Origin of the sequence: Mesotoga infera (assembly GCF_900157305.1) — a bacterium.
In the GTDB taxonomy this organism is placed as follows: domain Bacteria; phylum Thermotogota; class Thermotogae; order Petrotogales; family Kosmotogaceae; genus Mesotoga; species Mesotoga infera.
On record NZ_LS974202.1, the window covers coordinates 1,784,850 to 1,899,010 of the forward strand.

Annotated in this window: 120 protein-coding genes and 4 tRNA genes (2 of these 124 cut by a window edge); 40 read left to right on the plus strand and 84 right to left on the minus strand. The window is 47.5% G+C overall.

The genetic code is table 11. The features are described from left to right. The 20 genes from yqeK to MESINF_RS08140 all read right to left on the minus strand — a co-directional run. A protein-coding gene (yqeK, locus tag MESINF_RS08045) for a bis(5'-nucleosyl)-tetraphosphatase (symmetrical) YqeK (protein ID WP_169699339.1) crosses the window boundary here: on the minus strand, positions 1–408 show its 5' portion. Its footprint begins 183 nt before the window's first position; the window shows 408 of its 591 coding nt (coding positions 1–408); the start codon lies at positions 406–408; the stop codon falls past the left edge of the window. 69 nt (positions 409–477) lie between these two features. Beyond that, the gene (locus MESINF_RS08050; protein WP_169699340.1) at positions 478–756 is read right to left on the minus strand and encodes a DUF503 domain-containing protein; all 279 of its coding nucleotides are present in this window, start codon (positions 754–756) and stop codon (positions 478–480) included. A gap of 112 nt (positions 757–868) precedes the next feature. Beyond that, positions 869–2,941, minus strand: coding sequence for an elongation factor G (fusA, locus tag MESINF_RS08055; protein ID WP_169699341.1), 2,073 nt, complete (start codon positions 2,939–2,941; stop codon positions 869–871). Positions 2,942–2,964: 23 nt separating this feature from the next. Then, entirely contained in the window at positions 2,965–4,638 is a 1,674-nt protein-coding gene (locus tag MESINF_RS08060) for a phosphodiester glycosidase family protein (protein WP_169699342.1), read from the minus strand. 7 nt (positions 4,639–4,645) lie between these two features. Next, a complete protein-coding gene (locus MESINF_RS08065) occupies positions 4,646–5,947 on the minus strand; it encodes a thymidine phosphorylase (RefSeq protein ID WP_169699343.1) in 1,302 nt (433 codons plus the stop codon). Next, positions 5,944–7,077 (minus strand): sensor histidine kinase, encoded by a 1,134-nt coding sequence (locus tag MESINF_RS08070; protein ID WP_231936679.1) that lies wholly within the window; start codon positions 7,075–7,077, stop codon positions 5,944–5,946. Before MESINF_RS08070 ends, MESINF_RS08065 begins: the two co-directional genes overlap by 4 nt. A gap of 118 nt (positions 7,078–7,195) precedes the next feature. Beyond that, entirely contained in the window at positions 7,196–7,915 is a 720-nt protein-coding gene (locus tag MESINF_RS08075; protein WP_169699345.1) for a response regulator transcription factor, read from the minus strand. Next, complete coding sequence (locus MESINF_RS08080; protein WP_169699346.1) at positions 7,887–9,368, minus strand: B12-binding domain-containing radical SAM protein; 1,482 nt, start codon at positions 9,366–9,368, stop codon at positions 7,887–7,889. The genes MESINF_RS08075 and MESINF_RS08080 overlap by 29 nt, the downstream gene beginning before the upstream one ends. Then, positions 9,361–9,765 carry a hypothetical protein gene (locus MESINF_RS08085; protein ID WP_169699347.1) on the minus strand — a complete coding sequence of 135 codons (405 nt, stop codon included), beginning with the start codon at positions 9,763–9,765 and terminating at the stop codon, positions 9,361–9,363. The genes MESINF_RS08080 and MESINF_RS08085 overlap by 8 nt, the downstream gene beginning before the upstream one ends. Next, on the minus strand, positions 9,758–11,677 hold the full coding sequence (ftsH, locus tag MESINF_RS08090; protein ID WP_169699348.1) for an ATP-dependent zinc metalloprotease FtsH: 1,920 nt from the start codon (positions 11,675–11,677) through the stop codon (positions 9,758–9,760). The genes MESINF_RS08085 and ftsH overlap by 8 nt, the downstream gene beginning before the upstream one ends. A gap of 3 nt (positions 11,678–11,680) precedes the next feature. Next, positions 11,681–13,060, minus strand: coding sequence for a tRNA lysidine(34) synthetase TilS (gene tilS, locus MESINF_RS08095; protein WP_169699349.1), 1,380 nt, complete (start codon positions 13,058–13,060; stop codon positions 11,681–11,683). A 45-nt stretch (positions 13,061–13,105) separates the two neighbouring features. After that, positions 13,106–13,181 (minus strand) — tRNA-Thr (locus MESINF_RS08100). A gap of 45 nt (positions 13,182–13,226) precedes the next feature. Continuing rightward, a complete protein-coding gene (rny, locus tag MESINF_RS08105) occupies positions 13,227–14,765 on the minus strand; it encodes a ribonuclease Y (RefSeq protein WP_169699350.1) in 1,539 nt (512 codons plus the stop codon). Positions 14,766–14,819: 54 nt separating this feature from the next. Continuing rightward, complete coding sequence (locus MESINF_RS08110) at positions 14,820–15,248, minus strand: regulatory protein RecX (RefSeq protein WP_169699351.1); 429 nt, start codon at positions 15,246–15,248, stop codon at positions 14,820–14,822. Further along, positions 15,245–16,288 carry a recombinase RecA gene (recA, locus tag MESINF_RS08115; protein WP_169699352.1) on the minus strand — a complete coding sequence of 348 codons (1,044 nt, stop codon included), beginning with the start codon at positions 16,286–16,288 and terminating at the stop codon, positions 15,245–15,247. The genes MESINF_RS08110 and recA overlap by 4 nt, the downstream gene beginning before the upstream one ends. Further along, positions 16,272–16,844 (minus strand): RNA 2',3'-cyclic phosphodiesterase, encoded by a 573-nt coding sequence (gene thpR, locus MESINF_RS08120; RefSeq protein WP_169699353.1) that lies wholly within the window; start codon positions 16,842–16,844, stop codon positions 16,272–16,274. The genes recA and thpR overlap by 17 nt, the downstream gene beginning before the upstream one ends. 1 nt (position 16,845) lies before the next feature. After that, entirely contained in the window at positions 16,846–17,388 is a 543-nt protein-coding gene (gene pgsA / locus MESINF_RS08125) for a CDP-diacylglycerol--glycerol-3-phosphate 3-phosphatidyltransferase (RefSeq protein WP_169699354.1), read from the minus strand. Beyond that, complete coding sequence (gene rimO / locus MESINF_RS08130; RefSeq protein ID WP_169699355.1) at positions 17,375–18,676, minus strand: 30S ribosomal protein S12 methylthiotransferase RimO; 1,302 nt, start codon at positions 18,674–18,676, stop codon at positions 17,375–17,377. Before rimO ends, pgsA begins: the two co-directional genes overlap by 14 nt. Then, positions 18,673–19,209, minus strand: coding sequence for a DUF4416 family protein (locus MESINF_RS08135; protein WP_169699356.1), 537 nt, complete (start codon positions 19,207–19,209; stop codon positions 18,673–18,675). Before MESINF_RS08135 ends, rimO begins: the two co-directional genes overlap by 4 nt. Continuing rightward, complete coding sequence (locus tag MESINF_RS08140; protein ID WP_169699357.1) at positions 19,210–19,545, minus strand: hypothetical protein; 336 nt, start codon at positions 19,543–19,545, stop codon at positions 19,210–19,212. 161 nt (positions 19,546–19,706) lie between these two features. On the opposite strand from MESINF_RS08140, the gene MESINF_RS08145 reads away from it, so the two are divergent. The 7 genes from MESINF_RS08145 (at position 19,707) to MESINF_RS08175 (ending at position 28,011) form a co-directional block, all read left to right on the plus strand. After that, positions 19,707–20,354 carry a redox-sensing transcriptional repressor Rex gene (locus MESINF_RS08145; RefSeq protein WP_169699358.1) on the plus strand — a complete coding sequence of 216 codons (648 nt, stop codon included), beginning with the start codon at positions 19,707–19,709 and terminating at the stop codon, positions 20,352–20,354. Further along, on the plus strand, positions 20,354–20,959 hold the full coding sequence (gene udk / locus MESINF_RS08150; RefSeq protein ID WP_169699359.1) for a uridine kinase: 606 nt from the start codon (positions 20,354–20,356) through the stop codon (positions 20,957–20,959). Before MESINF_RS08145 ends, udk begins: the two co-directional genes overlap by 1 nt. An 18-nt stretch (positions 20,960–20,977) precedes the next feature. Then, the gene (locus tag MESINF_RS08155; protein ID WP_169699360.1) at positions 20,978–23,299 is read left to right on the plus strand and encodes a hypothetical protein; all 2,322 of its coding nucleotides are present in this window, start codon (positions 20,978–20,980) and stop codon (positions 23,297–23,299) included. After that, positions 23,296–24,318, plus strand: a complete 1,023-nt coding sequence (locus MESINF_RS08160) for a BMP family lipoprotein (RefSeq protein ID WP_169699361.1) — start codon at positions 23,296–23,298, stop codon at positions 24,316–24,318. Before MESINF_RS08155 ends, MESINF_RS08160 begins: the two co-directional genes overlap by 4 nt. 91 nt (positions 24,319–24,409) lie before the next feature. Further along, on the plus strand, positions 24,410–25,993 hold the full coding sequence (locus MESINF_RS08165; protein ID WP_169699362.1) for an ABC transporter ATP-binding protein: 1,584 nt from the start codon (positions 24,410–24,412) through the stop codon (positions 25,991–25,993). 6 nt (positions 25,994–25,999) lie between these two features. Then, the gene (locus MESINF_RS08170; RefSeq protein WP_169699363.1) at positions 26,000–27,055 is read left to right on the plus strand and encodes an ABC transporter permease; all 1,056 of its coding nucleotides are present in this window, start codon (positions 26,000–26,002) and stop codon (positions 27,053–27,055) included. Next, a complete protein-coding gene (locus MESINF_RS08175; RefSeq protein ID WP_169699364.1) occupies positions 27,052–28,011 on the plus strand; it encodes an ABC transporter permease in 960 nt (319 codons plus the stop codon). The genes MESINF_RS08170 and MESINF_RS08175 overlap by 4 nt, the downstream gene beginning before the upstream one ends. Before the next feature lie 24 nt (positions 28,012–28,035). Here the strand turns inward: MESINF_RS08175 and gltX are convergent, their stop codons facing one another. From gltX to rodA, 9 genes are all read right to left on the minus strand, one after another. Further along, on the minus strand, positions 28,036–29,484 hold the full coding sequence (gltX, locus tag MESINF_RS08180) for a glutamate--tRNA ligase (protein ID WP_169700957.1): 1,449 nt from the start codon (positions 29,482–29,484) through the stop codon (positions 28,036–28,038). A gap of 19 nt (positions 29,485–29,503) precedes the next feature. Next, positions 29,504–30,307 carry an RRXRR domain-containing protein gene (locus tag MESINF_RS08185; RefSeq protein ID WP_169699365.1) on the minus strand — a complete coding sequence of 268 codons (804 nt, stop codon included), beginning with the start codon at positions 30,305–30,307 and terminating at the stop codon, positions 29,504–29,506. 197 nt (positions 30,308–30,504) lie between these two features. Next, positions 30,505–31,056: an NUDIX hydrolase gene (locus MESINF_RS08190; protein WP_169699366.1), complete on the minus strand. Its 552-nt coding sequence runs from the start codon at positions 31,054–31,056 to the stop codon at positions 30,505–30,507. A gap of 1 nt (position 31,057) precedes the next feature. Next, a complete protein-coding gene (gene cdd / locus MESINF_RS08195) occupies positions 31,058–31,450 on the minus strand; it encodes a cytidine deaminase (protein ID WP_169699367.1) in 393 nt (130 codons plus the stop codon). Beyond that, the gene (locus tag MESINF_RS08200) at positions 31,404–32,660 is read right to left on the minus strand and encodes a hemolysin family protein (RefSeq protein WP_231936681.1); all 1,257 of its coding nucleotides are present in this window, start codon (positions 32,658–32,660) and stop codon (positions 31,404–31,406) included. Before MESINF_RS08200 ends, cdd begins: the two co-directional genes overlap by 47 nt. Positions 32,661–32,791: 131 nt before the next feature. Beyond that, on the minus strand, positions 32,792–33,259 hold the full coding sequence (locus MESINF_RS08205) for a 23S rRNA (pseudouridine(1915)-N(3))-methyltransferase RlmH (RefSeq protein WP_169699369.1): 468 nt from the start codon (positions 33,257–33,259) through the stop codon (positions 32,792–32,794). Further along, the gene (gene hutI, locus MESINF_RS08210; RefSeq protein WP_169699370.1) at positions 33,256–34,467 is read right to left on the minus strand and encodes an imidazolonepropionase; all 1,212 of its coding nucleotides are present in this window, start codon (positions 34,465–34,467) and stop codon (positions 33,256–33,258) included. Before hutI ends, MESINF_RS08205 begins: the two co-directional genes overlap by 4 nt. A gap of 1 nt (position 34,468) precedes the next feature. Beyond that, complete coding sequence (gene ftcD / locus MESINF_RS08215; protein WP_169699371.1) at positions 34,469–35,383, minus strand: glutamate formimidoyltransferase; 915 nt, start codon at positions 35,381–35,383, stop codon at positions 34,469–34,471. 38 nt (positions 35,384–35,421) lie between these two features. Continuing rightward, positions 35,422–36,492 carry a rod shape-determining protein RodA gene (gene rodA, locus MESINF_RS08220; RefSeq protein WP_169700959.1) on the minus strand — a complete coding sequence of 357 codons (1,071 nt, stop codon included), beginning with the start codon at positions 36,490–36,492 and terminating at the stop codon, positions 35,422–35,424. A gap of 215 nt (positions 36,493–36,707) precedes the next feature. Between rodA and panB the strand changes: the two genes are divergently transcribed. Further along, entirely contained in the window at positions 36,708–37,508 is an 801-nt protein-coding gene (gene panB / locus MESINF_RS08225; RefSeq protein ID WP_169699372.1) for a 3-methyl-2-oxobutanoate hydroxymethyltransferase, read from the plus strand. Between the two features lie 67 nt (positions 37,509–37,575). Beyond that, a complete protein-coding gene (locus MESINF_RS08230) occupies positions 37,576–38,301 on the plus strand; it encodes a biotin--[acetyl-CoA-carboxylase] ligase (protein WP_169699373.1) in 726 nt (241 codons plus the stop codon). On the opposite strand, the gene MESINF_RS08235 is transcribed toward MESINF_RS08230, so the two are convergent. Further along, a complete protein-coding gene (locus MESINF_RS08235) occupies positions 38,291–38,515 on the minus strand; it encodes a S4 domain-containing protein (RefSeq protein ID WP_169699374.1) in 225 nt (74 codons plus the stop codon). The genes MESINF_RS08230 and MESINF_RS08235 overlap by 11 nt on opposite strands. Positions 38,516–38,625: 110 nt before the next feature. Then, positions 38,626–39,960, minus strand: coding sequence for a hypothetical protein (locus MESINF_RS08240; RefSeq protein ID WP_169699375.1), 1,335 nt, complete (start codon positions 39,958–39,960; stop codon positions 38,626–38,628). Between the two features lie 136 nt (positions 39,961–40,096). Between MESINF_RS08240 and MESINF_RS08245 the strand changes: the two genes are divergently transcribed. From MESINF_RS08245 to MESINF_RS08260, 4 genes are all read left to right on the plus strand, one after another. After that, on the plus strand, positions 40,097–41,233 hold the full coding sequence (locus MESINF_RS08245) for an ABC transporter permease (protein ID WP_169699376.1): 1,137 nt from the start codon (positions 40,097–40,099) through the stop codon (positions 41,231–41,233). A 119-nt stretch (positions 41,234–41,352) separates the two neighbouring features. Further along, positions 41,353–41,811 (plus strand): ribosome maturation factor RimP, encoded by a 459-nt coding sequence (locus MESINF_RS08250; protein ID WP_231936682.1) that lies wholly within the window; start codon positions 41,353–41,355, stop codon positions 41,809–41,811. Between the two features lie 21 nt (positions 41,812–41,832). Next, entirely contained in the window at positions 41,833–42,861 is a 1,029-nt protein-coding gene (gene nusA, locus MESINF_RS08255; protein WP_169699378.1) for a transcription termination factor NusA, read from the plus strand. A 26-nt stretch (positions 42,862–42,887) separates the two neighbouring features. Continuing rightward, entirely contained in the window at positions 42,888–43,355 is a 468-nt protein-coding gene (locus MESINF_RS08260) for a Fur family transcriptional regulator (RefSeq protein ID WP_169699379.1), read from the plus strand. Here MESINF_RS08260 and MESINF_RS08265 read toward each other — a convergent pair. After that, on the minus strand, positions 43,286–44,632 hold the full coding sequence (locus MESINF_RS08265) for a ComEC/Rec2 family competence protein (protein WP_231936683.1): 1,347 nt from the start codon (positions 44,630–44,632) through the stop codon (positions 43,286–43,288). The genes MESINF_RS08260 and MESINF_RS08265 overlap by 70 nt on opposite strands. Before the next feature lie 112 nt (positions 44,633–44,744). Beyond that, the gene (locus MESINF_RS08270) at positions 44,745–45,944 is read right to left on the minus strand and encodes a DDE-type integrase/transposase/recombinase (RefSeq protein ID WP_169700963.1); all 1,200 of its coding nucleotides are present in this window, start codon (positions 45,942–45,944) and stop codon (positions 44,745–44,747) included. Between the two features lie 198 nt (positions 45,945–46,142). Here MESINF_RS08270 and MESINF_RS08275 point away from each other — a divergent pair, with 198 nt between their 5' ends. The 10 genes from MESINF_RS08275 to MESINF_RS08320 all read left to right on the plus strand — a co-directional run bounded on the left by MESINF_RS08275 (position 46,143) and on the right by MESINF_RS08320 (position 56,697). Beyond that, a complete protein-coding gene (locus MESINF_RS08275; RefSeq protein WP_169699380.1) occupies positions 46,143–47,210 on the plus strand; it encodes a polysaccharide pyruvyl transferase family protein in 1,068 nt (355 codons plus the stop codon). Positions 47,211–47,214: 4 nt separating this feature from the next. Next, positions 47,215–48,315 carry an iron-containing alcohol dehydrogenase family protein gene (locus tag MESINF_RS08280; RefSeq protein WP_169699381.1) on the plus strand — a complete coding sequence of 367 codons (1,101 nt, stop codon included), beginning with the start codon at positions 47,215–47,217 and terminating at the stop codon, positions 48,313–48,315. Positions 48,316–48,356: 41 nt separating this feature from the next. After that, on the plus strand, positions 48,357–49,487 hold the full coding sequence (locus MESINF_RS08285; RefSeq protein ID WP_197712727.1) for a class I SAM-dependent rRNA methyltransferase: 1,131 nt from the start codon (positions 48,357–48,359) through the stop codon (positions 49,485–49,487). Between the two features lie 78 nt (positions 49,488–49,565). Continuing rightward, positions 49,566–50,378, plus strand: a complete 813-nt coding sequence (gene minD / locus MESINF_RS08290) for a septum site-determining protein MinD (protein ID WP_169699383.1) — start codon at positions 49,566–49,568, stop codon at positions 50,376–50,378. Between the two features lie 16 nt (positions 50,379–50,394). Beyond that, positions 50,395–50,670, plus strand: coding sequence for a cell division topological specificity factor MinE (locus tag MESINF_RS08295; RefSeq protein ID WP_169699384.1), 276 nt, complete (start codon positions 50,395–50,397; stop codon positions 50,668–50,670). Between the two features lie 3 nt (positions 50,671–50,673). Then, positions 50,674–51,063 carry a secondary thiamine-phosphate synthase enzyme YjbQ gene (locus MESINF_RS08300; protein WP_169699385.1) on the plus strand — a complete coding sequence of 130 codons (390 nt, stop codon included), beginning with the start codon at positions 50,674–50,676 and terminating at the stop codon, positions 51,061–51,063. Positions 51,064–51,111: 48 nt separating this feature from the next. Continuing rightward, the gene (locus MESINF_RS08305) at positions 51,112–53,868 is read left to right on the plus strand and encodes an O-antigen ligase family protein (RefSeq protein ID WP_169699386.1); all 2,757 of its coding nucleotides are present in this window, start codon (positions 51,112–51,114) and stop codon (positions 53,866–53,868) included. A gap of 94 nt (positions 53,869–53,962) precedes the next feature. Next, entirely contained in the window at positions 53,963–54,694 is a 732-nt protein-coding gene (locus tag MESINF_RS08310) for an ATP-binding cassette domain-containing protein (protein WP_169699387.1), read from the plus strand. Then, positions 54,691–55,647 (plus strand): SufB/SufD family protein, encoded by a 957-nt coding sequence (locus MESINF_RS08315; RefSeq protein ID WP_169699388.1) that lies wholly within the window; start codon positions 54,691–54,693, stop codon positions 55,645–55,647. Before MESINF_RS08310 ends, MESINF_RS08315 begins: the two co-directional genes overlap by 4 nt. A 21-nt stretch (positions 55,648–55,668) precedes the next feature. Next, a complete protein-coding gene (locus MESINF_RS08320; protein ID WP_169699389.1) occupies positions 55,669–56,697 on the plus strand; it encodes a M42 family metallopeptidase in 1,029 nt (342 codons plus the stop codon). A gap of 26 nt (positions 56,698–56,723) precedes the next feature. Here the strand turns inward: MESINF_RS08320 and MESINF_RS08325 are convergent, their stop codons facing one another. From MESINF_RS08325 to MESINF_RS08345, 5 genes are all read right to left on the minus strand, one after another. After that, positions 56,724–57,149: a hypothetical protein gene (locus tag MESINF_RS08325; RefSeq protein WP_169699390.1), complete on the minus strand. Its 426-nt coding sequence runs from the start codon at positions 57,147–57,149 to the stop codon at positions 56,724–56,726. An 83-nt stretch (positions 57,150–57,232) separates the two neighbouring features. Continuing rightward, positions 57,233–57,796, minus strand: a complete 564-nt coding sequence (locus tag MESINF_RS08330) for a hypothetical protein (protein ID WP_169699391.1) — start codon at positions 57,794–57,796, stop codon at positions 57,233–57,235. Positions 57,797–57,801: 5 nt separating this feature from the next. Continuing rightward, on the minus strand, positions 57,802–58,554 hold the full coding sequence (locus MESINF_RS08335; protein ID WP_169699392.1) for an ABC transporter ATP-binding protein: 753 nt from the start codon (positions 58,552–58,554) through the stop codon (positions 57,802–57,804). Continuing rightward, on the minus strand, positions 58,551–59,891 hold the full coding sequence (gene dnaB, locus MESINF_RS08340; protein WP_231936684.1) for a replicative DNA helicase: 1,341 nt from the start codon (positions 59,889–59,891) through the stop codon (positions 58,551–58,553). The genes MESINF_RS08335 and dnaB overlap by 4 nt, the downstream gene beginning before the upstream one ends. Then, positions 59,866–61,035 (minus strand): alanyl-tRNA editing protein, encoded by a 1,170-nt coding sequence (locus MESINF_RS08345; protein WP_169699394.1) that lies wholly within the window; start codon positions 61,033–61,035, stop codon positions 59,866–59,868. The genes dnaB and MESINF_RS08345 overlap by 26 nt, the downstream gene beginning before the upstream one ends. 111 nt (positions 61,036–61,146) lie before the next feature. On the opposite strand from MESINF_RS08345, the gene MESINF_RS08350 reads away from it, so the two are divergent. The 6 genes from MESINF_RS08350 (at position 61,147) to MESINF_RS08375 (ending at position 67,902) form a co-directional block, all read left to right on the plus strand. Next, entirely contained in the window at positions 61,147–62,184 is a 1,038-nt protein-coding gene (locus tag MESINF_RS08350) for an ABC transporter ATP-binding protein (protein WP_197712653.1), read from the plus strand. Further along, a complete protein-coding gene (locus MESINF_RS08355; RefSeq protein ID WP_169699396.1) occupies positions 62,181–63,347 on the plus strand; it encodes an ABC transporter ATP-binding protein in 1,167 nt (388 codons plus the stop codon). The genes MESINF_RS08350 and MESINF_RS08355 overlap by 4 nt, the downstream gene beginning before the upstream one ends. Continuing rightward, complete coding sequence (locus MESINF_RS08360) at positions 63,347–65,068, plus strand: ABC transporter substrate-binding protein (RefSeq protein ID WP_169699397.1); 1,722 nt, start codon at positions 63,347–63,349, stop codon at positions 65,066–65,068. The genes MESINF_RS08355 and MESINF_RS08360 overlap by 1 nt, the downstream gene beginning before the upstream one ends. 86 nt (positions 65,069–65,154) lie before the next feature. Beyond that, positions 65,155–66,093, plus strand: a complete 939-nt coding sequence (locus MESINF_RS08365; RefSeq protein WP_169699398.1) for an ABC transporter permease — start codon at positions 65,155–65,157, stop codon at positions 66,091–66,093. Further along, positions 66,075–66,230 carry a hypothetical protein gene (locus tag MESINF_RS13740; protein WP_169699399.1) on the plus strand — a complete coding sequence of 52 codons (156 nt, stop codon included), beginning with the start codon at positions 66,075–66,077 and terminating at the stop codon, positions 66,228–66,230. Before MESINF_RS08365 ends, MESINF_RS13740 begins: the two co-directional genes overlap by 19 nt. A gap of 13 nt (positions 66,231–66,243) precedes the next feature. After that, on the plus strand, positions 66,244–67,902 hold the full coding sequence (locus tag MESINF_RS08375) for an ABC transporter permease (protein ID WP_231936685.1): 1,659 nt from the start codon (positions 66,244–66,246) through the stop codon (positions 67,900–67,902). 10 nt (positions 67,903–67,912) lie between these two features. Here the strand turns inward: MESINF_RS08375 and MESINF_RS08380 are convergent, their stop codons facing one another. From MESINF_RS08380 to secG, 5 genes are all read right to left on the minus strand, one after another. Next, the gene (locus MESINF_RS08380; protein WP_197712654.1) at positions 67,913–68,395 is read right to left on the minus strand and encodes a hypothetical protein; all 483 of its coding nucleotides are present in this window, start codon (positions 68,393–68,395) and stop codon (positions 67,913–67,915) included. A 59-nt stretch (positions 68,396–68,454) separates the two neighbouring features. Then, on the minus strand, positions 68,455–69,711 hold the full coding sequence (locus tag MESINF_RS08385; protein ID WP_169699400.1) for a hypothetical protein: 1,257 nt from the start codon (positions 69,709–69,711) through the stop codon (positions 68,455–68,457). A 114-nt stretch (positions 69,712–69,825) separates the two neighbouring features. After that, positions 69,826–71,589, minus strand: coding sequence for an S-layer homology domain-containing protein (locus tag MESINF_RS08390; protein WP_169699401.1), 1,764 nt, complete (start codon positions 71,587–71,589; stop codon positions 69,826–69,828). 88 nt (positions 71,590–71,677) lie between these two features. After that, entirely contained in the window at positions 71,678–72,874 is a 1,197-nt protein-coding gene (gene tyrS / locus MESINF_RS08395) for a tyrosine--tRNA ligase (RefSeq protein ID WP_169699402.1), read from the minus strand. Between the two features lie 10 nt (positions 72,875–72,884). Next, a complete protein-coding gene (gene secG, locus MESINF_RS08400; RefSeq protein ID WP_169699403.1) occupies positions 72,885–73,136 on the minus strand; it encodes a preprotein translocase subunit SecG in 252 nt (83 codons plus the stop codon). 90 nt (positions 73,137–73,226) lie between these two features. Here secG and MESINF_RS08405 point away from each other — a divergent pair, with 90 nt between their 5' ends. Together MESINF_RS08405 and MESINF_RS08410 are read left to right on the plus strand one after the other, a co-directional pair. Continuing rightward, entirely contained in the window at positions 73,227–74,924 is a 1,698-nt protein-coding gene (locus MESINF_RS08405) for a tetratricopeptide repeat protein (RefSeq protein ID WP_169699404.1), read from the plus strand. Between the two features lie 10 nt (positions 74,925–74,934). Next, positions 74,935–75,192: a chromosome segregation protein SMC gene (locus MESINF_RS08410; RefSeq protein WP_169699405.1), complete on the plus strand. Its 258-nt coding sequence runs from the start codon at positions 74,935–74,937 to the stop codon at positions 75,190–75,192. Positions 75,193–75,275: 83 nt separating this feature from the next. Here MESINF_RS08410 and sufU read toward each other — a convergent pair whose 3' ends face one another. Genes sufU through sufC form a run of 5 tightly spaced genes read right to left on the minus strand, consistent with a single transcriptional unit; the run spans position 75,276 to position 80,243 of the window. Beyond that, a complete protein-coding gene (gene sufU / locus MESINF_RS08415) occupies positions 75,276–75,692 on the minus strand; it encodes a Fe-S cluster assembly sulfur transfer protein SufU (protein ID WP_169699406.1) in 417 nt (138 codons plus the stop codon). Then, a complete protein-coding gene (locus MESINF_RS08420) occupies positions 75,679–76,911 on the minus strand; it encodes an aminotransferase class V-fold PLP-dependent enzyme (RefSeq protein ID WP_169699407.1) in 1,233 nt (410 codons plus the stop codon). Before MESINF_RS08420 ends, sufU begins: the two co-directional genes overlap by 14 nt. After that, the gene (locus MESINF_RS08425) at positions 76,898–78,085 is read right to left on the minus strand and encodes a SufD family Fe-S cluster assembly protein (protein ID WP_169699408.1); all 1,188 of its coding nucleotides are present in this window, start codon (positions 78,083–78,085) and stop codon (positions 76,898–76,900) included. Before MESINF_RS08425 ends, MESINF_RS08420 begins: the two co-directional genes overlap by 14 nt. 8 nt (positions 78,086–78,093) lie before the next feature. Next, positions 78,094–79,488, minus strand: coding sequence for a Fe-S cluster assembly protein SufB (sufB, locus tag MESINF_RS08430; RefSeq protein WP_169699409.1), 1,395 nt, complete (start codon positions 79,486–79,488; stop codon positions 78,094–78,096). Positions 79,489–79,490: 2 nt separating this feature from the next. Continuing rightward, positions 79,491–80,243, minus strand: a complete 753-nt coding sequence (gene sufC, locus MESINF_RS08435) for a Fe-S cluster assembly ATPase SufC (protein WP_197712655.1) — start codon at positions 80,241–80,243, stop codon at positions 79,491–79,493. 134 nt (positions 80,244–80,377) lie between these two features. Here sufC and MESINF_RS08440 point away from each other — a divergent pair, with 134 nt between their 5' ends. Then, positions 80,378–81,205 (plus strand): DUF368 domain-containing protein, encoded by an 828-nt coding sequence (locus MESINF_RS08440; RefSeq protein WP_169699411.1) that lies wholly within the window; start codon positions 80,378–80,380, stop codon positions 81,203–81,205. An 85-nt stretch (positions 81,206–81,290) separates the two neighbouring features. Here MESINF_RS08440 and MESINF_RS08445 read toward each other — a convergent pair. From MESINF_RS08445 to recJ, 4 genes are all read right to left on the minus strand, one after another. Further along, positions 81,291–81,366, minus strand: a tRNA-Arg gene (locus MESINF_RS08445). Next, positions 81,345–82,052: a Holliday junction resolvase RuvX gene (gene ruvX / locus MESINF_RS08450; RefSeq protein ID WP_169699412.1), complete on the minus strand. Its 708-nt coding sequence runs from the start codon at positions 82,050–82,052 to the stop codon at positions 81,345–81,347. The genes MESINF_RS08445 and ruvX overlap by 22 nt, the downstream gene beginning before the upstream one ends. After that, positions 82,033–82,305, minus strand: a complete 273-nt coding sequence (locus MESINF_RS08455; protein ID WP_169699413.1) for a DUF3343 domain-containing protein — start codon at positions 82,303–82,305, stop codon at positions 82,033–82,035. The genes ruvX and MESINF_RS08455 overlap by 20 nt, the downstream gene beginning before the upstream one ends. Beyond that, positions 82,298–85,441 (minus strand): single-stranded-DNA-specific exonuclease RecJ, encoded by a 3,144-nt coding sequence (gene recJ, locus MESINF_RS08460; protein WP_169699414.1) that lies wholly within the window; start codon positions 85,439–85,441, stop codon positions 82,298–82,300. The genes MESINF_RS08455 and recJ overlap by 8 nt, the downstream gene beginning before the upstream one ends. 170 nt (positions 85,442–85,611) lie before the next feature. Here recJ and MESINF_RS08465 point away from each other — a divergent pair, with 170 nt between their 5' ends. Next, positions 85,612–86,250, plus strand: coding sequence for a pseudouridine synthase (locus MESINF_RS08465; RefSeq protein WP_231936686.1), 639 nt, complete (start codon positions 85,612–85,614; stop codon positions 86,248–86,250). 31 nt (positions 86,251–86,281) lie between these two features. Here the strand turns inward: MESINF_RS08465 and MESINF_RS08470 are convergent, their stop codons facing one another. The 5 genes from MESINF_RS08470 to acpP form a co-directional block, all read right to left on the minus strand. Beyond that, positions 86,282–88,312, minus strand: a complete 2,031-nt coding sequence (locus tag MESINF_RS08470) for a PEGA domain-containing protein (protein WP_169699416.1) — start codon at positions 88,310–88,312, stop codon at positions 86,282–86,284. Positions 88,313–88,337: 25 nt separating this feature from the next. Then, the gene (locus MESINF_RS08475) at positions 88,338–89,759 is read right to left on the minus strand and encodes a DUF5693 family protein (protein WP_169699417.1); all 1,422 of its coding nucleotides are present in this window, start codon (positions 89,757–89,759) and stop codon (positions 88,338–88,340) included. Positions 89,760–89,782: 23 nt separating this feature from the next. After that, positions 89,783–90,553, minus strand: coding sequence for a hypothetical protein (locus MESINF_RS08480; protein WP_169699418.1), 771 nt, complete (start codon positions 90,551–90,553; stop codon positions 89,783–89,785). Next, entirely contained in the window at positions 90,550–91,419 is an 870-nt protein-coding gene (locus MESINF_RS08485) for an RluA family pseudouridine synthase (RefSeq protein ID WP_231936687.1), read from the minus strand. The genes MESINF_RS08480 and MESINF_RS08485 overlap by 4 nt, the downstream gene beginning before the upstream one ends. Positions 91,420–91,484: 65 nt before the next feature. Then, positions 91,485–91,736, minus strand: a complete 252-nt coding sequence (acpP, locus tag MESINF_RS08490) for an acyl carrier protein (protein WP_169699419.1) — start codon at positions 91,734–91,736, stop codon at positions 91,485–91,487. A gap of 142 nt (positions 91,737–91,878) precedes the next feature. On the opposite strand from acpP, the gene MESINF_RS08495 reads away from it, so the two are divergent. Together MESINF_RS08495 and MESINF_RS08500 are read left to right on the plus strand one after the other, a co-directional pair. After that, on the plus strand, positions 91,879–92,706 hold the full coding sequence (locus MESINF_RS08495) for a purine-nucleoside phosphorylase (protein WP_169699420.1): 828 nt from the start codon (positions 91,879–91,881) through the stop codon (positions 92,704–92,706). Then, entirely contained in the window at positions 92,699–93,703 is a 1,005-nt protein-coding gene (locus tag MESINF_RS08500) for a DHH family phosphoesterase (RefSeq protein ID WP_169699421.1), read from the plus strand. Before MESINF_RS08495 ends, MESINF_RS08500 begins: the two co-directional genes overlap by 8 nt. On the opposite strand, the gene MESINF_RS08505 is transcribed toward MESINF_RS08500, so the two are convergent. Genes MESINF_RS08505 through folE2 form a run of 4 tightly spaced genes read right to left on the minus strand, consistent with a single transcriptional unit; the run spans position 93,693 to position 96,460 of the window. Continuing rightward, entirely contained in the window at positions 93,693–94,328 is a 636-nt protein-coding gene (locus MESINF_RS08505) for a site-2 protease family protein (RefSeq protein ID WP_169699422.1), read from the minus strand. The two genes, MESINF_RS08500 and MESINF_RS08505, sit on opposite strands and share 11 nt — an antisense overlap. After that, positions 94,312–95,025, minus strand: coding sequence for a 16S rRNA (cytidine(1402)-2'-O)-methyltransferase (gene rsmI / locus MESINF_RS08510; protein WP_169699423.1), 714 nt, complete (start codon positions 95,023–95,025; stop codon positions 94,312–94,314). Before rsmI ends, MESINF_RS08505 begins: the two co-directional genes overlap by 17 nt. Then, positions 95,025–95,693 carry a 16S rRNA (guanine(527)-N(7))-methyltransferase RsmG gene (rsmG, locus tag MESINF_RS08515; RefSeq protein ID WP_169699424.1) on the minus strand — a complete coding sequence of 223 codons (669 nt, stop codon included), beginning with the start codon at positions 95,691–95,693 and terminating at the stop codon, positions 95,025–95,027. Before rsmG ends, rsmI begins: the two co-directional genes overlap by 1 nt. Then, complete coding sequence (gene folE2, locus MESINF_RS08520; RefSeq protein WP_169699425.1) at positions 95,690–96,460, minus strand: GTP cyclohydrolase FolE2; 771 nt, start codon at positions 96,458–96,460, stop codon at positions 95,690–95,692. Before folE2 ends, rsmG begins: the two co-directional genes overlap by 4 nt. Before the next feature lie 50 nt (positions 96,461–96,510). On the opposite strand from folE2, the gene MESINF_RS08525 reads away from it, so the two are divergent. Then, positions 96,511–96,599: transfer RNA gene (locus MESINF_RS08525), tRNA-Ser, on the plus strand. A gap of 19 nt (positions 96,600–96,618) precedes the next feature. Here MESINF_RS08525 and lepB read toward each other — a convergent pair. From lepB to MESINF_RS08635, 22 genes are all read right to left on the minus strand, one after another. Next, complete coding sequence (gene lepB, locus MESINF_RS08530; protein WP_408631271.1) at positions 96,619–97,452, minus strand: signal peptidase I; 834 nt, start codon at positions 97,450–97,452, stop codon at positions 96,619–96,621. Positions 97,453–97,467: 15 nt separating this feature from the next. Beyond that, complete coding sequence (rplS, locus tag MESINF_RS08535) at positions 97,468–97,815, minus strand: 50S ribosomal protein L19 (RefSeq protein ID WP_169699427.1); 348 nt, start codon at positions 97,813–97,815, stop codon at positions 97,468–97,470. A 2-nt stretch (positions 97,816–97,817) separates the two neighbouring features. Further along, positions 97,818–98,399, minus strand: a complete 582-nt coding sequence (locus MESINF_RS08540; protein ID WP_169699428.1) for an RNA methyltransferase — start codon at positions 98,397–98,399, stop codon at positions 97,818–97,820. After that, positions 98,389–99,132, minus strand: coding sequence for a tRNA (guanosine(37)-N1)-methyltransferase TrmD (gene trmD / locus MESINF_RS08545; RefSeq protein WP_169699429.1), 744 nt, complete (start codon positions 99,130–99,132; stop codon positions 98,389–98,391). Before trmD ends, MESINF_RS08540 begins: the two co-directional genes overlap by 11 nt. A gap of 4 nt (positions 99,133–99,136) precedes the next feature. Further along, complete coding sequence (rimM, locus tag MESINF_RS08550) at positions 99,137–99,685, minus strand: ribosome maturation factor RimM (protein ID WP_169699430.1); 549 nt, start codon at positions 99,683–99,685, stop codon at positions 99,137–99,139. After that, the gene (locus MESINF_RS08555) at positions 99,682–99,915 is read right to left on the minus strand and encodes a KH domain-containing protein (RefSeq protein WP_169700969.1); all 234 of its coding nucleotides are present in this window, start codon (positions 99,913–99,915) and stop codon (positions 99,682–99,684) included. The genes rimM and MESINF_RS08555 overlap by 4 nt, the downstream gene beginning before the upstream one ends. After that, positions 99,915–100,202, minus strand: coding sequence for a 30S ribosomal protein S16 (rpsP, locus tag MESINF_RS08560; protein WP_169699431.1), 288 nt, complete (start codon positions 100,200–100,202; stop codon positions 99,915–99,917). The genes MESINF_RS08555 and rpsP overlap by 1 nt, the downstream gene beginning before the upstream one ends. 34 nt (positions 100,203–100,236) lie before the next feature. Then, positions 100,237–101,553: a signal recognition particle protein gene (gene ffh / locus MESINF_RS08565; protein ID WP_169699432.1), complete on the minus strand. Its 1,317-nt coding sequence runs from the start codon at positions 101,551–101,553 to the stop codon at positions 100,237–100,239. 241 nt (positions 101,554–101,794) lie between these two features. Further along, on the minus strand, positions 101,795–102,361 hold the full coding sequence (locus tag MESINF_RS08570) for a thymidine kinase (protein WP_169699433.1): 567 nt from the start codon (positions 102,359–102,361) through the stop codon (positions 101,795–101,797). A gap of 12 nt (positions 102,362–102,373) precedes the next feature. Continuing rightward, positions 102,374–103,141, minus strand: a complete 768-nt coding sequence (locus MESINF_RS08575; protein WP_169699434.1) for a carbohydrate kinase family protein — start codon at positions 103,139–103,141, stop codon at positions 102,374–102,376. Continuing rightward, positions 103,116–103,748: a uracil phosphoribosyltransferase gene (gene upp / locus MESINF_RS08580; protein ID WP_169699435.1), complete on the minus strand. Its 633-nt coding sequence runs from the start codon at positions 103,746–103,748 to the stop codon at positions 103,116–103,118. Before upp ends, MESINF_RS08575 begins: the two co-directional genes overlap by 26 nt. Then, positions 103,741–105,030 carry a serine hydroxymethyltransferase gene (gene glyA, locus MESINF_RS08585; protein ID WP_169699436.1) on the minus strand — a complete coding sequence of 430 codons (1,290 nt, stop codon included), beginning with the start codon at positions 105,028–105,030 and terminating at the stop codon, positions 103,741–103,743. Before glyA ends, upp begins: the two co-directional genes overlap by 8 nt. A 12-nt stretch (positions 105,031–105,042) precedes the next feature. Next, a complete protein-coding gene (gene mtnA / locus MESINF_RS08590) occupies positions 105,043–106,095 on the minus strand; it encodes an S-methyl-5-thioribose-1-phosphate isomerase (RefSeq protein ID WP_169699437.1) in 1,053 nt (350 codons plus the stop codon). A 2-nt stretch (positions 106,096–106,097) separates the two neighbouring features. Further along, positions 106,098–106,901: an Mrp/NBP35 family ATP-binding protein gene (locus MESINF_RS08595; protein WP_197712656.1), complete on the minus strand. Its 804-nt coding sequence runs from the start codon at positions 106,899–106,901 to the stop codon at positions 106,098–106,100. After that, on the minus strand, positions 106,898–107,320 hold the full coding sequence (locus tag MESINF_RS08600) for an OsmC family protein (protein ID WP_169699438.1): 423 nt from the start codon (positions 107,318–107,320) through the stop codon (positions 106,898–106,900). Before MESINF_RS08600 ends, MESINF_RS08595 begins: the two co-directional genes overlap by 4 nt. A 41-nt stretch (positions 107,321–107,361) precedes the next feature. Continuing rightward, positions 107,362–107,721 (minus strand): 50S ribosomal protein L20, encoded by a 360-nt coding sequence (rplT, locus tag MESINF_RS08605; protein WP_169699439.1) that lies wholly within the window; start codon positions 107,719–107,721, stop codon positions 107,362–107,364. Positions 107,722–107,744: 23 nt separating this feature from the next. After that, complete coding sequence (gene rpmI, locus MESINF_RS08610; RefSeq protein WP_169699440.1) at positions 107,745–107,948, minus strand: 50S ribosomal protein L35; 204 nt, start codon at positions 107,946–107,948, stop codon at positions 107,745–107,747. Further along, positions 107,917–108,444, minus strand: a complete 528-nt coding sequence (gene infC / locus MESINF_RS08615) for a translation initiation factor IF-3 (protein ID WP_231936688.1) — start codon at positions 108,442–108,444, stop codon at positions 107,917–107,919. Before infC ends, rpmI begins: the two co-directional genes overlap by 32 nt. A 162-nt stretch (positions 108,445–108,606) precedes the next feature. Further along, positions 108,607–108,682: transfer RNA gene (locus MESINF_RS08620), tRNA-Lys, on the minus strand. A gap of 50 nt (positions 108,683–108,732) precedes the next feature. Then, positions 108,733–109,536: a carbon-nitrogen hydrolase family protein gene (locus MESINF_RS08625; protein ID WP_169699441.1), complete on the minus strand. Its 804-nt coding sequence runs from the start codon at positions 109,534–109,536 to the stop codon at positions 108,733–108,735. A gap of 2 nt (positions 109,537–109,538) precedes the next feature. Further along, the gene (locus tag MESINF_RS08630) at positions 109,539–110,021 is read right to left on the minus strand and encodes a hypothetical protein (RefSeq protein ID WP_169699442.1); all 483 of its coding nucleotides are present in this window, start codon (positions 110,019–110,021) and stop codon (positions 109,539–109,541) included. 1 nt (position 110,022) lies between these two features. Beyond that, positions 110,023–110,739, minus strand: coding sequence for a tetratricopeptide repeat protein (locus tag MESINF_RS08635; RefSeq protein ID WP_169699443.1), 717 nt, complete (start codon positions 110,737–110,739; stop codon positions 110,023–110,025). Positions 110,740–110,810: 71 nt separating this feature from the next. On the opposite strand from MESINF_RS08635, the gene thiI reads away from it, so the two are divergent. Genes thiI through MESINF_RS08655 form a run of 4 tightly spaced genes read left to right on the plus strand, consistent with a single transcriptional unit; the run spans position 110,811 to position 114,120 of the window. Then, the gene (gene thiI, locus MESINF_RS08640; protein ID WP_169699444.1) at positions 110,811–112,025 is read left to right on the plus strand and encodes a tRNA uracil 4-sulfurtransferase ThiI; all 1,215 of its coding nucleotides are present in this window, start codon (positions 110,811–110,813) and stop codon (positions 112,023–112,025) included. Further along, positions 112,000–112,776, plus strand: a complete 777-nt coding sequence (locus MESINF_RS08645) for a lysophospholipid acyltransferase family protein (RefSeq protein WP_169699445.1) — start codon at positions 112,000–112,002, stop codon at positions 112,774–112,776. The genes thiI and MESINF_RS08645 overlap by 26 nt, the downstream gene beginning before the upstream one ends. Next, positions 112,763–113,284 (plus strand): bifunctional nuclease family protein, encoded by a 522-nt coding sequence (locus MESINF_RS08650; RefSeq protein WP_169699446.1) that lies wholly within the window; start codon positions 112,763–112,765, stop codon positions 113,282–113,284. The genes MESINF_RS08645 and MESINF_RS08650 overlap by 14 nt, the downstream gene beginning before the upstream one ends. Then, a complete protein-coding gene (locus tag MESINF_RS08655) occupies positions 113,281–114,120 on the plus strand; it encodes a polyprenyl synthetase family protein (protein WP_169699447.1) in 840 nt (279 codons plus the stop codon). The genes MESINF_RS08650 and MESINF_RS08655 overlap by 4 nt, the downstream gene beginning before the upstream one ends. Positions 114,121–114,128: 8 nt before the next feature. Here MESINF_RS08655 and MESINF_RS08660 read toward each other — a convergent pair whose 3' ends face one another. Next, on the minus strand, positions 114,129–114,161 hold the 3' portion of the coding sequence (locus MESINF_RS08660; protein WP_169699448.1) for a serine/threonine protein kinase. 828 nt of this gene lie beyond the right edge of the window; the window shows 33 of its 861 coding nt (coding positions 829–861); its start codon lies off the right edge, out of view — the gene reads right to left on this strand; the stop codon is at positions 114,129–114,131.

Genomic DNA, 114,161 nt, shown 5'->3' on the forward strand with positions numbered 1-114,161 from the left:
CTCTTCTCCCATATCGGCGACCATCAATATCTTCGCCAGTCTTGAGAGCGAGCGATAACCGCTTACATGCCAATATATCGATTCGAAGATATCGCCATCGATCCCGTACTCGACCCTGATATGAGAGGCCGCCACCTTTCCGTGGAGCAGTACGGGCTGTTTTAATTCAAGGGCGCACGGTTCGAGATCATAAAGGGCTGCCAGTCTCAACAGCTCGCCTCCGGGAAGGTCTCTGAAGATGTCGTGGCCCAGAGCGGCCAGAGAAGCTTTTTCTTCATCCTCACCGTGAAGTCTGCTCAATTCTACCGCGAGCCTCTCGACGCCCATGATGTGTTCGAGCCTGGATGCGGTGCAGAGAGATCTTGCCTTTTTGACTAGATCTTCGGCTACCGGAGAGTTACGTCTCATGATTATTCCAACCTCTCTTAAGAAACCCGCATTCGCTGACTTCATCTATAGATTTTAAACTCACCATCATCACCAGGATTCGCCGCTCTCACCTATTACTTCGAAGCCATTCCAAATGATTCGCTCGTAAACTGAATTGAAGAGAGAATCCAATTCTCCTCTAGTGTTAGCAACTATTCCAACCGTCACTTCAAACTCTTCCCAGCAATCATGACGACCCGTTTCGACTACGGAGGCGTTGAAGTTTTTCTTGAGGTCGTTAAAGACCGGTCTAACAACACCGCGTTTCTCCTTCAAGGAGTTTATGTTCTCGAGCTTAACAAGGTAAGTCATATAACCGAAATGCATCGACGCTTCCTCCCGAAAAGAAAGATTTCGCTGCCTTTATGACGGAAAGGTCCAAAGCTCCGTTCATAAAAAAAGGAGCCCCAATTGCAGGGCTCCCGGCAAATTTTCTGAATTATTTCTGTTCTTCAAGCTCGCGTTGGCGTTCGATCACTATTTTTTGCTGGACATCGGGCGGGGTTTCCTGATATCCGTTGAACTTCATGGTGAAGTAGCCTCTGCCGCTGGTTATTGAACTCAGCTTGTTCGCGAAATCTAGCATCTCGGCAAGAGGAGCCTGAGCGATGATTTTTGAGGTACCCTTCCCCTGGGGCTCCATTCCCATGGGACGGCCCCTTCTTGAGGTGATCTCGCCCATTATGTCACCGGTAGCTTCGTCAGGAACGAAGACTTCGATATCCATTATAGGTTCTAGAATAACAGGGTTGGCATCGGTCATACCGTTTTTGAAGGCCTGTCTGGCAGCTATCTGAAACGACATATCTGAAGAATCGACGTCATGGTAAGATCCGTAGAAGAGCGTGACTTTCGCATCCACGACTGGATAAGAGGCTAAAACACCCTTCTTCATAGCTTCGACTATTCCCTTTTCGACGGCCGGTATGTAGTTCTTTGGCACGACGCCTCCAACGATCTTGTCGATGAACTCGAAACCGGCTCCGCGTTCGTTTGGTTCTATTCTTATCTGAACGTGACCGTACTGACCGTGGCCGCCGGTCTGTTTCTTATGCTTGTATTCCGTTTCTACGGTCTTTCTGACAGTTTCTCTGTAGGCTATCTTCGGCTTGCCGACTTCAACATCGACCGAGAAGAGTTTCTTGAGTCTCTCTATCATGATGTCGAGATGGACCGAGCCAAGACCGCTGATGACCGTTTCGTTGGTCTCCGGGTCGTTTTCCCACTTGAAAGTCGGGTCGGACTCGGCAAGTCTCGCCAGACCTCCGCTTATCTTGTCTATGTCTCCCTTGGATTTCGGCTGAATAGATTTTGAGATCATAGGTTCGGGCAGTACGGGAAGATCGAGTTTCATCTGTCTATCTTTATGCGTTGCCGTGTTTCCGACAGCGCTTTTCTTCAATTTGCTGAGTTTCACTACATCGCCGACCGTGGCTTCATCGACCTCGATTTCTTTGAGACCCTCTGGTAGTATCACGTGACCGGCCTTTTCCTGGGAATCCTGATCTACGACGACAAAAGTGTCGCCCTGTTTAAGAGTTCCCGACAGGAGCTTCATATAGGTGAGCTTTCCAACGAAGGGATCAACGACGGATTTGAAGATGTAAGCCACCAGGGGTTCTTCTTCGGTCGGTTTGACTTCGATTTTATCACCTGAAAGGAGAATGGCGCTCCTCGGGGAACTTTCGGAAGTCTTTTTGCCTACGCTTACGACAAAATCTAGCAACTGGTGGACTCCGATATTTTTAAAGGCCGAGCCGAGAAGAACCGGAACAACTTCATTTGCCAGGTAAGCCTTTCTCAACGCACCAACTATTTCGTCGCCGGAGAGTTCCTCACCCTCAAGGTACTTCATCATGAGTTCTTCGTCGTTCTGCACAATGTCTTCGATCATCTTTGTCCTGGCCTCTTCGGCCATCTGGACGAGGTCGGCCGGGATAGCCGATTCACTGAAGGTCCCGCTATTGCCTTCGTAAATGTAGGCCTTCATAGTGATCAGATCGACCAGTCCCTTGAAGTTTCCTTCGCTGCCGATCGGAAGCTGAACCAGTACCGGGGTCCTCTCGAAGGTGTCTGCGAGATCGCCCAGAGTGTCCTGATAGGACGCTCTCTCTTTGTCTAGCATGTTGAAGAAGGCTATGATGCCCTTGCCCTGTTCTCTGGCTATCATACCGAACCTCTCCGTTTGTATTTCCATTCCAGCCGTCGAGTTTATGACCACCACCACGTTTTCACAGGCATAAATACCGTTGACCGTCTCAGCCATAAAATCGGCCATACCTGGAGTATCGAGCACGTATATTCTATTCTCTCCGTGAGTGAAACTCGTTACTCCCATAGAGAAGCTGGCCTTCTTCTCCTTTTCTATCTCTTCAGTATCAGTTGCCAGGATGCCTGTTCTATCAATAAGCTTGGCATTGAACAACATCGCATCCACCAGCTGAGTTTTTCCGGAGCCGTGGTGTCCAATGAGCGCGATATCTCTTTTGGCATCGACCGGAATCTTGTTCATAATCTGACCACCTCCAAATCTGTCTATTTACGTGTACCCATTATAACTACTGGAAGGGAAGGTATTCCAGAAGAAGGAGTGTTAACAACTTTACCTTCAACCATCATTATGGAGGACTTACCGCCATCCAGACACATCAGGGAATCGAAACCTTTGTCCTTGAAAAATTCTATCATTTCTTTCATGGATAGACCATAGCTGCTCTGCTGGTAACCGTCGATGACTATGAAAACTATCTCGCCAGTCTTCTTGATGCCCACCAGAGTTCTTGGGGCGCGAACGTCTATCAAGGATGAGGAGTAATAGTTTCGTTCGTAATCGCTTACCGGAACGCCGTCGTGGATTATCATCGGACCGCCTTCAACCGCAGAGACCAGGTTTTCTCCATAGGAGTTGATAAGTTTGAATTTGACGGTATTGCCGACGGAAATGTTTCCCGACTTCTGGACCGCCGACGGCGATAGGACGAGAACGTTAGTGCCCTGCTTTACGAAGGAGACGTAACCTTTCGAGACGACTCTTCCGGAGTTCTCGATCACCAAGTATTGGAAATCGTCGAATTCAGGGAGGGTATTTCTATACTCGTCAGTGTAGAGAACGACCTCTCCTCTGTACGGAGAGTTGACGCCGGTTATCTGTACGGTTCTTCCGCCGATTTCGGCCAGGTAAATTATATCCATCCTTGAGACGTAAACTCTACCCTTGTCGGTTACATACAGAGCCGGTCTACCCAGCGAGGGCAGACCCAGTACCTCTCCGTCTCTTATTAGCAGGCCAATGGGTAGGTTCTGATTCTGGTCGAAGTACCCGCCGTTGATCATTATTTCTGGCTTTCTTCGATTGAAGATATCGGAAGCCTTTTCGAGCGCGGCTATACCGTTGTAAGCAAGCTCGACCGAGAAGACGAGTTTCTCGGGATTCATTTCGAGATAAGACATGCTGAACCTGCGGCCATCGACATACGACTCATAAAGACTCAAAGAGTAACTGGAAGCGGTTTCTATCTGGACCATCCTGCCCAGTCCGCTCTTGCTCCGGAAAACCACGTACAATCCATCGATCTCGTACTCGATATCGCCCCAGGGTTTGTCGAAAATCAGGCGAACAAAGTCTCTTCCGGATGATATCGAAACTTCGTCGTAGTCAAGCAACGGATCGACCATAGCCGGGCGAAGGGTTATCGCCAGCGAGCCACTCCCGGTCCACCAATAGGTTATGAAGTCGGGAAGAACCTTCCTGTCCAGTAAAATTTTGATGCTGTCAACCTGATTGTCGATCTTCTTGATCCTCAAAGGCTGAGAATACAGCACCAGCGAGTTAGTTCCGCTGAAAATTGAAGCTCTGGTTATGACCGAGAGCAGCTCGGAATTTATGTACACCACACCGTCTCTTATCAGAAGAGCATTATCGAATTCGTTCCCGAATTCAACAGTTGCCCTGGAAGTTTTATGCGAAAGCGAAACAATCGCTCCGGAGGGCAAAATCATGATCGTCTCCTCCTGGCGGAGAGACTGGGAAATCACCACTCCTTTCAGCATTTTGTCGATGATTTCGATGCTCACGAACTCACCGGAAGGACTCGATATGACGACATCTGCGTAGGTCATCATCTGGCCTTTTTCATCGAGATAAACGAGGTTTTTCGAAAGGGCGGTGAGACAAACAACGGTGAAAAGAAGAATAAACAGACGTCTCATGATCACCTCAGAGAACCTCGTGAACGATTTGAGGGGGCAACACTTCGCTAGTAGAAAAAGAGAAAGTCTCCATGAGGACTTTTCTCTCCAATTCCACCAGTTCCCGACTATTCCCGTGTATAACGGCAAGCGTTTCACCTCTGGCCACTCTGTCGCCGATCTTTTTTATTACTTCCACCCCTACGGCCGGATCGATTACATCCTCTTTGGTCTTTCTGCCGGCTCCGAGTCTCATACATACCAACCCGACACCTTCGGCATCGATTCCAGAGACGAAACCATCTCGTTCGGCCTTGATCTCTTCGATAACACCGGCCGGGGAAAGATATTTCCGGTAGTTGGCGGATAAGTCGATCGGACCTCCCTGAGCGGCAACGAACTCGTCGAATTTGGCCAAGGCCTTTCCCGAGTCGATAACGTCTTTAACTATATCGGGTGCACTGTTTTCGTCGGCGACCCCTCCGATTATCAACATTCTTTCGGAGATCACCCGGCACAGAAGCTCTAGATCGGCCGGGCCGTTGCCTTTCAGCGTCTCTATAGCCTCGATTACTTCTAGAGAATTGCCCACCATTCTTCCAAGGGGCTGGTCCATGTCGCTTATGACCGCACCTACCTTTTTACCTCCTCTTTTGCCGATGTCTATCATTGCCAGAGCGAGTTCCCTTGCATCTTTGAAATTCTTCATGAAGGCACCCTTGCCAGTTTTGACATCGAGGAGTATTCCATCGGAACCGATGGCGAGTTTTTTACTCATTATGCTTGAGGCTATGAGTGAAATCTCTTCGACCGTTGCCGTAACATCTCTCAGGGCATATATCTTCTTGTCGGCAACGGCAACTTCGGCAGTCTGACCGGCCAGGGCTATTCCGATTTTTGAAGCCTGCTTTTTGAATCTATCAACTTCCAGTGAAGTGGTGAAACCCGGTATGGACTCGAGCTTGTCGATCGTGCCCCCGGTATGACCCAGCCCCCTGCCGGAGAGTTTTGCGAAGACCAACCCGCAGGAGGCCACCACAGGTCCCACTATGAGTGTAACCTTGTCACCGACGCCACCGGTAGAGTGTTTATCGATTTTGGTACCCTCGATGGACGACAGGTCTATTTTCTCTCCGGAGTTCAACATTATATCTGTCAGGGAGGATCTTTCTTCCGGAGAGAGGTGGTTGAAGTAAACGGCCATCAGCCAGGCCGCCATCTGGTAGTCTGGTACCAGACCTTTCACATAGCCCGTTACCAGCTCTTCTATTTCGGATCGGGAGTTCTCCAGTCCGTTACGTTTTTTCAGAATGATATCGTATATTCTCATCCAAACACCTTCTTCAACGGCAGTTTTACCTTGAAAATCGTGCCCGTTCCATACTCGCTCTCCAGGTTGATGCTACCTCTGTGTTTTTCTACTATAAAACGAGTTATGGCCAGCCCTAGACCGGTTCCGCCCATCTTTCTTGATCGAGCCTTGTCAACCCTGTAGAATCTTTCGAAAATATGTTTGAGCGATTCTTCGGGTATTCCGACACCACTGTCCTCAACTTCAATCAGAGCAAAATTGTTTTGCGCATAAATTCTCAACCAGACTTCTTTCGGGCCGTGCTCTTTGGCTGCGGTGTATTTGACGGCGTTATCCACCAGATTCAGAAGCAGCTGTACCAGTCTGTCGAAGTCTCCATCTATGAAGATGCCCTCTTCCAGGTCAGTATTTAGTATTACTTCTCTTTCGTCGGCCAGCGGTTTCACTATTCTGAGAACGTAGTTGGCCACTTCTATCAATTCGATTTCTTCGAAGTTGAAGGTTGCATCGCCAGATTCAAGTTTTTCCAGATCGAGAAGATCGTTTATCAATCTCGTCATTCTCGCCGATTCGTTCTCGATTATTTTCAGAAACCTGTAAACGGTTTCTTTATCCTCCAGATCGTCTTCGGCCAATGTCTCTGAGTATCCGTGTATTGAAGTCAACGGCGTTCTCAACTCGTGTGAAACGTTGGCCACAAAGTCTCTTCTCATCGCTTCGAGTTCTTTCTCTTTAGTAATGTCCCTCAGCAATATAAGATGCTTTACCTGTTCCTTCAGCGCTACGCGTATGATCTTGCATTCCATTATCGCTCTTTTGGGGTAGTACATATTTATTTCCGATTCCTGGTTTTCACCAGTTCTGATAACCTCATCGAGTAGGTCTCCTATATAGTAGTTGTCTATGCCTTCGCTTATTTTCCTTCCCAGGAGCTCTTTGCTGGAGAGATCTCTGGCGGACTTGTTAACGTATTCGATCCTCCCGTCGTTGGAAGTTATTAAGAGCGCTTCGCCGAGGTTGTCCAGGATGGTCATGAGGTTCTCCTGCCTCGCGCTGAGCCGGTCGTAAGCCTCCCGGCTCTGGGCGAGCAGTTGTTGAACTCTTTTGTATATGAAGATGAACTCGGCGCTTTGTGGAACATCTACCATATCCGCAAAGCGCCTTTTAGCAGCATTCGATCGCTCGTTCTTCTGCTTCTCGATAAAATAAAGTATAAAGAGAGAAACAGATACAATTGTAAAAAGTAGACAGAGAAGGAGCAACGAATCAGTCTTCCTTTCCCGGGTCTCTGAACTTGTAACCTTTTCCTCTAACGGTAATAATGTACTTTGGATTCGAAGCATCTTCTTCTATCTTGGTTCTGAGCCTTCTTATGTGTACATCAACCGTTCTGGTATCGCCGTAGTAGTCATAGCCCCACAGTTTGTCGAGGAGAACGTCCCGGCTAAAGACCTTTCCTTCGTTCTCGGCCAAAAATCTCAAAAGTTCGAACTCAAGCGGAGTAAGGCTTACCATCCTGTTTCTCACTCTTACTTCGTACTTCTCGGTATCGATCTCGAGTTCTCTGGCGATTATCTTCTTGGGTCTTTCCTCCTTGGCCTGGGCACTCTGCTGAATTCTTCTAAAAACCGCTCTGATTCTAGCCAGAACCTCTCTGACGCTGAATGGCTTTGTGATGTAATCGTCGGCACCAAGTTCCAGTCCGAGGACTTTGTCGAACTCTTCGCTCTTCGCGCTGAGGAAGATCACCGGAGTCTGCCTGAACTTTTCCGTAGCTCTCAAATTTCTCACCAGTTCGAAGCCGTCCATTCCGGGAAGCATTATATCGACTATGAACATGTCCGTTTCGTTGTCCTCTGCAATCTTCAAGGCTTCTTCAGCGTCGTAGGCTTTCAGAACGTCGTAACCTTCCTTCTTCAGGTTAAAGGTCAGAAGTTCCACAATCGAGGGTTCATCATCAATAACAAGAATACTCTTCTTTGCCATGCATTTTCCACTCCTTCCGTCTCAAATTCAGTTCTTCTACATATCTCTGGAGGAAAGGGGTAGCATTTCTCTCCTCTTTCAGATATTCCAGGAAATTCTCAGAACCTGCCTCATCGATGTTTCCCAGTGCGTACTGCAGAAATGATTCCTTAAGGCTTTCAAAATCTGATTTCACGCCGGGCATTCTTAACCTGCTTTTTAGATCCCTTTCAATCTTCTTAAGCAACTGTAAGCTCTCCATCGGCATTCCTTCGAAAGGGGTGCCCGGTTTTGGTACGAGCGGATTCAAACTCAATACCACCTGCGAATAACCCATTCTTACGGCCGATTTCGCAATATCCACTATTCCACTCCTGTCGGACTCGTCTTCGAAGAAAGCCCCGTATATGAAATAGAGTTTGATATTTTTGAATCCTTTTTTAATGCCCATTTCCAGGGCTGTATCTATGTCTCTATCGTTTATACCTTTCCCGAAGAGGTTTCTGATTCTCTGACTTCCTCCTTCGGGTGCTATGGTGAAAATCTTCTGATTACCTTTTTTCAAAACTTCCAGAAGGTTTTCCGACAGAGCGTCCAGCCTCAACGAAGAGACCGACAGATCGTAATCTAGTTCGATCGCACGTTCCAGTACACGGTCAATGAATGGATAATCGGTTACCGTGGCCGCGACGAGTCCGAATCTTTTCGTGATATGAGCCTGGCGATCCATTATATCCAGAAGTTCGTCTGGATCTCTGAATCTGGCATTACCAAAGCGATAACCCGAAACACAGAATCTACATTTTCTTTTGCAGCCTCTACCGATCTCTATAAGAAAACGATCTTTGAAAACCGATTCCGGGGTGATAAACAAGCTCTGTCCCAGCTCATCGTCGTAAAAAACCTCTGGAGCCTCCGGTTCCAAAGTCATCACAGATACGGTTTCCTCTCTGTTCATGGACGGCCTAAGGGCGGCCAATCTTTCTAGAAAGTTCCGATTTAGATCACCCCTGTTGACCACGTCGGCTACTCTGGAAACTAGAGAATCGTTGAAATATGTCATTGCCCCGCCCATAACTATCACAGGATGGGAAGGTAATCTTTCCCCTCTTTTAAGGGGTATTCCGTAGCTATTCAAGATGTCAAAGACGTTTAGTATATCGAGTTCGAAATGCACTGAAAAGGCCCAGATCCTGAACTCGTCCAATGGCGTTAAACTGTCCAGAGAGTAAAACCTCTTCGATTCTGGAACGTAATAAAAACGCTCAGCCCTCACGTTAGGCAGCGAGTTAAACCTTTTCAAGAGTACGTGTGTCGATAAACTTGAACTCGCTACTCTGTAATCGTTAGGATATATAAGGGCTACAAGCACATCACCGGTGAAGTCTATCTCTTCTATGAAACGTTCTTTCGATCTAAAAGCCGACACCAGCGAGTATTCGTTCCAGCTTCTCGTATCCCTGGGTTTACGCACTAACGCTTCTCCTGAGAAAATCGAGAGATACGAATCTCCTTACGAACTCAAAAGAAGCTCTTAAAACTTCGTTTTGAAGGACTGTGCCTGAAAATTTGACGTTTACACCGTCTAAAACCGCCAGATCCATATTCACAGTAATCTCTTCGAAGAATTTGACGGGCGACAGGTGCTTGAGAGAAGTCTCACACACCACACTCACCAGACCATCGACTTCTAAATCGTTCAGAAGACTGTGACCACATCCGTGCACTAACTTAAGAAGCCCGCTTGTGGAAATCAGTCCAAGAATTTCGCTATCGGAATTTTCCGACCAGCGTAGCGAAACATCGTCGGGAGTGAGAGAAAAGGTGTACGTCTTTCCCGTGAGAGCTCTCAACTTCTCCAGATCAGGCATTTCCAAGCTCCGGTTTCCCCATGATCTTTCCACCTTCGATTTTTGGGCCTGTGACGACATCTACCTCTTCAAAATCGTCTTTGTAGAAATTACCGCTATCAAGACCAAGAATATCGGCCAGTTCTCTTCCCGTAATAGTCTCTTTCTGAAGAAGAAACTCGGCCGCTTCATCGAGTTTCTTCCTCTGGTCGGAAAGCACTCTCTTGGCCTTTTCGTAACTGGTGAGGACTATCTTCTTCACTTCAGCATCGATTTCACTCGCTATCTCCTCGGAGTAATTCTTCATCCTGGTAAGTTCTCTGCCGAGGAAGACCTCTTCTTCTTCCTTGCCCCAGGCTATCGGTCCAAGTCTCTCACTCATACCGAACTGAGTCACCATGCTCCTGGCCATGGCGCTGGCCCTTTCAAGATCGCTGGAGGCTCCGGTGGTTATTTCGCCAAAGACCAGATCCTCGGCCGCTCTACCACCTAGAGCCTGAGCCATGTTGTCCAGAAGCTCGGATTTGGTTATCAAATAGCGATCCTCTAGCGGAAGGCTCTCGGTGAAGCCCAGTGTCGAGGTACCGCGCGGTATGATCGTTACTTTGTGAACCGGGAAGGCGTTCGGTAAAACAAGGCCTACCACCGCGTGTCCCAGTTCGTGATAGGCGAGAATTTTCTTCTCCTTGTCGCTGATTATCCTGGACTTTTTCGCCGGCCCGGCAAGGACTCTATCGATAGCCTCTTCCAGCTCAAACATGCCGATCATCTTTTTCTTCTTTCTTGCCGATAGAATGGCCGCTTCATTTATCAGGTTTTCCAGATCGGCTCCCACGAAGCCGGGGGTTCTTCTGGCAAGAAGCTGCACATCTACATCGGGGTCGATCGGTTTACCACGCATGTGTATCTTCAAAATAGCCGCCCTGCCATTCAGGTCTGGTGGATCGACAGAGATCTTTTTATCAAACCTTCCCGGTCTCAACAGAGCTTTATCCAGAATATCCGGTCTGTTTGTGGCGGCAATTACGATGACGCCCGTCTTGGCGTCAAAACCGTCCATTTCTACCAGTATTTGGTTGAGAGTCTGTTCACGTTCATCGTGACCTCCCCCTAGGCCGGCTCCCCTGTGTCTGCCCACGGCGTCGATTTCGTCTATAAACACGATGGCCGGAGCCGATGTCTTTGCCTGCGCGAAGAGATCTCTAACCCTTGCGGCACCCACACCGACAAAAAGTTCCACGAAATCCGAACCGCTTATGAAAAAGAATGGGACTTCGGCTTCACCGGCAACCGACCTGGCCAGAAGAGTCTTTCCCGTTCCAGGAGGTCCTACAAGAAGGATTCCTTTGGGCATCCTGGCACCCGTATCCCTGAATATTGAAGGGTCTTTCAGGAAACTCACCACATCGGCCAATTCCTGTTGAGCTTCGTCAACTCCCGCGACATCCTTAAAGGTCACCTTTTTATCACTGCTCGTATACTTCTTGGCCGGGCTCTTTGTGAAGGTGAAGGCTTGTGAATTCCTCCCCGAAAGCGACCTCATGGCGAAGAACCATATGAAGACTATTATTGCAAGAGGGATTATGGTTCCCAGAAGGTTCACCCAGAAGAGCGAATCCCCACCTCTTTCGAAAGTTATATTCACACCCCTTCTGGCGAGTTGATCTAGCTGGTCCTGAAAGGTTTGAGTGATCAACGTTTGAGAGGGGAAATAGGTTTCTAGAGAACGTCTGGGGTTGTCTCCAGTGATGTAAACAACTTTTCCATTGTCGTAGATAACTATATCTATTATGTTATTGAAATCATCCAGAAACTTAGTATATGGGACTTCAATGCTGGTTTCCGATGGGTACAAACCACGAAGAGCGACCAACAAGAATATGCCTAAAACAACATAAAAAAGGATCATCCCGAGCCTGGGCCTTTGTTCCATGAATTACCTCCTTTCAAGGCTAAAAACTACTAATTCAGTACATGAAGGGTCCGCCCTACAAAGCTCGCTGGTCACGATGCCAGGAACCCAGAGAATCTCACCTCTGGCATTTTCTAGAATCAGTAATTTGCTCCAAAAACCCTTCAAACCTTTCTCCGAGACTATTCGTTCAATTCTCTTGGTACCGCTCATCCCGAAAGGAACGATATAATCTTTTTTATCAGCCGGTCTCAGTTTCAATGGAAGAGTCATTCTTCTGATACCGCACACGCTTAAAAAACGTCCATCCAACCTGCCTGAGAGTTTTTTCCCTTCCCGGATTCTCAATCTCCAACCTCCGAGAGAGATTTCAAAAGGCAGTGAAAATACCTCTACCGATTCAAGAGTTTCAAATATCAGGCTCTTCTTGTAAAAAAACACGTAATTTCCAAGCCTGGATCCCTTTAGATCTTCTCTGAATTCTACGGTCCAGCCGTTTCTCTCGCTCATAAGAAGATCGTAAAAGGCCTCGATTCTTTCTCTAGAAGGCGGATAACCGTCTGAACTCATTTTCGAAACGATCTCTCTCACAGTCTCGAAAAGTAGCGCTCTGTACATACCTTTCAACCTGACGTTCTCAACGAAGAGTATTCCATCTATTGTCTCGAACGACGACAGCGCTTCCATAATGTCTTTTTCGACTATCGAATAGCCATCGTAAAGATTTTCAAAAAAACGCCACATCGCTTCGTTGAAAGACGGATTCAATCTCTTTAACTCCGGCACTATCTTAAGACGCACAGAGTTTCTGTCAAAGCTTGTATCCAGATTTGTCTCGTCTTCCATAAATGTAACCATGTTAATTGTAACATAATCCATGATACGTTGCATATCACAGAACAGTAATGGTCTTACTATATCACCATTCGACGGTCTTAGACCAACAACTCCCTTCAATCCCGTTCCCCGTGCCATTCGAAGTAACATGGTTTCGATCAGGTCATCGCGGTTGTGAGCCACGGCGATGACGTCACATGATTGTGCGTTTTTAACTTCTCTCAGAAAATCGTATCTGACTTTTCTTGCAGCTTCTTCGACTGAAAGGCCAGGGGTCTTCGCCATGTAATCCTTCACATCTCTTCTCTCGTGAAAAAAAGCGATTCCCTTTTCGGTGCAGACCTGCCTTATCATCTCGGCTTCTTCCATCGGCCCTTTTTCACGAAGACCGTGGTCCATGTTGGCCACTACCAGCTCGATCGAAAGGAGGGGCTTCAAGTTCCACAATATGTTCAAAAGAGCCATGGAATCTTTTCCGCCAGAAACGGCTACAAGAACCCTCTGGGCGGGTTTCAACAGATTCCAACGTCCGATGAAACCGAGTGTTTCCTCTTCAAGTACATGCATCTTTTACACCACCATCTATAACAATGCGCCCATTAAGGGCGCATCTGGAGCCAACGAAGGGAATTGAACCCCCAACCTGCTCATTACGAATGAGCCGCTCTGCCGATTGAGCTACGTTGGCACCTGGAATCAATTTTATATCACCCGACAGTCTATGTCAACGAGTTCACGACGCGTAGGAAACGCTCCTGCGTTCCCTGATGACAGTTACCTTGATAACTCCTGGGTATTCAAGTTCTTCTTCGATCTTTTTGGCTATGTCCATCGCCAGCTTTTCAGCCAGTATATCATCCACTTTCTCAGGCTCGACGATAACACGTATTTCTCTGCCGGCCTGTATGGCGTAGGCCTTTTCGATGTGTTTGAAACCTGTGGCTATGTTTTCCAGGCTTTCCAGTCTCTTTATGTACATATCAAGCGATTCTCTCCTGGCACCGGGTCTAGACGCAGAAACGGCATCAGCCGCTGCCACGAGAACGGCCTCTGGGGTTATGGCTTCGGTCTCGCCGTGGTGGTACTGAATCATGTTCACCACCTGGTTCTTCTCTCCAAATCTCTTGGCTATCTCTCCCCCGATAATCGAGTGCGATCCTTCGATTTCATGATCTACGGCCTTTCCTATATCGTGGAGTATAGCCCCGCGCTTGACCTTGTCAACGTTCAGCCCCAGCTCCGAAGCCATTAGAGCGGCCAGATGCGCGACTTCTATGGAGTGTTGCAGGACGTTCTGACCGTAACTGGTTCTGAACTTCAACCGTCCGAGAAGCTTGACCAGTTCGGGATGCATGGAAGGTATCCCAACCTTCATAAGCGCTTCTTGACCGGCTTCCTTTATTTCGTTGTAAATCTCCTTCTTCGATTTTTCGTACATCTCTTCTATGCGAGCCGGATGAATTCTACCGTCTTCAACCAGTTTGTCAAGAGTCATTTTCGCTATGGCCCTTCTTAAGGGGTTGAAACAGGAGACAACAACCACTTCTGGCGTGTCGTCGATCACAAGGTCCGATCCGGTGAGTTTCTCGAAGGCCCTTATATTTCTTCCCTCTCTACCTATTATTCTTCCCTTCATCTCGTCGGACGGCAGACTCACCGTGCTTACGGTTACATCTCCGGTATAGTCGGCCGCATACCTCTGTATCGAATTGACGATGACCCATTTGGCGTAACGACTCCCCTCTTCGTCGTACTGGTCTTTAAGCTGTTTGAGCTTCTGCGCCAGATCGTGTTCGTATATCTCCTCGGCTCTCTTGAGGACAATATCTCTGGCTTCTTCCATGGTGAGTTCGGAAAGGTGGAATAATTTCTTTTCGGCCTCTTCTTTCATGGTCTCCACCGCTATCCTTTCATTCTCGACCTGTTGTCTCGCCTTTTCGATAGTCTCTTCCTTCTTATCGATGTTGTCCTCTCTTCTTGAGATCCTTTCTTCCCATTGCTTGAGTTCTTCCCTGTCTCTCTTGAACTCCTTTTCTTGCTCTTCCCTCAGTTTATGTAATTCTTCTCTGCCCTCGATCAAGGCTTTCTTTTTGAGGTGTTCGGCCTCTTCGTTTGCCCTTTTTAGTATCGATTCCGAGTCTTGTTTAGCCGCTTTAAGCTGATTTTGCAAATCATCTTTTACTTTTTTGACGGCCCGAGGAATCAATATATAATAGGCCAGGGTAAATCCGGCTGCCAGACCGACCATTATTCCAACTATTACTAAAATCATCCACACGTCGCTGGCCCTTTGCTGTAATTACTCTAGGATACCAGCTCCCTCCTTTCACAATATCTCTCTCAATACTTCATCGATACTCCCAATCGGGAAACCCCTTCTGAAGAGTTTTCTCCTTAGTTTTTCAGCGTCCTCTGCCCTTGCGTTTCCAATGGCTCTCTTGATTATCTCTTTCAAGTCACACTCTTTAATTTCTCTGTTCATGGCCTCTTCTATAGTTTCCTCGGCCACGCCCAGCTCCAAAAGCTCCATCTTCAATCTGAACGGCCCTTTGTAGTGAACGTTGAGACCGTCGCTTATATAAATGGCCGCAAACCGCTCATCGTTTATCAAACCCTGCTCTACCAATTTCTTCATGGTTTCGGCGATTTCACTCTGGTCGTACTGCCTTCGAGTGAGGTATTCCTGAATTTCTCTGGCCGATCTAAGTCTGAACTTCAAGTATCTCAATGCATCGCCGACCGGATCAGACTTCATTCTTCTTCCTTTTCCTCTTTTTGCCTTTCCAGGAGGGGCAGATTGTTTGCGGCCCTTAGTCTGTTCTCGATTTCGAACATCACATCCGGATTGCTTTTAAGATACTCCACTCCGTTGGCCTTCCCCTGCCCGATGCTGACTTCAGCGCCATCGGGGGTTATGTAGTTGTACCAGGCACCTTTTCTCTCTATTATGTTTGCCTCTGCGGCCAGGTTGAACAGTTCGTTGGCATGCTCGATACCCTGTCCATAGATGATGTCGACCTTGGCCTCTTTGAATGGAGGCGCTACTTTGTTTTTCACGACTTTGATAATTGTTTCATTTCCAAGCACGTTGGTACCTTCTCTGATCGCGCTTCCCTTTCTCACTTCGAGCCTTACGGAGGAATAGAACTTCAGCGCCACACCTCCGGTTGTGGTTTCGGGGTTTCCGTAAACGACACCGATCTTCATTCTTGTCTGATTGATGAAGATAACTATGCATTTGGATCTGCTAACATTACCTGAGATCTTTCTCAGAGCCTGCGACATGAGTCTAGCCTGTAAGCCGACTTGCAGCTCTCCCATGGCACCTTCTATCTCGGTGCGTGGTACGAGAGCGGCCACGGAGTCAACCACTATAAGATCGACGGCGTTGGATCTGATTAGCCCATCTACAATATCAAGTGCCTGCTCGCCGTAATCTGGCTGCGAAACCAGCAGATTATCGACATCAACTCCCAGATTTTGAGCATAATTGATATCGAGCGCATGCTCGGCATCTATGAAGGCCGCGATACCACCGCGCTTCTGTACTTCGGCAATCGCATGTAGTGCTATAGTTGTCTTACCGCTGGATTCTGCACCGTAAACTTCGACGACTCTCCCCCTGGGATAACCACCGACAGTGAGGGCTATATCCAGAGCCAATGAACCGGTTGATATAACTTCGATGTTCTGGTCTTCCAGTTCTCCCATCAACATAACCGAGCCCTTCCCGAACTGCTTTTCGATGTCTTTTATTGCCCTTTCAAGTGCATTCTTCTTATCCTTGGAAATCATGCTTAATCAGTCCTCCTTCAAAACTGCACGTGAAGACTTTCCTGTACTTCGCTCCTTCTCTAGAGAGAATAGACTCGAACACACTAACTTCGTTGACCTGAAATACTATCTTTTCTGTTTCGATGGTTTCAAGGAACTTATGCCACAGGGGCGGACTGAACTTCATCCTCCCAACCGTAAGATGCGGCCTGAAATTGTCTTCGACGGGAAAACTCATCGATTCTAGGACAGATCTGACTTCTCTGTGAAGATTTGAGAGCGTCTGGTTCCTTTCGATGCCTATCCAGACAACTTTAGGCAGTTCTTTATGCTTGAAGTAACCGAGCTTTCCAGTTTCGAGAGTAAAGGTGGGGAAGCCCCGTAGCCTTTTTGAAAGCATCGTGGCAAGGAGCTCGAGCCTTTGCAATTCCACGCTGTCCAGAAACGAGATGGTGAGGTGCGAGTTGCCACCCGGTACCCACGAGGCCCTGAAGCCCATTCTCTTGAGTTTTTCTACCACCGATTCAATCATCATCTGGACCTGCTGCCCTGTATCTATCGCGATGAATGACCGCAACTCAACTACCCCCTTTGAAAATCTGCAAATTCTTTAGAAGGTAATTGAATCCGCTCGCAAGAGTGAGCACCGCAACCAACAACTCTATGATAAATATCATCAGCGGATCGAAAAGATCCCATATAACGTTTAAGTACAAAATTCCGATGAAGGCCATCTGAGAAACTGTCTTGGCTTTGCCAAAAAAATCGGCCGCGATTACTCTCCCCTGACTGGAAGCCATCATCCTTATTCCCGATACCATAGTGTCCCTGAAGATCATCAAGAAGAGAAACCAGACGCTAACTTTTGACAGGGTCAAAAAGCCCAGGAAAATCGATGTCACCAGTATCTTGTCGGAAAGTTGATCCAGAAACTTTCCCAGATCAGTTACCAGGCCACGCTTTCTGGCAATTCTTCCGTCGAAGAAATCCGTCAGAGCCGCGACAATGAAGACCACGGCCGACAGAAAGTATAGAACAGTCCCGTTCCCGGTCGTTAAAAGAAGGAGAGCCGGAACGGTGAGTACTATCCTGCTCAATGTTAATAAATTAGGCAAGTTCATCAAGAACAACACCTTCCATATCGTGTTCAAAAGTATCAGTAATTCTGACGTTAGTGAAAAGTCCCTCTTCGACATGGCCCTTAAGCACAACCACGCCATCTATTTCTGGAGCGCTGTTGAAGGCCCTGCCAATACTGTAACTCTGTCCTGCCTCTTCAATCAGAACCTTCATCACCTTGCCCCTGTACCGGCTCAATCTCGTAGCCGATATACCATCCTGTTCCTGGAGAAGAAGCTCGAGCATCTCCTTTGCGCGAACGGTAGTTGTAGTTCTTCTTTTGTTGAAAGAATCTGTTCCCTCTTCCCTGGAATAAACGAACCCTCCGAGCCTGTCGAACTCTACGTTCTTCACGAAATCCATGGTTTCTCTGAACGTCTCTTCCGTCTCTCCGGGAAAGCCCAGCATTAAAGTTGTTCTCAGGACGCTGTGAGGAGCCTTGGCTCTTATGAAATTGAAGATCGACCCGAGTTCCGAACTGTTCCTGGTTCTTCCCATCGCTTTCAAAATTCTGTCCGAACCGCTCTGTACAGGCATATCAAAGTAATCTACAACCTTGGGCAATTCAAGCATCGTATCGATAAGAGAGAGGTCGACATGGTCGGGGTGGAGATACATGACTCTTATCCAGAAATCTCCGCTCAGATCGTTGAGTTCTCTCAACAAACATCCCAGATCAAGATCGCCGTCGAGATCGCGACCGTACTGGGTATTATCCTGAGATACAAGTACAATTTCTTTGACACCCTTCTTTACCAAAGAGAGCGTCTCGCTTTTAATACTCTCCACAGAACGGCTCGCAGAGGGGCCTTTGAAGAGTGGGATCGAACAAAAGGCACAGTTTCTGTTACAGCCGTCGCCTATCTTCACATAGGCGCTGTAGCCCGAAGCCCGACGGTTGAAATAACCATAGACTCCTTCAGGCGCCTGAAGATAAAAGAGTTCGCCTTTCTCTATGAGTCTGGCCAGAGTCAATGGACTCGTGACACCTATCAATCCATCGAGCTCTGGAATATCGGATTTCATCTCTTCGAAATACCTCTGTACCAGACAACCGACGGCGACAACTTTAAGTCCGGGCTTTCCCTTTTTGGCCGAAATGGCCTTGAATATCTCGTCGATGCTCTCTTTCTTCGCCTCTTCGATGAAACCACAAGTGTCTATAATTATCAGATCTGTCTCGTCGATTTCATCGACTATCGTGTGACCCTGGCTCTTCATGATTCCCGCAAAGTTGTCCATGTCGGCCAGGTTCTTGGGACAGCCCAGAGTGAGTACTCCGAGGTTCATAACCTTTCCTTTCTCTTCTGCAAGTACTGCTCACGAATCTTCATGAGTTCTTCCACGTACTCGCGATCCCTGTAATTTGGGTAAGTATAGGGCAGCGGGGTAAATTGACCGTTTATGAACACCAGGGTAATCTCTGCATACATTCCGTCGCCTATGTAGATGCGATTGGCCCAATGTTTGGTAGATGCCAGGACGAACTGAGCGTGATGTACATAACCGGGGTCGACATTGACCTTTCTCTTGCCATCAACCGACAGGTCTATCTCGATGGTGTTGGTGATGTGTTTTATCAATGAAAGCTGCTGTGGATGTATCAATCTCTTGAAAGACAGTAATTTTCCCGAGAGCTTGTACCCCATCTCGTCGTTATAGAAAGAGGTGAATCGATCGAAATCGAGAGTTTTTGAGATGTAATCGACCGGTCCGAAACTTCTTTCAAGAATAGGTTGTACTTCTTGGAGTCTGTAATCTATATAAGAGCCAAAAATAAACGTAACCAGATTCACCAGTTCAGTTCTTCTGAGATCTCCCATTTATCTTACACTCACTTCCACTTGTGGAATTGTCACGCTGACCACCTTTTCACCACTTTTAATTGTATATCTTCCCAGGGTCTCTTGCCTTACAACTACTCTCTCGTTGCGACGAACCTTTATGATGAGGCTTTCTCCGGCCACCAATCTGTAGCCTTCGTCTCCGATCAATATTCTCAACCCGGCCGATAACGATTGGAACTCTATTTCGTATTCGACGGCCATCTTGTCTTTTACGAAACGATAGAGAAAAAGTGATTCGACAAAAAGAAAAAGCGAAATGACCAACAACAAAATGATTATCATCTGATCATTGAAATTGCCCCTCTTTGCCATAAAATAGAACTCCCACCATTCTCCAGGTAAAGGACTACAGCAATAATTATAGCATGGGAAAGCGATACAATCTGAGAACCCAACGCTGGGGCTGTAGAGAATCCGCGCGTGATATAATTTTCACAAATGGAATCTCTTTGGTTTTCAGGAGGTTGACAGGATTGGATAATCAGAAAATTCCAAAACCGACCATAAAGAGACTTGCCGTATATTATAGATGCCTCGAAAATATTCTCTTTTCCGGTAAAGCGAGTGTATCATCCAAAGAAATCGCCGATGAGCTCGGCATAAAGGCCAGCCAGGTTCGCAAAGATTTGTCGTATTTCGGCGAGTTTGGAAGACGCGGGGTCGGCTACAGCACCCAGCAGTTGCTGGAAAGTGTCAGCGATATTCTTGGAATGAGGAAGATATGGAACGTGTGCATAGTAGGTATGGGGAATCTGGGAATGGCTTTGGCTGTTTATCCTGGCCTTAGCAAGTCAGGTTTTTTCATTAAGGCTCTCTTTGACAACAACCCTAACAAGATCGGGATTCCAATTCCGAACGATCTCTCGATCGAGCCTATTTCGATATTGAAGAGTGTCGTGAAAGAGAGAGCGATAAATATGGGAGTGATCACGGTACCGGCCGAAGCGGCTCAGGAAACGGCCGATGCGCTGGTTGATGCGGGAGTGCAGGGAATAGTGAACTTCGCTCCGGTTAGGTTGAATCTGCCCGACAGTGTGAAAGTAGAAGAGATAGATATTTCCGTTTCCTTTCGATCTCTGGCCTTCAGTATAAGTCTTCACTCTGGCAGGAGGAGGGAATAATGGTTCTGGTATCTATAATCGGTGGAAGCGGTGCCGGTAAGACCTCGGTCACGAACGTTATATACACCCACTTCAACGACAGGGCTGCCGTACTTTCGATGGATGATTATTACAAGAATCTGGAACCGGGTACCGATCCAAGGGAGTTCAATTTTGATTCACCCAAAGCCTTCGATTTCGAGCTCTTTGAGTCTCATCTCAGAACTATAAAGGAAAACGGTACGGTGAAAGTGCCGGTATATAGTATGGTGACATACAGACGCGAGGACGGGATATGGAGGACATTCGAACCCAGGCCGCTCGTGCTGGTCGAGGGGTTGCTGGTCATGTTCAGGAAAGAGATGAGAGAACTGTTCGATTTTTCGATTTACATCGATGCACCGGCCGATGAGAGGCTGATCAGGAGAATAGAGAGGGATACCAGGGAGCGTGGTCGGTCACTCGAGAGTATAATCACTCAGTACAGGAAGTTCGTCTCCCCATCGTTCGAGAGTTTCATAGAGCCTCAGAAGTATTTTTGTGATATAGTTTTACCTGACGGAGCAGCCAACACAACAGGGCTCAATGTCATTATCAATGCCATAGAGAATATGCTAAAAAAGTGATCGGGCTGGAGGTGTGAAGTGCCAAAGAGATTTCTCACGGTCGTTCTTTTATTAGCCGTTTCTGTACTTTCCTTTTCTTTCAGCCAGGAAGAGGTACTCGATAGATTCAAGAGCTACATGAACGATTATCAGAGAGAAGTTCCGGAGCTTCAAAAGATAAAAAAACTAGAAGAGGATCTGAATTATCTCTCCGTTTACAGGTTGTACAAACTTCAAATGGTCGGCAGCATCGAGAAGAAGGAAAGCGCTACCACCATAGCCGATCTTCTTTCGAGACATCTTGAGTCGCTACCGGTCGAGGATTTTACGAGCAACGATGACAGAATAGCCTACAGCGCCTTTCTCGCATGGGTACTATCGGATTTCTCCGGTAAGGCATTCCAGGTCGGAACTCTGAACGAAATGCCGGCTTATCTCTCGACCTTCAATTCCTTCACCAGCCAGGTCAGGGGTATGGCTGAAGCTGTCTATAAAGAATGGATGGCTTACGCGCTGGGCCTGGTCAAAGATGAACCCTCGGCCTTTCCGGGAGAACTGAAAAAGACCGACGCTTTCGCGCAGTACTCTTTAAAGGCAGACGCTGACGAAAAGTCCGAAAGAGAGATACTCTCGCTTTCAAACAACCAGATCTACAATCTTCTCAACTCGAGTATTGACACTATTGGAAAACGCGAGTACAACGTTTCGTCGCTGGTAGAAGAGGAAGTGAAGAGATTCGCGGTTCAGGCGGCACTGGACGTGGCTTCCCTAATGGATTCCAATCTGATGAACGCCACTAGAGACCTCTTTCAGCTCTGGTTGTACAGATCTATCGGGCTGGCCGAAGAAGTTCCGCACTATCCGACCGAAATAAGCATGAAAACACTTTCTGTCAAAGGACTCAATCTAAGCATACCTCAGAATAATCCGGATTACGAAAGAGTGGTCGAGATCCTCAACGAAAATCCCGATTCGCGACTGAAGTCCATCGAGAAACTGCAAATGGCTTCACAGGTACTTTCAATGAGACAATTCACTCCGGTTGGACTTATAGAGAAGGATATAAGTGACGAAGTGAAAAAGATTATTCCCATTCAGGCCGGCATTCTGGGGCAGATACGGAACTCGCTATCCAGAGAGATCGTTTCCGTGAGCGAAAAGGGAATGAATCTCTGGTGGTTAAGATTTGTAGGTTATATAACTCTGGCTCTGATAGCTTTCTTCATTCTTCCAGCACTCAAAAAATACTGGCTGGGTATCGTAATTACCTTCGAGATATTCTACATGCTTTTCCTGACCGACGTGACGAGGAATCTCTTCGATCTATCGCTGTACTCTATAATAGGACTCCCGGTCTTCGCCTTTATTTTGATAATGGCCGTCTTCTCGATTTTCAAGAAGGGCGTAAAAAAGCCGCTGCTCCTGGCAAAACTTCTATTGTTGGCGATGATAGCAATCTTCCCCTTCTTAGAGCTTTACAACGATGTATCGGAAATCTCGATGGACAGTTTTGAAGGTTTCTACGATTCGATTTATTATCCAACTCTCAAAAGGGACCTCTTCCTCGCGCCAGAATCTCTGATAAGCCTGGAGATAAGAGATCTCAGTTCGGTCGTCTCCAGCGAATTGAACAGTTTTAAGAGAGTGTTGAGAGTTATAGTACCAAACGAGTTGAACGCATTTTCCAACAATGCCGGTCTATCATACACCATTGATAACAACGGAAGACTGAGAGTAAACGCTCCGGCTTTTTCTGAGTATATGTCTATCGAAAATCAGCGAGCATATTCTGATGAACTCCGTGGATTGTCGAAAGACCTGAGCAATTTCATAAGAGACAGCGAAAGAAACGCCAAGAACTTCGCATCGTTGCTTAAAAGTTTCGTATCTTCTTCCGAGAGGATAATTAGGTACTCGGGAGAAACGCTGAGGGCAGATTTCAATGAATTCGTAGAAACCTCTCTGAAATCCAAACCCGAGCTGAACGTGGTCATGGACGATTATCTCGCTGAGGTATCCGACTATCTAGAAAAAGCGGCTCTTCCGGCCATTGTGAGAGTCTTCAGGGTTCCAAAATTCGTTGCACTGGCATTGGGTCTCTTTTTACTTTCGGTGATCATATTCTTGATTAAGAAGCCGTTGATCTCGTTGATTAATATCGTTGTTATTAGTGTCTATTTCATAATATCCCTGGTTGAAATGAATGAGTTGACTCTATTTGTTCAAGGTGGTTCGCCGATTCTCAATATAACCGTTGACCCGTCTATAAACGCTTTGTTTTTGATTGTTTTTGCAGGTATAATTGTTCTATCAGTTCTATGGGTTTTACTATCTCAAAAGAAAGGGAGTGTTAGTGAATGAAACTCAGAGTGCTTTTGGTCATTTCTCTTATTCTCATGGTTGCCCTTCCGGTAATGGCGATGAAGGTGATCATGGTTACCGACGTCGGCGGGCTTGGCGACAAATCATTCAACGATGGAACCTGGGAAGGAATCGTTAAGGCATCTGATTTTCTCGGACTCGAGAAAGAGGTAGTCCAGTCCAAAGAGCAGTCGGACTACATACCAAACCTCTCCAACGCAGCCAAAGAAGCTGATATTGTCTTCGGAGTTGGGTTCATGATGGCCGATGCTCTTTACAAGGTAGCTCCCCAGTTCCCAGACACTTACTTTGTCGGAATCGACATCGACCCGATCGAGAATATGCCAAACAACGTGGCAACTTATCTCTTCAAAGAACAGGAAGGAGCCTTCCTTGTGGGTTACGTCGTTGCAGCGATGACGAAGACCAATATGGTAGGTTTCGTCGGTGGAATCCCGATACCGCCGGTTGAAAGGTTCCGCTACGGCTATGAAGCTGGAATAAGAGTCTACGAAGAGCTTCACGGAAAGACGATCTCCATGCTCCAGGGATACACAATGGATTTCAATGATCCCAAAAAGGGTAAGGATCTCGCTCTCGCACAGTTCGCCGAAGGCGCAGATATAGTCTTCCACGCTTCCGGAGCCTGTGGAAACGGAGTAATCGAAGCAGCGGCCGAGAAGGGAGAAGGCTTCTTTGCAGTCGGTGTAGATGTCGACCAGGATTATATGGCACCCGGAAGAGTTCTAACAAGCTCAGTCAAGAGAGTCGATATGGCCTCCTATCAGGCTGTCATGAGCATTGCCCTGGGAACTTTCGAGTCCGGCACCAAGATCCTGGGTATAAAGGATGAGGGTGTCGGAATAAGCCCGATGAAGTACACCAAGGATGTAGTTGGCCCGGCTATTCTCGGCGAAGTTGAGTTCTTGAAGGAACAGATCAAGGCCGGAAACGTTGTTGTTCCAGATACGCAGGAAAAGCTGGACGCTTTCGTAGTTCCCGCTATAACGTTACCATAATGGTTTATTTTCACACAATCGTGTGATATCAAAGATCGGGAGGGTTAACGCTCTCCCGATCTTTCGTATCATGAACGATGGGGGTGAGCATATGGACGCCACAAACGTTAAAAACCTCGATCTTTCCGGTATGGCCGTTGCCATGAAAGGTATCACCAAGAGATTCCCCTCCGTGATCGCGAACGATAACGTAGATTTCTTCGTCAAGAAAGGCGAAATACATGCGCTCGTCGGAGAGAATGGTGCCGGAAAATCCACTCTCATGAACCAACTGTACGGTCTTTATACACCGGACGAAGGCGAGATCTATATAAACGGAGAGAGATTTATTTTCAAGGGTCCGAGAGACGCTATCGACGCAGGAATAGGGATGGTTCACCAGCACTTCATGCTCGTTGACAACCAGACGGTCTCGGAAAATGTCGTTCTCGGCTCAGAGCCTAGACGGGGTCCCTTCAACCTCTTTATCGATAGCGGCAAATCGAGAAAATCTGTCTTGGAACTCTCCAAAAAGTACGGTCTATCGGTCGATGTCGATGCGATGATAGAAGATATACCGGTCGGTATGCAGCAGAGAGTCGAAATTTTGAAGATCCTTTATAGAGGAGCAAACATACTGATCTTCGATGAACCGACTGCGGTGTTGACTCCCCAGGAGACCGGGGAACTCTTCAAAATATTGAGGGTCCTCAAAGAAAACGGGAAGACCATAATCTTCATCACTCACAAGTTGAACGAAGTGATGGCTATAACCGACAGAGTAACAGTTATGAGACTGGGAAAAGTCACAGGCCAGGTCGATACCAAAGATACCAACCCCAGGCAACTGGCCAACATGATGGTGGGTAGAGAAGTACTACTCAGAGTCGAGAAAGAAGCTCGCAAGCCCGGGAAGACGCTCCTGGAAGTTAAAAACCTCCACGTGAAAGACAACAGAAAACTCGATACCGTCAAAAATGTATCCTTCAGCGTTAGAGAGGGTGAGATACTGGGAATAGCCGGTGTGGCCGGAAACGGCCAGACGGAACTCATAGAAGCCATTACGGGATTGAGAAAAGCCGAGAGTGGCAGTATAACTCTCATGGGAAAGGATCTTACGAACAAGTCTGCCCTCGACATTAGAGAATCTGGATTGACACATATTCCTGAGGATAGACTTAAAAGGGGTCTGATTTCACAGTACCCGGTCTATTACAATCTGATCCTGGGAAAGCACAACGACAAACCCTTCGCTTCTGAAGGTTTCATAGATATGAAAGAGGTCAAGAAATTTGCCAGATACATCGTCGATACTTTCGACGTTAGACCCAAAGACATAGAGATCCTGGGAGGCAACCTTTCCGGAGGGAATCAGCAGAAAGTCGTGGTGGGAAGGGAGTTGAGTACCATTCCAATAGAGCCAAAAGTCGTGGCGATATCCCAGCCAACTAGGGGACTTGATATCGGAGCTATTGAGTTCATACACAAAACGATACTCAATATGAGAGCGAAGGGTATCGGTATCCTCCTGGTTTCAATGGAACTGGACGAGATATTCTCTCTCTCAGACCGGATATTGGTTTTCTATGAAGGTAAAATAATGGGTGAAGTGCTTCCCGATGAAGTGAACCGCGAAGAGATAGGACTAATGATGGCCGGTCACAGCAAGGCAGAAGTAGTGAAAGAGCGGGGGTGATTGAGAATGGACCGAAGCAAAATCTACGCTTTGCTGGTACCTATAGTTTCGGTAATTATCGCACTGTTGATAGCTTCGATCGTTATAATAATCATCGGCAAAAATCCTCTGACTGCCTATAGAATAATGCTGGAAGGAGCTTTCGGCGGTGCCGAACAGCTCGCCAACACTATAATCAAGATGACTCCTTTGATACTCACCGGCCTGGCCGTTGGTTTCGGTTTCCGCGCCGGTGTCTTCAACATAGGTGCCGAAGGCCAGATGACTATCGGCGCACTGATGGGAGCAATAGTCGCAATGAGCATAGGCGGCATTCCTTCGGTGATAGCTATACCACTATCCATAATCGTAGGGATGCTGGCAGGCGCCTTCTGGGCATCGATAGCCGGTTTTTTAAAGGCTTTCACCGGCGCTCACGAAGTCATTTCGACCATAATGCTCAACTGGATAGCGGCCAACTTTGCCTCCTTCATGGTCACCGGACCTCTGGCCGTGGGCTCGGGTACGCCAAAGAGCCCTGAGATAGGCGAAGCCGCGAAGCTTCCGGTCGTCCTGAAGGTCCAGGCGACGGAACTGAGTATAGGCATCTTCATAGCCGTTATTGTGGCGGTGGTAATGTACGTCTTCATTGAGAAGACAACGACCGGTTACGAATTGAAGGGTGTGGGCTTCAATCCCTACGCGGCCGAGTACGGCGGCATCAGCATAAGAAAGAGCATCATAATGACGATGGCCATCAGCGGAGCGTTGGCCGGAATGGCCGGTATTGTGGACCTTCTCGGGGTTCCGCCTCACAGATTCGTGGGTGAACTGACCGGCGGACGTGGCTTTGACGGAATAACCATAGCGCTCATCGGACGAAACAATCCAATAGGAATAATCTTCGCCGCTCTTCTGATAGCGGCTCTGAGAACCGGATCCAACGCTATGCAGATAAGAGCACAGATACCCAACGATATAGTTTCCATAATCCAGGGAATTGTGATCTTTCTGGTGGCGGCGGAAAGAATCGTCACCACCCTTATATACTTGAAAGGCAGGAAAGGGGTGACCACGGCATGAGCTGGATTGAGGCTATTTTTGCTATTCTCGTTAATCCGCTTTTCTATAAGTTGACTCTGCTTTCTGCGACGCCTCTGATATTTTCCGCTCTGGGCGGTACTTACAGTGAGATAACTGGCGTTACCAACATCGCCCTCGAAGGAATAATGTTGATGGGTGCCTTCAACTCCATAGTTTTCACTTTAATCACGGGGAACGCCTGGATCGGTGTTTTGATGGCTGTCATAATAGGAGTTGGGTTCACCTGGTTCCACGCATGGGCGAGCATTCGCTGGTCGGCCAACCAGATAGTCAGCGCAACGGCACTGGTTATCGTCGCCCAGGGAACCACCTCTTTTCTCATGATTCCCATATTCGGGAACGAAGGTCAGACGGATTTCATAGGAAGGGTTCCGTACATAGAGATTGGCTGGCTGAAGGGAGTGCCCTTCGTTGGCGACATCTTCGGATCGATGAGCCCCTTCACCTACTTGGCAATCGCCGCCGTTATAGCTAGCTGGATCCTGATGTACAGGACACCTCTGGGTTTGAGGATGAGGGCGGTCGGTGAAAACCCTGAAGCGGCCGATACTTTGGGCATAAACGTTTTCAAGACCAGATATTTCGGTGTCCTCATGAGCGGTGCCCTGAGCAGTCTAGGAGGCGCCTTCCTCTCGGTGGGAGAACTGGGAAGGTTCGTCGAGAACATGATCCACGGAAGAGGTTTCATAGCTCTGGCTGCGATGATTCTGGGGAACTGGAACCCCGCAGGCGCGATGTGGGCGGCTCTGCTCTTTGGTGCTGCCGAAGCCATGAACCTCCAGTTGCAGAGCAGTTCGATCGTATCTGTTTCAGCCAACGTGAAACCGCTTTTCAATATGTTGCCTTTCATCGTAACACTGATCGTTGTAGGCGGTTTCATAGGAAAGACTAGATCTCCTGCGGCAGATGGTGAACCTTACGAGAAGGAATCATAAAAAAAGGCCCCACAGGGGCCTTTTTTATGGAAGTCTGAGGGCTTGCTGTAGACGGTGCAGGGTCTTGTTTCTACCGAGCAGAAAGACGACGTCCACGAGTTCCGGTCCTTCTTCGCTGGCCGTCAATACGTGTCTAAGACTCATGTAGAAGGCCTTCCTGTCTGGCTTTATCTCTTTGAGTATCTCTTTGATCGTCGATACTATCTCTTCATTGCTCCAGCTGTTCAAATACTCTATCCTATCTTTGAAAGCTTCGAGCGATCTGAATACCTTCCGCTGTTCCTCGTTCTCGGGTCTTAGAGGTTTCACCTGAATTTCTTCGAAGTAGAGCTTCATCTTTTCCGGTATTTCCTGCAGCAATTCTACACCCTTTCTCACCGAATCGATTGCCCGTTTTAGCCATTTACGATTCGCATTGGCCTCTTCAAGCGTGATCAGCCCTGCCCGCACAAGAAAAGGTATGGTGAGATCGGTTATTCTATCCAGGTCGGTTTCGCGTATATAAACCCCGTTCATCCAGCGGGCTTTGGCTTCATCGAATATCGCTGCACTGGTGTTGACCCTGTCTATGGTGAAACTCTCTATTATTTCACCATAGGAAAGAATCTCCTTTCCCTCCGGGTGTGACCATCCAAGAAGAGTGAGAAAGTTGAAAAAGGCCTCCGGGAGAAAGCCTTTATCTCTGAACTGTTCGACAGATGTGTCTCCATGCCTCTTGCTGAGTTTTTTCCCATCGGGACCAAGGATCATCGATACGTGGGCAAAAAAAGGAATTGGTGCTTCAAAGGCTTCGTAAAGCGCGAGCTGCCGAAGGGTATTTGAAAGATGATCGTCACCCCTTATTACATGTGTGATCTCCATCAGTATATCGTCGACAACCACCGCAAAGTTGTAGATGGGCTGGTTGTTGGAGCGGAGTATCACAAAATCACCGATCGAACCTTCTTTGAAAATTACTTCACCTTTTATCAAATCAACGAGACGGTATTCTTTTCTCGGCATCTTGAAAAACACTACAGGGTTCAGGCCTTTATCTTCGAACTCTTTTTTTCTTTCAGAGGTATTGAACTTCTCGAGCATCTGTTGATCGTAGTGGGGCGGCTTACCTTGGGAAAGGAGATCGTCGTGAAGCGTCTCTATCTCTTCCGGATAGGCATAAACTCTGTAGGCTTTACCTGAATTTATCAACTCCTCAACCATTTTCACGTATATATCGGTTCTCTCGGTCTGCCTGTACGGGCCTGTCTCTCCGCCGACATCCGGTCCTTCGTCCCAGGTTATTCCCATCCAGAGTAGAGATTCCATCAGTTGTTCTTCGTACTCTTTCGTGGACCTGGAAACGTCTGTATCTTCGATTCTGAGCACGAATTTGCCGTCGTAATGCTTGGCAAAAAGATAGTTGAAAAGCGCGGTACGGGCGCCACCTACATGCAGATAACCGGTGGGACTTGGAGCGAATCTCACCCTAATCATGTTCATCATATAAACAGCGTCAGGAGACACCGTGCTTTAGCGCGGTGAGAAATGACGCTTCCCTCCTTTCACACAATAATGATGAAGCTCTTTCTACAAGTTTTAGTTTACCTACACTGGCAGAACGACTGACGACTTCTCCGTCAAGAGTACGCAAATCAAAATATCCGGACGATCTGCGTCCAAACACAAAACATTCCCTACCAAGATATTCAACCTTATCGAACAGCTGATAACCGTGTACGTATCCAGGAGCTTTGTTCTCTCTGCGGATACCCTTTTTCGGATTTGTTTTGTGCAATTGCCTGTTTTGTTTGCGTACTTGTTTGAAGAAGTACCAACAATCACTTTCTTTTGTAGATGCGTTTCCTGAGATGCACCTGGCATCTATACGGTGCGACTTTTCGAGATTGTGTTTAATTCGAACATTCTTGGTTATATAGCCAAAAGTCAGAGACACATTTGAATACAGTTCTTTTAGTTTGTTGTAGAAAGCCCATAGCATTATGCCCATAAAGGCTGCATCCCTGAATGAAGAGTTGCGCTTGACTTTAAGTTCGACCTCAGTATCTGTTCTCAATTCGACTTCTGCTGAAAATACTTCCTTGTTCTCAGTTGTAGCCAATAGCCCTATTGTCTTACTTCCGGCATCTACACCGAGAATTACATCTTGTTTGTATCCAGAGGAACCGTACAACAATTGAATGGTGAATGGCGTTCTTTTAACCACTTTAGCCTTCTGCTCTTTCAATAGCTTCCTTGCTTTCTGTGGTTTACAGGGCATTAGTGGTTTCCCGTGCCTGTTAATAACGTAGACTAACATATAGTCTGCCTCCTTACGGAGTAATTCTCCCATCGCCAATGTTATCCGACAGTTTCTCGTTAGCAGCACTGTCCCTACCCATCAGAACTGTTTAACCACTAACCGCAGAGCGTAAGACTTGGGAACGCATCCTACGGTGCCTATACATTTGCCGGTAACGTAGTGCTCGAAACACTTAGGCTAGTCAACAAGAGCTACTAGCTCACGGCTTTTGCCGGGGGTCGTTGACTCTCCTTTCTGCGTAGAGCAAGTAAAACACCGGAAATTGTCTTACTATCGCTTATGCTGCCATCTGTTATCCTCTTTACCACTTCTTCGATTTTCATGAATACCGGTTCGACGAACTCGCCTTCGTCGGGATCGGACTCCCCAATTTTCTCGACTTCGCAGGTGAAAATATGGATCGCCTCATCGGAAAAGCCCGGTGAAGTCTCTATCACCGTCAGTTTTTCAAGTTCAACCGGTCCGTAACCGGTTTCTTCGAGAAGTTCCCTCCTTGCGCAGTCCTCTGGGCTCTCTCCACTATCTAACTTACCGGCCGGTATTTCCAGCATGAACTTCTGAACGGGAAACCTGTACTGCCTTACCAGCAGGAGTTCTTCTCCCTTGAAGGCTACAACGGCGACGGCCCCGGGATGCCGTACCACCTCTCTGTAAGCTTCGCTATCGTCTGTCAACCTCACCAGATGTCTCTCCAGTTTCAATATTCTTCCGGAGAAGATCTCCTCTTTGTGCAACGAAATCTCCATTTCACTCCTCCAGTTCGAAGTGCATTGGGAGAAGCTCGAAAACCGTGGTTCTTACAACACTTTCCTTCCCTACCAGTATCACTTCGAAGTCTCCGAATTCGGCCATGAATTGTCTGCACATTCCACATGGAGAGGTCGGCTTGTCTCTCTTGCTGGTTATGGCTATGGTCCTAAAATTTCTCCGCCCTCTGGATACGGCCGAGACTATCGCGGATCTCTCAGCGCAAACCGTCAAGCCAAACGAGGCGTTCTCAACGTTCGCACCGGTGAAAATCTCTCCCTCCTCCGTTAGAAGAGCCGCTCCAACTGGAAAATTAGAATAAGGGGAATAGGAGTTCTCCATGGCTTCAATAGCTTTCTGTATCAGTATGTTCTCCTTTGAACTGTCTTTCATCGACGCTCCTCCTGTCAACGCTGAGCCTTATCTTTTCTACTTTGTTCTTTCCGGCGGCCAAGATCTCGAAGGTGAAGCCGTTGACTATTATCTTCTCTCCCACTTCGGGAAACCTTTCAAGAACCTCCAGCAGGTAACCGCCGATGGTTTCGAACTCAGTGTCGGGAAAGACCTGCTCGAGCTCCCTCTCGATATCGTTTATTGGTGTCATCCCATCGACTATGTACTCACTGTCGCTGAGCTTTTCTATCATCATCTCTTCGGATTCTTCGTCATATTCGTCGAGTATCTCTCCAGTCAGCTCCTCTATAGCATCTTCCATGGTTATCAGTCCGGCCGTCCCTCCGTATTCGTCGATAACTATCGCCATATGGTTCTTCTTCTCTTTGAACTCTCTGAGCAGGTCATCGACCTTTTTCGTTTCGGGAACGAAGTAAGGTGCCCTCATTATCTCTTTGACATGGGTAATCTGGAGAAAATCATTGTCCTTTCTGTCTAGAATGAAATTGAGCAGGTCCTTGGCATAACAAACCCCGACTATCCTGTCAACATTCTCCCTGTAGATAGGATAACGCGAATAGCCTTCAGATTCCACGAGCTTCATCAATTCTATGAGTGGTGCGTCCTCTTCCAGTGAAACTATCTCGACCCTAGGAGTCATTATCTCCTTGACAGAGATATCCTTGAGTTCTAGAGTCCTCTTCATGATCATTCTCTCTTCGGACTGCAGCACACCTTCTTCGTGCCCGGCGTCCACGGCAGATCTTATCTCGTCCTCCGTTATGAAGGGAGCGTACGAAACCTTTTTTCCACCCAAAATAACTATGAAGAGATTTGAGATGCGTAGAAGTAACCATAGCAGGGGCCTGAGAATAGACGTCAAGATGGTAATAAAGACTATAACTCTCTTGAAAAAACGCTCGGGGTTCTCCCTGGCAAAGATTTTGGGTGTTATTTCTCCGAAGACAAGTATCAGAAAAGTCATCACACCGGTTACGATCGCAGCGGCGACGCCTGCAAAGTTCTGCGGCAAAAGCTGGATTGCAAGAAGCGTAGCGAGAGAAGAGGCGAGAATATTCACTATGTTGTTCATTACCAGAATAGCTGTCAGAATACTGTTGGGATTGTCGACGAAATACTTGACCGATTTGGCGAACCTTTTTTCACCGCTCTCCGAGAGCTCACGCAATTTCAGTTTGCTGACGGACATAAGAGCCGCCTCAGATCCAGAAAAAAGTCCCGATAAATACAACAATATAATCAGAAAGGCCAGGTTCAATAAAAGCGACACAGGATCCCCGCTACTAGTAGGGTCGTCCACTTCTTTTTTTCACCTCCAGATCAGTAATGGTATGTCCTGTTATCCAGAATACAATAGGCCCTGTAGAGCTGCTCGAGCAGTATCAAAAGAGCCATCTCGTGTGTGAAAGTCATTCTGGACAGCGATACTTTCTGCCACTCCCTCGAGAGGAGCTCGTCACTGAAACCGAGTGGTCCACCCAAGAAGAAAGACAGATTCTTCACTCCTATATTCTGCCATTTTTGTAGCTTATGTGCAAACTCCAGCGATGAGTATTGCTCACCCTGTTCGTGTAAGAGAACGACGGTTTCATCGGGTCTCAAAAGTTTCAGGTAGTTTCTGCCTTCTCTTTCCTTGATCTTCTCCCTTTCTCTGCCCGTCCCCCCGCCCAGCGGAAGGTATCGGACTTCGATTCTCACGTATGGCTTTAGCCATTTGCCGTACTGCTCTATGCCTTGGACAATAAAACTCGATTTCGGTTTCCCCGTTAGCACTGCTCGTATGTTCATGCAACTATATTTCCATTTTTTATGACATTCGAGACTATATCCCTCGAGAAGTTGTACACAACCTCCGGGTAATCCCCGGCTCTCAATAATACTAAATCGGCGTCGTAACCTTCTCTGATCAATCCCTTTCTATCCTCGACCCCGAGAACGGCCGCTGCATTGGCGGTGTAGGCCGTTATTGCCTCTTCAACCTTGAGACCACACCTGGTGACCGCAAGAAACATTACTATGAAGGGGTTGTATATGTTGCAAGAGCCCGGGTTGAAGTCCGAAGCTATGGCTACAATCGCCCCGCGGTCGATCAATTCTCTACCCCTTGCGAAACTCTCGTTCAAAAAGAAGGAGGTTCCGGGTAGGAGTGTGGCGATGGTGTCGCTTTTCGCCAATGCCTGGATTGTAATATCGTCGGCCGATATAAGGTGGTCGGCCGAAACCGCACCGAGTTCCACGGCCAGTAAGCCTCCTCCAGATGAGGAAAGCTCGTCGGCATGAATTCTGATCCTGAAGCCACTCTCTATGGCGGCTAGCATATAACGTCTCGATTGATCTACATTGAATACCCCGTCCTCACAGAAAATGTCGATAGTATCCGTTAGTTTTCGGACTTCGTCGAATATCTCGATCATTGAGGAAAGGTATTCGTCTCTAGATGAATACTCTTCTGGCAGGGCATGGGCACCGAGAAAAGTCGAGAAGACATCGATCGGGTGTATTTCGCCAAGCGCTTCTAGAACCCGAAGCTGCTTGAGTTCGCCCTCTCTTTCGAGCCCGTATCCGCTTTTTCCCTCGACAGTCGTGACTCCCAGAGAGAGCATAGAATCGAGAAATCGAAAAGACTCTGCCATTAAAGCAGTGGCCGGAGTCCTTCTCACCGCTTCCGAAGTCGATCTTATTCCCCCGCCGGCCTTCATTATATCCATATAACTCCTGCCTTCCAGACGCATGAGAAACTCCCTGCTCCTGTCGCCGGTAAAGGGTATGTGTGTGTGACAGTCGATAAACCCTGGAATGGCGATCAGTCCGCGGCCGTCAATGTATTTTTCAGCGGTTGGTATTTCCGGTCCGATGTATACGATCTTCCCGTTCATAATTCCGATGTTGCTTTCCTTTATACATTCGATGCGGGTCATACCTCTTCCCCTGACCGGTCCGCTGGAGACAGGAGTTACGATTGAGTTAAGATTCAGTATGGCCAGATCGAGTTCCACTCTACTCTCCTTCTCTCGAGATGAAGTCGAGAACTCTCTTTTCGAGAATCGACGACGAATCAAATTTCTCCAGTTTCAGGTAGTGTTCGGCAACATCCACGAGAGCCTGCAAAGGCGTGAGGCCGACTATCTCCGATCCAACAATGGGGACTCCGTACCGTTCAGCCTCGAACTTTATAACTTCGTAAACCCTGAAGAGCGGTGTCTTTCTGTAATTGGTCATATTCATGGAAACTTGCACTATTCTTCTGTCTTCCAGTCTGAATCCGAGAGCCTTTACATATCGGAATCCGCCGCTTATATGTCTTACAGCTTTAGCAATCTTGTTGGCTATCTCTATGTTGTCGGTTCCAAGATTGACGTTGAAGGCGATAAGGTACTCCCTGCAACCGACAGCAACTACGCCGGCCGAAGGATGGACGGAGGAAGGTCCAAAATCTGGCTTCCAGGCCTCCTGGATGATCTTGGAGGGAAAGTTCTCAAACTCGCCCTTTCTTATGTTCGAAAGACTGACACGTTCCGGACTGGTGGCGGAATCTTCGTATAAGTAAACCGGTATTGAGAGCTCGTCTCCAATTCTTCTACCCAGTCTCTTGGAAAGTTCTATACACTCGTCTTTCGTTGTGTTCATAACGGGAACCAGTGGAATAACGTCGGTGGCACCCATTCTGGGGTGTTCACCGGAATGATTCTTCAGATCTATCAGATCCCTAGCCTTCTTCGTCATATTGAAGAGGGCTTCCTCAATCGCCTCGGGAATCCCTGTGAGCGTTACCACCGAACGATTGTGGTTAGGGTCGCTCGAGTAATCCAGTATCCATACCCCGTCGATCTTTCTAGCCTCGTTCACTATCTCTTCGATAACTTCGCTTCTTTTACCTTCGCTGAAATTCGGTACCGATTCAATAAGTCTCATATAATACCTCCCCGGAAATATCACAGTTTTTCCATTTCTTATCGTAAATCCACGCTTCTACCGGCATAACTTTGCACTATTCCAAGTTGCAGAGCGAATATCATGGACGAAGACCCTCCATAACTTATCAAAGGAAGGGGTATACCAGTTACAGGGAGAAGACCGAGATTCATACCGATATTCTCCACCACATGAAAAGCGAACACGGCGAAAAAACCGCTCATTACGAGTCTACCAAAAAAATCGCCTGTTCTTCTGGTGATAATCCAGATCCTCCATAGCAAGAGTGAATAGAGCAGTATTACGGTAACTGCGCCGACAAAGCCCCATTCTTCGCCTATTACGGAGAATATGAAATCGGTATGATCGGCCGGCACATACCCTAGCCTGTTCATAGTACCCTGTACGAATCCCCTTCCGGTCCATCCTCCAGAACCGATTGCCCTTATGGCCTGAATAGTGTTATAGGCGGCCCCGGAGGCATATTTTTCGGGATCGAGGAAGCTCAAAATCCTGTCTCTCTGGTATGACTCGAGCCCGAACATTAGAACGACCGGCACGGCGACGACTATCAAAGCCGTCATGACGATCATCAATCTATCGAATTTTTTGCTTATCAGTGTCATAAAGTACCAGATCACAACGATGATTATCGTCGTTCCAAGATCGGGTTCCAGGTAGATCAGCCCCATGATCATAAGCGTTACCAACGTGCCAAACAGGAAAGAAAGATACCGCTTGGTCTCGAGCGAATAAAGATAACCGAGAAAGAGTATCAAGGAAAACTTCGCGATTTCCGACGGTTGTAAACTTGCGATACCAAGATCGATCCATCTTTTCGATCCTTCGATAGGACTCAAGAAAAGTACCAGAACAAGGCCCGCTGTGGACAGCAATATGAGCACAACGGCGAAGTCTCTCCATACTTTTCTTTTCAGTACATACGCCGTGAAAATGAAGACGGCCCACGAAAGAAGAGCCCACACCAACTGGCGCCCGAATAAATATTCCTCTCTCTCGCCAAAGGTCGCACTGTAAAGCACCACCAGACCAAAGGTCATGAGAATTGCCATAACAAAAGGAAGTTGCCACTCGAACCTAGCTTTCATCAAACTCTCTCCTCCCATCAATTATATAACCTGATAAGAGAAACTGAGATTGCACAAGCAAAACAGCTCGCAATCGTCCGGAAGGTGGACAGTGAGAATACTGTCACTATACCTGCGGAGAGAAAAATGTATAATCGTAAATGAAGGAAGATAAAAGTTCAATGCGTCTTATTCACGACAAATGTGAGACTTTTTTTAGGGAAGGTGCTGTTCGAATGAACGTACGTGAGATAATCGCGGTGAAAAATTCGAGAAAATTGTCGATGGTAACTGCCTTCAGTTATTTCGATGCAAAGTTCGCTTTCGAGGCCGGAATTGACATGATTTTAGTTGGCGATTCGCTCGGCACATACGTGATGGGGAAGAAAGATACTCTATCTGTAACTATGGATGAGATGATCTGGTCTCTGAAAGCCGTCCGGCGCGGGGCAAAAGATGGTTTCATCATCGCAGATATGCCCTTCGGTTCGTACCAGCAATCCAGAGAGAAGGCCGTAGAAAACGCCATTGCTTTTTTACGACACGGTGCAAATGCGTTGAAGATAGAGGGAGGTTACGAAACGGCCGAGCTGATCAAATATCTTGTCGATAGAGGATTTCCTGTCATGGGCCATGTTGGGATCACCCCGCATCATGCAAGCCTCGAAGGGATGTATCAGATACAGGGAAAAGACGAGAAGAGCATCAAGCGCCTCATCGAATCGGTGAAAAACCTTGAAGAGGCCGGGGTCTTTGCTATACTTCTTGAACTGGTGGTGGAAGAGGTCGCCGGGAAGCTCACTCAAGAAACTTCTGTTCCGGTGCTTGGACTTGGATCGGGCAGGTTCTGCGACGGACAGTTTCTGAAGTGGCATGATCTTCTGGGTATAAACGATGAAACGGAACCGAGGTACGTTAAAAAGTACGCCAATTTGAAGGAGAACATCGTGAGCGCTCTAAAGAATTTCGACCGGGATGTTAAGGAGGGAAAGTTCCCTGTCGAGTATCATGCCTTTGGTGGAGGGGAAGAGGTCTAAGCGCAGGCGGTGATCCTTCTTGAGCAAGTAGTTAAAACTAAACTCTGGGGAGGAATGAAGCGACTTGATGATCGGGGAAAAGATAATCTCTTTCTCTGAAATAGATTCGACAAATAAATTCGCCATAGAGAATCTTGACAGGCTGCCTTACGGTACGGTTGTCTGGTCTCTTTCGCAGACTTCGGCCTACGGAAGATACGGTCGCTCATGGTCTTCCGGCGACGGTGGACTCTGGTTTTCGATAATCTTCAAACCACTTCAAATAACAGAACCTAACGCCTATACGAAACTTCTTTCCGTTGCGGTTGTTGAAAGCGTCCGGGATCTTAAGTACAGAAACGCTCAGATAAAATGGCCCAACGATATTCTCATCAATGGAAAGAAAGTCGCGGGAATACTTACCGAATCCGTCTTTACAGGAGAAAGGTTGAAAGGAATCGTCGTGGGAGTAGGTTTAAACGTGAATAACGAGCTGCCTCATGAACTTAAAAGCTCGGCAACATCGCTTTCTTCAATAAAAAACGAGTATATACCCCTCAATCTGCTCATAGAGAAGATACTCCGTAGGGTGGAAGTTTTGAGAAAGAAGTATTTGATAAGGGGCAAGACAAAGTATCTGACCAGAAAATGGAAGAAGCTCCAGGCTTTCGTCGAGGGAGATGAAATAACCGTTTCTCTCAACGAAAACGAAAAATTCACAGGTATAATAAAAAGGATCTCCCCGGCTTTGCTTCAGCTGCAGTCGGACGACGGGAAGATCCACAACATAGTTTCGGGTGAAATTATTCTTTGATTTCTTTCAAAATCTCTATTTCAAAACCTTCCAGAACCTTTACCACCAACGTGCGATTGGAAAATCTTATAGAGATTGTGTCTCCCGGCTTAACTTCCGAAGATGGTTTGGCCTGAATCCCGTTCCTCGATATAAAGCCCTTTTCAATCGCCTCTTTAGCGAGTATTCTTCTCTTTATGATTTTGTTCTGTTTCAGGAACTTATCCAGCCTCAACTTCGACCACCCCTGAGTATACACTTGACTAACACCTTGTCGAAAGGGTATAATTATGTAAACGAGATGTTCTGCCCCGCGCTACTCCGCTTAGCGAAGGGGCTCTTTTTTTATTTGATCAAAAGTATACCTTTTACCACTCCGGTCTCTGCGAGGTAATTCGCGCTGAAAAGCAGGCCACTGCTGATATCCATTCCCATCAGGCCGGTAAGAACATATCCACTATCAACAAATAACCTGGCGAAACCGGGTTCATGAATCATCGAAGAGAGTTCGGCATAGGCTGCTGAATTCAACAATGGGGCACTGTTATCGAGAGTCTGGACGGTCATCTCTTTGTTTTTTGAGGAGATGAATAGCCATCCGTTGTCTATCCACATGTACTGACCTTCCACGAACAGAGTATCTCCTTTTACTTCGACTTTTGTTTCGGGGCTCGATTTTTCGATGGAGTTTTTGAGGACATCCAGTGAACCGCTAAATCCTACTCTCGCTATATAGGTGATATTCATCTGGGATGTCTGGGATGATGAAGTTCCCTGAGAACCCATCAAACTGGCGAAGATATCGTCAACGGAGAGATCTATGTCGACCAGGAAGTTGCCGGTAAGGTAGTCGTCTAGTTCGTCTATGTCGAGGTTTCCTAGGGCCAGGCCTTCGATATCCAGAGGAACTGAGGTTAGCTGATCTCCAGCGTAGTCTGCCAGCATACCTATATCGCCTAGCCTGGTGAATATGGACACCAACGGAAGATGACTCATATCTTCAAGATCGGTTATCCCTTCGACGGCAAAAGCTTTCATGAAGGCCTCTTTGCTTTCTTCGGTCGTCGGAATCGTCAGGGTCTCTATCATTAGAAGTTCGCCCTGATTCATGAATGAAGCTTTTGTGAGGCTCTCGTCCATATCCGAATAGAAATAACCAAATCCTGCCGAAAGGCCTTCTATGAGCTTATTTGAATCAAACCCCCTGAAAGTCTGCGAGTACTGATCGATATCTCCAAGGTACAGGTAGTCATTGTCGGTAGCCATCTTTATCTTGAAATCGACCGGAAGAAGCTGTGGCAGTATCTTTTCGGCCGCACTCTTCAGAGTTTTCGGATCCTTCATGGGTCCAAGGATTGCTATCAATCGATCTTCGCCCGAGGAATCCTTCCACATCGCCAGCCCAAGATCACCGTCGAAGGCTTTATAGATGTCCTTAGGGTCAAGTCCGTTGTTGTAGGCCAGCATCTCGACATACTGGGCCACCAGCTGTTCAATGGCCAACTGGTTAAGTATCATATCCATCAGAACGACTTCCTTGGATTTGGAGTAGTTTTCTCTCAAACCCTCCATAACGAGTACTGTGTGGGAATCAGCTGGGAGCCTTTCAACCATTGAGACTACACTGGACAGAGAAACTGCCGCTATCGTTAAAACCACTAAAAAACATACCTTTTTCAAACCAACCACCTCCTTAATGCTATTGTCTTCTATGACGCGTTAACTCCCGATCTTGTTCTCGATGATATAATTCTATCATCGTACGGTAATGATCAGTATCGCGAGAATTAATTCGGTTTTTATGGAGGCTAACCAATTGAGATTTCCAGGACTTTTGCTGAACGATCTACTTCTGATGAGAAAGTCTCGAGCTTTCGTTCTTCTGTTGTTTTTGCTGCCTCTGGTACTGGCCCTAATTTCTACCATCACGTCTGAAAGCGGTGGCTATACCGACTTGAAAATCGCGATCGTCAACGAAGACAAAACCTTTATCGGCCTCTTCTTCCTGCAATACGCAACATCGATGCTCAAAGGTGAGAACATAGTACAGCTCTCAAGCAGAGACCAGATTGACGGAATGCTGGAATACCTCGACGGAGTTTTCGTTATTCCAAGGGGATTCGCGAACAAGCTCCTTTTTCAGGAACCGTCTGAACTGATCTTCATACCCAACCCCGGATCGATGCAAACGGCCGTCGCGATTTACCAGGTGCTCAACAACGTGCTGAAAGAGTTCAAAGCCCTTCCTGTGGTAGCCGATCCGGAGTTCATGAAGGGCGTAGAGATAGACCCGGAGTACGTTGCGCCGGTGATCACCGTCGAGGGAATTCGCGAGAGAAAATTGAACTTTTCTTCTTTGTTGTTCCCTATGGTTCTTTCGATAACCATAATGTTCGTAACCTCAGTTGGAGCGGCAAGCGGAACCTTCGAAGACAGACGGAACGGAATGATCGATCTGTTGAAACTTTCGAATCTCTCCGGCGTGAGTTATATGGCAGCCAAGACGCTCAGTTTCTCCATCTTTTCCACCATGCAGGTTCTGGTATTTCTTCTTATGGGAAAGATGTTGGGCCTTGATGTTGCTTCAAACATCTTCCTTTATCTGCTGGTCATCGAAGTTTATATAGTTCTCTTCACTTCTATCGGTCTTTCTATCGGAATGGTATTCAGCTCTTCGAGGAGCGCCCAGTTGACATCGATCACCCTGGTTACGGCATTGTTGATACTGAGCGGTACCATAATTCCCCACTCGATGTTTCCCGACTGGTTGGGAATTTTCAGCAAAAACCTTCCTACAACCCGTCTGATGGTTACTCTCCAGGGAGTCTCGATGCTGGATTTCACCATAGGTGAAGTCTTTTTACCGGTTCTGGTATCGCTACTTATCTCGATGTTTTTGATCTTTCTGTCGAGTCTCATGTACTCCAGAGAGTCGATCACTATGGCCGAGTAGCTACGAAGATTGACTGAACCGAAGAAAAAAGGTATAATTCCATAGTAAGTCGTATTGTAATACTCCCAAAGGGAGAGGGCTTTTCTTGCCCTCTATTTTTTATTATGGTGGTGTTGATCATGGAAGATCTGAAGGAAGAACTTAGAGAACTTGCCGAGGAGGTAGCGAAGAGTCTTGGATTCTCTGTGTACGACTTCAGTTTTTCCAGAAGAGGAAGGAAGAGACTCCTCAAAGTCACAATAGACAAACTGGAGGGATACGTGTCGATAAAGGACTGTGAAGCCTTTTCCAGCAGTTTTGGGAAGACTCTGGATACGGCCGATATAGTGCCTTTTCCCTACGATCTCGTCGTTGAGTCGCCCGGTGTCGAGAGGGCGCTCAGAAACATGGGTGAATTCATAAGATTCACCGGCGAGAAAGTTAAAATCGTTTTCAATGAACCAGTAAACGGAAATTCCACGCTTTCGGGAAAGATCTTATCTTGCGAAGGAAATAAAATCGTCGTCGAAAGTGCCGACAATCAAATGGAAGTAGTTATATCTTTCGAGAATGTCAAAAGAGCAAACTTAAAACTATGATACATACAGAGAGGTGTTACCGTGAATCTCAATCTCTTAGAAGCTTTGGATCAACTTGAGCAGGATAAGGGAATCGAAAAAGACGAAGTAATAGTTATACTTGAAAAGGCCCTGCAGAGCGCCTACAAGAAGAATTTCGCTTCCGAGAGTGACGTCGAAGTGCACATTGACCGGTTAACCGGGGACATCGAAGTCTACGAAGAGTTGACAGTTGTGGAAGAGATCGAGAACCCGGCTACCGAGATAACACTCGAGGAGGCTTCGAAGATAAACTCCGGCGTAGAGATCGGAGCGACCATCGAAAGAAAATTGAACATCAAGAAGTTCAAGAGAATAGCCGCTCAGACGGCCAGGCAGGTCTTGATTCAAAAGATTAGAGAAAAGGAAAAGGAAAATCTCTTTGACAAATATGTTGACATAAAGGGCACCGTCAGCACTTCGGAGGTTCTCAGAATAACCCCGGAATGGGTGGATTTGAGAATTGGAAAGATAGAGACCCGTATCCCGACAAAAGAGTTGATACCTGGCGAACAACCCAGACTGAACAGCCTGATGAAAGTTTACGTCGTCGATGTATCAAAATCCTCTAAAGGACCGAGGATCATGGTTACGAGAAAGACACCCGAATTCGTCGTAGAGCTTCTCAAACTTCAGGTTCCAGAGATAGCCAGCGGCGATGTGATCGTAAAGTCGATAGCCAGAGAAGAAGGGATAAGGTCAAAGGTAGCCGTCTTCAGCCAGAATGCAAAGGTCGATCCCGTTGGAGCCTGTATTGGTGAGAGTGGAACGAGAATCGCCGAAGTTTTGCGCGAGATAAAACCGGAAAAAGTCGATATACTTCGTTGGAGCAGCGATCCGGTTGAACTGGTGGGAAACTCTATCGCTCCCGCGACGGCTCTGGAAGTGAGAGTAACAAGCGCTGAGAACCGCGAAGCGGTAGTCTATGTCTCTCCCACACAGCTTTCATTGGCCATAGGAAAGGGCGGGCAAAATGCCAGGTTGGCCGCGAAGCTCACAGGCTGGAAGATAGATATAAAACCAATCATGTAGCATTATTTCATGAATGGAGGTTTATCATGAAATACGATCAGCTCAGAATAGAGCTGAAAAAGAGAAACCAGAGAATGACGGCCCAGAGAGATATTGTACTGAAGTCGTTCATCGAAGCTGAAACCGATCATCTGAGTGCCGATGAAGCCTACCGAAAAGTGATGGAGAAAAATTGCAGAATAAGTAAAGCGACCGTTTACAGAACCGTCGAACTTCTGGCTAGACTTGGATTGCTTCGGAGGATCGTATTCAGGGATGGTATAGTCAGGTATGAACTGGTGAAAAAGGGCGAACATCACCACCATCACGTTGTCTGCAACAGATGCGGTTGTGTCGTTGGATTTCCGTTGGATAACCTGGATGATCTGGAAGAATTGGTAAGAGAGAAGACGGGATACACCATCGAAGATCATCAATTGAAATTCTATGGTTTGTGCCCGAAATGCCAGAGCGAGAAGAAAACACAGAACAATAGAGACAGCGAAACCAAATAGGCAGCCACACCTTCCAATCTCATCACGGGTATCAGTCCAGAGATCGTTTCGGTAGAGATTACAAAGATTTTGGAAAGCTGCTTGAGTGCTCCAGCCAGAAAGTCGCAGATAGGGCTGAGATTCAGCGCATCGAATATCATGAGTGATATTACGCCTATATAGGAAGGTATTATGAATAGCGGTACCATGAGTATGGTGAGTGGGATACTGGCTACCGAGAGAGTGCCGAAAACGTTGAGTGATAGAGGTACGATGGCGATCTGTGCGATCACGCCGGTCATGAAGGCCTGAAACATGAGGTTGTACCCTGTGAATACAGGCAGAAAGATGAGAAGCATCGCAGTCGCGAAGAAACTTAGCTGGAAAGAGATCGATGCCACTATGGACGGCTGAGATAAAGTCATTATAATTCCGGTAAGCCCAAGAACGTTGAGCGGGTGTTGGCGATAGTCGATGAATCTGAAGAAAGAATAGATTGCTAGCATGAGAAAGCTTCTCATGGCCGAGATCGAGGGACCGGTCGCCATTGTGTAAAGAAAGATAAGTGATGCCGAAAGTATTAATTTAGTTCTTCTTCCGAGGAGAAATCTGGATAAAGCATAGTTTGCGAACAGGTACATCATGCCGATATGGAGGCCCGAAACGGCGAACAGGTGTGCAACCCCCAGATCGGAAATTTCGTTCTTCGTGTTGCTTTCCATAGATCTTTTATCACCTAAAAAGACGGAACAGGCCATTGTATCGAGCAATCCGTACTTCTTCAGTTTATCTCTAGAATATCTGCCCGGCAACGAAAGCAGTCTGAACCTGTCGAAATGACCGTCGGCAGATGAATCTATAATATAAAGCGGAAAGATACTTCTGACCTCCATCTTTCCGGCAGCCCAGATTATCTGCCCAGTATAGAGCTCCTCGCTGCTTTTTGAAAGCCTTATCTGAACAGTATCTCTCAGAGAGAACCAGTTCCCGTTGATCAGTATCTTTCCTTCCGATGCCTCTACGAGTCCAGTTCCTCCGCGTGTAACGTATCCGGTGTACTCGACATTACCCGGTTCGAAATTTCGGGGCACGATAACCTGTAACGAGGAGCCGGCAACAAAAAAGGCCAACCAAAGAAACCGGTTGACCGATCTTTGCGAGATCAGAAAGGCAGCAGTCGAAAGCGCTAGTAGCGCGATTGTAGCGGCAGGGGATGAGAAGGCGGTAAAAACCAATAGTCCGCCCAAAATCATAGCGAAGAGATAATAGATAAGTGGGAACTCTGTGTTGCCTTTCAAAAGTCTAACCCCCTGATTAATTGTACAACCAGTTTGAAATCTTTTGTATAGGGGTACGTAATGCATCAAAATTAAATCTACTCAAGAGAGAGTTAATGCATCAAAATAGAATCTATTCAAAATCGAATAGAAGGAGATTGAGAACACCTCTCTTTGAGTTAGATTTAGACTTCATTATCTGTATATCAACCAGTGATTCTTGAAAATGTGCTATATTACTCTTGAGTATATATAAATCTAGGGCTTCGTGAACCTTGCGAAGCTCATCTTTTTTTGTGGAGTCAATCCAGGGAGAGTTAAGAACTCTTTCGTAGGGAGTAGCGAACTTGTCGTATTTTTTCACTATTCTTGTACCATCTCTGGTCTTTTGGATCATCTTATGAGTAGGCTGGAAATGGTTGTTGTAGAGATTCAAGCTTGCATATAGCTCCTTCAAGATAGTCAGTTCCTCCAAAGTGTCGTATCTGTAATAGCCAACGGCCCTTCTGACCAAAGACCAATTCTTCTGTTCCACATGGGGATTATCGTTCTTGTTGTAACTCCGGGTTCTGGTAAAGACCAATCTTTCATCCAAGCAATACTTATACAAATGAGCATTAATAAACTCCGAACCATTGTCGGAATGAATTCCCAAAAGAGGGAAAGGAAGTAAAGCTCTCAATGCGATTATAGCTTCGAGGGTCCATCTTTGAGCTTTGTTCCTTATTGGTGCAACGACACTCCAACCACTGGCAACATCCACCATATTCAGGCTATAACAGAATTCTCCCGAACTATCACCTCCTTCGTGACCGACAAGATCCACCTCAACAAAACCTGGTTTTGTGTCATCCCATTCGTGATGAGTCTTTATCCTTATGTGTTTCTTCAAGAGAGTACCGGGTTTTGTATGTGACCTACCCTTCAGTTCCATCTTCTTCCTTTCACTTCGAAGAAGTCTATCCATTGTGGAGGAACTTATTTCCAAAAGCTTCTGCTTAACTTCTTCCCTCAAAGACAAATGACCATTCTTGTTCAGATTGTCTATCGCCTCTTCAATAATCGCTTTGAATCTCTTGCCGCAAGGAAAGTCCAGGATCTCCCATATCTCAACAAGTTTTCTCAATACTTCCAAATCATATTTCTTCTTTCTCCCGCGCCTCTTTGTGAATTTGCTTCTCTTGTTCTTCTTAGAATAACCCCTCCTAAGTATTAATGATGCATAGCTCCGGTTGTACTCAGTTACCTCAGTAAACTCGTTAAGAATTCTACTCTTCTCCTTCTTTCCAGACTTTCTGTACTTCTTTGAGTATTTCTCGATCAGTCCAGTCATGTCTATTCTCTTCATCTTCGCGTCAACCTCTTTCAACTTGTCATTCGCGAAGATTATCCCCTTTACCCTTACCTTTCGAGTAGTTTCATTTTTGATGCATCGTTACCCTTTTCAAGTAGATTTTTTGTGATGCATATCGGGGTATCTGAATTTCACTTGTGATAAAATACTATTGTCTAATATCCCGGAGGTTATGTTGTGAGGCAATTTCCGTTTGGCGGGTTAACTCTGGTGGGTTACTACGGTTATGACAACCTTGGTGACGATCTTTTGTTACTCTCTTCTCTTGCTCTGCTGGAAGAGATAGAATTCAAAGGTCCCGTTTTTTTGCCAGCCGCCCCTCCAGTAGAAAAGATCTATGGAAGGTTTCCAGAGAAATTGGACGTGCGGATAATAAAAAGATTCAATCCGCGTGATCTCGCCTTGGCCATCAGTAGCTCGGTGATGACCGTCTTCGGTGGGGGAAATCTTTTGCAGGATTGCACGAGCTGGAGAAGCTTCATCTACTACTACGGATTGGCCAGGTACACTTTGAGAAAGGGAAAACCGCTCATTTTTCTTTCCCAGGGCTTCGGACCTATTGAGCACGGTTCCAACAAAAAGGCTCTGGACAGACTCCTCTCAAATCCCCTCACCTCGGGAGTAACAAGGGACGATTGCAGTTTCCAGCACTTCTCTTCGTTGTCGAAGAACGTTCACCCCGGTACCGATTATGGACCGTACTACCTTTTCAAGAAGGGAATACTCCCCAAAAGAAGGCAAAGTGAAACGGGCTTAGCGGTGATCGTTCTGAAAAACGGGACAAAGGTCGATGATGTTCTGAAAGCCTTGAAACTGAACAACATAACGGCCGTCTGCGCGATCGGTTTTCACAACCATCACGACGAAGAAAAGAGAAGAGAGCTTGAAGAGAAAGCGAGTGCGAATGGCTTCAAGATCTACAAGACTTCAACAGATATGGAAGGCGTCATAGAGGTTTTCAACAGCGCGCAGCTGATAATTACCGAGAGACTTCACGGAGCGATACTGGCCATCTCCATGGGAATACCTTTCGTGTGGCGTAAAAATAGCAAACTCGACAGTTTCGTTAAATCGCTGGACGGTCGATGCGATCTCAACTTTGAAGATGGTTGCGAGGATTTGACGATAGCTATCAACAACTCTTTGAAGTATTCGGTAGACCTTAAGGGAGAATATCTCTCCCGCCTGAACGAAACTGTTGAGACAAGCAAAGGAATTATGAGGAAAATTTTAGATAGAGGGTGATGAGATGTGGAGATACTTTCTACCGACGAGAGTCTTCTCGGGAAGCGGTGTCCTAAAAATCAACCAGACGGTCTTCAAAGAGAATGGAACGAAAGCCCTCGTAGTTACCGGTAGATCGTCGGCCCGAGTAAGTGGTGCTCTTGACGATACAATCGAGATTCTCATGAACCTCGACGTGCCTTATGTGCTCTTCGACGGTGTTGAAGAGAATCCATCCTTTGCGACGGTGGAAAAGGGTGGAAAAATCATGGGTGAAAATGACTGCGATTTCGTTGTAGCTATCGGTGGAGGTAGTCCGCTCGATGCGGCCAAGGCCATCTCGACTCTCAATAAAAACAAGGGCATAACCTGCGATGACCTTTATCGGGGCGATTCGCTGGCAGCTTTTCCGATAATAGCGATTCCAACAACCTCGGGAACCGGGAGCGAAGTAACACCTTACTCGATTCTAACAGACAGCAACGGCACAAAAAGAGGTTTCGGCATGTCATCAACTTTTCCGATCGTTTCCTTTCTGGATGCTAGATATACTCTCACCATGTCACACGAGGTAACTCTTGCCACCGCTCTGGACGCACTGTCTCATTCGCTTGAGGGGGAAGTTGTCAATAACGGGGACAATCCTCTTGTAAAAATGCTCTCCGCAGAATCCACCGCAATAATCCATCGTGTTTTGCCTCGTCTGATGAATAGAGAAAACGATCTCACATTGAGAGAGAAAATACAGTACGCAGCCATGCTTGCAGGCATGGTGATAGCTCATACAGGGACAACAGCCGCTCATGCGGCCGGCTATCCCCTCTCTTCGTTCAAAGGCATCAAACACGGGATTGCCAACGCCGTGACGATAATAAAGGTATTCGAGAGAATAGCCCAGGCCGATCCCGAAAGAATTGCCAGAGCCATCGAACCTTTTGAAAGTATAGGAGAGCTCGAAGAATTCCTTGATAGTTTCGAAGTCCAGAAAATGGTTCCTGCCCTGACCGAAGATGAAGTACAAAGATGGTCGGAACAATCGTCGAAAGCCTCGCACAACAAGAAAACTCCTGGAAATCTCGACAGAGATTTCTACATAGATCTTTATAGAGGACTGGGTAAGCATTGAATTCCGCCGTACTTAAGAGGAACATCAAAAAACGGATCTCAATGGGACATCCCTGGATCTACGATAATGAAATCGAAAGATGCGAAACGCCTATCGATGGAAGTCTGGTAGATGTTTTCACTTTCTCTGGCCAGTTCGTAGGACGCGGTTACTACAACTCGAACTCGATCATACGTATAAGGCTCTTGACGCGTAAGAACGTGTCAATAGACAGAGAATTCTTCAAAGAAAAGTTTTCCAAGGCTTATCGTTCCAGAGAGTCTCTCCTGCGTAATAGCAACGCGGTACGTATCGTATTCGGAGAGGCTGACGGTTTGCCTGGTCTGATCGTGGACAAGTTTTCCGATTATCTGGTCGTTCAGTTCAATACCCTTGGAATAAACACTTTCAGGGACGAGATAGTCGAATCGCTCGTTAAACTTTTCAATCCCACGGGCATCTTTGAGAAGAGTGAGGGTCTGGCATTGAGCAAAGAGGGTCTGGAGCGAAAAGAGGAATGGATACACGGCAAGGGACCGGAATTGATACCCTTCGTACTGAACGGCATCAAATTTCTGGCAGACACGAAAGGTCAGAAGACCGGTTTTTTCCTCGATCAGCGTGAAAATGCCCTGAGGCTCTCGTCTATGAGCGGTGGAGGAAGGGTGATAGACCTATTTTCGTACACGGGGAATTTCGCGCTTCACTGCCTCGCGGGAGGCGCCAGAGCGGCAACGTTAGTCGATGTGTCCCAGAGAGCGCTGGACGTAGCCAGCGAGAACGCTTCACTTAACGGATGGAAAGACAGATGCACTTTCATCACCGCCAACGCTTTCGATTTTCTACGTGAAAGCGATCAATCGTCTTTCGATATAATTGTTATCGATCCTCCCGCAATGGCTAAATCTTCCTCATCTAAGGCAAATGCACTGAGGGGGTACAAGGAACTCAATTTAAGGGCCATCAAGAGTCTCAGGAGCGGTCGTCTTCTGGCCACTTCGTCATGCACACAGATACTTTCTGAGGAGGAGTGGCAGAGATCGATAAACGATGCCTTTCAAGACAGCAAGAAACTAGGAATCGTCTCCTTCAGAGGCGGTCAACCTTCCGACCACCCTGAGGTAAGTTCCATATACGAGACGAAGTACCTGAAATTCCTTATATACAGGGTGTTTGGTATAAACGAATTTTGAATTTCCTTTTCTTTATGAGCTCTTGTTAACGTACAATGTTATAATTCATAAAAGTCTAACGGCTGGAGGTTGATAGAAATGGCCAAGGTATTCGTTGTGACTTCCGGAAAAGGGGGAGTCGGTAAAACGACAGTAACGGCCAATATTGGTTGTGCTCTCGCCAACAAGGGCGCCAAGGTCTGTCTCATAGACGCCGATATAGGTCTGAAGAACCTTGATATTGCCCTGGGTTTGGAGAACAGGGTTGTTCATACGATACTGGACGTTGCGAATGGAAAAGTAACGGCTTCTGAGGCTTTGGTTAGGCATAAACAGATAAAGGGACTGTACCTTCTTGCGGCGTCGCAGATAGCGACCAAGGAAATGCTTTCTCCCGAAGATATGAAGAAAATCGTGGCCGAGGTTTATCCGAAGTTCGACTATATCATCGTCGATTCCCCTGCTGGAATCGAAAGAGGCTTCAGAAATGCTATAGCCGCCGCAGAAAAGGCTTTGGTGGTGACCACCCCGGAGCTTCCAGCCATTACCGATGCGGATAGAGTAATAGGGCTCCTGGAAAACTCAGGTATGCTAGAGAGCAATATACGCCTTCTGATAAACCGTTTCAAGTTACAGATGGTTAAGCGCGGAGATATGCTCACCAGGGAAGATATACAGGGAAACCTGGCAATAGACCTCATCGGTATCATACCCGACAGCGACGAGGTAATCGTGGCAACAAACAAGGGCGTTCCGGTCGTACTCAATGGAAATGGTGAGGGGATCGGAAGGGTTTTCAACAACATCGCCCAGAGAATAAAAGGGGAAGCGATTCCGGTCGAAAACGACATCCTAGAACAGGGATCCTGGGGATTCTTGGAATTCCTCAAGCGACTTTTCAGAAGAAACTGAGAGGGAGTTGAAGCGTATGTTCTTTGGACTTTTCAGAAAAAAGAAGAAGACGGAAGGAAGCAGAAAAGAAGCAAAGGATAGACTGGAATCGATCACCGGAGGCAGAAGGTACTCTGTACCGGTTCGAGAAGTGATTCCTCAAGAGCTTCTCCAATCAAGCGGCAAGGATATGATCTACCAGATAAAGGCCTATGTCGCCGACAAATACAAGGTAAAAGAAGAGAACGTCAAGGTACAGCTCGAAGAGCACAACGGTTATGTTGTGATAATCACCAATGTCGTCTTCCACTGAAACATGATATATACGATAAAAAGCAGCAAGCGCATAGAATTCATAGACATTACCGATCTGGTTTTCCAGTCTCTCAGAGAATCACGCGTCTCTCACGGTGTGGTCAACGTATTCGTTCCCCACACGACAGCTGGCGTAACGATAAACGAAAACTCCGACCCAAGCGTTGTAGAGGATATAATTAGCTGGCTGGCCCGCTTAGTGCCGACAAGTGAAGAGTTCAAGCATCTTGAAGGGAACTCAGACGCCCATATCAAAGCTACTCTTGTAGGTTCTTCGGTAAATATACCGTTCAGCGATAGTGAACTGAATCTCGGAGTCTGGCAGGCCGTATATTTTTGCGAGTTCGACGGCCCGAGGAAGAGGAACGTTGTGGTCTCGGTGATCGGATAGGAGTGGCGCGAAAAGACTGGCGCGAAGATTGCATCGAAAGGAGCCTTTATGCAGAAAAGGTCGCTACTTTTCTATGTAGTTTTCATCTTCGGTTCTTCCCTTTTTGCCATAAAGGGTTTCACCTGGGACATGGGTCTTCCCAAGTTCTATTTCGCTTCGGTCATGATCTCCGTTTTGATTATTCTTCTGAGTATGAAGGCCGTCCGTTCGCCATGGGAGCTCCCTCTGGCTTTTCCCCAAATTGTTGCGCTGGTACTGGCCGTTTACTCCTGTCTGACTACTTTGTTGCTCCTTGAAAGCCTTCCGGACGTCTTCCCCGTTTCACTTGGCTACGCCATGAACCTCCTGCTCTTTGTGGTTTTCTCGGTCCTGATCTCCAAGGATTCCGGAGACAGGCTGCTGATCTTGTTGCAGATTTTCATCTTCGCAGGGCTCGTGATTGCCCTGGATGCTTTATTCGCTTTCTACTCGGGAAAGAGCCTGCTTTGGGGTACGCAAAGCGCTCCCCTGTCGCGTGGTAATCTGGCCTCGGTGATAGGAAACGTAAACTTCACGACGGATCTGATGGGGATGTTGCTCCTTCCAGTGGCATTCCTGGTTGTTACGAATAGGCCTGTTTGGAAGCATGAAACCCTTCGCAGAGTGTTTTATCTGGTTATCTTCTCGGTCCTCCTTGTAGTCATTCTAATAGGTCAGACGAGATCGGTATATTATTCGGTTATTGGTTCTTTGATTTTCGTTGTTCTATTCTCAACGGTACTCATGATAAGGTTCCGGCCCAGGGGGGTTTTCACCGCGTTCAGCCCCCTTTTCCTTCTTTTTCTATTGCTGGTTACGGTCGCTATCATATGGGCTTATTCGGGAGATAATTTCCTCACACAGGGAAGCTTCAGCTTCTCGGAAAGATTAACATACACTTTCGAGGACAGCATTTCCGTAGATTCGCGTCTTCTCCAGTGGGAAGCGGCGCTTGAGCAATGGAAGGGATCGAAGATCCTCGGGACCGGCTTTGGTTCCTACAAGTACTTCTCGACAGAGAAGATGGGCGTGGTTCTCGCCAAAAAACCCCAGTATATGTACGCAGCCGGCCTGAACAGCATAAGGGCGCACAACGAGTACACACAGATACTTGGTGAAACTGGGGTTATTGGTCTGTCGCTAGTCTTTCTTTTTATCCTTTCCATGGCGATACACTCCTGGAAGGTTGTATCCATGACAAACTCACCCGAAAACGCTCTCGAGTATCTCTTTCTGGTTTCAGGACTGCTCATACTTTTCATAGATTCGATCCTTTCATTTCCAGCCCATCTGATGCCCAATGCTCTTTTCGGGGTTTTTCTCTTCGGTTTCGCCATGAGAAGGGAGTACTACTGTGGCAGAAGACTCACCGTAAAATTCGGCGGGGTAGTATCGTTGATCGTGGTTGTTTTCTCGCTTGGTTCTTCTGTGCTGATGAGCAGGAATTTCATCTCGGAAGGACTTTTCACCAGGGGTTACATAGCCTACAAAAACCTCGAGAACATCAATCCGCAAATACCCGGGCTTGTGGAATCAATTAACAATATAAAGGCAGAGAAGGAACTGTTGCTGAATTTCACGGGTACCTACACGGCTCTCGCAACAGACACATACGTTAACTCAAGAGAAAACCGTCTGCGCGAAAGGTATCCCGCCGCTCCCGAAAAGCTCCTTCACGATATGGCCGTTCAGGAACAAGAGCAGGCTTACAAATCTGCTATGTATCGGCTAAATTCAAGGTTGAAGGCTGCTTCCGATACACTTATGAATGCCAGGCAAGACGGGAACGAAAACTTCTACAGGGCTCTCAGAAACCTGGCTTTATCTAGAGAACTCTCTCCAGGTCAATACATGGCCGATACGTATTTCGGTTATCTCTACCTTACCACACAGAGGAAAGAAGATTTCAGGCTCAAGTTTTCCATGAGTCATGGGAATCTCGAAGTAGCATATAGAGAGATCTTCTCAAGAGAAGACGCTTTCTCGGAATGGCTGAACGACTCCGGTCAGGCCGGCGGTCTTCTGAAAGAGATTTCGCTAGATCATGCGTTCTTGAGGAGCCTTCCGGACGCGATATTCCATACAGAAAGCTCGACCGATCTTCAGTCGTTTCTCGAAGGTCTCGATTCAGATCTTTTAATCGATTTTCAACTTTCTCTCGACGCGATCGACGCGCTCTTAAGATCGCTTCGCATCGCTCCAGACCTTCAGGTGGTGAGAAACACCGCGAGCCTCCTCTTCAGGGTAATGATCGACTCATCTGGAGTGTCGGCCGAATTGAAGAAGATCGTTCCGATACTGAAAGACCCCGCCATTTTGAACGGAATAATCGCGGATCTTGTTGATTTGCCGTCTTCCTACAGGGGTGAGATGGTCGCGCTTTACGAAACGGCCATCACTAACAGCCCGGGAAGCTGGCTCAAAGACGATCCGAACATCTACGAAGAGTACGCGAGAAACCTTCTCATGGTTTACGGCGAAGGCGAGCTGACAAAAGTCTTGGAGATCGCGAAGAGCGAGCTATTCGCCTGGAGCTACATGAAGAGTCAGAACGTTGTGCCCGACGGAGTGCTGAAGGTTCTCCGGTCGTTTAAAGAAGATCTGAAAAGTGAATGGGTAGAGGCTCTGTACGGTGAGGTGGCGTCCTGGTGCAAGGAGAGAGTCGCCTCTTTGAAAGTGGAGCTGGAGAGCCTCGATATCTCGGACGCTGAAAAGGAAAAGCTGAACAACTTCCTTAAAAGGGCCGATGACTTCATAAAACTGTACGAATATTTTCTGGACGAGTGAAAAGTCACCAGGACGTAACATAAGCAATGTATCTGGCATTGCTGACGTTATTGATCGGACTTATGATAGTAATAGCGATGCCTGGAGGTATGAGATGCTTGAAGTAAAGGATATAAAGCTGGTTCGCGATGGAAGGGCGATTCTCAATTGTCTGTCCGCGCAGTTCGAAAAGGGAAAGGTTTACGCCGTTCTGGGTAACAACGGCGTGGGTAAATCGACGCTTTCGTACGTTTTGATGGGACTGGAATCCCACCGCGATTACGACGGCAGTATAGTGCTGGATGGAGTTCGGATAAACGATCTGTCGGTACCCGAAAGGGCAAAAAAAGGCATAACGCTGGGCTGGCAGGAGCCGGCCAGGTTCACCGGGTTGACCGTTAAGGAATACCTGACCCTCGGTGGAAAGATAAGACTCTCTTCCGAAGAGTTGCTTGAAGTGCTGGCAGTGGTGGGATTGAACGGCGATTACCTCGATCGTTTCGTTGACGATACCCTTAGCGGAGGCGAGAGAAAACGTATCGAGCTGGCCTCTATAATGATCGTCGACCCTCATGTGGTTATACTGGACGAGCCGGATTCCGGTATAGATATAATGTCAATGGAGATGATCGAAAACGTCCTCGAGAAACTGAAAGACAAAGGGACGACCGTCATAATAATCACCCACCGCGAAGAGATAGCGCGGATGGCCGATGAAGCATACCTTCTCTGTGGCGGGAGAATGCTCGCATCGGGAGAGCCCGAAGAGATAGTCCAGTTTTACAGAAAGCTCTGCGATAAATGCCAACACATAAACGAGCCCGTCAGAGGAGACATTTCGACATGATCGAGTCCAGTTACGAACGTGAGTTTAAAGCGATAGCGCAAGAATACGAAAGGTCTGGGGGGAATGTATCGGACTTTCTCAGAAAAGACATAGTGTCGATAATCGTTAGCGGAAACAAGATTATCGGAAGAAACACCGTCGAAGGAGTCCATCTCAGTGCAAAGGAACTGGATAACGGCGTCGAAGTCTGGCTTGATATAGACGACGGGATCTTAGTTAACAACCCCATCCACCTTTGCACGGGATACTTGAAACCCGAAGGCGTTCAGACCGTTCTCATTCACAACAGAATCGGCGACGGTTCGAAGGCGAAGTTTATCTCTCACTGTGTTTTCCCGAGTGGAAAGAACTTCACGCATTCGATGATCGCGGATACGAATGTCTGTAAAGGGGCGGAGATGCTGTACGAAGATACGCATATGCACAGCAAAGACGGTGGTGTAACTGTCATGGCCACTTACAGAACCAGGGTCCAAGAGGGCGGGCGGTTTCAGAACCTCTTCTACCTCACAAAGACTCGCGTGGGCAAACTTTATGTCAAAATGCACGTGGATCTCGAGAAAAACGCTTCCGCACACGTTGAATCCAAGGTCTATGAAAGGGAAGACGACTATCTGGAGATCGACGAGGAGATCAACCTCAACGGCGAGGGTTCTTCGGGAATAGCCAAAACCACGGTCTTTGCTACAGATCAGAGCAAGGCCAAGATCATCAACAAGGCTTACGGGAACGCGCCCTTCTCGAGGGGACATATAGAATGCAACGAGATAATAAAGGGAGATGCCGTCGAGGTCGGTACTGTGCCGGAACTGTATGTGAAAAACGAAAAAGCTGAGCTGACGCACGAGGCTTCCATCGGTAGGATCAACGTGAAGCAGATGGAGACGCTCATGTCGAAAGGCCTCAGCGAAGAAGAGGCGACCGATTTGATAATCAAAGGAATGCTCAGATAAAAAGGACAGGGGGTAGGCGGCTTGAAGTATCTTGAAGATTACACGATCAGGAAAATCCTTGAACTGGTGAATATTCCCAGCCCTTCTGGATTCACGGAAAAAATAATCGAGTTTGTGGCAAACCAGTTGCGGGAGATGGGTTTTGAGCCACGTAAAACCAGAAAGGGAGCGCTGGTGGTTGAGCTCGGCGGTTCGGGAAATCCGCTCGTTCTAGCGGTTCATGTCGATACGTTGGGTGCGATGGTGAAGTCTCTGAAATCTAACGGCAGGCTGGAAATAACCAACGTAGGAGGCTTCACCATGAACAGCATAGAGAATGAAAACTGCACGATTCACACAAAATCAGGAAAGAATTACACCGGAACCATACAAAGCCTTGCACCGTCTGTACATGTCTTCGATAACGCCAGAACGCTGGAGCGAAAGATGTCAAACATGGAGATAAGGGTCGATGAAGAGGTCTCCTGCCGGTCCGATCTCGAGAAGCTTGGAATAGAGGCCGGGGATTTCATTTCTTTCGATCCCAGAGCCGTAGTTACCGACAGTGGTTTCATAAAGACCAGACATCTCGACGACAAGGCAAGCGCAGCCATTCTGATGAGCCTGGCCAGAAAGGTCTCCACCGGAGAGCTGGAATGCGGTCGGAAGGTCTACCTCTTTTTCTCTAACTACGAGGAGGTCGGACACGGTGCTTCGGCTGCGATGCCTGAAGACTCTGAGGAGATAATATCTGTCGATATGGGCGCAGTGGGCGACACGCTAAATACAGACGAATATGTGGTTTCCATCTGTGCCAAAGATTCCGGCGGTCCCTACGATGGCGAGACAGTGAAAAAACTCATCGATGCCGCCAAAAGGGCCGGTGCCGATTATAGGGTAGATATCTATCCCTTCTATGGATCGGACGTCGAAGCGTCGTTACGTGCCGGATACGATGTCAGGTTCGGACTACTGGGACCGGGCGTCGAAGCGTCGCACGGCTACGAGAGAACTCACTACAAAGCCATCGATAACACACTGAAGTTACTTCAAGAGTACATAAAAAAATGAGGCGCTTTAAGCGCCTCGTTTCTTTATCAGAAGAGTATTTTCCCTTTTTTTGGGCCTCTTTCCTGGCCGAGCTGATTGACGAAGCTGGCCGGAGCCACGTCGATAACCTTGCTTTTCTCGGCTTCCATTGCTTCCTGCAGTTTCTTGCGGTATTCGTCCATCCTTTCCTTGAGTTCTGATACGTCACCCTGAAGCCAGTCGTAGATGTTATCGGTCAATCTATCCGTGATCTCTTCACCGCGCTCGTTCTCCTCCATGAGCCCGGCGTTCATTGTGACTTCGAGTTCCTCTTCGACTGCTTTTTTCACATCGTCCCTGGTGAAATCCGGTGCCATAAACTTCACCAGTCGCATCGCGATGTTTGTTCTCATTCTCAGATCGTCTATCGTAGCTTCGAGGTTGTCCACCCTAGCCATTATCGCACTGAGAAATTGATCAAGAGATATCTGCATATTTTCAACTCCCTTCTGAATTTTCCTCTTATATGATACTACCCGAAAGTGGTAAGAGAGTTAACACTATGTTTTACGTCCAATTATCGAGAGATTTGAGATCTATATCTCATCCTGACCAACCATACCGATAGAACCATGACCAGAATCGCCGCCATGAGATCGCCGGCGGCCACCGAATATATCCAGCCTGAGGGAAGATATTTTCCAGGGAAGAATCCACCAAAAAAATCTCTGTCGATAATACCCAGAACAACGAGACCGGTTCCAAGGAGAGCAACGATCGATGATTCCAGAACGACGAGATTTCTTTTTAAAAAAATGAAAGATACGAATGCAAGTGAAAAAACCAGTGATAACATGCACAGGACCGCCAGTATCCCAAAATACCAGGTCTCACCGGTAGAGACGGACGTAAGTGCAATCAGGAGCAGTGTACCGGGTCTTTTGATTATATCTGGAAGCGTCCTCCTTAGGTTGCCCGGATTGTCAACCGGTACGATCGATCTGAGTTGCAGGAGACCAATGATCAACGAAAAGAAAAGGACCGTTCCTGTATAGGATGAGCTCGCCAGAAAGAAAGACATAACCGCCAGAATCGAGACGACCGTTTCGGCTGTGGCAACGACCAGAGTCGAATATTTCAAGGCCATCACTCTCCCGATTCATTACTGTAAAGGTTCTCGCCTTTTTCGGTCATGTCAAGGAAAAGCTCTTCGAGAGAGTACTCCATCTTCCCCGATTGGCTTCTAAGCTCGTTCAACGTACCCTCTGCTATCAGCTTTCCGTTGTCGATGATTCCGATGCGGTCACACATTTTCTCGGCAACCTCTAGCACATGAGTCGTGAAAAAGATGGAGGCCCCCCCGTTGGCCATCTCCCTCAGCATGAGTTTGAGCTTGCGGGCACTCGCAGCGTCCAGTCCCACTGTTGGCTCGTCGAGAAATATAACCGATGGGTTCCTCATGAGCGCGATAGAAACCATCAGTTTTTGTTTCATTCCATGAGAATAGTCGCTTATGTACTTGCCCAGGTAATCGATATCGAAGATTTCTGCGATCTCGTAAAGACGCCTCAGGGTTTCTCTCTTGGGCAGCCTGTATATATCGATTATGAACATCGCGAATTCTATTCCCTTCAGATTGTCGTACATCTTCGGCTCATCGGGAACCACGGCGATCAATCTTTTTATTTCCATTCCCGATTCTCTCATCTTCAAACCGGCGATCTCTATCTCGCCGGAGTTCGGTTCCATGACTCCGGTTAGCATCTTGATCGTGGTAGTTTTGCCGGCTCCGTTCGGTCCGAGAAAGCCGTAAATCTCACCACTCTTGACGCAGAGGTTTAGGTTGTTTACGGCGATAAGAGTGCCGAACCTCCTGGTCAATCCCCTGGCTACAATCATCGTTCAACCTCGAAAGCCTTTTCGTAGAAGGTCACCGTCTTAGGATTGAAAACCATTTCTAGCGTCCCCACCGGTCCATTTCGCTGTTTGCCGATAATTATCTTCGTAACCTGCGGCATGTCGCTGACTTCGCTTTTATCTTTGTAATACTCTTCTCTGTATAAAAACATCACCGTATCCGCATCCTGCTCGATAGCACCCGATTCCCTCAGGTCGCTGAGACGAGGTGTTTTGTCCTCTCTCTGTTCAACGGCCCTCGAAAGCTGTGAGAGGGCAACCACAGTTATTTTCAACTCTCTAGCCAGGAGTTTCATCGAACGCGAGATCTCCGATATTTCCTGTTGCCTGTTGTCGGTTTTGCCCTTGGTGTGCATCAATTGCAAATAATCAACGAAAAGTACCTGTATGTTGTGTTCCATCTTTATGCGCCTGGCCTTGGCCCTTAGCGTCCGCGGATCAAGGGAAGGTTCGTCGTCTATGATTATCGGCGCCGTCTGTAGAACACTGGCTCCCGTTGTGAGTCTCTTCCATTCTTCGTTGTTGATATCGCCGGCGCGCAGTTTTGAGAGCTCGAAATTGCTGACGTTGCACAGAAGCCTTTGAGCGAGCTGTTCTTTCGACATCTCGAGACAGAAGATGCCCACCGGGATCCTGAACTCCAGCGCCATTTTGCAGGCGATGCTCAAGGCAAAGGCGGTCTTTCCCATAGAAGGACGCGCCGCAACTATCACAAGATCGGAAGGTCTGAAACCGGTAGTCGTCTCGTCGAGTTTTCTGTAACCGGTGGCTACTCCGGTTATTCTTCCGCTGAGGGCGTTCTCTTTGAGTTTTTCGAGGTTCTGAAAGACTTCGTGCATTATCTTGCCTATGGGTTGGTAAGTCTTGGAAACCTGCGACTCCGTGATCTGGAATATGGCCTTCTCCGCGTTGTCGAGAATCTCGTCGGTATCACCGTTTTCGTAAGCGCTTTCCACAATAGAGCTGGCCGCAGTTATCAGCGATCTTAGAAGAGATTTTTCCTTGACCGTCTTCGCGTAATAGGAGAAGTTGGCCGAGGTCGGTACGAGATCGGCCAGTTTGGCAAGTTCAACTTCTCCTCCTATCTCTTCGAGCGATCCGGATGTTCTCAACCTCTCGGTGACAGAGACGATATCGACGGGATTCCCCTCGTCGAAGAGCCTTTCCATCGTAGCGAAAATCAGCTGGTGCTTTCTCAGGTAAAAGTCCTGACTTGTGAGAAGCTCCATGATATCTGGAACGACATCGGGATCGATCAGTATGCTCCCGAGAACGGCCTCTTCAGATTCAACGCTACTGGGTGGAATCTTTGTTTTCACGTTTTTCACCAGCCTTTTGCAGATTAGCAGTGACTTCCAATATACTTTCTTTTAAAAGTGAGTTTTCACCAGAGAAGATAAACTGTCCCCTTTCCTTTCCTGCCCCACCCTTAACTTCCAGTTTGTTTTTTAGGTAAGTCACGATCGCTCCGCAGTCTACCCCTTTGCTAGAAAGCAAGACCCTGTCTCCAAACCTTCCAACGAACAGGTACTTCTCCTTTTCTATATATTTTGGAATCAATGAGATTATCTCTTCGCTATCTTCGATGAAAAGAGTTTCTCCATTTGTCAGGCTCAATTCCCGCGCAACGTTCTGCGCGACTCTCTCAGTGAGTTTTCTAACTGTCGCCTTTGCTTTTTTGACTTCCTCCACCAGCGAGTCGACACGGTCGGGAAGATCGAGATAGCCGCAGCTCAAAATAGAAGAAGCTCTGACGATCAAATCGTGCTTTCTGTAGTAATCCAGCAGGGCTCTCTGACCGGCAACGAAAAAGATTCTGGTCAGATCTCCCTTGACCTTTTCTCGTTTAATTATTTTAAGTACCCTCAACTCACCAGTTGATTGCACGTGGAAGCCTCCACAAGCACTCTTGTCGATACCTTCTATGGTGACGATCCTTATATCTTTGCCACTTTCCACTACTTTTTCGCTGATGGCCTTTCTCAGATCTAGCTTTCCGGCGATTTCACCTGGCATTATCTCGATTCTTACGCTTCTATTCTCTCCAATCAAAGAGTTCGATGTTTTCTCAACCAGTTCCTGCATTTCGTTGGTGAGAATAGATATGGTGAGATCGATCGTAGAATACTCCTCACCCATTTGGAATCCTACAGTTCTTGCTCCGAGCTCTCTTTCGAAAACGGCCGAAAGAAGATGCTGGGCGGTGTGCTGAACGGAGATATCTCTTCTCCTACCGAGGTCAATTTCGATATCAACGGTCTCTCCGGCTTTTCTTTGAATGAAACCTTCTATCTCTATCGAGCAAAGTTCTCCATCCCTTTTTATCGAAAGTATTTTATGACCGTCAACACTCCCCCTGTCACCTAGCTGTCCACCTTCGCCATCAACATAAACATTACCGTAACAAATTCCGATCAAGGTAGTACTGTCTCCGAACCTTATTTCCCTTATTGCTTCTAACATACATCGCCTCCAGCCACTTGATATTATATGCAAATATATGTAATAATTATACAGTAAGGTATGTTCCGCTCCGTGGGTGATATCTCGAAAGACGAATATGAGGTGATTTGGTTGCAAGAAAGACCGATCCTTTCGGTTAAAAATCTTTCCACACATTTTAAAATGGTGGAAGGTGTTGTTAAAGCCGTTCAGGATGCCACTTTTGATTTATATCGCGATGAAGTATTGGGTATTGTGGGAGAGACCGGCTCTGGTAAGAGCGTTACGGTAAAGGCTATCGCTGGAATGATAGACAATCCGGGGTTCATAGCGGGTGGAGAGGTACTCTTTCTAACCGACGAGTTTTCGAAGAGCGGTGAAAAGGAATACATAGATCTCGCCAAGCTTCCCAAAGAGAGTTTTTCACGAATACGAGGCAAGCACATCGGAATGATTTTTCAGGATCCTATGACTTCTCTGGATCCTATGTACACCATAGGCAATCAAATGATAGAGACCATTGTACACCACAAGGGTATTACGGCGGAGGAAGCCCGGGAAAGGGCCGTCAAGTTGCTCGAACAGGTGGGTATTCCTAAACCGTCTGAGAGGATCAACGATTACCCCTTCCAACTTTCCGGAGGTCAGAGACAGAGGGTGGTGATTGCGATAGCGCTCTCGTGCGACCCCGATATACTGATAGCCGACGAGCCTTCCACCGCCCTTGACGTCACCGTTCAGGCTCAGATACTGGAGCTGATGAAGGATCTTCAGGAACAGTTCAACAGCAGCATGATGTTCATCACTCACGATATGGCGGTAATAGCCGAAATCGCCACGAAAATAACCGTGATGTACGGGAGTTATCAGATGGAGATGGGACAATCCAAAGATATCTTCGAGCACCCTATGAATCCATATACAAATGCGTTGCTTGAATGCATCCCGAGACTCGATGTTAAACTGGATAGGCTTCTTCCAATTCCAGGCCAGCCGCCAGTGATGCTCAATCCACCGGATCTCTGTCCCTTTCTTCCGCGTTGTTCCAGAGCTGGAGAAAAGTGTTACAGGGATCTTCCACAAATGGAGCAGATGGGCGACAATCATTTTGTCAGATGCTGGAATCCAATCGCAGGAAAAGTCAGGCTGGTCAAGGAGGCTCAAGGATGAAGCTTCTCGAAGTCAAAAATTTGAAAAAGTATTTTCCGATAAAGCAAGGCTTCCTCGTGGAGAGAGTAGTAGGCTTTGTCAAAGCCGTAGATGACGTCTCTTTTTCCGTTGACCGCGGGAAGACGATTGGAATAGTTGGAGAATCCGGTTGTGGAAAGACTACGATAGGCAAATCGATTATCAGATTGCACGAAGTTACCGACGGAGAGATGCTAATAGATGAGGAAGATACGACCTTCTACTTCATGAAGCGCAAAAGGGCTCTCCAATATCTGAAGTCCAAGTACTTCAAAAATCCAGATTTCGATGGCGATGGAAGCGGGCTCGAAACGTACAAGAAAAAGATACACGACGTTTTTGTGAAGTCCGATAGAAATCCTTCAAAAACGCTGAACACTCTTTTCGAGAACCTGGAAGAGAAGAAGAGATTGTTGAGAAGAAAGGCGCAGATAGTCTTTCAGGATCCGATGTCGTCGCTCAACCCGAGGATGACCGTCGGACAGATGCTCGCCGAACCGCTTCTCTTCCACAAAATTGCTGAAAAAATGGATGATGCGATAGTCATGGTCAAAGACCTTCTCGTAAAAGTTGGTCTTAAGGCTTATCACGTGGATAGGTACCCCCACCAGTTCAGTGGAGGCCAGCGACAGAGAATAGCCGTGGCTAGGGCTATAAGCGTAAATCCCGAGTTGATAGTTCTCGATGAACCTACCTCGGCTCTGGACGTTTCAGTTCAGGCACAGATAGTGAACCTTTTCGAAGAGCTTCAAGAGCAGCTGAATGCGGGTTATGTTTTCATCTCTCACAATCTTGCGCTCGTGAGATTCATCTGTCAGGAAGTTTCTGTTATGTACCTCGGAAGAATAGTTGAACAGGGCGATAGTGAGTCGATATTCGACGCTCCGCTCCACCCATACACTAAAGCCTTGCTAGCGGCGGCCCCGATCCCCGATCCGAACAAAAAACGCAATCGGAAAGATCTAATTGGTGGGCAGGTTCCAAGTCCAATCAACAGGCCATCCGGTTGCTTCTTCAATCCGAGGTGCAAGTACAGGATGGATATATGTACCAGGGAATATCCACAAATGTTCAAGGTGGATCAAAAGCATTTTGTAGCGTGCCATCTTTATTCCACATCTCAAGAACAAGGAGGGGAAAAGTAATGAAGAAATTTCTAGTGCTTCTTTCTGTACTTCTGGTAGCCGTATTTTTAATGGCGGCACCGGAGTACAAAGTAGAAAATTTCAACGGAAAGCCCGGAGGAACCTTCTATTATTGGGGACTGGGTGATCCCAAATCTTTTAACATCGATTGGGCGCAGGAAACAAGCTCGACCGTTCCACTGGGCTTTATCCATGCTACGTTGTTAGAAGCCGACGAAGGCGGTATGCCAACCCAGGAAGGCCTTGCAAAGGAATGGTGGTTCTCCGACGACGGACTGACCTTCTTCGTCAAGATCAGGGAAGGAATTAAATGGTCCGATGGAACTCCATTCACCATTGACGACGTTTACTGGAACTTCGTGGATGTAGCGCTGAATCCGGAACAGACGGCCAACGGAAATGGTTCTTACATGGACTCGAACGATCAGCTCCCCATTGTGAAGATAGTTGACGATACAACTATCTCCTTCACCTGGACCGTTCCGATGGTGACCGCGTTGAGACAGGTCGGTTTCAGGACGATAGTTCCGAAACACATTCTAGGCGAGGCTGTCGCGAACGGAACCTATGCCGAGCAGTGGACGATAGCCGACGTTGACAAGCTCGTCGGAATGGGTCCCTACATAATGACCGAGTATGTCGAAGGCGTCAGAATCGTTTTCGAGAGAAACCCCAATTACTGGAAAGTAGATGCAAACGGTGTTCAGCTTCCTTATCTAGACAAAGTCAACTACGAGATCATCAGCGACCAGAACACCGCCCTTCTGAGATTCGAAGCTGGTGAGCTGGATATTTACGGCCCGAGCGCCGAGCAATTCCCGAGACTTGCCGAGATGGCTGCTGAAAAGGGTTGGGTTACAGGTGTCGGTGGACCGGCTCTCGGCTCGGAGTTTATAACTTTCAACTTCAACACCAAGGATCCTATCAAGAACGAGTGGTTCAGAAACGAATACTTCAGAAAGGCCTTCGTTTACGCTCTCGACAGACAGTCGATCATCGATTCTCTTTACAACGGACTCGGTTCTCCTCTCTATGGACCGGTCTCTCCCTCGAGTGGTTTCTACAACCCCGAGATCGAGAAGTACAACTACAAGTACTCCATAACCAGAGCTAGACTCGAGCTTAAGAAGGGTGGCTTCGACTGGTTGCCTGACGGTACGCTCGTTGACTCGAAGGGTAACAAGGTGGAGTTTGAGCTCCTGACAAACGCAGGAAACAGAACACGTGAAGCCATCGGTAATATCGTAGTTGACGGAGCTTCGAAACTCGGAATAAAGGTCAATTTCACGCCTATTCAGTTCAATACCGTGGTTAGTAGACTTCTTGACGCCACTTACGAAGCCGTTGTTATAGGTCTCACAGGCTCGGTCGATCCCGGAACCGGTTGGAACGTTTACAGACTCGACGGTGGTCTCCACTTCTGGAACTATCCGCCGTCCTACAATGAAGAAGACCACATAACTGAAGACATGTACATTCTTCCCGACTGGGAGAAGAGGGTCGACGAGATCTACAGACTACAGACTTCCGCGGTTGTCGATCAGGACAGGTACAATCTCTTCGCCGAGTTCCAGATGATCTTCGCCGAGTACCAGCCAGTTGTCTTCACGATGGCTCAGAACTTCCTCTATGTACACAAGGGCAATTTCCATCTGTCGGTTCCACAGCTGAGCCCTGCGACCGGCATTCTGTACCAGGTAGAGGGTTTCTGGAAAGACTGATAGTCTCTTTGATTTGATGCGGGAGGGTTTTCCCTCCCGCTTTCGGTAATGATGGAACGTCTTCGCAGTGTTGAGGAGGGAAAAAGGTGCTTAAGTATATAGTGAGAAGGCTCATACTGGCCATTCCTGTTTTATTAGGGGTTTCGGTCCTAGCCTTCTTGATCATCTCGGCCGCTCCGGGTGATTTTCTGGATGCCTATAGAATGAACCCTTCTATCACCAGAGATCAGCTGAAGCTTCTGGAGAGACAGTTCGGGCTCGATCAGAACGTCTTTGTTCAGTATTTCAAATGGCTTGGAAACGTCTTAACGGGAAATTTTGGATACTCGTTCACCTATAGAGTGCCCGTTTTCAATCTGGTGTGGAGGAGATTGGGTGCTACATTGCTTCTCAGCATAACCACAATGATTTTCACCTGGGGAATCGCCATACCTCTGGGTATATATTCGGCGCTTCATCAGTACTCGTTGAGCGACCAGACCTTCTCCTTTCTCGCATTCATAGGTATCTCCATTCCAAACTTCTTTTTCGCCTTACTATGGCTGTTTATGTCGGCTAAAACTGGCTGGTTTCCAATAGGCGGCTTGATATCACAGAACTTCAACGAACTCAGCTTTTTCGGGAAGATAGGCGATTACCTGTGGCACGTTGTCGGACCGATGGTAACGCTCGGCACTTCGGGGCTGGCAGGGCTCATGAGACAGATGCGTGGACAACTCCTCGACCAGCTAAGGCAGGATTACGTCCTTTTCGCCAGGGCAAAGGGCATGCCTGAGAAGAATGTTATATACAAGCACGCCGTAAGAAACGCGATAAACCCGATAGTGACTATATTTGGCTATGCACTTTCCGGACTCCTCGGCGGAGCCGTCCTCACAGAGACGGTCTTCGGCTGGCCCGGTATGGGTAGGCTTGTCATAGAGGCTTTGAACGCTCAGGATCTATTTCTGGTCATGGCTACGCTGGCGGAGCCGTCCTCACAGAGACGGTCTTCGGCTGGCCCGGTATGGGTAGGCTTGTCATAGAGGCTTTGAACGCTCAGGATCTATTTCTGGTCATGGCTACGCTTCTTCTGTCGGCCGTTCTACTGGTTATAGGTAATCTTCTGGCCGATCTTATGCTTGCCTGGGTCGATCCGAGAATAAGGTTCAGGTTAGGCTGAGGGGTGAGTTGGAGTGAAAAAAGAGAAGAAGAACGATCTGATAGTGACTCCTCAGGAAGTGAAAAAAGACGAACTCTTCGAAGTCAAATACATGGGCCGCTGGCAACTCGCATGGCGCGCCCTCAAAAAGCACAAGCTGGGACTCTTTTCACTTTGGGTACTAATAATACTCTATCTCGTTGCGATTTTCGCGGATTTTCTGGCTCCCAACAACCCTTATGATCAGAGGCAGGATCTTTCATACGCTCCTCCTTCGAAGGTCCACTGGACCGACGAAGAGGGAAAACTGACGGCTCCGTACATTTATGCCTGGGTGCTTGAGAGAGATCCCGAGACTTACAGAACCTTTTTTACGGAGGGAATCTCTCTGGGATCGGTTGTCGCCATCGACAGGGCGACCGGCGAGGAGAAGACCTTTGAACAGGGTAAAGATGGCGTAATGAATATATACGTGACCACGAAAACCGTTCGATATGCGCTCGATGCGGACGGAAATAGGGCCAACCTAGGAGGCCCCGAGTACAGTACGGTTCAGACCGTAAAATTGACCGAACTGGATATGCTGAAAGAGACTGTTGTCACCGAGACATCCAACAGGACAACCCTCGGCTCGCTCGCTCCCAGCAGGTTCAGAGAGTTACTGAGGATAGGTCCACCTGTAAAGGTGGTAACGGAGAGATCGTTGCATCGAATATTCGCCCAGAAGGAAGATGAAATAAAAGACGTCGTAGTGGAAGCCATGAATATAGTAAACGAGGTGATAGACGTCGATGGGGGCGACCTCGACCTGGCAAGGGAGTTTCTAGCGGAACTCGAAATCTCGCCAACTATAGTCGATGTGATTCAAGATCCCCAGGTCACAGATTACGTGACCAAGAAGTATCCGATAAAGTTCTTCACACAGTCCTGGGAGTACAAGTTACTGGGATTCATTCCCATGAAGCTTCACCTGGTTGGCACGGACCTGCCTTCTAAGTTTCTTCTTTTCGGCTCTGATATGTACGGTAGAGACGTTTTCTCCAGAATACTGTTCGGTTCGAGAGTATCTATGAGTATCGGGCTTCTAGCGATCCTGATAACCTTCTCTCTAGGACTTTCCATTGGTGGAGCGGCCGGATACTTCGGTGGTATCACCGATGAAATCCTTATGAGAGTGACGGAAATTCTTATGTCGATACCTAGCTTTTACCTGCTGATCTCTCTGAGGGCTGTTCTTCCAACCAGCATACCCCCACACATCACGTATATTCTCATAGTCCTCATATTGAGTTTCATAGGCTGGCCGGGAATGTCGAGGGTGATCAGGGGCATGGTTTTGAGTTACAAAGAAACGGAGTTTGTACAGGCCGCCATAGCTATGGGATATCCATCGGGGCGGGTTATACTTCGCCACATCATACCCAACACTGCGACTTATATAATAGTATCGGCCACTCTGTCGATTCCAGGATACATACTGGGAGAGGCGGGTCTGAGCTTCCTGGGTCTGGGAATAACCGAACCGTCGGCCAGCTGGGGACTGATGCTCTCTCAGGCTCAGAACATAAAGGCGATGACCGAGGCACCGTGGCTTCTGATACCGGGTATCTTCATATTCATCGTGGTCATGGCCTTCAACTTGCTGGGCGACGCCCTGAGAGATGCGCTAGATCCAAGATCGCTGGGTTTCTAATATTACTCAACTACAGACTTCGACGGGACCTAAGGGTCCCGTTTTTGTTCGACGCATCTTCTTTTCGCGTTTCATCGTTTCCAGTCTTCTGGACAGACATGTTGAGCATCTTCAATATAAGGGAAGCCATCAGGACCACGAGTATAACCGGCAGCAGAGAACCTGTAGCGGTGTACAAAAACGTTGAGTTTATATATTCCGTGAGAGGAGCCATCCACCAGGTTAACCCGCTTTCGAGGCTTTCCCTCACGTAAAGAAAGAGAGACCCCGCAAGGAAGAGTTCCTCGATCACAGGGATGAAGTAATGCTTCGCTATCGAGCAGAATTGCAGAATAAAGCCCGTAAGTAATAGTACAGCAGGAAATAGAAAATCCATCCAGTCCAGTTCGGGACTCTCGCCGTTCAGCAACGCAGTAACGAATTGACCTCCTCCAAAGACCAGGGCTATAACTATCGCGACTCCCATGAGCAGGTTGCCGAGGAAAATATACATCTAATTCACCTCAAAGAAAAACCGGCCCGTCGGGGGCCGGTTAATCGTTAGCCTTAAAATCAGAACGAGTAGTTGTAGAACAGCTTCACGTACCAGTCGATCGCCGGGAAGAAGGCAACACTGGCTTCGAAGTTGATCAGATCGAAGACCGGGAAGCCGAGCACAACATTGAGTGCCTTCGTGCCGTTGAGCAGGTAGTAACCGCCGTCGATGCTGAGTGTCGGCTTGAATCCACCCATCGCGAGGGAGAGAGAAGCCTCTGCGTAAGCGGAGAGATCCTTCACATCTGCGAGAAGGTTACCGACTATATCGTAACCGAAGCCGGCTTTGTTGACGTCGTCCTTGGTCGTGAAATCGCCGGAACCGACAAAGACAGCCAGAGAAACCGGATCCAGTTCCCAACCGTCGGACTTGACCAGGAATCCGAGCTTCATTTCGTTCGTACCACCGACGAGGAAGGAGTGGTCGTACCAGAACTTCACACCTGCCCAGCCTATGCCCTTCTTGGAGAGCGCGGCCTGGATCCAGCTGAATAGTTTGCTGGCTGCGATATCGTACTTAACGTCGGCGTTGGTTTTCAGAACTACGCTTTCACCGATACTGTAACCTACCTTGAGACCTACCCACTGGCCCTTGGTGCTGGCGTATCTCGCATACGGGTTGAGGGTGAGAAGTCCGAGAGTCATCTTGTAATCGAAATCTATAACGTAGTCGAATGCGGGTGTACCGGTGAGATCCTTGGCTTCGAGACCACCCTTGAGAGTGAGACCGGTGAACGGCTTAACGGTGGCTTCGGCTATCAGGTCGCCGCTCCAGCCCAGACCGGCCATACCGGTCTGAAGGGCCACGGAGAAGATATCCCAAGAGCCGTACAGGGCGATTCTGTCCGTACCGCCAATGAGGGCTTCCTGCGTTGCGACCTGAAGACCGAGCGCCTTCATATTGAGAACGAAGGTCTTGGACTTGGTCGTACCGTAGTAGGCGAACCAGCTGAGACCTTTACCGCTGTCGCTACCGAAAGACTTACTGGCGTACCAGCTGGCAGCAGCCTTGTCGTTCTCCACAGTGAAGGAATTGAGAGTTACAGTACCGCCCACTAGATCGATATTAAGGCTGAATGTCAGGTCGCTGACATTTGCAGAGGCTCCAAAGCCGAGAGACTTCAAAGCAAAACCGAGATCGGTGGTCAGGCCGTTCTTGTCAAGCTGAGTCTTACCCCATAACGTCCCTTTTATAGACGGGCTGAGAGTTATGGTTGCCGAGAAGGCGACCGAGATGGCCAAGAGTACCACTAAGATTCCAACAAGCTTCTTCATGCACACTTACCCCCTTTATAAGAGTGTTTTGGTTTTGGTGATGCGCATAACGTAAATATACCACATTTCATGTAACAAAAGCAAACACACACGTGCCTAAGTTGCACAGAAAGATCATTTCAGGATTAACCCTACCGCGCCAAATGCAAGAGCTACAAAAGAAAGTATTATCGCTGCATTTGTATTGGTGATGTTCTGTTTCTGGGTAGCTTCGAGAGCCAGAAGTTTTTCTTCGATGACGGTGTCGTTGGCTTCGAGACTAGAAATTCTCTTCTCGGCGGCCGCGAGGTCTGCCTTGTCGGCTTTGGTCTTGTCGAGCTTGTACATCTGCTTTGCCATCGTGTTCGTGATGCTCGTCAGACTGTCGACCTGGTCCTCGAGGGTGGAGGCGAGAATCTCTAAGTCACCCGTTCTCTTGCTCAAAGAGGCGATTTCCTTGCCGTACTTGTCAAGCCTGGCTATGTTCGCATCGATCTGATCGAAGGCGACTTCAAGCATCTCTCTGTTTGCGGATACTTCCATCTGAACATGGTCCAGTTCTCCGTAGAGAAGGTCAATCTCTTTCTCAAAAGCTTCTTCGGTCAACCCAAGCTTCTTGTAGAGGAAATTGAGCTTGGCAGTGAGTTGATCGGGTGTTACATAATCGAGGTTGGAAATCCTCTTGTTGGCAGCGATTATCGCGTTACTCAACATCTTCGAAGTTACTTCCAGGTCCGTCACTTTTCCCTTGAGCGTATCGAGATCGGCGGAGGAAGCTTTCGTGCCGAGTTCAAGCTCTATTTCAGATACGAGCTTTTCGTGCTTGTCGAGTCTGGCGATGTTGGCATCGACCTGATCAAACACAACGGCAAAGCTTTCATCGACATCGTTGACTATGTCGGCTATCGCCGCCTCGATATTTCCGATTTCGGTGTCGTAGTACTTCACTTCGGGCATTTTTGCAAGGGTGTCCTGAATCCTGAGGATTTTCGTGTACATGAGTGAAAGCTTATCGTTCAATTCTTCACCGGTCACGAAAGGTTCTAGATCGGGTGTAGCCGATTTGATAGCATCGCCCAACCTGCTCTCAAGAGCGGCCAGATCGTCTTTCGTAACCATAGCTTTCCTCAAAGCGAAGAGATCAGAAGTCAGCGAGTTCGCAACATTTTCGACTACGCCGATTCTGGAATCGAGATCCGCAATCTCACCCTTCTGCTCGTTTTCCTCCATCTTCTGGTTTGCAAGTGCCTGTCCAAGCAGTTTCACTGTTACTTCAAGGTCAGTGGCCCTGTTCTTGAGAGCTTCGATTTCCGAGGCGTAACTGCCGACCGCTTTCAATTTTGCATCGAGACCGGCAATATCGTCCCTGACTCCCAGAAGAGCCTCCAGATCTGCCTTGAGACCTGCTACTCCCTCGTTGGCGCTTGCAGCTTCGCCGGAAAGCCTGTCGATCTCTCTGTAGAGATACGCGATGGTATCGTCGAAAGTCTTGGAAGTGACGAAATTGCCAACGATACCGCTATCCTTTAGAGAAGCGACAGTAGCTTCAAGAGCCCTCAGTTCCGCCATGAAATCAACTAGGTTTTTCTTGTTGTCAGAGATCTCCAGAGAAAGTCCTGCAACTTTCTTTGTGAGGGCAAAGACGACTTCCTGGAGTTTGGCATCCCCGGCATCTGAATAATCCATAAACCTGGCAAGGGTCATAGCCAGTTGGTAACGTGTTACATTTTCATTACCTCTGAAAGTGCCATCGGGGAAACCAATGAACAATCCACCGGCTGTCGTCTTTATTACACTGTCGTAGGCCCAGTGATTCTCTGACAAATCGCTGTACTCGACACCCAGAGCGAGGGTTGCGAAAGTAACAACGAGTAGAGCCAGTATAGAAAGCTTCTTCATGGATCCTACCCCCTTTCAAAATGTTGTCATTTTTGCAGCAGACTACGGGTTTATTATACAGTAAAAGCGTGCCCAGATTCAAGAGTCTTCAGCACTTAACAAGGCGATAGAAACGCTTTTTTCCTATTCTCAAAACATCTCCGTCCAAAGGGTCCAGAATAGCGTAAACGTCTTCGATAACTTTTTCGTTCAGCTTTATACCACCCTGTTCCAGTAGCCTTCTTGCTTCGCTTCTCGAAGAAATATTAGCATGATTTACCAGAAGATCGACGATCGAGATACTGTCGGTATCGAGTCTTATTTCCGGCATTTCTTCCGGCACCTCTTTGTGGCGGAAGATCTTTATAAATTCCTCGAGAGCAATTCTAGAGGTTTCCTCGTCATAAAACTGGGCCGTTATGTCCCTAGCCAGTTCCATTTTAATGTCTCTGGGATTGACAGTTCTAGACCTCAGACACTCTTCGACATCCCTGAGCTCCTCATCACTTTTGTCTGTGAGAAGCCTCATGTACTTCATGATCAGAGTATCCGGTATGGACATCAGCTTCCCGAACATGTCCCTGGGAGTATCTTCGAAGGCTATGTAGTTATCGTAACTTTTGGACATCTTCAGGTTTCCATCGGTGCCTTCTATGAGGGGCATCGTAAGTACCGCCTGCGGTTCCAGTCCGTACTCCTCCTGGATCTTTCTGCCAACGACTAGATTGAAAAACTGATCGTCTCCACCTATTTCGATGTCGGCCTTCACAAAGACTGAGTCGTAAGCCTGGGCGAGAGGATAAAGGAACTCGGCAATGGCTATCGGTTCATTATCTGAGTATCTCTTCGAAAAATCGTGTCGTTCGAGCATTCTTGCCACTGTGTACTTCGCCGACAATCTTATGACGTCTTCGAAATTGAGAGCGTCCAGCCACTCGGAATTGAAACGTATCTCCGTCAAATCTTTATCGAGAATTTTGAAGGCCTGCTGGCTGTATGATATGGCGTTGATCTTCGATTCATCCTTCGAAATCATCGGACGGGTCTTCGATCGACCAGAGGGGTCACCGATCCTTGCGGTGAAATCCCCTATTATCAGGACGACGTGATGACCGAACCTCTGGAATTGCCGTAATTTTCTGAGCACCACGGCATGACCCAGATGCAAATCCGGCCTCGACGGATCCACACCCAGCTTCACCCTTAGAGGTCGATTTTTGGAGAGTTTCTCCAGCAGTTCTTTCTCCGAAATCAGAGAAACATGGTTTTTTGTAAGTTCCTTGAACTGATTTTCAGGAGTCTGCAATCAAACCACCTTAACCGGAAAAGGCTCTGGACACAACAAAAGCGATCAGTACACTGTTAACCATGAAGCCGACCGCAAGTGCAAGGGTAATCTTACCCATCGTGTCGAGACCTTTCTTTCTTCCAAACATCGTGTGGGAAGCACCACCACCAAAGGCTCCACCGAGTTCGGCGGACTTCGACATCTGCATCATAACTGCAACGCCAAGCGCTACACTTATGGCTACGTGCAGAGATATCAAAACATAAGCAAGAACCACCATCTAAATACCTCCTGTATCTTTCCAATGCTCTTCTGGTATTATACAATATGTGCGACTTTGTAGCAAACGATAATGGAGATCGCGGGTGAGATGTTGAAAGGAAAAACCATGATAGTTTATCTTCCGTTGAAGCCAGAGATGGCAAAGCTTAACAATCTTCCAGTCAAGCTTCCTATACTGGCCGAAGACCTGCCTCTGGCGATCGACAGGGACAAGATCGATCTCGAAGTCATTCTGCGAGGTCTGAAAGCCCAGTACCTCAATGAACCGGACGACTATTACGGCTCGTATCTACAGTTCTATTGCTATGAAGCCTTCAAGAAAGCTCTGGGCGATAATGAACTGGAGAGAGCGCTAGGTTTTCTAGAAGACGCGGCGAAGATCTCCAGAGATTACAGATACCACTTTTATCTGGGCCTTTACTACAAACAGACAGGAAACTACCAGCTTTGTGAAATAGAGCTTAAAAGGTCGGTGGAGATGAATCCCGATTTCTACGTCGGTCTTTACGAGATAGGAAGGTTGCTCCAGTCGAATGGCGATTACGAAGAAGCGGCCAATTATTTTCTGCAATCGATAGAAAAATCCGGAGGCAATTTCTCTCTCCCGTTTTTGGGAATCGTGGATGTTTTTATCTCTTCTGGAGAGTACGGCCAGGCCATGGAAATAATGAACCGTATTCCACGTTCTTTTCCACTGTATCCAGAGATTCTTCTTAGAAAGGGAGTGTCTCTCAACGAACTCCAAAGATTCGGAGAGGCCGAAAAAGTTTTCGACGAATGCATTGCCATAGAGAATCGCTGGCAATGCTTCTACAATAGATCCTTCTCGAGATCACGGCAGGGAAAACTGTGGGACAGTCTAGAAGATTTACGAAGGGCTTATAAAATCTCCGGGGAGATCGACGTTCTGTATGAAGAAGCGATAGCCGAAAAAAATCTGGGTTTGCTCGACGAGGCGCTGGAACATTGCGAGGAGTACTACTTCCATACTGGCGATGATAAGGCCCTCTTTTTGCTCGTGAAAATTTTAGATATGCTGGGCAGGTATGAAGAGGCTCTGAAATATCTGGAGAAGGGAGATTACTCTGAACTGAAAAACACTATTCTTTTTCACAGAGACCTTGAAAAAGGAAAGGCCATCTCCGGACTTGTGTTCGACAATCCAATCTCGCAAGCCGCCTACCTTTCTACTCTGGCAAGCATCAGCAAAGGTACGATCTCTAGAGAAGCGGGTGGTTTAGTTAAACGTGGAAGACTGGACATAGAAGCGCTGATAAATCATCTGTTGAAGTTCGATATCTCCGGAATGCGGCAGAGAGTTACTTCTTTTCAGAGGGGAACAATTCCAAAATCTGCAAGGATTGTATCGCTAAAAGAGGTAGGCATTTATGTTTCAGTCCTTAAAACCCTTCTTGATTTTCCCTCCCCGAGCGATCTGCTCTCATATTCGATGGCTTTCCTGATCTCTGGACTTGGTACTACGACGGCTGCTTTCAGAATATTGCTACATATTTTAAGATGGAGACGGTCGGGAATGGCTTTCAATCTCGAATTCTTCCTGGACGAGTATCTCGAAGAGATACGTGATTTAGACTTCCAGTTGGGATTGCGTATTGCGAGACTCCTGGAAGAGGGCCCCATAGATATCGATACGATAGGCGAATCGGGTATCGAAGATCTCGAAGGATTCGTTCTATCACTGCTTTCAGCGCTTGAAAAGGGTACAATAGATCAACTTGATACGAATGACGAAAACCTGAAAGAATACTTGAAGTTGCTAATTTAGGGAGGTTCGAATGGACAGGATAGAGGAATTGCTTGAAAGATTCATGGAAACTATACAGAGCAGAAACATCGATCAGATCGATGAGGCGACTCTCAATACTATACTTCACGAAGAATTCGACGCATCGGAGAGATCGGAGCTTGAAGAAGTTCTTGGATCGCTTCTTGGAGAAGTTTCGAAGATGGCTGACGATCCTAAAGAGTACTTCTTCAGAAACGATGAAGAAAGACTGATGGAGTATCTCAAAGAAAAAGAAAAAAAAGATTGATTTACTTGATCGATTAAGTGTATAATCACTGTGAAGGGTTACTTCAGCGCAGAGTATAGCCGGTGTGAAGCACCGGTCTTTTTTTATTTCTTTAACGCTCTTTCTGCCGTTTTCCAGGCCAGAGAAACGCATTTTACTCTCATCGGATACTCTCTGAGTCTTTCGAAAAGGGCGGCATCTCCAAGAAGATTTTCGTCGAAGGTTTCACCTCGCAGCATTTTGCTGAAATTAGCCAGTGTCTTCCCGGCTTCTTTCAGGGTCTTTCCTTCGAGAAGATCGGCCATCACCGAAGCCGATGCTTGACTTATAGCACAGCCATGACCGTCATAGGACAGAGAAGTTATCTTCTCATCTTTCATTCGTATGAAGAGAGTTATCTCGTCTCCGCACGAGAGATTCGACCCCTTTTCCACGAGGTTGCTCTCTTTATCTATGCCCCTATGAACGGAGTTTCTGTAATGGTGCATTATGAAATCGGAATAGATATCATCGAAACTCATCGAACCACCTCCCGGCCTCTTCAAGGGAATTTGCGAGTCTATCTACGTCTTCGAATGTATTGTAAAGGTAAAAGGAAGCCCTGCAAGCCGATATGATTCCAAGCTCTTTCATCTGTAACTGGGAACAGTGATGACCGCTCCTCAGAGCGATGTTCATCTTTCTTCCTAGAAACTCGGCGATATCGTGAGAATGTACCCTGCTGTGAGTAAAAGTGATAACCGCCCTGCTGGATTCGGGGCTGTGGATTATGTACCCGCCGATGGCCCGGATTTTCTCTCTGGCCCTGGAAGTCAAATTGGAAACATGGGTACTGATTCTTTCCATTCCGGCGTTTTCCAGATACTCGACAGCGGCCAGCATCGAGACGGCGCCGGAGATATTCTGGGTACCGCCTTCTAATTTTGCGACACCTTCGGAGAAAATCGTTTCCTCCTTTCCAACCAAGTCTATCATCTGACCGCCGAAAACGAAGGGATTCAGCTCTCCCAGAAGTTTCTCTCTTCCGACGAGACAGCCTATCCCTGTTTCTGAGAGCATCTTGTGACCGGAGAAGACGAGAAAATCGACGTTGCTTTCGCTGAAAGAAAACTTCTCGTGCGGAATCAGCTGGGCACCGTCGAGCACCATGATACCGCCGGCCAAATGAACGAGCGATCCTATCTCTTCGAAAGGAGGTCTGTAACCTGTTGAATTCACCAGACCTGCCAGAGAGAAAACGAATCTGCCATTCATCCGCTGGAGAGTCTCTTTCACCAGTGACATATCGAGAGAGTTTTGGCTTATCGGAAGCGGAATAAATCGCAATCCATTTTTCCTGGCGTGATACTGCCAAGGGACGAAATTACTGTGGTGTTCGAAGACCGGTACGATGAAGGTGTCGTAGTCTCCACAGATGGAGAGGGAAGAGGCGAGAACGTTTAGGCCTTCGGTCGAACCTTTGGTGAAAACCAACTCGCAAGGTCTGCAGCCCACGAAGCCGCTCAACCTTCTTCTGGAGGATTCGTAAAGTTCGGTAGCCGCTTCGGCCAGTGGATAGACACCCCTGTGAACGTTCGAGTTGTTCCTTTCGTAGAAATCTCTGATCGCTGCGAGAACGGACGAGGGTTTCTGGGTCGTGGCGGCGCTGTCAAGATAAACGAGCGAAGGATCGTGAGAAAATATGGGAAAGTCTCTCTTCAGACCCTCGAAATAACCGTTCAATTCTTCAGGCGAAAACATGGTTCAAACCTCTTGAATGGTCGGGAAAGAGTTTTGCAATCTTTTCAAGAACGGGATCGAAAGTCCCTTTGATTATGAGCTTCAGGGCTTCTTCCCTTGTCAATCCTCGCGACATGAGATAAAAGACTCTTTCCTCGTCCAGTGACCCTACCGTTGCTGCATGAGATGCGTTCACTTCGTTTTCATCGACCAGAAGAGAGGGTATGGCGTCCGTCCTTGCCTCGCTGGATAGTACCATCACATTGCTGTGTTCCTTACCCGTGGCTCCCTTTGAACCTTTTCTGAGATCTACTGTTCCTCTGAAAACGGAGTGGCCCCTGTCCATCACCACACCGGTGCCGTCTATAATCGCCTGAGATCGGGCAGATTTTACCCGCGCGATGTACTGCAAATCGATCTTCGAATCTCCGTGGGCCATGAAGACCGGTTCGAAAACCATCCGTGATTCTTCGCCGACGGCGACTCCCATGTGGTAACTGGCAAGAACTCCACCGCCGTAAGAAACTTCATACACGTTCAAGCGAGCACCGGCCTCGAGCAGGTAAAAATTGTTCAAAAAACTAAAATCGTTTTTAGAGAGACCGTTGACGATCAACAGGTCGATGGAAGACTCTCTCTTCAGGAGAAACCGGTTGTTCTGAAGAGACCAATTTCCCCGTCCGGTCGAGTTCAGAACTATCTTCATATATGAACCTTTTCCTGCTACGAAGAGATTACTTGAAATGCTTGAATTCATCTCCTCTCTGTTGAATATGTAAGGTTTTTTAAGATGGATTCCGTAAGGGATTGAAAAGAAGTAACCGGTATCGAAGAAGATATCTCCCAGGAGCAACAGCTTCCTGTCAGATCCCTCGAAATCCAGATTATCCAGTAGTTCAACTTCTTCGCTGGTAAGCCACTTAATCGGTTTCACGTATGGATCCGGATAGTGTTTTCCGTTTTTCCCAGAGACAGGCGGAAGTACCATCTTGCTTATATCGACCCTCTTCCAGAGAGGAAAAGCGAGTTTTCTGTATTCGGAATACCGGTTGCTCACGAAAACCGACATGGCATTTCCAAGAGGTTCGGATGAGATGAGGAAATCGCGGTCACCGTAATCCGGAATTTCTAGTTCCCGCCTGAGTGGCGAGACCATTTTGTAGTTGTTGTGTTCAAGGTTCAAAGTCTTCTCCATATGGCACCTCATCCGATACTGCTTTCCATTTCCAGGTCAATCAAACGGTTCAACTCCACCGCGTATTCGACCGGAAACTCCCTGGAAACCGGTTCCATGAATCCTCTAACGATCATCGATCTGGCCTGCGTTTCGGAAAGTCCCCTGCTCATCATGTAGAATACTTGTTCCTCGCTTATCCTGCCTATTTTGGCTTCGTGGCCGATGTTGGCCGAATCGCTTTCAACTTCTATAATCGGAACTGTGTCTGACTTGGAATCGTTGTCTATCATGAGTGCGGTACATTGAACCAAGGATTTCGCGTTATCGGCCTGGCGAGAAATCTTTAAGGCTCCACGGTAAAAGGCCCATCCACCGCCGACGCTTATGCTTCTGACGTCGACCATTGAACTGGTTTCCGGAGCCAGATGGATCACTTTTGAACCGGTATCCATGTGCTGCCCTGGGCCGGCGTAAGTTATACCCAGATGTTCAGCTCTGGCTCTCCTTCCTTTGAGAATGGTCGCCGGATAGAGCATCGTCTTCATACTTCCGAGCGAACCGGATATCCACTCCATAGTTCCGTCTTCTTCAACTATCGCGCGCTTTGTGTTGAGATTGTACGTATTCTTCGACCAGTTCTGTATGGTTGAGTACCTGACCTTCGCCCCCTTTAAGACGAAGATTTCCACCATGCCGACATGCAGGTTCAGTTCATTGAATCTGGGAGCAGAACAGCCTTCTATGAACTGGAGGTTAGAACCTTCGTCGGCGATGATCAGGGTGTGCTCGAACTGCCCTGAGCTTGCCATGTTCATTCTGAAGTATGCCTGCAAAGGCAGAGGTACGGCAACGTTTTTCGGAACGTACACAAAGGAGCCTCCGCTCCAGACGGCGCCATGAAGGGCGGCGTATTTGTGATCTGAGGGAGTTACAGCTTTCATGAAGTATTTCTCCACGTATTCGGGATATTTTTTCACGGCTGTTTCCATATCGAGAAAAATTATCCCGAGCTCCTCGAGATTCTTTTTTATGTTCTGATAGACCACTTCAGAATCGTATTGAGCGCCAACTCCGGCCAGAGAATTCCTTTCTGCTTCGGGTATTCCGAGCTTTTCGAAGGTTTCCCTTATCTCCTTCGGCACTTCCTCCCAGGATCTGTTGCGCCCGGAACCGGGCTTTAGATAGGCGACTATGCTTGAGAGATCTAGATCCCCCACTCCCACCCCGAAGCCGGGCTCTCTCGAGCGGCCGAATATTTCGAAGGACTCCAGTCTTTTCCGAAGCATCCATTCCGGCTCGTCTTTATTCGTCGATATCTGTCTTATAAGATCCTCATCGAACCCCTTTTGGCTTATGTAGCTGTAATCGGTCGTGGAAATGAAATCGAATCTCGAGCTGTCCAGAAAGAGATCTTTATCCATACTTACGCCTCCCTGAAAGCTTTCCAGTCCCTTTCATAGCCCCTCTCTTCAATATCTCTTGCCAGTTCGGGACCGCCTGTCATGACTATTGAACCGTCCACGTATATGTGAACGTAATCGGGCTCGATATACTCTAGGAGTCTCTCGTAATGGGTTATAAGGATCACGCCGTTTTCCGGGGACTTGAAACTTTTTATAGAAGCGGCTATGGACCTAATGGCATCTACATCGAGACCTGAGTCGATCTCGTCGAGGATTGCCAGAACGGGTTTTAAAAAATGCATCTGCATGATCTCTGTCTTCTTCTTCTCTCCGCCGGAGAAGCCGAGGTTGAGATACCTGTCTATGAACTCTCTGCCTATGCCTATCTCGTCGGCCAGCTTTTCGAGTTCTCTGCTCTTCTTTAAGATCGACTCGTCATTTTTCAGGTTGTGTGAGGCCGACATCAAGAAACTGCGAAGTCGAATCCCGCTTATCTCCTGAGGATACTGAAAGGACATGAATATACCCAGCCTGGCCCTTTGATCGACGGAGAGATCGTTGATAGTTTTGTTCTTAAAGCGAATTTTGCCGGACGTGATTTCGTATTTGGGGTTTCCCATCACCACATTTGCCAGAGTGGACTTCCCACTCCCATTGGGACCCATTATTGCGTGAAGCTCGCCGGCCCTGACTTTTAGATTGACTCCTTTCAAGATCTCCTTTCCATCTTCTCTGAGTGTGGCTCTCAATTCCTTTATATCGAGTAAATCCAATTCGATCCCTCCAAAGTGGGTATTATTTGTCAACATTATAACATATTCCGACAAAATATGACAGCAATAAAATCGCTTCGCAGCTTCAATCTGACAGTTGAAGGTTATATAATCTTTCTACTCGGAGGTGGAGTATGTTTTATGTGATTACGATCGGCGTCATCATGGGTCTTGCAAATCTCATACCGGGAGTCAGCGGCGGTACTATCGTGCTGCTCGGAGGTCTTTACGAGAGGTTCGTTGGTGCTGTCGCTTCTCTTTCCGAATTCAAATTCGAAAGAAAGCAACTTCTGTTCCTTGTTGAGCTCTTCGCAGGGGTAATTGTAGGACTGTTAGCCTTTTCCAGTCTCATCGAGTTATCTCTTACAACTGTCCCTTCGTTGATGTACGGAATCTTCTGTGGATTGGTGGTGGGAAGTGTCCCGGTAGTGCTTAAAAATATAAAGAAGTTCACCCCCACCTCGGCTGTATCTTTCGCGGTTGGCGTGATCCTGGTGATGGCCATGGCCTTTTCTGGAGCCAGACCCGGGGACGATGCACTCCTGACACACTCTCTTCCGGCCTTTCTGTACGATTTGCTGGCCGGATTCGTGGGTGCGGCGGCCATGGTTCTCCCCGGACTAAGCGGGGCCTTCGTGCTGCTCTTGATGGGTGAGTACTCAAGGGCGATATCGGCCATCAACGACCGCGACCTATTGATAATACTTTTCATAGGATTGGGAGTTGTTGGGGGAATAGTTCTTGTAAGTAAGATCCTGAAGTCGTTGATGAAAAAACGTCAAAACGAAACCTTTTCGTTTCTACTGGGTCTGATGATCGGTTCCATCCCCGACCTTCTGACCAGAACCGGCGAAGCAACGCGCTTATCGTTACTGGTTCCGGGAGTGGTGCTCGGGGTTTTCCTCTCTTACCTCCTCGCCGTCTTTGAAAGAAAAAACAGGCCCGTATGCTGTGGTCGATAGCAACCGGTAAAAGTAATCCTTACACAGTCTCGCGTGGACTCCAGGAGAGACGGTTCCTGACAATTTCCCCGATATCGCTGTTCTATGGCGTGCTCGGTGGGATTTGAACCCACAGTCTCTGGATCCGGAGTCCAGCGCTCTATCCGTTGAGCCACGAGCACATGTACACGGCACAATTGTCTGCCGGCTCGATGCTAGAAGCGGGCAGTTCAGCACCTTCAGTGATTACTATTATATCGTAAGTTGAGAAGTCGATATCGTCAAGAAGGTTTTTCGGTTTGAAGCCCTTTTTCACGAAGGAGAGATATATCTGTGGATCTTCCACATAGACGTCCATTTCTTTTGTCGAATCGAGCCCCACTATCTTTGAAGAGAGCGGCGCGTAGAGTAGCGCTTTTTTTCCGGCATCTATAGGCGGAAAGTTACGACATACGGGAAAGAGATCCCTAACTTCCCAGTTTACTGTGGTTCCGCGAGAGTAGTTTCTCAGTATTTCCATAGCGCTCAGTATATCGCGCCGGGTCGAGAAACTCAGCCCACTGTCTTTTGCGATCCTTTCGGAGGATTTCGTTGTGAGTCTTTCGTCGGTCAATATCACCCTACCCGGAAATATCTTTTTCACTTTTTCGGCGAATGCAACGACTTTCATCGCCAGCTGGTTGAACCGACCCGACATAGAAAGTGGCAGCCCTATGACCGTTAGATCTATCTCTCTTTGAGAGAAGATTTCCTTCAGGCTTTTGCGATAATCTCTGTGCTCTATCGTCTCGAGTGGAATCTCGATACCTTCTATTTGGATCGCCAGACCGATTCTCACAGTGCCGAAGTCAATTCCCAGTATCTTCATAAAACTCTCTCACGGGATTTGAATGGCAGTGAGCTATTGAAAGCGGGTCCAGACCATTTCTCTCCAGAACCTCGAGGCAACATTCCAAATTGCCAGAAGAAATGGCAATAGATATTGAACAGCCCGGAAAACGTTGCGGCGGGGTGGGAAAGAGTTTGGCGGCAACTCCCGCTTCTCTCAACGCTTTCATGGAAGGAAGAACGGCTCCCAGGGGCATTAAAAGCAGGATGTCCAGACACGCTGTCTCAACCAACTCTCAGCACCTCTTCGGAATTGGTAAGACTGCGCAACAGTCCCCTGGTGGTCATAGTCGAAAGCTTTGTGGCAAACCAGCGCGTCATTCTCTTTTCAGCTATACCCTCTCTGTATCTAAGGGTTTTTTTGACCAGAGTAGTATCCAGTTCTCCATTCGAACTGCTGTACCACACATTGCCATCGTAATTCAGCAGGTTCATCTCTTCCAGAATCGAAAGATAGACCTTGGAGATACCGTCTTCGAAGCTCAAAGCCTTTCTTATATCTCTTTCGGGAGCGGGAAGTACATCTTTCAAATCCTGATAGACGGCTTCCAGCTCTTCAATAGTAGGGAAAAGCCTGTCCATTTCGCTTGTGTTCGAAAGCAGGTCGCTTTTGTTGAACGAGAGGTTCAAGAAGAGCTCGGAGTCTTCGCCAGGCCTCGTTGAGACGGAATCGAGAACCTCCAGAAAGTTTCTCGGAGCGCTGTAAAATACGATGTTAGAATTTCCTAACGTGACTCCGAGTCCGTCGCTGGAGGGCGTGGTGATCAGAACTCTAATCTTTTGTCTTTCGACCAACGAGTAGATCACCGATCTCTGGAAGTCCTTTAACATATAGTTGTAGAATATCAACTCGCCGTTTTGAAGGGCGTGAGAAAGCCTCGAACCCATTGATTTGGCCAGCGTCACAGTCTTATGTGGAGAATCGACGATAACTGCTACGTTTTCTCCATGACCGACGATGGACATGACTTGCTCGACCTTTTTCCGGGAGCCTCTGTTGTCTATGATACCTACCTTTTTTATGGGGTTGGGCTTATAAACGTGGGAGATTCTCCTATCGGCAAGAAACTCCTTGAGGTCGTCGTAATACACGCTTCCGGTGAAGCCCGATATGTCCAAAACCGAATCAATAAGACTTAAAAAGCCTTCGAGATCAGGATGGCCCTTGAATATACCCGAGAGAATATAGGCCGGTTCGTCAAATATTACCTCTCCTGCGGTTTCCAAGATCCTTGCAAAGTTTTCGACGAAGAAGGGAAGGGTAACGAATATAACGTTCTCTTCTAGACTTCCCCTGTACAGAGAATTGGCAAAAACTGGTTTAATCGCATCGAGGTAATGTTGAAGAGAGTAGTAAGTGTGTGCGAGCGTTCCGTTGATAGCCGAAACTATGAAGGTCTTCAGCCCTTTCTGGTAGTTTCTTAATATCCTTAAGGCAAGAAAGGGGTTCTTCAAACGTATATTGCCGAAGGTGCCCCAGGGACTCTTCGAACTTATATCCATGAATTCCGGGCATTTGTGCGAGAGCTTCTTTTCGAGTTCTGAAATCAAAGCCGAGACGTCATTCTTAACCTGAGAAGCAGGCTGCTGATTTTTCCAGTCCCTTATGAATTCAAAAACAAAGTTTTTGTCCCTGACTTCCTCTTCGAAGACGGGATCTATGTACAGATTGACATCTGAAAGCGAAAGCTTCACGCTTTGGAGCCCGTAGAGGTTGTCGCTCTTTATAGAGGCAACGGCATCCACCTTCAAAAGATTGGGTTTTACGTATTTGAAGTCATCAAAAATGGAACTCATGTTGTAGCCTATTGCGAGTGTTTTTCTATCGCCCGACCGGAGGATCATCTTCACGTGATCGCTTCCACTCCCGAAGGTTTTGGCCTTTTCTATGTTCAGACCCTTTATCAGAAACTTGGGTTCGGGATTCGAATGTCCGAAAGGTCTGAGAATCTCGAGTTTGTCCAATACGTGGGGAGTTATCGATTCGAGAGACAAAACGTCGTCCACATCTATCTTAAAGACTGGCAATTTTCTTCCGTATTGCCTTATATAAGCTTCATTGATAGCCCTGCGAAATTCCGGAATGTTTTCTTTGTCAATACTGAAGCCAGCGGCCATTTCATGCCCTCCGAACTCCCTGAGCAGAGAAGAGACCTCGTTCAACAAACTGATTATGCTGACTCCAGAAGGACTCCTGGCCGATCCCTTTCCGTCCTGTCCAGTGGTGGAGATGAGAAAAACAGGTTTGTTGTGTATAGAGACAAGTCTTGAAGCGACGATGCCCAGTACTCCAAGGTGCCAGTTATCTCCATCGATGACGAGTGCGAAATCGTCGTTCATTCGATGGTTTATCTCTAGATCTTTGGAAGTCTGCTCGAAAATTTTGGCCTCGATCGTCTGGCGATTCTGATTGTGCTTCAAAAGTCTGCTGGCCGTGTTCATTGCCGAATCCATGTCCTCGCTAATAAGCAACTCCAGTGCCACAATGGCTGAATCCATTCTTCCTGCCGCATTGAGTTTGGGTGCTATCTTGAAGGCGATATCTTGGGCCGTCAGATTTTCCGAAGGAATTCTCAAATAAGATAGGAGAGCTTTCAACCCCAGAAGAGGGCTGCTCTGTATCTTCGCCGTTCCTTCTCTCACGATGTATCTATTTTCGTCGCGCAGTGGTACAATGTCGGCTATAGTTCCAAGGGCTACTATGTCTAGATATTCTTCGGGATTGATGGGGCAACGCAGCGTCTCATTCAACGCCACCAGAAGTTTGAAAGCAACTCCGACACCGGCCAACCCTTTGAAGGGATAAGAATCGTCAGGTCTCTTTGGATTGATAACCGCGTTTGCAGGAGGAAGAATGTCCTTTACTTCGTGGTGATCGGTGACTACCACATCGAATCCGATTTCTCTTGCGTACTCTATTTCACTGAACGATGTTACTCCGCAATCTACAGTTATCAGGAGACTGTGACCCCTGTCACGGAGATCTTTGAGGGCGTCTCTACTGAGACCGTAGCCCTCCTCGAGTCTCAGGGGTATGTAATAGCTGACTTTGAAGCCCATTCTCTTCATTGCCAAATAAAGCAGTGCGGTACTGGTAACGCCGTCCACATCGTAATCGCCGAAGATCACGATACTCTCATCTCTGTCTCTCGCACCGATAATGGTTCTGACGGCTACCGTCATGTCCTGGAGTATAAAAGGATCGTGAAGGATCGTCTTATCTGGGTTCAGGAACTTCATAGCTTCGATTTCGTCTTTTATACCCCTTGTAACAAGCAATCTGGCCAAAAAAGTATCTATTCCCAAATACTCGACGAGCCTCTTCACAGATTCATCGTCGGGCTTAAGCAGAAGCCACTCCTTTCTCATAAGGAATCCACCCTCTCTTTTTTTCTTTTGTAAAGATTATACCATTGACCGCGTTACCCTGGTTTAGCAAACGCCTGGTTAGGTAAGAAATACTGGTGTAGAATCTATTTATGAGAATAGATCGCTTTATTTCAGAGTTTGAAGGACTTAGTAGGAGTTGCAGTAGATCGTTGATAAAGAGTGGAAAAGTCTCCGTTGATGGCATGATTGTGCGCGATCCCTCTCTTCACGTGGAAGAGAATGCCAGTGTTGTACTCGATGGAAAGAGAGTGGTCGTTTTCGGAATGATTTATATCATGATGAACAAGCCGGCCGGCTATGTCTGTTCCAGAGAGAAATCGGAGGGGCCGAGCGTTTTTGATCTTGTAAAGGAAAGGTTTTCGCACGACCTCTCCGTTGCCGGAAGACTCGACAGGGATTCCACCGGGTTGACTTTACTGTCGAACGACGGTCAGTTCGTACACCATGTTATCTCTCCGAAAAAAGCGATCGAAAAGGAGTATCTTGTCCAGACGGTGAAGCCGCTAACACCTGAACAGATCGAAGCCATGAGTGGTGGTCTGCTCATAGGTCGTGGGGAGTTTTCGAAACCTGTGAGGGTTAGGGTTATGGGAGAGAGTTCGATCGAGATAACACTTACCGAAGGACGTTTCCACGAAATCAAAAGGCTTGTAAAGGCTTCGGGAAACGAGGTGCGGGCACTTCACAGAAGCCGAATCGGCGGTCTTTCACTCCCGGAGTCTATGAAACCCGGCGAGTGGATCGATATCGGAGAAAATGCACTGAAAAAAATAACCGGGGCTAAATAGCCCCGGTTATTTCTGGATATCGATCGAGATCTCAATCGATTTTAGTCAGATTAAATGAAAGGTTGTGATCTCCCTTTCCGAAGTAGCGATAAGTGATCGACACCCTATAACCTTCAAGAACGATTATTATTTCGTAGTACCCGGGTTCCAGCTCGACAATGCGGTCGGTTATTCCGTAGTCCTTACCGTTTATAAAGATCCTGGCGTTCTTGGGATCTGATGTTATGTTTATTCTCGCGACCGGTTTCTCTTCCTGCATAACTACCTTCAGCGACGATGTTGTACCGGCGCTCAGATTTACGTCTCTGGTCTCGGTTAGATAGCCGGCCTTTTCGATCTTGACCGTGTGTCTTCCTGCATCTAGATCTATGGTTATAGGAGATCTTCCGACATATGAGTTGTCAACATAGATGGTAGCGTTGGAGGGATCGGTTTCGATCGAAAGTCTGGCCTTCTTGCTGTAGAGCGTTGCGGTCACCTGTCTATCTCTATCCAGATTGACAGATGTCACGAAGTCTTCGTAGCCGTCGAGCGTAAGCTGAACCGTGTATGTTCCCTCTTTCAGTGTCAGCGCTATCGGTGTCATGCCTTCGTAAGTACCGTTGATATAGACTCTGGCATTCGAAGGAGAACTCGAAACCGATAGCTTGTAGGTCTTGATTTGAGGGGAGAGCGTTATACTCTTGGATATCGAACGGTTCAGCAGCAAGGTCTCGTAATAGGTTTCGTAACCCGACTTCTCGATCCGCAGATTCTTGGTCCCTTCAGGAAGTGTAAGGTTAAGCGGGCTGCGTCCCATGTACGTGTTGTCGATATATACATCGGCACTCGAAGGGTTCGTTATCAGTGAGAGCTGGTAATTGACGACGATCGGTTTGAGAGTTATGTTCTTGGAAATCGAGCGGTCGAGCACGAAGGTCTCGTAATAGGTTTCGTAACCTGATCTATCTATCCTCAGATTCTTGGTTCCCTCTTCGAGCGTCAGGTTGAGCGGACTGCGACCCATGTACGTGTTGTCGATATAGACATCTGCTCCCGAAGGATTGGTTATGAGAGATAACTGATAACTGGCGGCTATCTTCTTCAGGGATATGTTCTTGGAAATCGAGCGGTCGAGCACGAAGGTCTCGTAATAGGTCTCGTAACCGGACCTTTCGATCCGCAGGTTCTTGGTTCCCTCTTCGAGTGTCAGGTTTAGCGGACTGCGACCTACATACCTGTTGTCGATGTAAACGTCGGCACTCGAAGGGTTAGTTGCGATGGACAGCTGGTAGTTGCTGACCAATTTCTGAAGATCGATCTTGATGTCCACAGTTCTACCGGCGCTTATGGTGAACTGCCTAGTTTCCGTTCTGTAACCGTCTCTGTAAGCGGTCACTATATGGTTGCCTTCGTCCAGTTCCAGTGTGATCGGGCTTGTTCCGATGTTCTTTCCATCGACATACAGGATGGCGCCAGAAGGCGTGGTAGTTATCCTGGCGTATCCTTTGTTCGGCATAATGTCGAGGTAGAACCAGGCCGTAGAAACTGCGTACTCCTGCTTGTCGATGACCGGTATGACTTTGGAGACAACGAAATCGTCGGCACTGGAGCTGGCTTTCGGGAAGACATCACCGCTCTGGACTTTCTTTAGGAGATCGTCGAGAAAACCCAGGGGCTGTGTCGATGCCACTATCTGGAAGATCTCCTTTCCTCCGCCGGTTTCACTCGTCAGTTGCAATCTATAACGTGTCGTTGCACTGTCGGTGGGAAGGGTGTAATTTCTATTTGCCCTTACGAAATTGTCTCTATCATAGCCATTGGGGAAGATCAATTGTATTTCTCCATTGGGAGTAATGTCGTATATGGCCACATAAGCATCCTTGTTGACTTTGAAGTACGTTTTCACTTCCTCACCGGAGTAATATAGAGATCCGTTGTCTCGATCGAGCCAGATCGTAACCTCGAGAGTACCCTGAGGTTTTTCTGGAACGATTATCACCTTCTGTAGATCGTAAGTTACCACTCCAAAGGAAACAGCTGCCAGGACTATTAAAAATGAAACCAGAAGCGCTTTTTTCATGCTAAATCCCTCCTCACTCAAGATGTTATTTAGACCCCTCTCTGCTTTCCACGTTCAAAGATCCTTCCGATTCTTTGATAATGTTACCGTTTTTATTAGAAAACCACTTCAATACCAGCGCGAACAATACGCCGAAGACCAACGAGTACAGACTCCTCAGAAGGCCTGTCCAGAGGGGAACAGTGGCATGGCAAAAAGTGTTGACGACTGAAACTATCGATATTGAACCACCGGCAATTATCAACGGTCCGAGCTTTCCCTCGAACTTGAAACCGTTCTTTATTGATATCACCAGAAGCGGGTACGCCAGAATCTCTTTGAAACGCGGTCTTACAAGCAACAGGCTATCTAGAATATCCCTGATTTGCCTTTCCAGGTCCAGCACCAACGAAAAATTCCCGCTTCTCAGTATGTAGTATACAGCCCCGATGGCTACCAGACAAAGAATCGCGACATCTGCTCCGCTCATCTTTTGCTTTGCGCTTCGCAGGAAACCTCTCAGGAAGAGCCATCCGGGAAGGGTGACGAGGGACAGTTTTACTCCACGGAATAGTTCAAGACCGTTTTGATAGGCCGGTGTAAGCATGGAAGAGTTGATCGACAATCCAAGAAAAACCGAAAAGGCAAAAAATAACAGGATTCCTCTCACAGTATCTCTTGCGGTCTTCGATAGATAGTAATATATGGCGAAGTGTCCCGATATCGCTCCCAACGGTAGTCCTATGGAAGGGAAGAATATCCATAAAGGCAGGATCACCAGTGCCAGAAAAGGACTGAGGGAGGCCACCAGAAAGAGGATGAAAGCCGTGGAAAGAATGAAAAACCTGGAATTCCCCGCCCTGGGAGAGGTAACCGAACTCTGAAGAAGGTTCAATTCTTCAAGTTTCTCGTCAACCTGCCTGACGAAATCTTCGTAGGCGAAGTCGTTTTCAGGTTTTAAGAAAAGTAGCATATCGATACTTCTTTCACGAACGGCCCTGACATATCTCACAACGGCCGCCTTAACATCGTAGTTCGGGTATTCCTTTTTCTTCAAGTTGTGCACTCTAAAGACCAGGGTCTTCTCTCTTCGCAATTTCAGTACCTCTTTGACGTATTCGCCTCGCTCATCGAACTCCATATACCCGGTGTACGTAGAGTGACTGTCCAACATCTCGGCCAGTTGCGCAGCGGTATAGGGCGAAATGCCGGTCAATATTATAGGCCTCTGGAGGGGGAGAATCTCCGGGAGAAGCGACCAATGATCCTTCAAATCGATGAATATGACTGAAACACCGAGTTCCGACGAACGCGACTTCAAATCTTTCGCAGAGATCAAAGTCAAAGAATCGACTCCTTCAACGGCACTTTCGGTAACCAGAGTGGTTTTTGCGTATACTTCGTCGAATCTGAATCTCCATGGAATATACAGTATGGCTATTATTATACCCATCAGGGCAGCTAACAAAATAAATTTCCCGGTGAGTCGTTTTACAACTTTTGATCGATCTCTCCGCCTTCTTCTTTTTTCAGACTTTCTGGGTTTAAGTGGAACTGCCGCCAATATCTTTCCCTCCTCCCGACAAGAAGATAAAGAAAAATTACAACACCTATCAGAAATGGAGAGTAAGGCAGAAGAAAGAAGACTCTCCATTTAGCGATAAGGCTGTCCAGGCTGGATCCAAAAATAGCTCTGAAAGACGAATTCATATCGCCGCTCGAGGAGAACTCGTCGACAAGGTACAGCAGACTTTTGTAATCGAACCGCGATAAGAGAAAACTGGCAAAACTTTCGACTGCACCGTAGAAGATTGTCCTATCTTTCTCGGGTGGATAATTCTTTGCATATGCCGTGAAGTCGAAAAATCCCGATCTGAGAGGAGGTCTCCCCGTTCGGGAATGCAGATTCTGGAAGCCCTCAGCGACCAACTCATGATACCATAAAGGGATCGTTTCCGGACCCAAACCTTTCTTTCTCAAATGCTCGAAGAAATAGACATGGGCCAGTTCGTGCCGGGCCACGCCATCTCTGAAGCTGGAAGTATAAAGGAAAATCTGGTACATTCCGTCATCATCTATTGCGGCCGGCTGTTCGTGTCCCTGACCGGTGAGTATTGTCAGGTTGTATCTTACCTGAAAACCGTATATTTCAATCAATTCTTCGTTGGCAACCTTTATCTCGTTTCTTATTCTCGTTTCGGTCTGAGCAAGGAGAGACAGAGAGATTAGAAGCCATATTATCAAGGGTGATCGTGCTTTCATTCGAGTGACGCCAGGACCTTAAGTAGATCCTCTGGTAGTTTTGAATCCACAGTTATCTTCGATCCCGAACTGTACGTAAATCCAAGGTGCTGGCAGTGGAGAAAATACCTTTTCAAACCGCTGGCCTTTTTGAAGTTCCTATTGAATGTCCTGTCGCCGTAAACATCGTCCCCGGCGACGGGGCAGCCGATTTGGGCCATCTGGCGCCTGATTTGATGCTTCTTTCCTGTGTGAAGACGCACCTTGAGCAACGATACTTCTCTATAACGCTTCTCGAGTGAATACTCGAGCGCTTCGAGGACCCCTTCGCTCATGGATTCAAGCCTTCCATTCTCGGCTTGCGGAAAATCTTTAACCAGTGTAAGGTAGATCTTCTCGACTTTGTGTTCTCTAAACAACCTGGAAACTTCCCTGGCCGAAGCCAGGGACTTCGAGAACAGGATAACGCCGGATGTGTGTTTGTCGAGCCTGTGAACTGGGTGAGGTTCGAACCCTTTTTCTCTTCCGTAGGCCAGCAGGCCTTCGATCAGCGTTACTATCTGTATCCCCTTTCCTGGATGCACCGAGATACCGGCCGGTTTATCCAACGCGATAATGGCATCGTCTTCGTAGATGATATCGAGCGGAATCTTCCGGGGTGTAAGTTCTCTGGTCTCTTCCAGCCTTTTCATTCTTGATGAGTCGCCCAGGTAATAAACCTGAAGAACATCTCCAATAGAAAGCCTGTGAGATCCATCTTTCACCCGTTTACCGTTTACTTTGACGTTTCCCTTTCTGAGAAGTTTGTATATTGAAGAGAGCTTCAGATCATCGAGAACATTTCTCAAGAACCTGTCCAGTCTCTCGTAATAATTACCGTCTTCCACCTTGAATTCTCTATAGATTTAGACCACCCCTACGATAACGGGGAGCTTTAGCTCCCCGTGAAAACTCACTCTTCTAATTTGAGACCCTTGCTTATCTGCTCAACTATATCTCCAACCGTGGAGATATTTTCGATCTGCTCATCTTCGACCTTCAAATTGAACTCATCTTCAAAAGCCATTACCAGATCGACAAGATCCAGGGAATCGGCTCCAAGATCCTCGGTCAAATCGGAATCGATCGCTATTTCATCCTCTTCAATACCGAGTTTTTCGGCTATTATGGTCTTTACCCTGTCAAAAACCTCGTCTTGCGTCAAAAGATTTCCTCCCTTCTCGTTGAATCTGGAAATCAATACCAGAACGAAAACCCCGGGTAAATGTAATCACCCGTAGATTTCACGATGCTCTCATTATTATATAATAACTTCGTACGATACGGTTTGATGCCGGAGGTTGTCGATGTTGAATTATTTCCAGATAGCGAGTTCAATGATTAGAGATATCGGAATGAAGCCGAAAATTGCTCTAATTCTCGGGTCGGGGCTAGGATACCTTACGTGCGAGTTTCAGAATAGCACAGCTGTATATTACTCGCAGATACCGGGTTTTCCAGCTTCAACTGTGCAGGGACATTCGGGAAGGTTTATTTTCGGTAACTTTCACGGTATTCCATCGGTTGCGATGGAAGGACGGTTTCACTTTTACGAAGGTCACGAAATCAGAGATGTTGTATCTCCCATTTATCTTTTCAAGGAGATGGGGATCGAACGCCTTTTGATAACCAATGCCTCCGGAGGTATCAACAAGACTTATTCGCCCGGAGAAATCGTCGCGATAAGAGACATAATCAATCTCGGATTCAGGAATCCTCTAAGAGGGCCGAACGAAGAAAAATTTGGTGTCAGGTTCCCCGATATGTCCTCCGTTGTGGATCTTGAATGGCTCGCCCGTCTCAGGGAAAGGCTTTGCCGGGATGGACACGAACTGAAGGAGGGGACCTATATCTGGACACTCGGACCCTCTTATGAAAGTCCTTCGGAGATAAAATCGTTCGAGTTTCTAGGAGCCGACATGGTAGGTATGTCCACGGTGCCGGAATTGATAGCCGCCAACCATTGCAGAATGAAGACCCTAGCGCTTTCATGTGTAACGAATATGGCTTCGGGAATTCTCAAGGAAAAACTGTCGCACGACGATGTTGTTAGAACGGCCAATAGAATAAGACACAGATTCAGCGATATTGTTGGCAAGGCGCTGGAAGTTTTAAAGGAGATCGATGATGAATAGAACCATGAACGCGGTTTTTTCGAGGTTACTTCAGGCTCAAAATATAATGGTTTGCGGCCACATAATGCCGGATGGAGATTGCATATCTTCGGTGGTATCGCTCTCCATGGGACTTGAAAAATTGGGAAAGAAGACGACAATGGCCATTGATTGGAAGATTCCGTCGGTATTTTCACCTTTTCCTCAGGTAGGTAGGATTGTCGATTATTCCCACTATTCAGCTCGGGTAGAAGATCCCGAGCTGTTGGTAATCGTCGACGCGTCTTCACCAGACAGAATCGGAAGGTTCGAAAGATTACTCCGTTATGGAGTGCCTTCGATTCTTATTGATCACCACGCGACCAACACTCACTTCGCCAATCTCTGCTGGGTCGAGCCTTCCTATTCATCTACCGCACAGATGATCTTCGATCTCTTGAAGTTGATGGAAGTTTCTTATGATAGCGATCTGGCTCTGATGAACTATATCGGAATAGCTACCGACACGGGTTTTTTCCGTTATTCCAACGCTAACAGCACGGTGTTCGAAGCCGCAGCCGAGCTTGTAAAACTCGGTGCAGATCCATGTCTGGTCGCCACCGCCATTCTCGAAACTCGAAGGCTGGAAGAGTTTTTTCTTGAGAGAGACGCCATTGACAACCTGAGGTTGCTTTCGAACGACAGGTTTGCGTACTCTTATCTCAAGGCCGAAGATTTCGAGAGATACTCTCTGAGGGAGGATGATTTCGGAGGCTTCGTGGGTGATTTGCGATCCATAGCGACCGTTGAGGTAGCCCTTTTTGCTTCGGAATCTGTAAGAGGCGAGGCACACGTATCATTGCGCTCGAAGAGCTATTTCGACGTCAGCTCTGTCGCAGTGGCATTTGGAGGGGGCGGGCACCCCAGGGCTGCCGGTTTTACGCTCAAGTACGATGGCGACCTTGAAGAGGCACTTCAGGAGGCCGTCGAGTTTATAAGTAGAAGGCTGGAGACGCACCCGAAAAACACTATACTATGAGCCAGGAAAGGATCTGAATGAACTGGGTAACGGGCCACATGATGAGCTGGATCACGCCGATGAGAGAAAGCACCAGGAGGACAAGTATGCCGTACAGCTCGTATTTCACGAGCCAGTTTACATAGCTTTCTGGAACGATCACAGTGATGATGTTGGCACCGTCCAGAGGCGGAATGGGCAAAAGATTGAAGAAAGCAGTGCTCAGATCGATGAACATTACCCAGTAGATCACGTCTGCGAAATAACTCAACGGGTAACTACTAAGGTAGTCGGGCATCAGGGTGGAATACCTGTGAAGACCTGAAAGATAGAAAATCAGACCGGCCAGAAGACCTACGACGAAGTTACCCAGAGAGCCCGAAAGGGCCGTCAATATCGCCTTCGAGTAGCCGAGCTTTCTCAGTTTCCAGTAGTTAACGGGATAGGGTCTAGACCAACCGAATTTGAAGAGATAGTACATCAACAGGCCAACGGGGTCTATCCTTCTTATAAAGCCCGGTTTGCTCCACTCGGTTCTCGTTCTGTCGAAATAGCGGGCCAGATAGTAATGCGAATACTCATGAGTAAGAATGGCTACGATTATCGCCGGTGTCAGAGAGATAAAATTCCTAAGCATCTCTAGCATTTTCACCGCTCCTTCCGGAAACTACAACCGTCAGTTCTCCAACAGGTTCACTCGAAGCGAAATGGGCTATGATTTCTGAGATTTTTCCATTGAGGGATTCCTGAAACTTCTTGGTCATTTCTCTGGCGACGAAGATATCCCTATCACCCAGTGTCTCCAGCAGATCTCTCAGCGTCTCCAAAAGTCTGTACGGCGATTCGAAGAAAACGATCAAACTTTCTTCGAACGTCCCCGTGGAGATCCTTCTGAAAAGCCTTCGTCGATTCTTTCCTCTGGGTAGAAACCCCAAGAAAGTGAAGTTGGCGCCCGGAAAACCGCTCAGAGCGACAGCCGTTGTGACCGCGCTCGGACCGGGGATTACATCCACTTCGATGCCGTTCTCGCGGCAGATTCTTACCAGCGTTGCGCCGGGGTCGGATATCACCGGCATTCCGGCATCGCTCACCAGAGCGATCTTTTCACCGTTTTTCAGACGGCCAAGAAGAATCGGTATCCGACGGGACTGGTTATGCATGTTGAACGAGATTATCTCTTTGCGCTTCAATTCAAGGGCACTCATGAGACTCGATGCTCTCCTGGTATCTTCGGCAACAACCAGCTCTACCTCTCCCAATATTCTCAGGGCACGGAGAGTTATGTCCTCCAGGTTTCCTATCGGTGTGCCTACAAGGTAAAGTCTTCCAAATTGTGGATCCATCACTTCTCTCCCAAAGGAAATTTTGATGCCATGCCGGGCTTCCTCGGGAAACCTTTCGGCGTTTCGGAGACCTTCTTGAAGATTACAAGTTTTCTGGATGAGCCATCCGAAAGCCTGTAACTCATCTCGTCCCGAAACTGTAATCCCAATTTGGCCGAGGCTAAGAAAGCAAAGCGTTTTTCGTCCTCCCAACCTGGCCCTTTGTACAGGTATATCACACCTCCCCTTTCAATCAGCGGTGCGGCCAATTCCAGCGCCACATCACCTCTAGCAACAGCCCTCATGACGGCGCCATCAAACCTTGAGCTCTCTTTCGAATACTCCTCGATCCTTGAAGCCACGGCCGTTACGTTTGATAGGGAAAGTATCGATGAAAACCTCTCTATCTCCCTCACTTTTTTCGTAATTGAATCCACTAGCACCCACTCAGTTTCGGGAAAGGCAATCGCGAGAACCAGCCCGGGGATACCGCCTCCGCTGCCGATATCGATGTAGCTCCCTTCGAGTTTACGGCCTTCGAAGGCCAAAAGAGAATCTTCGATGTGGATAATCATAGCCTTTTCTCGGTCCTTTACGGAGGTCAAATTGTGGGGAGAAGAAATCAATAGATCTACCAGTCGTTGAAATCTTTCACAAATGTCGCTAGAAAAAGAATCCCAAAAATTCATCTGGAGCCCTTCTCAATGCAAGCGTAAGCCTCATGGTTGTGAATCGATTCCTGACTAAGAACCTCGACTCGATACCAATCGACACGCGAATCTTTATTTAGCTTGATAACGACTTCTCTGGAAAGATCCTCCACGAACCTCGGATTGTCGTAAGAGTGTTCAGTTATGTATTTTTCGTCTTCTCTCTTGAGGAGCGAATATGTCGGTGCACTGGCAGAGGCTTCGACTATGTCGATTATCTCTTCTATCCATATCAAGGAGTTCATCCTTACTGAAACCGTCACTTCGGCCCTTTGATTATGGGCGCCCCTGTCACTTATCTCTTTTGAACAGGGGCAGACCGTCATAACCGGAACGCGAACGCGAAGAACGAAATCGAAGTCACCATCCTTCCTGGATATGAAGGAGCAGATGAAAGAGCTGAAACTTTCGCTGTCGCTTACCGGAGCCTTCTTTCTCATGAAGTATGGAAACTCGACCTCTATATGGGCAACATCGGCATTCAAAGCCTGCCTCATATCCTCGAGAATAGACTCCATGTTCTTCGGAGTGATCTTTTTGTGGTGCCTCTCGAGAACCTCTACAAATCTGGACATGTGGGTCCCCCGAAAATCCTTTGGAAGATCCACGAACAGATCGAAGGTTCCTACCGTTTGTTGATTGCCAAATGCCCTATCCATAACTATTATCGGATATTTGATTGATTTGATACCGACCATGTTTATTCTTATGTTTCGTCTATCTCTCTCATTCTGAACATCTCTCACGATCCATCGCCCCTTGAATGTATGAAGACAAAGAGTTATAATCGCACAGTGGAGGCGTATCCTAATTGGCTAAGGAGCCGGTCTTGAAAATCGGTGGGGTTGATGCCCCTTGTGGGTTCGAGTCCCACCGCCTCCGCCAGTAACCGGGAGAATCCCGGTTATTTTTTTAGCGGACCGAAATCCTCCAATGGCCATATGGTCAACATAGGACTGCCAACAATCGCCCTTTCTGGCACAAAGCCGAAATACCTGCTGTCGAAACTCTCCGTCGAGTTATCACCCATCATGAACCGGAATCCATCGGGGACGGTAACCAGAACTGAACCGGTTTCGGGATCGGTCTTTATGTACTTCTCCATACCGAGCGGAGCAAGCACGGAGTCGTAGTATTCTGTGTACTCAATCAGCCCCTTATACGCCTGAAACAATCTATAATAGGGAGAGAACCTCACTGAAGCGTCATCTGGATGGGCCAGTCCGAAATAAAATCTGGTATCGTTGAATATACCTTCTTTCACGTATCTCCTGTCTTCGAGTTGAGGTGGAACTTCTCCGTTGACATATAACTGGTAAACCGGTCGGGCAGCTGTATAATCGGGGGCTTTACGCAGTTCAATTGTATCACCGGGCTTTCCGACCAGTCTTTTGACGTATTTCACATGGCCTTTAAACTCCGCGGGCGAGAAGAAATCCATGAACTTGTCGAATCCCCTCAGATATTTCTGCGATTCGATATCCACATAAGGTGTCCAGAAGACCACTATATCTCCGTAATCCGGTTCTCTGTAAGAGTAAGTTATCTTTTCCACAAAAAGCCTGGCGGGTGGATTTATCGTTGGGATCATCGACCCAGTCGGTACGAGCATAGTTTCAAAGACGAACAGACGAATTATTGTACCGAAGACCACGGCATAAAGGATCGCCTTTCCCCACTCTTTAACCTCGTGAAGAAATCGCGATCCTTTTTTACCAGAAGTCTTCTCCGATTTCACGGAAGCCACAGGACTTCAGTCCCTTTTCTCTTTTATCTTTACCTTACCCTTCACATTTCGTATGTAGTATATCTTCGCTCTTCTGACTTTACCCTTTCTGAGGATTTCAATTTTTTCCAGAGAAGGACTGGTAAACGGGAATATTCTTTCGACTCCCACACCCGCCGCTCCAACTCTTCTGACAGTGAAGGACTTCCCCGTTCCGCTGCCCCTTATTCCCATGACTATTCCTTCGAAAGCCTGTACCCTCTCTTTATTTCCTTCCTTTATTCTTACACTGACCCTTACGGTGTCACCCGGGCCGATTTCGGGAAGGTCTTGCCTCATAAATTCATTTTCCAGAGATCTTATGTACTGATCCATGTTTAATCCCTCCTTTTTTCTGTATCTTCACCTATAAGTCTATCCAATATAACGGCTACGGCCGCACGAACCGAAAGATGGTTGAAATCCGAATTCGCGCGGATCGGTTCAAGAGCGTACTTGCAAAGTTTCAAAACCTCTTCGGGTAATCCCCAGCTGGTTCCAAAGAGAAGGAGATGAGGAATCTCCGAAGTCCTTAGCAACCCTGACATTTCACCGTAAGAAAGTCTGTCGGGACCTCTCTTGGCCGAAGTGAAAACCAGGTGCGGTCTAACGCCTTCGATCCTCTCTATATCTTCTATAACATCTTCGAGATAGGAGGCCTTCCTCACAACGGTTAAAGCTTCACTTCTGCTTGGATTGTACTCTCTGCCAAACTCCTCCAGCCAGTAACTAAGAACATTGTCCACTATCTCCCGCTGTGCTGGAAGGTTGCTAACCACATAGTACCCTTTGATGTTGTAAGTCCTGCACGTTCTAGATATATCGTGAACGTCGAGATTGGTCACGGCGCTGGAAACTATGTTTGCGTGTCTACCGAGAACCGGGTAGTGTATCAAAGCCAGGTATATATTATTCAACATTCTTTCTCAACTCCTCGAAAAGCGAGAGGATTGCCTTTTTGTCGTATAGATCCAGTTCGTGTTTCAAAAAGATATCTGGCCGCCTTTCCATGGTTCTCTCAAGGCTTTTTTTCCTTCTGAATATCTCTATCTTTTCGTGATCGCCGCTCAGGAGAACATCTGGTACTTCGAGCCCTCTGATGTTTCTTGGTCTTGTATAGTGAGGGTGATCCAGAAGGTCTCTGTAAAAGGAATCGTTAACGACCGATTCCATATCTCCCACGACACCGGGAACAAACCTTGAAATGGCCTCGACCATAAGCAGCACCGGGATCTCTCCACCGCTCAGAACGAAATCGCCTATCGAGAGCTCTTCATCGACTATGGACATCACTCTTTCATCTATCCCTTCGTACCTTCCGCAGATAAACAACAGCCTTTCTTTTCTGCTTAGCTCTCTTGCCTTTGTATTGTCGAAAATCTCGCCCTGCGGTGATGTATATATCACATAAGGAACAGGTCCGTTTGCCCTCAAAGCATCGACCGCCCTGAGAATTGGACCGGCCTTCATTACAAGGCCACCACCACCGCCAAATGGATAATCGTCCGTCGTTCTGTGACGATCGTCCGTGAAATCCCGGAGATCGACCGCACCGAATTCGATCAACCCGCTCTCGATGGCTCTGGAGATTACTCCCCACTTAAGAACCGCTTCGAAAAGATCGGGGAATATCGTCAGCACATCGATCTTCATCGCTCTATCTCACCTCTTCGTAATCGAGCGATCTGGCGATCACTATCTTTCTCTCGAAATCCATCGAAACGATATAGTCCTTTATCAGAGGAATCAGTTCTTCATGGATGTTGAAACCATCCTGCCTTCTGATAACCATCACATCGTTCGAGCCCGTTTCGATTATATCCTCCACAGTTCCAACAAAATCTCCGCTCTCATTCCAAACCTGGCAACCGAGAACCTGGAAGAAATAATACTCACCCTCTACCAGTTCGGGCAGATAGTCTCTTTCTACGTAGATGTAATATCCACAAAGACGTTCTACTTGAGAGAGGTTTTCGAATCCTTCGAAGTGGAGGATCCATCCCTTGACTGCCTTTCTGGAACCATCTATTCTGACTTTCACGAGCGATGTTTCGTTTGCTGAAAGGACTGCGTTCTTAAACTTCCTGAAGACCTCATCATTATCGATGGCTATCTTGGCCTTTACTTCTCCCCTCAGTCCATGGGGTTTAATTATTCGACCGATGGGTATCATGCCTTCATAATTGTCGAAGGAACCGCTTTTCATCTAACCACCTTTAGGATGAAGCTCTCTTTGGAGGAACCGGCAAGGGCATTCATCAAAACATTTATAGATTTTATAGTCCGACCATCTTTACCAATTATCTGGCCCACGTCGCTTTCGGAGGCCCTTATTTCAAAGACCCTGTTTCCATTTTCGTCGATCGTATCGGTAACTTTTATAAGATCTGGTTCCCTGACTATTCCTTTTAGAATGTGTTCAAGAACTTCTTTCATCACTCTTTGACTTCTCCGCTCTTCACGTACTTGAGTTCGTTGACTTTCTTCATTACGCCGAACTTTGAGAGAATAGATCTCGCAGTTTCTGTGGGTTGTGCGCCCTTCATGATCCACTGGACGGCCTTTTCCACATCGACGTTAGTCTGCGCTGGATCTCTTATCGGGTCGTAAAATCCCAGCGAGTCTATGTAAGCGCCGTCACGCCTCCTCTGAGAATCCACTACCACTAGTCTGTAAAAGGGCCTGTTTCTCCTGCCCATTCTGGTGAGTCTTATCTTTACCATGTTTTGCCTGCACCTCCTGAGTTGTTTTCACTATTTAAAATGGAAATCCTTTGATTCCTTTTCTGAGTTTTCCCTTCCTGTTGAACTGTTTCATCATATCTTTCATCTGGTCGTAAGATTTAAGAAGCTTGTTCACGTCCTGTATGGTCGTGCCACTGCCCCTTGCCACGCGCTGCTTTCTCGAATAATTAAGCAATTTCGGGTTTCTTCTCTCTTTAAGAGTCATAGAATGGATTATGGCCTCGGTTCTTTTCATGCTCTTTTCGCTGCCGGCTAGATCAACGTCTTTGGGAGCTCCAGGTATCATCTCAAGGATGTCGGCTATTGAACCCATCTTCTTTATCTCTCTCAGTTGATCCAGAAAGTCCTCGAGGTCGAACTTGTTTTTGAGGAACTTCTCCTCCATTTCCCTTGCCTTTTCCTCGTCGACGTTGGCCTGTATCTTGTCAATCAGGGATAGGACGTCGCCCAGGCCTAGTATCCTTCCGGCGACCCTGTCGGGATAGAATACCTCTAGGCCGTCTGGCTTCTCAGAAACACCGATGAACTTAACGGGTTTTCCAGTTACATGTCTTATAGAGAGAATCACACCACCCCTGGCGTCGCCGTCGAGTTTGGTGACAACAAAACCGGACAGTTCAAGCGCTTCATTGAAGGCCTTGGCAGAATTAACGGCGTCCTGACCGGTCATCGCGTCAACCACCATGAGTATTTCGTCGGGCTTCACCAGCGCGGCTATCTCTTTCAATTCACTCATCATTGTATCGTCTATGTGTAACCTGCCTGCCGTATCGAGTATCACGACATCGTTGATATTTTTTATCGCCTGTTGCATCGCCTCTTTGACGATTACCACAGGGTTCCTGCGATCTCCGGTGAACACCGGAATATCTATTTGTTTTCCTAGCTGGACCAGCTGGTCAATAGCAGCCGGTCTGTAAACGTCTGCAGCCACCAAAAGAGGCTTCTTGCCTTCTTTTCGAAGGAGAGTTGCAAGTTTTGCCGAGGTGGTCGTTTTACCGCTCCCCTGGAGACCCACCATCATTATCCTGGCGGGTTGGCTGGATAATCTCAGCGGTGAGGATCTTTCCCCCAGCATGTTTATAAGCTCGTCTCTGACTATTTTTATGAACTGCTGATCCGGTGAAAAGGATTTCAAAACCTCTTCGCCGAGGGATTTTTCCGTTACACCGTTGATGAACTCTTTCACGACTTTGTAGTTGACGTCGGCTTCCAGGAGTGAAAGCTTCACCTGTTTTACTGCTTCTTCTATATTTTTCTCGGATATCCTTCCCTTTCCACTTAGCAGCCTGAAAGCTCTGCCAAGTTTATCCTGGAGATTCTCAAACATCCAAACACCTCCGCAGCTTGAAAAGTATACTACGAGGTTCCCTTCGATTGTTTAATTTATACAAACATCGAAGGTGATAATACTCACCTATAATTAATTTCTGGTTACTATAATGAAATCAATAAACCTAACTAATCCATAAAATCTTTGGGACGAAGAGAATGCTTTGTATAGATATCAAAACTCCGAATTCTATGATCAACGATTAGAAAGCAAATCAGCAGATATGGACTTACTAATTTCATTTATTTGGATTCAGTTTTTTGTAACAATCACGGCAGACTGCTATGTATTTGTCCATTCCTCCCACGTCGATTTCACTATCAATATGGTTGGAAGTCCTGTGCGTGACTGTCGCGTTGTACTCTCCACACACATGGCAGACCGCTTTCTTCTTCACAACTTCGTCGGCTATGGCCATAAGACTGGCCGTTATTGCGAAAGGGCGGTGCTTGTAACTCATATCCAGACCCACGCAGAAGACGTCAATTCCATCGAAGATTATCTGCTGAACTACCTCCAGCAATTGCGGATCAAAAAAGTTCACTTCGTCTATGAATACGGCATCGAGCCTGCCACTCTCTGCCTCGACAGCCCTCGTGACTTCGGCAGAGCTTTTTACATTCACCGCGAGAACCTTTTGACCGGTGTGGCTAACAACGTGGTCCGTCGAGTAACGGTTATCTATGAGTGGTTTGAAGACCTTGATGTTTTTCCTTCCAAGCGTATAGATCTCTACCATCGAGAGGAGCGTTGAGGTCTTTCCCGAATACATGGGTCCCACGACGACCGTAAGCTTTCCAGCCATAGACTTACCTCCTCATCTTTTCTTCATTTGAAACAGATAATCGGAGAGGCTGCCTCTGAAGAGACAGTATCTCGAGCTTTCGAGTACCGCCCACTTCAGGGCTTCCTCGGCGTTTTGCCCTAGTAAAAGCTTGTAAGAAAACACGGCACCGAAGAGGTCTCCGCTTCCCAACTTATCCGTCCCCGGCAACGGGGGACTGTAAACCACACCTCTGTGAATGGCGCCTTTGGCTCCGGCTTTTATTATCAACTTCGATTCGCAAGCTGCCACCGGTGTATGGTCATTCGCCAGAATATAATCGAACTTTTCAAGACTGGATAGATTTTTAAGTTCTATTCCGGGCGACGGGTCGAGTATCCTGTATCTGGAATCGATACCGTCAAGAAGGCTCAGACTTTCGACACCTATCTCGAGTGTCGCATACGCGAGGGCGAACTTCTCTCCTTCAAGAAGCCTCCTCAACGCTCCAGACACGGTAGGTCTCGAAGACCTTTGTACTGCGAGCACTTCTGTGCCGCGATAAAGAAAGATGCCGCGTTGACAATCGCTCTGCACGGGAAGAGAATCGAAAGCATAACCGACCCCTTTGCCATGACTGAAGCAGCTCAGAAAGAGCACATCGATCCCCAAATACGAAAGACACATCGCCACATTGTAGGCCGAACCGCCGGGCCTGGAGGTAACCGATGCATCATGTCCGCTACCGGTGATCTCTATGTCCTGCAGGTATCCTCCGATTACGAGTATTCGATTTTTACTTAGTTCTATAAAGTCTGTCACCGGCATCTCCAAGTCCAGGTATTATATACGCGTGATCGTTGAGTTTCTCATCGAGTGCCGCGGTGAATACTTTGACATCCGGATGGTTCTTCTGGATGAACTTTACCCCTTCGGGTGCAGCTATAAGGCACATCAGCGATATCTGCCTGCCCCCGGCCTTCTTGACCAGCTTTAGAGCCCAGGAAGAAGAGACCCCCGTAGCCAGCATCGGATCGAGAACGAAGATCTGAGTCGTGTCGTCTATCTTTGGCAGCTTCGAGTAGTACTCGACTGGCTGTATAGTGTCGGGGTCGCGGTAGATTCCAATATATCCGACCGAAGCGTTCGGCATCAAAGAAAGAACCCCTTCGACCATTCCGAGTCCTGCCCTGAGGATTGGAACCACAGTAACTTTTTTGTCCTCTATCATTTTCCCGCACATCTTTACCAAAGGAGTCCTGATCTCTTTCTCATAGGTGGGTATATGCCTGGTGGCCTCGTATGTCAAAAGAAGAGTTATCTCCTTCAACAATTCTCTGAACTCCTTCGGGCCGGTCTGATCGTCGCGCATTATAGTCAGTTTGTGCTCAATCAAAGGATGATAAACGATGGTGAGTTGCTCAAACATCCAGCTCACTCCTGCTCACCAGATCGGTGTAGAGCGGGAACCTATCGGTCAATTCCTTCACCTGGCTGCTGACTTCCTTAGCCACTCTCTCGTCTATTTCACCTTTATCGCCGGTAACGTTTTCTATGACCTTCACTACTAGATCGGCTATCAAAGGCATTTCAGCTTCGGTCATTCCCCTGGTGGTTACTGCGGGTGTTCCGACTCTTATGCCACTGGTGACGAAAGGCGACCTCGTCTCTTTCGGGATGGTGTTCTTGTTTACGGTTATTTCGGCTCTCTCCAGCGCTTTTTCTGCTGCTTTGCCCGTTACGTTCTTCGGAGTGAGATCAACGAGAAAGAGATGTGTATCGGTTCCGCCGGAAACGATTCTTAGACCCCTCTCTTCGAAGGAGCTGGAGAGTTTTTTGGCGTTGTTCAGTATATTCTGTTGGTATACTTTGAATTCATCCTTGAGCGCCTCTCCGAAAGAAACGGCCTTGGCTGCTATCACATGCATCAACGGGCCGCCCTGAGTTCCCGGGAAGATCGTTTTGTCTATCGATTTCCCTATCTCTTCATCGTTGGTCAGGATCATTCCACCCCTGGGTCCCCTGAGGGTTTTGTGGGTTGTCGTGGTGACTATATGGGCGAAATCCAACGGGTTCGGATAGAGCCCGGCTGCGACCAATCCCGCAAAATGAGCCATATCTACCATGAGCACTGCGCCGACTTCGTCGGCTATCTCCCTGAATTTCTTGAAATCAATGATTCTAGAATATGCGCTTCCACCGGCTACTATCACTGCCGGTTTATGTTCAACGGCCAACTTCCTGACCGTGTCGTAGTCGATAACTTCGCTTTCCTCGTCCACTCCGTATGCTACTACGTTGAAAAGTCTTCCCGAGAAATTGACTGGCGAGCCGTGGGTTAGATGACCCCCGTGGCTGAGGGACATACCCATTATCGTCATACCGGGCTCTGTGACGGCCAGATAGGCCGCCATATTTGCCTGCGATCCTGAATGGGGTTGAACGTTGACAAACTTGGCGTTGAAGAGACGCTTGGCCCTCTCTCTGGCAAGGTTTTCGGCTTCATCCACGAACTGGCAACCTCCGTAGTATCTCTTACCGGGATACCCTTCGGCGTACTTGTTCGTCATAATCGATCCAGCGGCCTCCATTACGGCCCTGGAAACGAAATTTTCCGAGGCGATCAATTCCAATCCGTGTTCCTGCCTTTTTAGCTCCTTGATAATTATATCGAATACCTCTTTATCTTTTTTACCAAGAACTTCCCACATAAGAAACCCTCCTCAGTGTGTCGATTCGAACATCTTTGCGAGCGAAACATCATACGGTGGTCTTGCTATTCCCTTCTCAGTTATTATGCCTGTGATCATGTTCCAGGGTGTTACGTCGAACGCGGGGTTGTAACACTTGACACCTTCCGGCGCGATCCGTATCTCCCCGATGTGAGTGATCTCTCTGTGACTTCTTTCCTCAATAGGTATCTCTTCCCCGTTATTGCAGGATAGGTCCACGGTGCTCAAAGGGGCAGCTATATAGAAAGGGATTCCGTGCTTCTGAGCAAGTATCGCCAGCGAATACGTTCCGATTTTGTTGGCCGAATCGCCGTTTGCTGCAATCCTGTCAGCCCCGACAACCACTAGGTTCACGTATCCTTTTTTCATTATCCAGCCGGCCATGTTGTCGCATATTAGAGTCACATCGATACAAGATTTCATCAATTCCCAGGAGGTCAGTCTGGCCCCCTGAAGGTAAGGGCGCGTCTCGTCAGCATAAACTCTGACTCTCTTTCCCATCTCTACTGCTGATCTTATCACTCCCAGAGCCGTTCCATAATCGACGGTGGCGAGGGCACCAGCGTTGCAGTGGGTTAATATTCCGTCGCCATCTCTCACGACCGAAGCTCCATTCATCCCGATTGCCATATTAGTGAGTATGTCCTCCCGGGAAATGGCTATCGCCTCTCTTTCGAGTGTTTTTATCAATTCGTCATGACTCAGAGAAGGTGTACTGGCAAAAAGCCTTTCCATGCGTTCAAGAGCCCAGAAGAGATTTACCGCGGTCGGTCTGCTTCCGGCCAATCTGTCCTTGACGGCCTTCATGTGTGCGGCGAGTTCTTCAGGTTTCTTTTTGAATTCCATAGCTCCCAGCACGTAACCGAAAGCTGCACTGGCACCAATGGCTGGCGCGCCTCTGACCACCATGTCCTTTATTGCGCCATAAACTTCCTCGTGTGTTTTGCATTCTACATAGACTTCCTCGATCGGAAGTTTTCTCTGGTCTATAAATATGACCCTGTCTTCTCTCCATTCGAGAGTTATGCTCTTGAACCTGGCCACTACTATTTCACCCTCTGCAAGAGATTGTAGATCATACTCCTGTAGGCTTTCTCCAGTTGGGAGCCTCTCATATGTGTCACTATTCCCTGGCCGTTGTCGGCCAGTCCCACCAGTCTCGGGTCAAAAGGGAGACTTGCCAGAAGTGGAATGGAGAAGCTCTCTGAGAGCCTTTTACCGCCACCACTTCCGAAAAGGTCTATTCTTTCGCCGCATTTTGGACAGGTGAGATAGGACATATTCTCCACCAGTCCAAGAATCTTTCTGTGCATGGTTTTGACTAGATTGATCGCTCTCTTGACATCCTGGATGGCAACCTCCTGTGGGGTTGTCACTATGAGGGCGCCTACATCGATGAGAGTCTGAAGAATGGTGAGCGGTTCATCACCGGTACCAGGAGGAGAATCTATGACCAGAAAATCCAGTTCACCCCAGATAACATCTCCGAGGAACTGGTAAATAGCCGTGGTCTTCATGGGACCTCTCCAGACCACCGGCGCATCCTCTTCGATGAAGCTGGAGATACTCATGACTTTGAGGTTTGGAAGAACTTCTGGCGGAAAGATCTGCTCCTCCACGACTTGCGGACTCTTCTTCAGACCGACCATTCTCGAAACGTTGGGGCCGTGCAGATCGATGTCCATCAATCCGGTCTTGTACCCTTCATCTGCGAGTGCGAGTGCCAGGTTCACCGCCACTGTGGATTTTCCCACTCCGCCTTTTCCCGACATGACTAGGGTCTTGTTCTTTATGGTTTTGACGTTATCAGTTATCTTTTGCATTGTCTGTGCCATTTCTTCTGAGTTCAAGTTTCATCCTCCTCGTATTCGATTTTAAAGGTGATGTCGACAGCCTTCTTGAGCATGGCCGATACCGAACAATACCTGTCCTGCGAAAGGCTCACGGCTTTCTCGATTTTGTCTTTTGGCAGATCTTTGCCGGCGAAGTGGTAAATTAGCCCGATTTTCGTGAAGACTCTCGGATGTTCCTGTGCATACTCGCAATTGGCCGATATCCAGTATTTGTAATCCTCCACCTTCATCTTGTTCAGAATAGCCACAATATCCATCGAAGTACAGCCCATCAAAGCGGCCAGCACCGTTTCCATCGGTGTCGGGGCTGAACCGTCACCGCCAGAGGTCTCTTTCGCGTCCATATGAATGTCGTGCCCCGATGGAGTCCTCGCATAGAAGGCCATCTTCCCGATCCGTTTCACTACATAGTCCATCTCGCATCCTCCAAAAAAAAGGGGCTTCAAGCCCCTTCCATTCATTTTCCGGCCAAAGTAGATTTGGCCAGTTCGCAATAGTCTTTGAAAGTGTCGAAATCGTTCACCGCCAGGTCGGCCAGCATCTTTCTGTTTATATTGACTCCGGCTATCTTCAGGCCATGGATGAGATCGTTGTATTTCGTACCGGCCATTCTCGCTCCGGCGTTTATTCTTGTTATCCAGAGTTTTCTAAAATCTCTTTTCTTTATCTTTCTTCCAGCGTAGGCGTAAACTCCGGATCTAATGTAATACTGTTTGGCCAGCCTGTACCTTCTGCTGAGAGCTCCCCTGTAACCGCGCGCGGCTTTCAGGTACTTTATCTTCTTTTTCTTAGAATTGACTCCACCTTTTACTCGCATCTAAATACCACCTCTTAATCGGGTCAAATGCCCAGGCTTTTCTTGACTTTCTTTTCGTAGCCGCCTTCGACAACCGTCCAGTTTCTGGCTTCACGTCGGTTGCTCTCGCTCTTCTTGCCAGTGTTATGACCAGTACCGGAATGGTTTCTCATGATCTTGCCACTGCCCGTTATTTTGAACCTTTTGGCACTCGCCCTATGCGTCTTCATCTTTACTTTGTTGCTCATTCTCTTTACCTCCTTGAGGAGCTGCCTTTGGCTTGAGTATCATCCACATATCTCTTCCCTCCAGTTTTGGAGGTCTATCGACATCGGAAATCTGCTGGAGCTGGGTCGAAACTCTGTTGAGGATTTCCTTCCCTTTATCTGAAAAGACGATCTCCCTTCCCCTGAACATTATGACTACCCTTACCTTGTTTCCTTTTTCAAGGAACTCCTGTATCCTGTTCGTCTTTGTCTGGAAGTCGTGCTCGTCGATCCTTATCCTGAACTTCATCTCTTTAAGCTGTGTCTGCTTGGTCTTCTTTTTGGCTTCCTTTTTCCTCTTGTCTTTTTCGTACTTGTACTTTCCGTAATCCATTATCCTTGCCACCGGAGGATTGGCGGCTGGAGAAACCAGAACCAGATCCAGGTTCTTCTCCCTGGCTATCTTCAGGGCTTCTGTCGTAGTGACTACGCCCAGTTGTTCGCCATTAACATCGACTAGTCTAACTGTTCTGGCCACGATTTCATTGTTCTTAGGTGTCGAATCACCTTTCGCGATACTACATCACCTCTTCAAATAAAAATTGGCGGAATAACCCGCCAAGTCAATAACCTTCAAGGTATTGACCCCTCGACCTTAAGGCGGGGGTGGGAGATAAACTCCGCTTAATCTAAACAAAACTGGTGAGCCGTGCAGGGATCGAACCTGCAACCTATTGATTAAGAATCAATCGCTCTGCCTGCTGAGCTAACGGCCCACTGACGTTTTTTATTGTATATCATCGACTCGGTCCTGTCAACCAGTTCTTCAACGGTAAAGGTCCTCTCTCAAGTTCGCGAAGTACCCGTGAGAGTTACCGGACTCTTTGTACCTGTACCTTTCCACCTGATGGATGTCGAGATCTGCCAGACAGAATCCTTCGCCCTTTCCGCAATCACATATTATCTCGCCCGAAGGCGAAACGATTCTGCTCTCTCCAACCAACTCCATGGAAGGACATCTGCCACTCTGACTTGCCGCCGCGAGAAAACAACCATTTTCAATGGCTCTGGCACGCGTCGCGATTTCATAGATCTCTCTCCTCTCTTTGCCGAAGGCGAATGGGACTAGCAACACCTGTGCACCTTCTCTGGAAAGCTTTCTGGATATCTCGGGGAAACCGATCTCGTAGCACATGAGTATCCCGAATTTCACCCCCGCGAAGTCGAAGCTCTTCAGTGCATTACCGGGTTTGAAGACGTTTTTCTCGTTACGAAAGAGGTGCGTCTTGTTGTAATATACAGGTTCGTTGTAGGGAAGCATTATCACGGAAGAGTTGTAGAGGTCCTCTCCAGCCTTGTTGACCATGCCACCGACTATGACTACGTCGTTGTAATCGGAAAGAGCCGAGAGCGTTTCTATGGTTTCTTCCTGCATCTCGATGGCGTTCTTAATGACTACCTCGTCAGTCCCGTAACCGCTGTTGAACATCTCCGGCAGAAGTACGAGATCCACTTCTTCTTCCACGAGATTCTCGATGTAGTTGACGGCTTTTTCGAGGTTTTCACCAGGTTCGTCTGTCTTCGAGTTGAATTGAACTACTCCGATTCTTATTCTCTTTTCTTTACCCATGATTATTCCATCCTATCCCGTCCGGTGCAGTTTCCTGTAGGTTTCAATATCCTTCTCATATCCTGAAGCGCGACCAGGACCATGAGTGCTCCGGCCAGAAGGATACCTTTCGTTCCAAGTCTGGCGTATGCGACCTGTGCCAGAGATACAGCTATCAGTGCCCAGTATGCACAGGCGAATGGGATCGAAAGGTTCTTGCTGCGATGAAAGAGACCATAAAACCCCGAGATTCCCTGCGCCATAGCCAGTAGAAAGACCTGATCGCCGTACGAAGGCGTCGATACGTTTTGCAAATATCCGAAGATAAGCAGTGCGTAAAACAGAACGAACGTGAGATTCTGGATTCGACTCACTCTTTGACTTTCTCTACCTAGCAACACACCGGTGACCATCACCGCCGAGGTTATAAATCCTCGAAGCAATCCATGGCCCATGATCGGCATCAGAAAGAGGGGGATCAAAGAGAAAACTATTCTGTAGAGCATTTCAGTATCCGTTTTCCGTCAACCACTTCTGTGCCTTTTCCTTAGATTCCTGGCCCTGAACGATGAAATCTGGCTGAAGCTCCATTTCGACGACCTTTCTGTAATACTGGGCGGCCAGGTCTTTTTTCTTCCAGATTTCGTAAAGAAGCGCGAGCTCGTAATAGGAGTTAATATATGCCGGATCGTTCTCAATCGCTTTCAAAAACCTTTCTTCGGATTTGTTGTAGTCTCTGTACGGCCAGGGTGTATCTCTGTCTCTCATGCCTTTGGCTATGAACGGGAAGGGGCTTTCTGGCATCAGTTCCATCGCCTTGTCGATGCTCTTATCGAAATCGGTTATCAAAAACATCGATTGAATAATCCCTGCCATCTGTGCAAGCTGACCTATCGAGGCTCCTTTTACATAATAAGCCATACCGTAATTAGGGTTCAGCTTTATAGCCTTTTCCGCGAGTTCCCGTGCTGTCTTGTAGTGGGCCTCCCTGGTCTTCTTGTCCTCTATCCAATTCGCGTATTCCCTTTGGCAATCGGCCAAAAGTGTTAATATTTTGTAGTCGTTCAAATCCTCTTTTTCAACTTTTACTATGAATTCGGACATCTGTTCCGAATCTTGCATCGATCTGATCTGTACAAACTCCCCGAGCAGAGTTTCAAAATCGGTGGAAAAAGCGAAAATGGTACTCCCCAAAACAATCAGAAAAATTATTAGTTTCCTCATAAAAAAGCGCACCTCCCCAAAAGAATGTATGATAGGAGTATTATATATCATGCAAGAAAGGAGTTATTCCAGTGGATAAATTCATCGTCGTCAGATACGGTGAAATAGCCTTAAAGCAGGGAAACAGAAAGATGTTCGAAAAGACTCTGACCGGCAATATAAAGAGGCAGATCGGAAAATCAACCGTACAGAGAATCAGGGGCAGAATAATCGTCACCGTATCCCCTGAAAAACTGTCAGAGGCCGAAATGGCTATAAAGAGAACCTCCGGTGTTCAGAATTACAGCCTTGGATCCTGGACTACGTACGATATAAACGACATATTCTCCACATCGATAGAGCTCGCTAAGGCCGAGATGATGAAAGGGCGCAGGACCTTCAAAGTCGAAACCAGAAGGCTAGACAAGAGGTTTCCCATCAAGAGCATCGAATTGAATCCTCTCGTCGGAGAGAAGATTCTCGAAGCTATCCCCGAAGTTTCCGTAGATATACACAATCCGCAGTTTGTTGTAGAGATAGAGATAAGGGATGAAGGTGTGCTCATTTCCAGCGGCAAAACACAGGCGATCGGTGGACTACCGGTTGGCGTTAGCGGAAGGGCTTTGCTCTTTCTCTCCGGTGGTATAGACAGCCCGGTCGCCGGATGGCTAGCCCAGAAGAGGGGTCTAAGCATAGATGCTATACATTTCTCTAGTCCTCCTTACACGGGGGAAATGGCCTTCGAAAAGGTTCTCTCCCTTGCAAAAAGGCTCTCTCTCTTCAACGGCGGTAGAATGTTGAAATTCTACAGCGTTCACTTCACTCAAGCCCAAATGGCTATTCACAGGCATGTACAGGAGAGGTACAGTCTGGTTTGTCAGAGAAGGCTCATGATGAGAATAGCCGACAGAATCGCCGACAAGACTCATATCAAGGCTATGGTCACGGGGGAGAATCTCGGTCAAGTCGCCAGTCAAACTCTGGAGAACATGGCCGTGATAGCCGAACCGACCGACAAACTTGTGTTGAGACCGCTGATCACTTACGATAAAATTGAGACGATCTCTATAGCTCGTGCCATCGAAACCTTCGAGATCTCTATACTACCTTACGAAGATTGCTGTACGATCTTCGTTCCATCGAGTCCTGTCACCAAGGCCAGAATGATAGATATTCAAAGAGTCGAGGCCGGGCTCGATTTCGATGAGATCGTTCGGGAGGCTTTAAATCGATCGCAGGTCTATAGGATCAGGAATGGAGATGTCCTGGAGGTCGAAAAACTTGAGCTTTCTGAAGAAGCTTGTTAGTCTACTCATAACCTTGTGGATCGCCATCATAGGCGTCCTGTATATCTGTGTGTACGGCGGACTTGTAATAATCATCGGCAGCTTAATCGGCAAATACAAAGGAAAGAAATGGAAGAAGCGGTTCATATCTCGCGAGGTTTCAAGGTTTGGAAGGGCTGCCTTCATTCTCTCCGGTTCAAGAGTTACCGTGCAGGGAAAGGAGAACGTTCCCGAGGACGGGCCGATGGTTATAGCGGCTAACCACCAGAGCGCCTTCGATATACCGTTGATACCGGGATATGTCTATCCAGGGATATCTTTCATCGCAAAAAAAGAGCTCTCGAAAGTACCGGGGATAAGCTGGTTCATAAAGGCGCTGGACGGCGTGTACATAGACCGTGGAAACAAACTCCAAACGGCCGGGGCCATGAGAAAGATCCTCAAGATTCTGAAAGAGGACGGAACAATACTGCTGTTCCCCGAAGGAACGAGGAGCGAAAGCGGAGAGCTTGGAGAATTCAAAGAGGGAAGTCTCTCAATTCCCTTCAAGCTTGGTGTCGATGTTCTTCCGGTTGCGCTGGATGGAACCGAGAAACTAATGAAGAAGAACGGCTATCTCATCACACCCTCTAGGATAAACCTCTCAATAGCCGGGCCGATTTCGCCGAAGGGTTTCGAAAGTGAAGAGCAGTTCAGAAAAGAGGTCTATAATATAATTAAGAAACACCTTGAATTATCCAGGAATCGAGGTGACTCGAATGTTACAGGTTAGACTCAGGGGACTGGCTCTGGATCAGAGTAATTCACCGGTGGTAATACTTGAAGTGGAAAAGACGAACAAGGGATTTGGAATCTGGATTGGTCCGTTCGAAGCCGAGGCTCTGGCGCTTGCCGTTAGCGGCAAGGACTTTCCCAGACCATTGACTTACGACCTTTTCATTAACACGGTGGAACGTCTCGGGGCTTCCTTCGAGATGGCCGTAATAGGCGACGTGAAAGACAACATCTATTACGCGAGCCTTCACCTGAAGGATCCATCGGGAAAGACTATGATAATCGATGCAAGGCCTTCCGATTGCCTTGTTCTAGCAGTAAAAAAGAGCTTCGCAATTTTTGTTGACGATAGAGTCTTCGCAGAGAGTTCGATAGATCTCGATACACTTCAACCCGATATGATCGGAAACAACCAGGAAGAAGACAGGGAGGGTTTCAAAAAGTTCGTGGAGAACCTCGATATCGAAGAGTTAAAGAGGCATTTCAAGGGCAGAGACGAAAAATGAAGCTTGAAAAGTTCATATCTTTCTTCGATAAAAAACTAAGCGATCATCTCTGCGGAATTTGTAGTTACACCCCTTTTCGCGAGATAATTTCGTACACTCCTCTGGTCGGGGGAAAGAGGCTGAGGCCGTATTTGATATGGGAGCTCTCCAGGTTGACATCTTTCGGAAGCGATAGGGCTCTGAAAACCGGGATCGCCGTTGAGCTCTTTCACAGTGGGAGTTTGATACACGACGATCTTCCACCGATTGACAACGACGATTTCAGGCGCGGAAAGCCTTCCAACCATTCGATCTTCGGTGAGGCCAGGGCCATACTGGCCGGTGATTATCTGATGCTTTACCCTTCGAAGGTCATATCTTCTCTGGATCTCGATCACCGCTATAAAGAAAGGCTCATGAATTTGTGGAGCGATGTGTCGCTGCAGGTTGTCGAAGGGGAGTTTGCCGACGTCACCCCATCGGAGAGAACCGAAGAGCTTCTCTCTTTTATACGCAGGGGAAAAACCGCTTCTCTGTTCGGCTTTTGTTTCGCCGCCCCTTTCTGTGTGGATGATGGATCTAAATTTAGTGAAATGTTCGAGCTCGGTGTAGACTTTGGAGAGATCTTCCAGATGATGGACGACATAAAGGATGCAACTTCGACACTTCAGGAGCTTGGCAAGACACCCGGGAAGGATCTCTCGCAGGATAAACTAACCCTTCTCAGCTTTAGATCGGTCGAACAGGCTGAAGCGATGGTAGAGAAGAGGTTCTACGCTTTCTGCGAAAAAATAACGGAGTATCGTGATCTCGCGGGTGAATTGGAAGATATTTTCCGGCTGATAGCGAGAAGATAATTCGGAACTTAAAAGAAAAAACGGCTGCTTAAGGCCTTTTT

What these genes read in the sequence shown, in the direction of transcription:
- gltX (WP_169700957.1), bottom strand. Translation starts at nt 29,484, where the DNA reads ATGATTAGGGTGAGATTCGCTCCAAGTCCCACCGGTTATCTGCATGTA.
- MESINF_RS08440 (WP_169699411.1), top strand. Translation starts at nt 80,378, where the DNA reads ATGTTTTATGTGATTACGATCGGCGTCATCATGGGTCTTGCAAATCTC.
- recJ (WP_169699414.1), bottom strand. Translation starts at nt 85,441, where the DNA reads ATGAGAAAGGAGTGGCTTCTGCTTAAGCCCGACGATGAATCTGTGAAG.
- MESINF_RS08135 (WP_169699356.1), bottom strand. Translation starts at nt 19,209, where the DNA reads ATGGGAGATCTCAGAAGAACTGAACTGGTGAATCTGGTTACGTTTATT.
- glyA (WP_169699436.1), bottom strand. Translation starts at nt 105,030, where the DNA reads ATGTGGGAAGTTCTTGGTAAAAAAGATAAAGAGGTATTCGATATAATT.
- secG (WP_169699403.1), bottom strand. Translation starts at nt 73,136, where the DNA reads ATGGTGGTTCTTGCTTATGTTTTGATATCTCTGCACGTAGCCATAAGT.
- MESINF_RS08175 (WP_169699364.1), top strand. Translation starts at nt 27,052, where the DNA reads ATGAGCTGGATTGAGGCTATTTTTGCTATTCTCGTTAATCCGCTTTTC.
- MESINF_RS08600 (WP_169699438.1), bottom strand. Translation starts at nt 107,320, where the DNA reads ATGGACTATGTAGTGAAACGGATCGGGAAGATGGCCTTCTATGCGAGG.
- rodA (WP_169700959.1), bottom strand. Translation starts at nt 36,492, where the DNA reads ATGAAAGCTAGGTTCGAGTGGCAACTTCCTTTTGTTATGGCAATTCTC.
- minD (WP_169699383.1), top strand. Translation starts at nt 49,566, where the DNA reads ATGGCCAAGGTATTCGTTGTGACTTCCGGAAAAGGGGGAGTCGGTAAA.
- MESINF_RS08410 (WP_169699405.1), top strand. Translation starts at nt 74,935, where the DNA reads ATGGACAGGATAGAGGAATTGCTTGAAAGATTCATGGAAACTATACAG.
- MESINF_RS08335 (WP_169699392.1), bottom strand. Translation starts at nt 58,554, where the DNA reads ATGATTGTAGCCAGGGGATTGACCAGGAGGTTCGGCACTCTTATCGCC.
- MESINF_RS08205 (WP_169699369.1), bottom strand. Translation starts at nt 33,259, where the DNA reads ATGAACATACGAGCAGTGCTAACGGGGAAACCGAAATCGAGTTTTATT.
- MESINF_RS08160 (WP_169699361.1), top strand. Translation starts at nt 23,296, where the DNA reads ATGAAACTCAGAGTGCTTTTGGTCATTTCTCTTATTCTCATGGTTGCC.
- MESINF_RS08385 (WP_169699400.1), bottom strand. Translation starts at nt 69,711, where the DNA reads ATGAAGAAGCTTGTTGGAATCTTAGTGGTACTCTTGGCCATCTCGGTC.
- MESINF_RS08540 (WP_169699428.1), bottom strand. Translation starts at nt 98,399, where the DNA reads ATGTTGAATAATATATACCTGGCTTTGATACACTACCCGGTTCTCGGT.
- rpmI (WP_169699440.1), bottom strand. Translation starts at nt 107,948, where the DNA reads ATGAGCAACAAAGTAAAGATGAAGACGCATAGGGCGAGTGCCAAAAGG.
- trmD (WP_169699429.1), bottom strand. Translation starts at nt 99,132, where the DNA reads ATGAAGATCGATGTGCTGACGATATTCCCCGATCTTTTCGAAGCGGTT.
- MESINF_RS08355 (WP_169699396.1), top strand. Translation starts at nt 62,181, where the DNA reads ATGAAGCTTCTCGAAGTCAAAAATTTGAAAAAGTATTTTCCGATAAAG.
- rplS (WP_169699427.1), bottom strand. Translation starts at nt 97,815, where the DNA reads ATGGATCAGTACATAAGATCTCTGGAAAATGAATTTATGAGGCAAGAC.
- recA (WP_169699352.1), bottom strand. Translation starts at nt 16,288, where the DNA reads ATGATTTCCAAGGATAAGAAGAATGCACTTGAAAGGGCAATAAAAGAC.
- ruvX (WP_169699412.1), bottom strand. Translation starts at nt 82,052, where the DNA reads ATGAAGATACTGGGAATTGACTTCGGCACTGTGAGAATCGGTCTGGCG.
- MESINF_RS08625 (WP_169699441.1), bottom strand. Translation starts at nt 109,536, where the DNA reads ATGGGTAAAGAAAAGAGAATAAGAATCGGAGTAGTTCAATTCAACTCG.
- sufB (WP_169699409.1), bottom strand. Translation starts at nt 79,488, where the DNA reads ATGGATAAAGATCTCTTTCTGGACAGCTCGAGATTCGATTTCATTTCC.
- MESINF_RS08110 (WP_169699351.1), bottom strand. Translation starts at nt 15,248, where the DNA reads ATGAAGTCTGATCCGGTCGGCGATGCATTGAGATACTTGAAGTTCAGA.
- sufU (WP_169699406.1), bottom strand. Translation starts at nt 75,692, where the DNA reads ATGAGTTTCGATGATATCTATTCCGATTTCATAATGCACCATTACAGA.
- MESINF_RS08190 (WP_169699366.1), bottom strand. Translation starts at nt 31,056, where the DNA reads ATGGAGATTTCGTTGCACAAAGAGGAGATCTTCTCCGGAAGAATATTG.
- ftsH (WP_169699348.1), bottom strand. Translation starts at nt 11,677, where the DNA reads ATGGAACAAAGGCCCAGGCTCGGGATGATCCTTTTTTATGTTGTTTTA.
- MESINF_RS08305 (WP_169699386.1), top strand. Translation starts at nt 51,112, where the DNA reads ATGCAGAAAAGGTCGCTACTTTTCTATGTAGTTTTCATCTTCGGTTCT.
- ftcD (WP_169699371.1), bottom strand. Translation starts at nt 35,383, where the DNA reads ATGAGACTTATTGAATCGGTACCGAATTTCAGCGAAGGTAAAAGAAGC.
- MESINF_RS08555 (WP_169700969.1), bottom strand. Translation starts at nt 99,915, where the DNA reads ATGAAAGAAGTTCTTGAACACATTCTAAAAGGAATAGTCAGGGAACCA.
- MESINF_RS08140 (WP_169699357.1), bottom strand. Translation starts at nt 19,545, where the DNA reads ATGGCAAAGAGGGGCAATTTCAATGATCAGATGATAATCATTTTGTTG.
- MESINF_RS08260 (WP_169699379.1), top strand. Translation starts at nt 42,888, where the DNA reads ATGAAATACGATCAGCTCAGAATAGAGCTGAAAAAGAGAAACCAGAGA.
- MESINF_RS08165 (WP_169699362.1), top strand. Translation starts at nt 24,410, where the DNA reads ATGGACGCCACAAACGTTAAAAACCTCGATCTTTCCGGTATGGCCGTT.
- MESINF_RS08230 (WP_169699373.1), top strand. Translation starts at nt 37,576, where the DNA reads ATGATCGGGGAAAAGATAATCTCTTTCTCTGAAATAGATTCGACAAAT.
- MESINF_RS08635 (WP_169699443.1), bottom strand. Translation starts at nt 110,739, where the DNA reads ATGAGGAAACTAATAATTTTTCTGATTGTTTTGGGGAGTACCATTTTC.
- MESINF_RS08185 (WP_169699365.1), bottom strand. Translation starts at nt 30,307, where the DNA reads ATGTTAGTCTACGTTATTAACAGGCACGGGAAACCACTAATGCCCTGT.
- MESINF_RS13740 (WP_169699399.1), top strand. Translation starts at nt 66,075, where the DNA reads ATGGGTAGGCTTGTCATAGAGGCTTTGAACGCTCAGGATCTATTTCTG.
- MESINF_RS08380 (WP_197712654.1), bottom strand. Translation starts at nt 68,395, where the DNA reads ATGTATATTTTCCTCGGCAACCTGCTCATGGGAGTCGCGATAGTTATA.
- MESINF_RS08405 (WP_169699404.1), top strand. Translation starts at nt 73,227, where the DNA reads ATGTTGAAAGGAAAAACCATGATAGTTTATCTTCCGTTGAAGCCAGAG.
- rimO (WP_169699355.1), bottom strand. Translation starts at nt 18,676, where the DNA reads ATGAACCTCGGAGTACTCACTCTGGGCTGTCCCAAGAACCTGGCCGAC.
- rpsP (WP_169699431.1), bottom strand. Translation starts at nt 100,202, where the DNA reads ATGGTAAAGATAAGACTCACCAGAATGGGCAGGAGAAACAGGCCCTTT.
- fusA (WP_169699341.1), bottom strand. Translation starts at nt 2,941, where the DNA reads ATGAACAAGATTCCGGTCGATGCCAAAAGAGATATCGCGCTCATTGGA.
- MESINF_RS08325 (WP_169699390.1), bottom strand. Translation starts at nt 57,149, where the DNA reads ATGCAGATATCTCTTGATCAATTTCTCAGTGCGATAATGGCTAGGGTG.
- MESINF_RS08170 (WP_169699363.1), top strand. Translation starts at nt 26,000, where the DNA reads ATGGACCGAAGCAAAATCTACGCTTTGCTGGTACCTATAGTTTCGGTA.
- MESINF_RS08250 (WP_231936682.1), top strand. Translation starts at nt 41,353, where the DNA reads ATGGAAGATCTGAAGGAAGAACTTAGAGAACTTGCCGAGGAGGTAGCG.
- MESINF_RS08345 (WP_169699394.1), bottom strand. Translation starts at nt 61,035, where the DNA reads ATGTTAGAAGCAATAAGGGAAATAAGGTTCGGAGACAGTACTACCTTG.
- MESINF_RS08425 (WP_169699408.1), bottom strand. Translation starts at nt 78,085, where the DNA reads ATGGAGAAGACTTTGAACCTTGAACACAACAACTACAAAATGGTCTCG.
- MESINF_RS08070 (WP_231936679.1), bottom strand. Translation starts at nt 7,077, where the DNA reads ATGGTAGATGTTCCACAAAGCGCCGAGTTCATCTTCATATACAAAAGA.
- rplT (WP_169699439.1), bottom strand. Translation starts at nt 107,721, where the DNA reads ATGCGAGTAAAAGGTGGAGTCAATTCTAAGAAAAAGAAGATAAAGTAC.
- MESINF_RS08295 (WP_169699384.1), top strand. Translation starts at nt 50,395, where the DNA reads ATGTTCTTTGGACTTTTCAGAAAAAAGAAGAAGACGGAAGGAAGCAGA.
- MESINF_RS08570 (WP_169699433.1), bottom strand. Translation starts at nt 102,361, where the DNA reads ATGGCTGGAAAGCTTACGGTCGTCGTGGGACCCATGTATTCGGGAAAG.
- rsmG (WP_169699424.1), bottom strand. Translation starts at nt 95,693, where the DNA reads ATGAATTTTTGGGATTCTTTTTCTAGCGACATTTGTGAAAGATTTCAA.
- MESINF_RS08470 (WP_169699416.1), bottom strand. Translation starts at nt 88,312, where the DNA reads ATGAAAAAAGCGCTTCTGGTTTCATTTTTAATAGTCCTGGCAGCTGTT.
- MESINF_RS08360 (WP_169699397.1), top strand. Translation starts at nt 63,347, where the DNA reads ATGAAGAAATTTCTAGTGCTTCTTTCTGTACTTCTGGTAGCCGTATTT.
- MESINF_RS08310 (WP_169699387.1), top strand. Translation starts at nt 53,963, where the DNA reads ATGCTTGAAGTAAAGGATATAAAGCTGGTTCGCGATGGAAGGGCGATT.
- MESINF_RS08480 (WP_169699418.1), bottom strand. Translation starts at nt 90,553, where the DNA reads ATGAAAGCACGATCACCCTTGATAATATGGCTTCTAATCTCTCTGTCT.
- MESINF_RS08065 (WP_169699343.1), bottom strand. Translation starts at nt 5,947, where the DNA reads ATGAGAATATACGATATCATTCTGAAAAAACGTAACGGACTGGAGAAC.
- MESINF_RS08505 (WP_169699422.1), bottom strand. Translation starts at nt 94,328, where the DNA reads ATGCTAGAGATGCTTAGGAATTTTATCTCTCTGACACCGGCGATAATC.
- udk (WP_169699359.1), top strand. Translation starts at nt 20,354, where the DNA reads ATGGTTCTGGTATCTATAATCGGTGGAAGCGGTGCCGGTAAGACCTCG.
- MESINF_RS08075 (WP_169699345.1), bottom strand. Translation starts at nt 7,915, where the DNA reads ATGGCAAAGAAGAGTATTCTTGTTATTGATGATGAACCCTCGATTGTG.
- rsmI (WP_169699423.1), bottom strand. Translation starts at nt 95,025, where the DNA reads ATGGATCCACAATTTGGAAGACTTTACCTTGTAGGCACACCGATAGGA.
- MESINF_RS08420 (WP_169699407.1), bottom strand. Translation starts at nt 76,911, where the DNA reads ATGTTTTCGCCTGAAGAATTGAACGGTTATTTCGAGGGTCTGAAGAGA.
- MESINF_RS08060 (WP_169699342.1), bottom strand. Translation starts at nt 4,638, where the DNA reads ATGAGACGTCTGTTTATTCTTCTTTTCACCGTTGTTTGTCTCACCGCC.
- MESINF_RS08495 (WP_169699420.1), top strand. Translation starts at nt 91,879, where the DNA reads ATGTTGAATTATTTCCAGATAGCGAGTTCAATGATTAGAGATATCGGA.
- ffh (WP_169699432.1), bottom strand. Translation starts at nt 101,553, where the DNA reads ATGTTTGAGAATCTCCAGGATAAACTTGGCAGAGCTTTCAGGCTGCTA.
- MESINF_RS08280 (WP_169699381.1), top strand. Translation starts at nt 47,215, where the DNA reads ATGTGGAGATACTTTCTACCGACGAGAGTCTTCTCGGGAAGCGGTGTC.
- MESINF_RS08200 (WP_231936681.1), bottom strand. Translation starts at nt 32,660, where the DNA reads ATGTCCGTCAGCAAACTGAAATTGCGTGAGCTCTCGGAGAGCGGTGAA.
- tilS (WP_169699349.1), bottom strand. Translation starts at nt 13,060, where the DNA reads ATGCATGTACTTGAAGAGGAAACACTCGGTTTCATCGGACGTTGGAAT.
- upp (WP_169699435.1), bottom strand. Translation starts at nt 103,748, where the DNA reads ATGTTTGAGCAACTCACCATCGTTTATCATCCTTTGATTGAGCACAAA.
- panB (WP_169699372.1), top strand. Translation starts at nt 36,708, where the DNA reads ATGAACGTACGTGAGATAATCGCGGTGAAAAATTCGAGAAAATTGTCG.
- MESINF_RS08655 (WP_169699447.1), top strand. Translation starts at nt 113,281, where the DNA reads ATGAAGCTTGAAAAGTTCATATCTTTCTTCGATAAAAAACTAAGCGAT.
- pgsA (WP_169699354.1), bottom strand. Translation starts at nt 17,388, where the DNA reads ATGAACTTGCCTAATTTATTAACATTGAGCAGGATAGTACTCACCGTT.
- rny (WP_169699350.1), bottom strand. Translation starts at nt 14,765, where the DNA reads ATGATTTTAGTAATAGTTGGAATAATGGTCGGTCTGGCAGCCGGATTT.
- MESINF_RS08630 (WP_169699442.1), bottom strand. Translation starts at nt 110,021, where the DNA reads ATGCTCTACAGAATAGTTTTCTCTTTGATCCCCCTCTTTCTGATGCCG.
- MESINF_RS08650 (WP_169699446.1), top strand. Translation starts at nt 112,763, where the DNA reads ATGTTACAGGTTAGACTCAGGGGACTGGCTCTGGATCAGAGTAATTCA.
- MESINF_RS08085 (WP_169699347.1), bottom strand. Translation starts at nt 9,765, where the DNA reads ATGCCTGATCTGGAGAAGTTGAGAGCTCTCACGGGAAAGACGTACACC.
- MESINF_RS08390 (WP_169699401.1), bottom strand. Translation starts at nt 71,589, where the DNA reads ATGAAGAAGCTTTCTATACTGGCTCTACTCGTTGTTACTTTCGCAACC.
- MESINF_RS08050 (WP_169699340.1), bottom strand. Translation starts at nt 756, where the DNA reads ATGCATTTCGGTTATATGACTTACCTTGTTAAGCTCGAGAACATAAAC.
- MESINF_RS08300 (WP_169699385.1), top strand. Translation starts at nt 50,674, where the DNA reads ATGATATATACGATAAAAAGCAGCAAGCGCATAGAATTCATAGACATT.
- MESINF_RS08500 (WP_169699421.1), top strand. Translation starts at nt 92,699, where the DNA reads ATGAATAGAACCATGAACGCGGTTTTTTCGAGGTTACTTCAGGCTCAA.
- MESINF_RS08285 (WP_197712727.1), top strand. Translation starts at nt 48,357, where the DNA reads ATGGGACATCCCTGGATCTACGATAATGAAATCGAAAGATGCGAAACG.
- MESINF_RS08315 (WP_169699388.1), top strand. Translation starts at nt 54,691, where the DNA reads ATGATCGAGTCCAGTTACGAACGTGAGTTTAAAGCGATAGCGCAAGAA.
- cdd (WP_169699367.1), bottom strand. Translation starts at nt 31,450, where the DNA reads ATGAAAGACAGTTCAAAGGAGAACATACTGATACAGAAAGCTATTGAA.
- rimM (WP_169699430.1), bottom strand. Translation starts at nt 99,685, where the DNA reads ATGAAAAGCGGTTCCTTCGACAATTATGAAGGCATGATACCCATCGGT.
- MESINF_RS08270 (WP_169700963.1), bottom strand. Translation starts at nt 45,944, where the DNA reads ATGACTGGACTGATCGAGAAATACTCAAAGAAGTACAGAAAGTCTGGA.